Annotated in this window: 111 protein-coding genes and 1 pseudogene (1 of these 112 only partly in view); 72 read left to right on the forward strand and 40 right to left on the reverse strand. The window is 74.0% G+C overall.

Going from position 1 to position 112,773, the window contains the following annotated elements:
• From BAW75_RS04545 to BAW75_RS04555, 3 genes are all read right to left on the reverse strand, one after another.
• Positions 1–1,465 (reverse strand): ArnT family glycosyltransferase (locus BAW75_RS04545; protein ID WP_146074799.1); only part of this gene is annotated, 1,465 nt, incomplete at its 3' end.
• 45 nt (positions 1,466–1,510) lie between these two features.
• On the reverse strand, positions 1,511–3,043 hold the full coding sequence (locus BAW75_RS04550) for a sensor histidine kinase (protein ID WP_104112751.1): 1,533 nt from the start codon (positions 3,041–3,043) through the stop codon (positions 1,511–1,513).
• Positions 3,021–3,761: a response regulator transcription factor gene (locus BAW75_RS04555; RefSeq protein WP_104112809.1), complete on the reverse strand. Its 741-nt coding sequence runs from the start codon at positions 3,759–3,761 to the stop codon at positions 3,021–3,023. The genes BAW75_RS04550 and BAW75_RS04555 overlap by 23 nt, the downstream gene beginning before the upstream one ends.
• Before the next feature lie 142 nt (positions 3,762–3,903).
• Here BAW75_RS04555 and BAW75_RS04560 point away from each other — a divergent pair, with 142 nt between their 5' ends.
• Positions 3,904–4,797: an SDR family oxidoreductase gene (locus BAW75_RS04560; protein ID WP_104112752.1), complete on the forward strand. Its 894-nt coding sequence runs from the start codon at positions 3,904–3,906 to the stop codon at positions 4,795–4,797.
• Positions 4,794–5,591 (forward strand): alpha/beta fold hydrolase, encoded by a 798-nt coding sequence (locus BAW75_RS04565; RefSeq protein WP_064446161.1) that lies wholly within the window; start codon positions 4,794–4,796, stop codon positions 5,589–5,591. The genes BAW75_RS04560 and BAW75_RS04565 overlap by 4 nt, the downstream gene beginning before the upstream one ends.
• A gap of 3 nt (positions 5,592–5,594) precedes the next feature.
• Here the strand turns inward: BAW75_RS04565 and BAW75_RS04570 are convergent, their stop codons facing one another.
• Positions 5,595–5,819, reverse strand: a complete 225-nt coding sequence (locus tag BAW75_RS04570) for a hypothetical protein (protein WP_043324550.1) — start codon at positions 5,817–5,819, stop codon at positions 5,595–5,597.
• A gap of 130 nt (positions 5,820–5,949) precedes the next feature.
• Here BAW75_RS04570 and BAW75_RS04575 point away from each other — a divergent pair, with 130 nt between their 5' ends.
• Positions 5,950–6,900 carry a serine/threonine-protein kinase gene (locus BAW75_RS04575; RefSeq protein ID WP_104112753.1) on the forward strand — a complete coding sequence of 317 codons (951 nt, stop codon included), beginning with the start codon at positions 5,950–5,952 and terminating at the stop codon, positions 6,898–6,900.
• A gap of 80 nt (positions 6,901–6,980) precedes the next feature.
• Positions 6,981–7,409 (forward strand): OsmC family protein, encoded by a 429-nt coding sequence (locus BAW75_RS04580; RefSeq protein ID WP_013285994.1) that lies wholly within the window; start codon positions 6,981–6,983, stop codon positions 7,407–7,409.
• A 4-nt stretch (positions 7,410–7,413) separates the two neighbouring features.
• Here the strand turns inward: BAW75_RS04580 and BAW75_RS04585 are convergent, their stop codons facing one another.
• Positions 7,414–8,364, reverse strand: a complete 951-nt coding sequence (locus BAW75_RS04585) for an endonuclease/exonuclease/phosphatase family protein (RefSeq protein WP_104112810.1) — start codon at positions 8,362–8,364, stop codon at positions 7,414–7,416.
• Between the two features lie 352 nt (positions 8,365–8,716).
• On the opposite strand from BAW75_RS04585, the gene BAW75_RS04590 reads away from it, so the two are divergent.
• Positions 8,717–9,556: a hypothetical protein gene (locus tag BAW75_RS04590; RefSeq protein WP_208635183.1), complete on the forward strand. Its 840-nt coding sequence runs from the start codon at positions 8,717–8,719 to the stop codon at positions 9,554–9,556.
• A 10-nt stretch (positions 9,557–9,566) separates the two neighbouring features.
• Here the strand turns inward: BAW75_RS04590 and BAW75_RS04595 are convergent, their stop codons facing one another.
• The 5 genes from BAW75_RS04595 to BAW75_RS04615 form a co-directional block, all read right to left on the reverse strand.
• Entirely contained in the window at positions 9,567–10,052 is a 486-nt protein-coding gene (locus BAW75_RS04595; protein ID WP_104112755.1) for an ATPase, read from the reverse strand.
• A 117-nt stretch (positions 10,053–10,169) separates the two neighbouring features.
• The gene (locus tag BAW75_RS04600) at positions 10,170–10,616 is read right to left on the reverse strand and encodes a response regulator (protein WP_030504307.1); all 447 of its coding nucleotides are present in this window, start codon (positions 10,614–10,616) and stop codon (positions 10,170–10,172) included.
• Between the two features lie 70 nt (positions 10,617–10,686).
• Positions 10,687–11,034 (reverse strand): STAS domain-containing protein, encoded by a 348-nt coding sequence (locus BAW75_RS04605; protein ID WP_104112756.1) that lies wholly within the window; start codon positions 11,032–11,034, stop codon positions 10,687–10,689.
• Positions 11,035–11,111: 77 nt separating this feature from the next.
• On the reverse strand, positions 11,112–12,158 hold the full coding sequence (locus BAW75_RS04610) for a cobalamin B12-binding domain-containing protein (protein ID WP_104112811.1): 1,047 nt from the start codon (positions 12,156–12,158) through the stop codon (positions 11,112–11,114).
• Complete coding sequence (locus tag BAW75_RS04615; RefSeq protein ID WP_104112757.1) at positions 12,155–13,915, reverse strand: PP2C family protein-serine/threonine phosphatase; 1,761 nt, start codon at positions 13,913–13,915, stop codon at positions 12,155–12,157. Before BAW75_RS04615 ends, BAW75_RS04610 begins: the two co-directional genes overlap by 4 nt.
• A 257-nt stretch (positions 13,916–14,172) precedes the next feature.
• Between BAW75_RS04615 and BAW75_RS04620 the strand changes: the two genes are divergently transcribed.
• Both BAW75_RS04620 and BAW75_RS04625 read left to right on the forward strand, forming a co-directional pair.
• On the forward strand, positions 14,173–14,517 hold the full coding sequence (locus BAW75_RS04620; RefSeq protein ID WP_043324565.1) for an STAS domain-containing protein: 345 nt from the start codon (positions 14,173–14,175) through the stop codon (positions 14,515–14,517).
• Between the two features lie 43 nt (positions 14,518–14,560).
• Complete coding sequence (locus BAW75_RS04625; protein WP_244206012.1) at positions 14,561–14,908, forward strand: STAS domain-containing protein; 348 nt, start codon at positions 14,561–14,563, stop codon at positions 14,906–14,908.
• A 73-nt stretch (positions 14,909–14,981) separates the two neighbouring features.
• Here the strand turns inward: BAW75_RS04625 and BAW75_RS04630 are convergent, their stop codons facing one another.
• The gene (locus tag BAW75_RS04630) at positions 14,982–15,296 is read right to left on the reverse strand and encodes a hypothetical protein (RefSeq protein ID WP_030504313.1); all 315 of its coding nucleotides are present in this window, start codon (positions 15,294–15,296) and stop codon (positions 14,982–14,984) included.
• A gap of 183 nt (positions 15,297–15,479) precedes the next feature.
• Here BAW75_RS04630 and BAW75_RS04635 point away from each other — a divergent pair, with 183 nt between their 5' ends.
• The 3 genes from BAW75_RS04635 to BAW75_RS04645 all read left to right on the forward strand — a co-directional run bounded on the left by BAW75_RS04635 (position 15,480) and on the right by BAW75_RS04645 (position 18,432).
• Positions 15,480–16,451 carry a DUF2267 domain-containing protein gene (locus tag BAW75_RS04635; protein WP_104112759.1) on the forward strand — a complete coding sequence of 324 codons (972 nt, stop codon included), beginning with the start codon at positions 15,480–15,482 and terminating at the stop codon, positions 16,449–16,451.
• Positions 16,452–16,522: 71 nt separating this feature from the next.
• Complete coding sequence (locus BAW75_RS04640) at positions 16,523–17,311, forward strand: spermidine synthase (RefSeq protein WP_208635184.1); 789 nt, start codon at positions 16,523–16,525, stop codon at positions 17,309–17,311.
• 38 nt (positions 17,312–17,349) lie between these two features.
• Positions 17,350–18,432, forward strand: a complete 1,083-nt coding sequence (locus BAW75_RS04645) for an AI-2E family transporter (RefSeq protein ID WP_104112761.1) — start codon at positions 17,350–17,352, stop codon at positions 18,430–18,432.
• 25 nt (positions 18,433–18,457) lie between these two features.
• On the opposite strand, the gene BAW75_RS04650 is transcribed toward BAW75_RS04645, so the two are convergent.
• Entirely contained in the window at positions 18,458–19,756 is a 1,299-nt protein-coding gene (locus BAW75_RS04650) for an NAD(P)/FAD-dependent oxidoreductase (RefSeq protein ID WP_043324575.1), read from the reverse strand.
• Positions 19,757–19,848: 92 nt separating this feature from the next.
• Between BAW75_RS04650 and BAW75_RS04655 the strand changes: the two genes are divergently transcribed.
• Entirely contained in the window at positions 19,849–20,043 is a 195-nt protein-coding gene (locus tag BAW75_RS04655) for a hypothetical protein (protein WP_244206013.1), read from the forward strand.
• On the opposite strand, the gene BAW75_RS04660 is transcribed toward BAW75_RS04655, so the two are convergent.
• The 5 genes from BAW75_RS04660 to BAW75_RS04680 form a co-directional block, all read right to left on the reverse strand.
• Positions 20,033–20,548, reverse strand: coding sequence for a GNAT family N-acetyltransferase (locus BAW75_RS04660; RefSeq protein ID WP_244206014.1), 516 nt, complete (start codon positions 20,546–20,548; stop codon positions 20,033–20,035). The two genes, BAW75_RS04655 and BAW75_RS04660, sit on opposite strands and share 11 nt — an antisense overlap.
• A gap of 181 nt (positions 20,549–20,729) precedes the next feature.
• Positions 20,730–21,926 (reverse strand): DDE-type integrase/transposase/recombinase, encoded by a 1,197-nt coding sequence (locus BAW75_RS04665; protein WP_208635185.1) that lies wholly within the window; start codon positions 21,924–21,926, stop codon positions 20,730–20,732.
• A 245-nt stretch (positions 21,927–22,171) separates the two neighbouring features.
• Entirely contained in the window at positions 22,172–24,640 is a 2,469-nt protein-coding gene (locus BAW75_RS04670; protein ID WP_104112763.1) for a transglutaminase TgpA family protein, read from the reverse strand.
• A 16-nt stretch (positions 24,641–24,656) separates the two neighbouring features.
• The gene (locus BAW75_RS04675) at positions 24,657–25,955 is read right to left on the reverse strand and encodes a DUF58 domain-containing protein (protein ID WP_104112764.1); all 1,299 of its coding nucleotides are present in this window, start codon (positions 25,953–25,955) and stop codon (positions 24,657–24,659) included.
• A gap of 1 nt (position 25,956) precedes the next feature.
• Positions 25,957–27,012 carry an AAA family ATPase gene (locus tag BAW75_RS04680; RefSeq protein ID WP_043329458.1) on the reverse strand — a complete coding sequence of 352 codons (1,056 nt, stop codon included), beginning with the start codon at positions 27,010–27,012 and terminating at the stop codon, positions 25,957–25,959.
• Positions 27,013–27,413: 401 nt separating this feature from the next.
• Between BAW75_RS04680 and leuS the strand changes: the two genes are divergently transcribed.
• The gene (leuS, locus tag BAW75_RS04685; RefSeq protein WP_104112765.1) at positions 27,414–30,254 is read left to right on the forward strand and encodes a leucine--tRNA ligase; all 2,841 of its coding nucleotides are present in this window, start codon (positions 27,414–27,416) and stop codon (positions 30,252–30,254) included.
• Positions 30,255–30,300: 46 nt separating this feature from the next.
• On the opposite strand, the gene BAW75_RS04690 is transcribed toward leuS, so the two are convergent.
• Genes BAW75_RS04690 through BAW75_RS04700 form a run of 3 tightly spaced genes read right to left on the reverse strand, consistent with a single transcriptional unit; the run spans position 30,301 to position 32,967 of the window.
• On the reverse strand, positions 30,301–30,978 hold the full coding sequence (locus BAW75_RS04690) for a TVP38/TMEM64 family protein (RefSeq protein WP_420914983.1): 678 nt from the start codon (positions 30,976–30,978) through the stop codon (positions 30,301–30,303).
• 29 nt (positions 30,979–31,007) lie between these two features.
• Positions 31,008–31,730, reverse strand: a complete 723-nt coding sequence (locus BAW75_RS04695; RefSeq protein WP_043329464.1) for a type 1 glutamine amidotransferase — start codon at positions 31,728–31,730, stop codon at positions 31,008–31,010.
• Positions 31,720–32,967 carry a MurT ligase domain-containing protein gene (locus tag BAW75_RS04700; protein WP_064446416.1) on the reverse strand — a complete coding sequence of 416 codons (1,248 nt, stop codon included), beginning with the start codon at positions 32,965–32,967 and terminating at the stop codon, positions 31,720–31,722. The genes BAW75_RS04695 and BAW75_RS04700 overlap by 11 nt, the downstream gene beginning before the upstream one ends.
• 355 nt (positions 32,968–33,322) lie before the next feature.
• Between BAW75_RS04700 and mraZ the strand changes: the two genes are divergently transcribed.
• The 25 genes from mraZ to BAW75_RS04825 all read left to right on the forward strand — a co-directional run bounded on the left by mraZ (position 33,323) and on the right by BAW75_RS04825 (position 59,620).
• A complete protein-coding gene (mraZ, locus tag BAW75_RS04705; protein ID WP_013287610.1) occupies positions 33,323–33,754 on the forward strand; it encodes a division/cell wall cluster transcriptional repressor MraZ in 432 nt (143 codons plus the stop codon).
• 204 nt (positions 33,755–33,958) lie between these two features.
• A complete protein-coding gene (gene rsmH / locus BAW75_RS04710; protein WP_043331095.1) occupies positions 33,959–35,068 on the forward strand; it encodes a 16S rRNA (cytosine(1402)-N(4))-methyltransferase RsmH in 1,110 nt (369 codons plus the stop codon).
• Positions 35,065–35,646 (forward strand): cell division protein FtsL, encoded by a 582-nt coding sequence (gene ftsL / locus BAW75_RS04715; protein WP_104112767.1) that lies wholly within the window; start codon positions 35,065–35,067, stop codon positions 35,644–35,646. Before rsmH ends, ftsL begins: the two co-directional genes overlap by 4 nt.
• Positions 35,647–35,649: 3 nt before the next feature.
• Positions 35,650–37,863, forward strand: coding sequence for a peptidoglycan D,D-transpeptidase FtsI family protein (locus tag BAW75_RS04720; RefSeq protein ID WP_064445225.1), 2,214 nt, complete (start codon positions 35,650–35,652; stop codon positions 37,861–37,863).
• A 52-nt stretch (positions 37,864–37,915) separates the two neighbouring features.
• A complete protein-coding gene (locus BAW75_RS04725; RefSeq protein ID WP_208635187.1) occupies positions 37,916–39,478 on the forward strand; it encodes a UDP-N-acetylmuramoyl-L-alanyl-D-glutamate--2,6-diaminopimelate ligase in 1,563 nt (520 codons plus the stop codon).
• Positions 39,475–40,884 (forward strand): UDP-N-acetylmuramoyl-tripeptide--D-alanyl-D-alanine ligase, encoded by a 1,410-nt coding sequence (locus BAW75_RS04730; RefSeq protein ID WP_043329471.1) that lies wholly within the window; start codon positions 39,475–39,477, stop codon positions 40,882–40,884. Before BAW75_RS04725 ends, BAW75_RS04730 begins: the two co-directional genes overlap by 4 nt.
• On the forward strand, positions 40,881–42,008 hold the full coding sequence (gene mraY / locus BAW75_RS04735) for a phospho-N-acetylmuramoyl-pentapeptide-transferase (RefSeq protein ID WP_043329473.1): 1,128 nt from the start codon (positions 40,881–40,883) through the stop codon (positions 42,006–42,008). The genes BAW75_RS04730 and mraY overlap by 4 nt, the downstream gene beginning before the upstream one ends.
• A gap of 240 nt (positions 42,009–42,248) precedes the next feature.
• Positions 42,249–43,664, forward strand: a complete 1,416-nt coding sequence (locus tag BAW75_RS04740; protein WP_176722845.1) for an FtsW/RodA/SpoVE family cell cycle protein — start codon at positions 42,249–42,251, stop codon at positions 43,662–43,664.
• The gene (murG, locus tag BAW75_RS04745; RefSeq protein WP_104112768.1) at positions 43,664–44,770 is read left to right on the forward strand and encodes an undecaprenyldiphospho-muramoylpentapeptide beta-N-acetylglucosaminyltransferase; all 1,107 of its coding nucleotides are present in this window, start codon (positions 43,664–43,666) and stop codon (positions 44,768–44,770) included. The genes BAW75_RS04740 and murG overlap by 1 nt, the downstream gene beginning before the upstream one ends.
• A 31-nt stretch (positions 44,771–44,801) precedes the next feature.
• Positions 44,802–46,280, forward strand: a complete 1,479-nt coding sequence (murC, locus tag BAW75_RS04750; protein ID WP_064445228.1) for a UDP-N-acetylmuramate--L-alanine ligase — start codon at positions 44,802–44,804, stop codon at positions 46,278–46,280.
• Positions 46,277–47,095: a cell division protein FtsQ/DivIB gene (locus tag BAW75_RS04755; RefSeq protein WP_069089027.1), complete on the forward strand. Its 819-nt coding sequence runs from the start codon at positions 46,277–46,279 to the stop codon at positions 47,093–47,095. Before murC ends, BAW75_RS04755 begins: the two co-directional genes overlap by 4 nt.
• A 227-nt stretch (positions 47,096–47,322) precedes the next feature.
• Positions 47,323–48,438, forward strand: coding sequence for a cell division protein FtsZ (gene ftsZ / locus BAW75_RS04760; protein ID WP_030500246.1), 1,116 nt, complete (start codon positions 47,323–47,325; stop codon positions 48,436–48,438).
• A gap of 9 nt (positions 48,439–48,447) precedes the next feature.
• Positions 48,448–49,194 carry a YggS family pyridoxal phosphate-dependent enzyme gene (locus BAW75_RS04765; protein ID WP_030500247.1) on the forward strand — a complete coding sequence of 249 codons (747 nt, stop codon included), beginning with the start codon at positions 48,448–48,450 and terminating at the stop codon, positions 49,192–49,194.
• 193 nt (positions 49,195–49,387) lie between these two features.
• Positions 49,388–50,089 carry a cell division protein SepF gene (locus BAW75_RS04770; RefSeq protein WP_043329483.1) on the forward strand — a complete coding sequence of 234 codons (702 nt, stop codon included), beginning with the start codon at positions 49,388–49,390 and terminating at the stop codon, positions 50,087–50,089.
• 28 nt (positions 50,090–50,117) lie between these two features.
• Positions 50,118–50,423, forward strand: a complete 306-nt coding sequence (locus tag BAW75_RS04775) for a YggT family protein (RefSeq protein ID WP_030500249.1) — start codon at positions 50,118–50,120, stop codon at positions 50,421–50,423.
• Positions 50,424–50,464: 41 nt separating this feature from the next.
• Positions 50,465–51,271, forward strand: coding sequence for a DivIVA domain-containing protein (locus BAW75_RS04780; protein WP_104112769.1), 807 nt, complete (start codon positions 50,465–50,467; stop codon positions 51,269–51,271).
• Between the two features lie 72 nt (positions 51,272–51,343).
• Positions 51,344–52,108 (forward strand): hypothetical protein, encoded by a 765-nt coding sequence (locus BAW75_RS04785; protein ID WP_104112770.1) that lies wholly within the window; start codon positions 51,344–51,346, stop codon positions 52,106–52,108.
• 2 nt (positions 52,109–52,110) lie between these two features.
• Positions 52,111–52,419: a DUF167 domain-containing protein gene (locus BAW75_RS04790; protein ID WP_104112771.1), complete on the forward strand. Its 309-nt coding sequence runs from the start codon at positions 52,111–52,113 to the stop codon at positions 52,417–52,419.
• Positions 52,420–52,441: 22 nt separating this feature from the next.
• A complete protein-coding gene (locus BAW75_RS04795; RefSeq protein WP_104112772.1) occupies positions 52,442–53,947 on the forward strand; it encodes a potassium/proton antiporter in 1,506 nt (501 codons plus the stop codon).
• 224 nt (positions 53,948–54,171) lie between these two features.
• Positions 54,172–54,591: a TraR/DksA family transcriptional regulator gene (locus BAW75_RS04800; RefSeq protein ID WP_030500254.1), complete on the forward strand. Its 420-nt coding sequence runs from the start codon at positions 54,172–54,174 to the stop codon at positions 54,589–54,591.
• Positions 54,592–54,657: 66 nt separating this feature from the next.
• The gene (gene lspA / locus BAW75_RS04805) at positions 54,658–55,260 is read left to right on the forward strand and encodes a signal peptidase II (RefSeq protein ID WP_104112773.1); all 603 of its coding nucleotides are present in this window, start codon (positions 54,658–54,660) and stop codon (positions 55,258–55,260) included.
• The gene (locus BAW75_RS04810) at positions 55,257–56,201 is read left to right on the forward strand and encodes an RluA family pseudouridine synthase (protein WP_104112774.1); all 945 of its coding nucleotides are present in this window, start codon (positions 55,257–55,259) and stop codon (positions 56,199–56,201) included. Before lspA ends, BAW75_RS04810 begins: the two co-directional genes overlap by 4 nt.
• A 2-nt stretch (positions 56,202–56,203) precedes the next feature.
• Complete coding sequence (locus tag BAW75_RS04815; RefSeq protein ID WP_104112775.1) at positions 56,204–57,058, forward strand: hypothetical protein; 855 nt, start codon at positions 56,204–56,206, stop codon at positions 57,056–57,058.
• 140 nt (positions 57,059–57,198) lie between these two features.
• Complete coding sequence (locus BAW75_RS04820) at positions 57,199–58,737, forward strand: ATPase (RefSeq protein ID WP_104112776.1); 1,539 nt, start codon at positions 57,199–57,201, stop codon at positions 58,735–58,737.
• A 49-nt stretch (positions 58,738–58,786) separates the two neighbouring features.
• Positions 58,787–59,620, forward strand: coding sequence for a DUF2567 domain-containing protein (locus BAW75_RS04825; RefSeq protein ID WP_104112777.1), 834 nt, complete (start codon positions 58,787–58,789; stop codon positions 59,618–59,620).
• Here the strand turns inward: BAW75_RS04825 and BAW75_RS04830 are convergent.
• Entirely contained in the window at positions 59,586–60,290 is a 705-nt protein-coding gene (locus BAW75_RS04830) for an LON peptidase substrate-binding domain-containing protein (protein WP_043329490.1), read from the reverse strand. The genes BAW75_RS04825 and BAW75_RS04830 overlap by 35 nt on opposite strands.
• 108 nt (positions 60,291–60,398) lie before the next feature.
• On the opposite strand from BAW75_RS04830, the gene hisD reads away from it, so the two are divergent.
• The 12 genes from hisD (at position 60,399) to hisF (ending at position 68,505) form a co-directional block, all read left to right on the forward strand.
• On the forward strand, positions 60,399–61,724 hold the full coding sequence (hisD, locus tag BAW75_RS04835; protein ID WP_043329491.1) for a histidinol dehydrogenase: 1,326 nt from the start codon (positions 60,399–60,401) through the stop codon (positions 61,722–61,724).
• Positions 61,721–62,794: a histidinol-phosphate transaminase gene (locus tag BAW75_RS04840; protein ID WP_069089034.1), complete on the forward strand. Its 1,074-nt coding sequence runs from the start codon at positions 61,721–61,723 to the stop codon at positions 62,792–62,794. Before hisD ends, BAW75_RS04840 begins: the two co-directional genes overlap by 4 nt.
• Positions 62,791–63,402 (forward strand): imidazoleglycerol-phosphate dehydratase HisB, encoded by a 612-nt coding sequence (gene hisB, locus BAW75_RS04845; protein ID WP_043329493.1) that lies wholly within the window; start codon positions 62,791–62,793, stop codon positions 63,400–63,402. The genes BAW75_RS04840 and hisB overlap by 4 nt, the downstream gene beginning before the upstream one ends.
• Positions 63,403–63,407: 5 nt before the next feature.
• Positions 63,408–63,569 carry a hypothetical protein gene (locus tag BAW75_RS32230; protein ID WP_166456842.1) on the forward strand — a complete coding sequence of 54 codons (162 nt, stop codon included), beginning with the start codon at positions 63,408–63,410 and terminating at the stop codon, positions 63,567–63,569.
• Positions 63,569–64,192 (forward strand): imidazole glycerol phosphate synthase subunit HisH, encoded by a 624-nt coding sequence (gene hisH, locus BAW75_RS04850; RefSeq protein WP_104112778.1) that lies wholly within the window; start codon positions 63,569–63,571, stop codon positions 64,190–64,192. The genes BAW75_RS32230 and hisH overlap by 1 nt, the downstream gene beginning before the upstream one ends.
• Before the next feature lie 19 nt (positions 64,193–64,211).
• Positions 64,212–64,532 (forward strand): hypothetical protein, encoded by a 321-nt coding sequence (locus tag BAW75_RS04855; protein WP_104112779.1) that lies wholly within the window; start codon positions 64,212–64,214, stop codon positions 64,530–64,532.
• A gap of 19 nt (positions 64,533–64,551) precedes the next feature.
• Positions 64,552–65,280 carry a bifunctional 1-(5-phosphoribosyl)-5-((5-phosphoribosylamino)methylideneamino)imidazole-4-carboxamide isomerase/phosphoribosylanthranilate isomerase PriA gene (gene priA / locus BAW75_RS04860; RefSeq protein WP_069089036.1) on the forward strand — a complete coding sequence of 243 codons (729 nt, stop codon included), beginning with the start codon at positions 64,552–64,554 and terminating at the stop codon, positions 65,278–65,280.
• Positions 65,277–65,699: a RidA family protein gene (locus BAW75_RS04865; RefSeq protein WP_043329499.1), complete on the forward strand. Its 423-nt coding sequence runs from the start codon at positions 65,277–65,279 to the stop codon at positions 65,697–65,699. Before priA ends, BAW75_RS04865 begins: the two co-directional genes overlap by 4 nt.
• Positions 65,700–65,779: 80 nt before the next feature.
• The gene (locus BAW75_RS04870; RefSeq protein ID WP_043331106.1) at positions 65,780–66,226 is read left to right on the forward strand and encodes a MarR family winged helix-turn-helix transcriptional regulator; all 447 of its coding nucleotides are present in this window, start codon (positions 65,780–65,782) and stop codon (positions 66,224–66,226) included.
• Position 66,227: 1 nt separating this feature from the next.
• Complete coding sequence (locus tag BAW75_RS04875; RefSeq protein ID WP_064445243.1) at positions 66,228–66,653, forward strand: organic hydroperoxide resistance protein; 426 nt, start codon at positions 66,228–66,230, stop codon at positions 66,651–66,653.
• Complete coding sequence (locus BAW75_RS04880) at positions 66,650–67,651, forward strand: NADP-dependent oxidoreductase (RefSeq protein WP_064445244.1); 1,002 nt, start codon at positions 66,650–66,652, stop codon at positions 67,649–67,651. The genes BAW75_RS04875 and BAW75_RS04880 overlap by 4 nt, the downstream gene beginning before the upstream one ends.
• 86 nt (positions 67,652–67,737) lie before the next feature.
• Positions 67,738–68,505: an imidazole glycerol phosphate synthase subunit HisF gene (hisF, locus tag BAW75_RS04885; RefSeq protein WP_104112780.1), complete on the forward strand. Its 768-nt coding sequence runs from the start codon at positions 67,738–67,740 to the stop codon at positions 68,503–68,505.
• A gap of 7 nt (positions 68,506–68,512) precedes the next feature.
• On the opposite strand, the gene BAW75_RS04890 is transcribed toward hisF, so the two are convergent.
• A complete protein-coding gene (locus BAW75_RS04890) occupies positions 68,513–68,974 on the reverse strand; it encodes a hypothetical protein (protein WP_104112781.1) in 462 nt (153 codons plus the stop codon).
• A gap of 116 nt (positions 68,975–69,090) precedes the next feature.
• A complete protein-coding gene (gene yczE / locus BAW75_RS04895) occupies positions 69,091–69,726 on the reverse strand; it encodes a membrane protein YczE (protein ID WP_043329506.1) in 636 nt (211 codons plus the stop codon).
• Between the two features lie 59 nt (positions 69,727–69,785).
• Here yczE and yczR point away from each other — a divergent pair, with 59 nt between their 5' ends.
• The gene (gene yczR / locus BAW75_RS04900) at positions 69,786–71,237 is read left to right on the forward strand and encodes a MocR-like transcription factor YczR (RefSeq protein WP_104112782.1); all 1,452 of its coding nucleotides are present in this window, start codon (positions 69,786–69,788) and stop codon (positions 71,235–71,237) included.
• A gap of 72 nt (positions 71,238–71,309) precedes the next feature.
• Entirely contained in the window at positions 71,310–72,617 is a 1,308-nt protein-coding gene (locus tag BAW75_RS04905) for a low temperature requirement protein A (protein WP_208635188.1), read from the forward strand.
• Between the two features lie 71 nt (positions 72,618–72,688).
• On the opposite strand, the gene BAW75_RS04910 is transcribed toward BAW75_RS04905, so the two are convergent.
• The 3 genes from BAW75_RS04910 to BAW75_RS04920 all read right to left on the reverse strand — a co-directional run bounded on the left by BAW75_RS04910 (position 72,689) and on the right by BAW75_RS04920 (position 76,363).
• On the reverse strand, positions 72,689–74,515 hold the full coding sequence (locus BAW75_RS04910) for an AMP-dependent synthetase/ligase (RefSeq protein WP_043329509.1): 1,827 nt from the start codon (positions 74,513–74,515) through the stop codon (positions 72,689–72,691).
• A 139-nt stretch (positions 74,516–74,654) separates the two neighbouring features.
• Entirely contained in the window at positions 74,655–75,605 is a 951-nt protein-coding gene (locus tag BAW75_RS04915) for a terpene synthase family protein (protein WP_104112784.1), read from the reverse strand.
• Between the two features lie 128 nt (positions 75,606–75,733).
• Positions 75,734–76,363, reverse strand: coding sequence for a TIGR03085 family metal-binding protein (locus tag BAW75_RS04920; RefSeq protein ID WP_030500278.1), 630 nt, complete (start codon positions 76,361–76,363; stop codon positions 75,734–75,736).
• Between the two features lie 193 nt (positions 76,364–76,556).
• On the opposite strand from BAW75_RS04920, the gene BAW75_RS04925 reads away from it, so the two are divergent.
• Positions 76,557–78,425, forward strand: coding sequence for an ABC transporter ATP-binding protein (locus tag BAW75_RS04925; RefSeq protein ID WP_208635189.1), 1,869 nt, complete (start codon positions 76,557–76,559; stop codon positions 78,423–78,425).
• The gene (locus BAW75_RS04930) at positions 78,422–80,212 is read left to right on the forward strand and encodes an ABC transporter ATP-binding protein (protein ID WP_104112786.1); all 1,791 of its coding nucleotides are present in this window, start codon (positions 78,422–78,424) and stop codon (positions 80,210–80,212) included. Before BAW75_RS04925 ends, BAW75_RS04930 begins: the two co-directional genes overlap by 4 nt.
• A 4-nt stretch (positions 80,213–80,216) precedes the next feature.
• Here BAW75_RS04930 and rpsD read toward each other — a convergent pair whose 3' ends face one another.
• Complete coding sequence (gene rpsD / locus BAW75_RS04935) at positions 80,217–80,825, reverse strand: 30S ribosomal protein S4 (RefSeq protein WP_104112787.1); 609 nt, start codon at positions 80,823–80,825, stop codon at positions 80,217–80,219.
• Between the two features lie 67 nt (positions 80,826–80,892).
• Between rpsD and BAW75_RS04940 the strand changes: the two genes are divergently transcribed.
• On the forward strand, positions 80,893–81,627 hold the full coding sequence (locus BAW75_RS04940) for a DUF2470 domain-containing protein (RefSeq protein WP_104112788.1): 735 nt from the start codon (positions 80,893–80,895) through the stop codon (positions 81,625–81,627).
• A gap of 11 nt (positions 81,628–81,638) precedes the next feature.
• Here BAW75_RS04940 and BAW75_RS04945 read toward each other — a convergent pair whose 3' ends face one another.
• Genes BAW75_RS04945 through BAW75_RS04955 form a run of 3 tightly spaced genes read right to left on the reverse strand, consistent with a single transcriptional unit; the run spans position 81,639 to position 83,706 of the window.
• On the reverse strand, positions 81,639–82,235 hold the full coding sequence (locus BAW75_RS04945; RefSeq protein ID WP_030500283.1) for a TetR/AcrR family transcriptional regulator: 597 nt from the start codon (positions 82,233–82,235) through the stop codon (positions 81,639–81,641).
• Positions 82,232–82,987, reverse strand: a complete 756-nt coding sequence (locus BAW75_RS04950) for an ABC transporter permease (RefSeq protein ID WP_104112789.1) — start codon at positions 82,985–82,987, stop codon at positions 82,232–82,234. The genes BAW75_RS04945 and BAW75_RS04950 overlap by 4 nt, the downstream gene beginning before the upstream one ends.
• Positions 82,984–83,706, reverse strand: coding sequence for an ABC transporter ATP-binding protein (locus BAW75_RS04955; RefSeq protein WP_104112790.1), 723 nt, complete (start codon positions 83,704–83,706; stop codon positions 82,984–82,986). Before BAW75_RS04955 ends, BAW75_RS04950 begins: the two co-directional genes overlap by 4 nt.
• A gap of 110 nt (positions 83,707–83,816) precedes the next feature.
• Here BAW75_RS04955 and BAW75_RS04960 point away from each other — a divergent pair, with 110 nt between their 5' ends.
• The 5 genes and pseudogenes from BAW75_RS04960 (at position 83,817) to BAW75_RS04975 (ending at position 87,703) form a co-directional block, all read left to right on the forward strand.
• Entirely contained in the window at positions 83,817–84,206 is a 390-nt protein-coding gene (locus tag BAW75_RS04960; RefSeq protein WP_051611426.1) for a MerR family transcriptional regulator, read from the forward strand.
• A gap of 151 nt (positions 84,207–84,357) precedes the next feature.
• Positions 84,358–84,948, forward strand: a pseudogene (locus BAW75_RS32760) (phosphoribosyl-AMP cyclohydrolase); the annotation flags it as partial.
• A 237-nt stretch (positions 84,949–85,185) separates the two neighbouring features.
• On the forward strand, positions 85,186–85,599 hold the full coding sequence (gene hisI / locus BAW75_RS32765; RefSeq protein WP_043331113.1) for a phosphoribosyl-AMP cyclohydrolase: 414 nt from the start codon (positions 85,186–85,188) through the stop codon (positions 85,597–85,599).
• On the forward strand, positions 85,596–87,149 hold the full coding sequence (locus BAW75_RS04970) for an anthranilate synthase component I (protein WP_043329521.1): 1,554 nt from the start codon (positions 85,596–85,598) through the stop codon (positions 87,147–87,149). The genes hisI and BAW75_RS04970 overlap by 4 nt, the downstream gene beginning before the upstream one ends.
• Positions 87,146–87,703, forward strand: coding sequence for a Trp biosynthesis-associated membrane protein (locus BAW75_RS04975; RefSeq protein WP_104112791.1), 558 nt, complete (start codon positions 87,146–87,148; stop codon positions 87,701–87,703). The genes BAW75_RS04970 and BAW75_RS04975 overlap by 4 nt, the downstream gene beginning before the upstream one ends.
• Here BAW75_RS04975 and BAW75_RS04980 read toward each other — a convergent pair.
• Complete coding sequence (locus BAW75_RS04980; RefSeq protein ID WP_069089043.1) at positions 87,696–87,971, reverse strand: hypothetical protein; 276 nt, start codon at positions 87,969–87,971, stop codon at positions 87,696–87,698. The genes BAW75_RS04975 and BAW75_RS04980 overlap by 8 nt on opposite strands.
• 443 nt (positions 87,972–88,414) lie before the next feature.
• Here BAW75_RS04980 and trpC point away from each other — a divergent pair, with 443 nt between their 5' ends.
• From trpC to trpA, 3 genes are read left to right on the forward strand one after another with little or no spacing between them, the layout of a single operon-like run.
• A complete protein-coding gene (gene trpC / locus BAW75_RS04985; protein WP_208635190.1) occupies positions 88,415–89,218 on the forward strand; it encodes an indole-3-glycerol phosphate synthase TrpC in 804 nt (267 codons plus the stop codon).
• Between the two features lie 35 nt (positions 89,219–89,253).
• Entirely contained in the window at positions 89,254–90,480 is a 1,227-nt protein-coding gene (trpB, locus tag BAW75_RS04990) for a tryptophan synthase subunit beta (protein ID WP_104112793.1), read from the forward strand.
• 4 nt (positions 90,481–90,484) lie between these two features.
• Positions 90,485–91,288 carry a tryptophan synthase subunit alpha gene (gene trpA, locus BAW75_RS04995; RefSeq protein WP_104112794.1) on the forward strand — a complete coding sequence of 268 codons (804 nt, stop codon included), beginning with the start codon at positions 90,485–90,487 and terminating at the stop codon, positions 91,286–91,288.
• A gap of 118 nt (positions 91,289–91,406) precedes the next feature.
• Here trpA and BAW75_RS05000 read toward each other — a convergent pair whose 3' ends face one another.
• Positions 91,407–91,958, reverse strand: a complete 552-nt coding sequence (locus BAW75_RS05000) for an NUDIX hydrolase (RefSeq protein ID WP_104112795.1) — start codon at positions 91,956–91,958, stop codon at positions 91,407–91,409.
• Between the two features lie 102 nt (positions 91,959–92,060).
• Between BAW75_RS05000 and lgt the strand changes: the two genes are divergently transcribed.
• Together lgt and BAW75_RS05010 are read left to right on the forward strand one after the other, a co-directional pair.
• Complete coding sequence (lgt, locus tag BAW75_RS05005) at positions 92,061–93,290, forward strand: prolipoprotein diacylglyceryl transferase (RefSeq protein ID WP_104112796.1); 1,230 nt, start codon at positions 92,061–92,063, stop codon at positions 93,288–93,290.
• An 11-nt stretch (positions 93,291–93,301) separates the two neighbouring features.
• Positions 93,302–94,489, forward strand: a complete 1,188-nt coding sequence (locus BAW75_RS05010) for an FAD-dependent oxidoreductase (RefSeq protein WP_104112797.1) — start codon at positions 93,302–93,304, stop codon at positions 94,487–94,489.
• A gap of 17 nt (positions 94,490–94,506) precedes the next feature.
• Here the strand turns inward: BAW75_RS05010 and BAW75_RS05015 are convergent, their stop codons facing one another.
• Positions 94,507–95,349 carry a GNAT family N-acetyltransferase gene (locus BAW75_RS05015; RefSeq protein ID WP_104112798.1) on the reverse strand — a complete coding sequence of 281 codons (843 nt, stop codon included), beginning with the start codon at positions 95,347–95,349 and terminating at the stop codon, positions 94,507–94,509.
• A 145-nt stretch (positions 95,350–95,494) separates the two neighbouring features.
• On the opposite strand from BAW75_RS05015, the gene gltB reads away from it, so the two are divergent.
• The 3 genes from gltB (at position 95,495) to BAW75_RS05030 (ending at position 102,324) form a co-directional block, all read left to right on the forward strand.
• A complete protein-coding gene (gltB, locus tag BAW75_RS05020) occupies positions 95,495–100,153 on the forward strand; it encodes a glutamate synthase large subunit (protein WP_104112799.1) in 4,659 nt (1,552 codons plus the stop codon).
• Positions 100,146–101,651 (forward strand): glutamate synthase subunit beta, encoded by a 1,506-nt coding sequence (locus BAW75_RS05025; RefSeq protein WP_104112800.1) that lies wholly within the window; start codon positions 100,146–100,148, stop codon positions 101,649–101,651. Before gltB ends, BAW75_RS05025 begins: the two co-directional genes overlap by 8 nt.
• Positions 101,652–101,796: 145 nt before the next feature.
• Positions 101,797–102,324 carry a hypothetical protein gene (locus BAW75_RS05030; protein WP_104112801.1) on the forward strand — a complete coding sequence of 176 codons (528 nt, stop codon included), beginning with the start codon at positions 101,797–101,799 and terminating at the stop codon, positions 102,322–102,324.
• 52 nt (positions 102,325–102,376) lie between these two features.
• Here BAW75_RS05030 and BAW75_RS05035 read toward each other — a convergent pair whose 3' ends face one another.
• Positions 102,377–103,912 (reverse strand): M1 family metallopeptidase, encoded by a 1,536-nt coding sequence (locus BAW75_RS05035; protein WP_104112802.1) that lies wholly within the window; start codon positions 103,910–103,912, stop codon positions 102,377–102,379.
• Positions 103,913–104,107: 195 nt separating this feature from the next.
• Here BAW75_RS05035 and BAW75_RS05040 point away from each other — a divergent pair, with 195 nt between their 5' ends.
• A complete protein-coding gene (locus BAW75_RS05040; RefSeq protein ID WP_043329537.1) occupies positions 104,108–104,893 on the forward strand; it encodes an SGNH/GDSL hydrolase family protein in 786 nt (261 codons plus the stop codon).
• Between the two features lie 66 nt (positions 104,894–104,959).
• Here BAW75_RS05040 and BAW75_RS05045 read toward each other — a convergent pair whose 3' ends face one another.
• Complete coding sequence (locus BAW75_RS05045) at positions 104,960–106,414, reverse strand: MFS transporter (RefSeq protein WP_104112803.1); 1,455 nt, start codon at positions 106,412–106,414, stop codon at positions 104,960–104,962.
• A 182-nt stretch (positions 106,415–106,596) separates the two neighbouring features.
• Between BAW75_RS05045 and BAW75_RS05050 the strand changes: the two genes are divergently transcribed.
• The gene (locus BAW75_RS05050; RefSeq protein ID WP_043331116.1) at positions 106,597–107,178 is read left to right on the forward strand and encodes a TetR/AcrR family transcriptional regulator; all 582 of its coding nucleotides are present in this window, start codon (positions 106,597–106,599) and stop codon (positions 107,176–107,178) included.
• 37 nt (positions 107,179–107,215) lie between these two features.
• On the opposite strand, the gene BAW75_RS32770 is transcribed toward BAW75_RS05050, so the two are convergent.
• On the reverse strand, positions 107,216–107,470 hold the full coding sequence (locus BAW75_RS32770) for a hypothetical protein (RefSeq protein ID WP_104112814.1): 255 nt from the start codon (positions 107,468–107,470) through the stop codon (positions 107,216–107,218).
• Positions 107,471–107,496: 26 nt separating this feature from the next.
• Positions 107,497–107,838 (reverse strand): hypothetical protein, encoded by a 342-nt coding sequence (locus tag BAW75_RS05060; protein ID WP_244206015.1) that lies wholly within the window; start codon positions 107,836–107,838, stop codon positions 107,497–107,499.
• 183 nt (positions 107,839–108,021) lie between these two features.
• Between BAW75_RS05060 and BAW75_RS05065 the strand changes: the two genes are divergently transcribed.
• Both BAW75_RS05065 and BAW75_RS05070 read left to right on the forward strand, forming a co-directional pair.
• On the forward strand, positions 108,022–108,789 hold the full coding sequence (locus tag BAW75_RS05065) for a Scr1 family TA system antitoxin-like transcriptional regulator (RefSeq protein WP_104112804.1): 768 nt from the start codon (positions 108,022–108,024) through the stop codon (positions 108,787–108,789).
• On the forward strand, positions 108,780–108,986 hold the full coding sequence (locus tag BAW75_RS05070) for a DUF397 domain-containing protein (protein WP_082930880.1): 207 nt from the start codon (positions 108,780–108,782) through the stop codon (positions 108,984–108,986). Before BAW75_RS05065 ends, BAW75_RS05070 begins: the two co-directional genes overlap by 10 nt.
• 207 nt (positions 108,987–109,193) lie before the next feature.
• Here BAW75_RS05070 and BAW75_RS05075 read toward each other — a convergent pair whose 3' ends face one another.
• The 3 genes from BAW75_RS05075 to BAW75_RS05090 form a co-directional block, all read right to left on the reverse strand.
• Complete coding sequence (locus tag BAW75_RS05075) at positions 109,194–109,775, reverse strand: Fic/DOC family protein (protein ID WP_104112805.1); 582 nt, start codon at positions 109,773–109,775, stop codon at positions 109,194–109,196.
• Complete coding sequence (locus BAW75_RS05080; protein ID WP_167435522.1) at positions 109,772–110,359, reverse strand: Panacea domain-containing protein; 588 nt, start codon at positions 110,357–110,359, stop codon at positions 109,772–109,774. The genes BAW75_RS05075 and BAW75_RS05080 overlap by 4 nt, the downstream gene beginning before the upstream one ends.
• Positions 110,360–111,690: 1,331 nt before the next feature.
• A complete protein-coding gene (locus tag BAW75_RS05090) occupies positions 111,691–112,437 on the reverse strand; it encodes a phosphotransferase family protein (RefSeq protein ID WP_104112807.1) in 747 nt (248 codons plus the stop codon).
• A 206-nt stretch (positions 112,438–112,643) separates the two neighbouring features.
• Here BAW75_RS05090 and BAW75_RS05095 point away from each other — a divergent pair, with 206 nt between their 5' ends.
• Positions 112,644–112,773 carry the 5' portion of an FtsK/SpoIIIE domain-containing protein gene (locus BAW75_RS05095; RefSeq protein ID WP_104112808.1) on the forward strand. It continues 2,387 nt past the right edge of the window, so 130 of the gene's 2,517 nt are visible here — the first part of the coding sequence; it begins with the start codon at positions 112,644–112,646; its stop codon lies off the right edge, out of view.

A 112,773-nucleotide genomic window follows, 5' to 3' on the forward strand; every position in this document is an offset into this window, starting at 1 on the left:
GGTTTGCCGGGCCGGTCGAGCGGTGGCTGGTGCCGGTGGTGTCCGTCGCCGGTGCGGCCAGGAGGACGGCTGCGGTCAGGCCCACTGCGAGCACCGTGGGGCGCAGCCAGGGGTACCAGTCGGGGGTGCGGCCGAGCAGGTGCCAGGACCACCAGGCGGTGACCGCCAGCGTGGCGGCCAGGACCAGCGTGGCGGCGAACCCACGCCACCGGGCCGGTGCGGCCGAGCCAGGTGCAGCCGAAGCAACGCCGGCACGGGCCCGCCACAGCGCTGTGACGCCGATGCCGACCAGCGCGCCGACCGCCGGGGCCAGGGCGACCGTGTAGTAGGCGTGGAAGATCCCGGACATGAAGCTGAAGATCAGTCCGGTGACCAGCAGCCAGCCGCCCCAGAGCAGCAGACCGGCCCGCGTCCGGTCGGTACGCGGTGCCCGCCCGGCCAGCCACAGCCCGGCGACCAGCAGGATCAGCGCGGCCGGCAGCAGCCAGGAGATCTGCCCGCCGACCTCGGTGTCGAACATCCGCAGCAGCCCGGTCTGACCGGAGAACGGTCCACCGCCGCCGGGCCGTCCGCCGCCACCGCCGACGCTGCCCACCTCGTCGCCGGTGATCCGGCCCAGGCCGTTGTAGCCGAGCGTCAGCTCCAGGATGCTGTTGTTCTGCGAGCCGCCGACGTACGGGCGGGCGCTCGCCGGCACCAGTTCGACGATCGCCACCCACCAGCCGGCGGAGACCACCACGGCGAGCCCGGCGAGCAGGAGCTGGCGGATCCGCCGTCCGAGGCCGGTCGGCGCGGCCAGCAGGTAGACCCCGGCGAAGACCGGGATCACCAGGAACGCCTGGAGCATCTTGGTGAGGAAGCCGAACCCGACGAGCACGCCGGTCAGCACGATCCACCGGGTGCTCGCCGTCTCGACCGCGCGCACCGTCGCGTACGCGGCGGCGACCAGCAGGAACACCAGCAGCGCGTCCGGGTTGTTGAACCGGAACATCAGCGTCGCCACCGGGGTGAGCGCGAGCACCGTCCCGGCGAGCAGTCCGGCGGCCGGGCCGTACCAGCGGCGGACCGTCGCGTACAGCACGCCGACCGAGGCGACGCCGAGCAGCGCCTGCGGCACCAGGATCGACCAGCTGCTCAAGCCGAAGATCCGCACCGAGAGCGCCATCAGCCAGAGCGAGGCCGGGGTCTTGTCCACCGTGATCGAGTTGGCCGCGTCGGACGAGCCGAAGAAGAACGCGGTCCAGTTCTGCGACCCGGCCTGCACGGCGGCCGAGTAGAAGGCGTTGGCCCAGCCGGAGGCGCCCAGACCCCACAGGTAGAGCAGCGCGGTGGCGACCAGCAGGCCGAGCAGCGCCGGGCGGGCCCAGCGGTCGGCGCGGGTCTCCTCCGGTACGGGCGCGGGGGCCGGCTCGGCGCCGGGTGGACCGGCCGTGGGCGGGGTCGGCAGGCTCTCGGTTCTGTCCATGCCGGCAAGCCTCGGAGCGTCCGCTGGCCCGCTGCCGTGAGTGACCTATGCGTCTGCTGTGGATCCGGGCAGCCAGACCGTGAACGCGGTGTGGCCGGGCCGGCTGACCACGTCGACCCGGCCGTGGTGGGCCTCCACCACGGCGGCGACGATGGCCAGGCCGAGGCCGGTGCTGCCCTGCGCGCGGGAGCGGGAGCTGTCGCCGCGGGCGAACCGCTCGAAGACCTCCGGCTGCAACTGTTCCGGGATGCCCGGTCCGTCGTCGGTGACGCGCAGCTCGACGCCGCCGGCGTCGGGCGCCAGCCGGACCGTGACGGTGGTGCCGGCCGGCGTGTGCACCCGCGCGTTGGCGAGCAGGTTCGCCAGCACCTGGTGCAGCCGGTGGGCGTCGCCGGTGACGGTGAGCGGCTCGTCGGGCAGGTCGAGCTGCCAGCGGTGGTCGGGGCCGGCGACGTGGGCGTCGCTCACCGCGTTCACCGCCGTGGCGGTCAGGTCGACCGGTTCGGCGGCGAGCGGGCGGCCGGAGTCCAGCCGGGCCAGCAGCAGCAGGTCGTCGACGAGGCTCGTCATCCGGGTGCTCTCCGACTCGACGCGGCGTAGCGCGTGCGCCACGTCGGGCGGGACCTCCTGGCGGCCACGGCGGGCCACCTCGGCGTACCCGCGGATGGCCGCGAGGGGGGTGCGCAGCTCGTGGCTGGCGTCGGCGACGAACTGGCGTACCCGGGTCTCGCTGGCCTGCCGGGCGGAGAGCGCGGCGGCGACGTGGCCGAGCATCCGGTTGAGCGCGCCGCCGACCTGCCCGACCTCGGTGCGGGGGTCGGTGTCGGCGGCCGGGACCCGCACCGACAGGGCGACCTCACCGCGATCGAGCGGCAGTTCGGTGACCCGGGCGGCGGTGGCGGCGACCCGGTTGAGCGGGCGCAGCGTGACCCGCACGATGAGCAGACCGAGGGCGCCGGCGATGACCAGGCCGGCGCCGATCACCCCGGCCTGCGCGACGACCATCCACATGACCGTGTCGTCCACCTGGGCCAGCGGGATCGCGAGGACCAGCACGTCGCCGTCGCCGCGCGGCGAGGGCAGCGCGACCGCGCGGTAGTCCCCCCGGTCCCCGACGACGACGGTGCGCGGGCGGTCGCCGACGGGTACGCGGGCCAGCGCGGTCAGGTCGGCGGCGGGCACCTCCTCGCTGCCGCCGCTCTCGGACCGGACCCGGCCGACGGGTTCGGCGGCGCCGGGCACCCGGACCGCGATGGAGCCTGGCGGGAAGCCGCCCGGGGGGTCCGGCGCGACCTCGTCGGAGTCCGGCGGGGTGGGCCGCTGGTCCGGGCGCGGCGGGTCGATGCCGCGGCGGGCCCAGCGTTCGAAGTCGGCGGGCCGCCGGTCGCCGAAGGTGAGCTGGTTGTCGATCTGGTTGATCAGGAAGTGCCGCAGCGCGACTGTGGTCAGGCCGCCGATGCCGAGGCTGACCAGCGCGAGCAGCGCCACCACGGCGAGCACGAGCCGGCGGCGCAGCGACCAGCCGGCCAGGCGGCGGCGCAGCCGGCCGCGGGCGTCACTCGGCGGGCTTGAGGACATAACCCGCCCCGCGCAGCGTGTGGATCATGGGCGCGCGGCCCGCGTCGATCTTCTTGCGCAGGTACGAGATGTACAGCTCGACCACGTTGGCCTGGCCGCCGAAGTCGTAGTTCCAGACCCGGTCGAGGATCTGCGCCTTGCTGAGCACGCGGCGCGGGTTGCGCATCAGGTAGCGCAGCAGCTCGAACTCGGTGGCGGTGAGCGTGATCAGGTCGTCGCCTCGGCGTACCTCGTGGCTGTCCTCGTCGAGGGTGAGGTCGCCGACGGTGAGCACCGCCTCCTGGCGGGCGGCGACCGCGAAGCCGGAGCGGCGCAGCAGCGCACGCAGCCGGGCGATGACCTCCTCCAGGCTGAACGGTTTGGTGACGTAGTCGTCGCCGCCGACGGTGAGCCCGGCGACGCGCTCCTCCACGGCGTCGCGGGCGGTCAGGAACAGCACCGGCACGCTCGGCGACTCCTCGCGCAGGCGGCGCAGCACCTGGAAGCCGTCCAGGTCGGGCAGCATCACGTCGAGCACCACGGCGTCCGGGCGGAACTGGCGGGCGGTGCTGATCGCCGCCATCCCGTTGCCGGCGGTCGCGACCTGCCAGCCCTCGTACCGCAGGGCCATGGCGAGCAGGTCGGTGAGCGTCGGCTCGTCGTCGACCACGAGCACCCGCACCGGCTCGCCGTCCGGTCGGTGCAGCTCGATGCGGCCCTGCGCGGCCTGCCCGTTCATGACCATGCCCCTATCGTGGGCGGACCCGCTGTCGCCGGGCTGTCCCGATCCTGTGTACCAGCTGTGCGCGCCGGCCGACGGGAATCCGGGCAGGTCCGGCCGGGTCTTCCACACCCGGGCTACCCGGTGGTAACTTCACGGCATGTCCATCGACGGTCGTTTTTCCGGCCGGCTGGCCGGCAAGGTGGTGCTGGTGACCGGCGCGGCCCGGGGCATCGGCGAGCACACCGCCCGCCTCGCCGCCGCACGCGGCGCGCGGTTGTCACTGGTCGGGCTGGAACCCGACCGGCTCGCCGCGCTCGCCGCCGAGCTGGGTCCCGGGCACGCCTGGTTCGCCGCCGACGTCACCGACCAGCAGGCGCTGGCCGAGGCGGTCGACGGTACCGTGGCGGCGCTGGGCGTGATCGACGCGGTGGTCGCGAACGCCGGGGTGGCCAACCGCGGCACGATCGCCGTCGGCGACGTCGAGGCGCTGGTGCGTACGGTCGAGGTCAACCTGATCGGGGTGATGCGCACCGCCGCCGCGACCGTGCCGGCGCTCGTCGACCGGGGCGGCTATCTGCTGATCGTGTCCTCGGCCGCGGCGTTCGCCGCGCTGCCCGGCATGGCCGCCTACTGCGCCTCCAAGGCCGGCGTCGAGCAGTTCGGCAACGCGATCCGCCTGGAGCTGGCGCACCGGGGCGTGGCGGTCGGCACCGCCCATCCGTCCTGGGTGGACACCGACCTGGTCCGCGAGGCGCGCGCCGACCTGCCGGCCTTCGAAACGGCGCTGGCGAAGCTGCCGTGGCCGCTGCGGCGTACCACGACGGTGGCCGAGTGCGCCGAGGCGTTCGTCCGGGCGATCGAGCGGCGCAGCCGCCGGGTGTACGTGCCACGCGCCGTGGCCGGCGTGCAGGCCGTACGGTCGGTGCTGGTCAGTCCGCTGGCCGACCGGCTGGTGGGCCGCACCGCCCGGGCCACCGTGCCGCTGATCGAGGAACAGGCCCGCGCGTTGGGGCGGGGCTTCGGCCCCAGCACGCCGCAGGGGCGGCCGTGACCGCGCCGGTGGAGGTCGTCTACGAGCGGCGCGGCGCCGGGCCCACGCTGGTGCTGCTGCACGGCATCGGTCACCACGGCGGCGCCTGGCGGCCGGTGCTGGACCGGCTCGCGCAGGCGCACGACGTGATAGCCGTCGACCTGCCGGGCTTCGGCCGCTCCCCGGTGCCCGCCACCGGGCTGCCCGCCGACATGCCCGGCCTGACCGCGGCCATGGTCGAGCTGTTCGCCGCGTTCGGGCTGGAGCGCCCGCACGTCGCGGGCAACAGCCTCGGCGGGGCGATCGCGCTGGAACTCGCCGCGCTCGGCGCGGTCTCCTCGGCCACCGCGCTGTCCCCGGCCGGGTTCTGCACCGCCCGCGAGCTGCGCTGGGCGCTGACCGTGCTCGCCCTGCACCGCAACGCGGCCCGGCTGCCCGAGCCGGTGCTGCGCCGCCTGTTCGCCGCGCCCGCGCTGCGGATGCTGGCGATGGGCATGATCCTGGCCCGGCCCAACCGGATGACCCTCGACGACGCGGTCGCCGACGCCCGCGCGCTGCGCCAGGCGCGGGCGTTCCGCGCCGTCGCGCGCGCCGGCCGGGGGTACGCCTACGCGGGCGCGCCGACGGTGCCGGTCACCGTGGCGTGGGGCACCCGGGACCGGATCCTGCCCTACCGGCAGGCGGCGCTGGCGCGTACCCGGCTGCCCGCCGCGCGGCACCTGGACCTGCCCGGCTGCGGCCACGTGCCGATGCACGACGATCCGGAGCTGGTCGCCTCGGTCATCCTCGGCACCACCGGCGTCCGCGCGGGCTGAGCCTCACTCGGTCGCGCCGAACGGGAACGTGTGCACGTACCGCATGGTCCAGCCGCCCGCCGCGGCGTGCTCGTCGCGTTCGTAGAGGTGGTCGGCCACCCCCTCGGCCGGCTCCTCGGGATGCCGCAGCACCCACCGGGGCGGTGGCCCGCCGTCCGGCCCCGCGGGCAGATCCCGGGTCAGCTCGTCGGCCGGACCGCCGACGAACCGTACGCGCACCGAAGCCACCGCTGTCCTCCCTGTGTCGACCCCCCGCCGCGAAGCTACCCCGCCGGAATGGAAACCCCCGCCGGTTTGCACAGCTCCGGGGCCGGGTAGCGGGACCGGAGGGCACACCGGACGAGGCGAGGAGTGGGCGATGCGGACGCTGGGCGGGCGGTACGAGCTCGAACAGCGAGCCGGCCTGGGTGGCATGTCGGAGGTCTGGCGGGCGCACGACCGTGTGCTGGACCGGACCGTCGCGGTGAAGCTGATCTCGCCCCGGCTCGACGGCGAGGCCGGCTCGGTGGAGCGGATCCGGGCCGAGGCGCGCTCGGCGGCTCGCCTGGTGCACCCGAACGTCGCGAGCGTGCACGACTTCGGCACCGCCACGCTGCCCGACGGCCGGCCGGCGCCGTACATCGTGATGGAGCTGGCCGAGGGCGAGACGCTCGCCGCGCACCGGTGCGCGGGGCCGCTGGACTGGCGGATCGCGGCGCGGGTCTGCGCCGAGGTGTGCGCCGCGCTCGCGGCCGCGCACGCGCACGGCATCGTGCACCGGGACGTGAAGCCCGCGAACGTGATCCTCACCCCGTGCGGGGTGAAGGTGCTCGACTTCGGTATCGCCACACCGGCCGGCGCGCCGGACCACACTCCGGACGGCGTGGTGGTGGGCACCCCTGCCTATCTGGCGCCGGAGCAGCTCGACCGGCAGCCCGCCACCCCGGCCGCCGACATGTACGCCCTCGGCGTGCTGCTCTACTACTGCCTCACCGGTCACCTGCCGTACGAGGCGGACAGCACCACCCGGCTGCTCGGGCCGGGGGGACGCCGGCCCGAGCCCCGGCCGCTGCCCGACGTTCCCGGGCTGCCGCCCGAGGTGGCCGACCTGTGCCGCAGCTGCCTCGACGCCGACCCGGCGGCCCGGCCGACCAGCCCGATGGCCGCGCTGCTGCTGGCCGAGGCGGTGGACGCCCGGGTGTACGTGCCGATGAGCGCGGTGCTGCCCCGCCAGCGCGCGGAGCAGGTCTCGCCGTGGACCAGCCGGGCGGCCGCCGAGGCCACCGAGGCGATGGCCGTCGACGCCGCGCCGAGCGGCCGGGTCGGCTGAGCGCTCCTACTGCCGACCCGGGCGCGGTTTCGCTGCTCGGGGTCCGGGAACGCGGTCCGGTGAGTGACGGGAGGAACGCGATGCCGGATCCGAGTTCCTGGCTGGCCGAGACGGCCACGGCGACCGCGGCTGGCGGTCACGTACGCACCGACGACGGCGGTCTCTCCTCCGCCCTGGCGTCCCCGCTGGCGCCGCACTGCACCGGCCTGACGCCGGAGCAGCTCCTGGCCGCGGCGTTCGCCTCCTGCCTGCACCACGCGGCGGTGGAGGCGGCCGGGGAGATCACCGACGAGGCGCACACCGTGCAGGTGACCGCGGAGGCGAAACTGGGCCGCGACGACGACGGCCGTTACCGGGCCGACGTGCACGCCGAGATCTCCTCGGCGGGACTGACCCGGGATCAGCTGGCCGACCTGGTCGCGTACGCCGACCGGCTCTGGCCGTTCTCCAGCGGCGACCCGAGCCGGCACCGGCTCACGGTGACCCCGGCGGAGAACGGCCGGCACTGAGCGCTCACCAGCGGAAGCCGGCGGTCACCGCGCGGTGGTCGCTGTCCGGGGTGTGCAGCACCCCGGCAGTGGTGGGGGTGAGTCCCCGGTAGAGGACGTGGTCCGGTCGGGTCACCGGTAGCTCCGCCGGCCAGGTGAAGCCGAATCCCTGCCCGGCCTCGGCCTGAGCGTCGCGCAGCAGCCGGGTCAGCGGGTCGAAGACCCGGTCGGTGGTGGCGGTGTTCAGGTCGCCGAGCACCACCAGCCGCTCCGCCGGGTCGGCGCGTACGGCGTCGGCCAGCGCGGCGACGGTCTGGTCCCGGGTGGCGGTGTGCCCGGCGCGCGCGGAGCCGAGGTGGACGACGTACACGGTCAGGTCGCCCCGGGGGGCGGCCACCACGGCGCGCAGCGCGCGGTCCCAGCCCAGCCCGGTGTCGATGCCGTGCGCCTCCCGGATCGGCCACCGGCTCCACAGCGCGACCGTCGACACCACCGCGCGGTGCGGGTACCGGCCGGCGAGGACCGGCGCCACCCGGTCGCCGTCGGCGACCTCCTGTAGCCCGATCAGGTCCGGCGCGTCATCGGCGAGCGCGCCCACCGTGGCGGCCGGGTCGGGGTTGCCGACACGCAGGTTCTGGCTGGCCACCCGCACCGAGGCGCCGGCCGCGCCGGCCGCCGGGGGCAGCCACGCGCGCCCGTACAGGCCGGCCCAGACCAGCGCCGGCAGCAGCACTGCCAGCAGCGCCGGGCGGGAGCGGCGCAGCAGCGCCGCGAGCGCGAGCACCGGTACGCCGAGGCCGAGCAGCGGAACGGCGCTGTCCAGCAGGCTGCCCAGCCCGTGCACGTTCGGCACCGCCCGATGGCCGGCGAGCAGCGCCGCGAGCAGCCCGGCGCAGGCGATGACGACGAGCCCGCGCCGCCTCCGGCGGCCGGACGGCTCTCCGGGGCCACGCTCGTCGGCCTTCTGCTCGGTCACCGTCGGAATCGTAACGAGCGCCCGGGTCACCGTGCCGGGGCCTCGCCATGATCCACAGCGGTCGCCGCCATCCGGGGCGGTCGATGCTTCCGGTCGGCGGGCCGCCGCGCCGGGCGGGCCGCTCGACCAGCCTGCCCTCCCCCGAACGGTGGAGGGCGGCGCGTGGCCCGGGTTGCTCGTGCTCGCGTCCGCTTTCCCGGCCTTAAACCGACATGAGGCATGTTCCGGGTACGCGAGGTTCGCTTGTTTGGTGATCGGCCGAGTGAATTGTCGGCCGCGAATCCGGCAGATTGTGGCGCATGCCACCAATCACCCCGATGGCAACGGGCCGGAAGCTCTCTAGCCTCGGCGGGTGCCTCCCGACCACCCCTCCCACCAGCCGTTGCCCGCCAACCGCCCGGTTCGCCGAACGATTGACCCGGCATCAGCCGAACGGAGAGTGGGGCGTCACCGCGCCCCGGAGCAGCCCCGGCGCGGCCCGGCCCGCTCCGTACCGGGCCGGATCGCGGTGGCCACCGGCGTCACCTGCTGCCTCGGCCTGATCGGCGTCGCCGCCGTCGGCGAAACCGGCCCCGCGCGGCTGGACGTACGCGAGGCGGTCGCCGACCGGACCGCCGCCGAGCAGCGGGCCTCCCGCGACTTCACCCGCCTCGCGCCACCTGTCGCCGCGGCGCCGGCCCTGCCCGCCCCGGCCGCCACGCCGAGCCCGGCCGCGTCGACGAAGAAGCCGCCGCGCAAGCCCGCCCGCCCGAAGAACCCGCGGCCGGTCGCCGGGCTGGACCAGCGGCAGATGAACAACGCGAAGATCATCGTGGACGTGGGGCGGGGCATGGGCATGCCCCGCCGGGCCCTCGTCGTGGCGGTCGCCACCGCGATGCAGGAGAGCAACCTCTACAACCTGGCCAGCGACGTGCTCCCGGAGTCCTTCGACCACCCGCACCAGGGCAGCGGCTCCGACCACGACTCGGTCGGGCTGTTCCAGCAGCGCCCCAGCAGCGGCTGGGGCACCGTCGCCCAGCTCATGCGACCCTCGTACGCGGCCCGCGCCTTCTACACCGCCCTGCGCGAGGTGCCCGGCTGGGCGGACATGAGCGTCACCGCCGCCGCCCAGGCGGTGCAGGTGTCCGCGTACCCGGTCGCGTACGCCCGGCACGAGGACCGGGCCGCGACGATCGTGGCGGCGCTGACCTGACCCGGGCCGGTCAGGCGGCGCCGCGCCCGGCGCCGGGCCGCACGCCCGCGGCGGCGGTCGGGGTGTCCACCGGCACCCGCTCGCCGCGCGCGCCGGCCAGGATCTCGTCCACCCGGGACTCGCGGCGACGCCGTGCCAGCAGGGCCGCCTCGAACTCGCGGCGGGCCCGCAGAGCGTCGGCGTACGCCTCCTCCCGCAACCGGCGGGCCTCCTCGCGGGCGGCCTCCAGCTCGGCGCGGGCGGTGGCCAGCAGCTCGGCGGCCTCCCGCTCGGCCGGCGACGGGCGGGCCGCCTCCGGGCCCTCGACCGGCGCGCGCCGCCGGTGCAGGAAGTCGCACAGGTGCAGGGCGTCGGACCGGATCTGATCCCACTCCCGGCCGGCCCCGGCGGCGCCCTCCGCCCGCGCCGCCAGCCGCCCCAGCCGCAGGCTCAGCTCGTCGAGGCAGGAATCCACCTGACGCCTGTCGTATCCGGTCTCCACCACCGAGAACCTCATGCGTCGCCCCCCAGGCAGCCGGTGTTCGTCCCCACTGCCGATCCTGCGGGCCGGTCGCTCACGGGCGGGGCCGTTCCCACAAAATGTTCAGGATGCGGAGGCCCGGACTTCCCGCACCTACTGGTGCTTCGGGAGCACGACCACCCGGCCGAAGAACTCGTCGATGCGGCGTACCACGTCGTTGAAGTCGTCCAGGTCGATCGGCTTGGTCACGTACGCGTTGGCCTGCAACGTGTAGCTGCTGACCACGTCGGTGTCGGCGTTGGAGGTGGTCAGCACCACGATCGGGATGGTCCGCAGGCTCTCGTCGCCCTTGACCTCGCCGAGCACCTGCCGCCCGTCCATCCGGGGCATGTTCAGGTCGAGCAGGATCACGTCCGGACGCTGCGCCTCGGCGTGCCGGCCCTCGCGCCGGAGGAACTCCATCGCCTCCTGACCGTCGGCGACCACGTCGATGACCTTGTCGACGTCGGAGTCGGCGAGCGCCTCCTCGATCATCAGGACGTCACCCGGATCGTCGTCCACCACCAGGATGCGAACCGGGCTCGGGCTGCTCTGACCCATCGTCTTACCTGCTTGTCTCGAGGAGGGCGGCCGGCCGCACGGCCGGTTGCTGGCGGGGAAATGTACCGGATCAGGAGGCGGCCGGCGCGGCCGGGTCGACGGTGTCACGGGCGTACCGGAGCACATCGTCCAGCCCGGTCACCTGCAGCACCCGGGCCACCCGGCCGGTCGCCCCGGTCAGGCGCAGCCAGCCGCCGTCGGCGGCGACGAGATTGTCCCCGCGCACGAAGGCGGCGATGCCGGTGGAGTCGCAGAAGGTCAGCTCGGCGAGGTCGAGCAGCAGCTCGCGCTGCCCCTCGGCGATCAGCCGGTCGATCGCCGAGTTCAGCTCGGGGGCCGTGCCCAGGTCGAGCTCACCGGCGAGCCGGAGGCAGACGCCGCCCCCGTCCCGCTGGGCGTACGTGACGGTGAACGTCACTCTGGCCCCCCTCGCTCCCCACCGCAGGCGAACGCTTGCAGTAGTGCAAGTATATGGGACGGCCCATCCGGGTGCCGTCAGCGGCCCGCCGCAGACAGGCCGCCGACCAGAGCCCGGGACCGGTCGAGGAAACCGGCCGCGCGCGGGAAGTCGCGCAACTGCTGTCCATAGTGCTCCAGCGTCAGGCCGACCGCCCCCGCCGGCACCCCGCGGCTGACCAGGATCTCCACCAGCCACTCGACGAACGCGGTGAACAGCGTCCCGTCGTCCACATAGAGCGCGGCGGCCAGGAAGTCCACGATGTAACCGAGGTCGCTGATCGTGGAGTCGAGCTGCGCCGGGGTGTAGCCGGACACCGACGGCACCCGCTCCCGCAGGTCGGCCAGGGCGCTGTCGATCAACTCGCCGCGCCGCTTGACCAGGCTGGCGTACTCGTCGTCGGCCAGGTGGTCCAGCCGGGCCGGCGGCGCCGCACGCAGCGCCCGCTCGTCGGCCACCAGGTCGGCCGCGGCCGGCGCGTCCGGCGCCCACGGCACACCCAGCACACGCGCCCAGCGGCCGTCCTCGCCGAAGCCCCGGCCACCCACCACCACCGGCACGTCAGAGCGGCGGCACGCCTCCACCATCCGGTGGGCGTGCGGCAGCCGCATCGGCAGCGCGCAGGCCAGCGCCACCGCCTCCGCGTCGTAACGGTGCAGGTAGGAGACCAGGTGGGCGGCGGGCACGCTGGCGCCGAGGAAGACGACCTGCCAGCCGCGCAACCGCAGCACCTCGGCCACCAGCCGGGCCGGCAGCGCGTGCCACTCGCCGTCCATGCAGGCCATCACGATCCGTCCCCGCGTCGGCCGGGGATCGGCGTACGCGGCCACCGCCGCCACCACCCGCTCGCTGATGTGCGTGGCGGCGTGCTCCTCGGCGACGCTCCACTCGTTGCGCGCCCACCGTTCGCCCACCTCGGCCTGCGCCGGCGCGACCAGGTCGAGCAGCACCCGCTCGGCGGGCACGCCCGCCTCCAGGAGCCCCAGGGCCACCGCCACGGCGGCGGACTCGTCCGCGTCGGCCAGGCACTCCAGGTAGCGGGCGAAGGCGTGACCCGCATCGACCCCGACAGTCGGCACTGTCACGCGGACCACTCCCTCGTCAGCTCCGCCGCGGCCGGTTCCGGCACCGCGTGCAGGTGCCGGGGCGCCCGCCCGGCCGGGCCGGTCGCCCGCAGCGCCAGCACCGCTATGTCGTCGTGGTCGCCGTGCGCGAGCCAGTCACAGGTCACCTGCTCGACCCGTTCGGCCAGCGCGGGCGCCGGCATCCGGTTGCAGCCGGCCACGGCGTTGAGCAGCCGCTCGGCGCCGAACTGCTCGTCGCCGCGCCGGCCGCCCCGCGCCTCGGTCACGCCGTCGCTGTAGAAGAGGCAGGTCTCCCCCGGCGCCAGGCGCACGGTGACCTCGCCGATGCGGGGATCGGGCACAACGCCGATCAGCATGCCGCGCAACGGCACCACCTCGACGTCACCGGACTCCCGCAGCACCAGCGGGGGCAGGTGCCCGCCACCGGCCAGGGTCAGGGTCTGGCCGCCGTCGCGGTGCGGACGCGCCACGCCGAGGACCATGGTGGCGAACCGGCCCTGCCCGTGTGCCTGGGTGGTCTCCAGCAGCGCGTCGTTGAGCAGCTTCAGCAGCCGCCCGGGCTGGCTCTCGACCCGGTGCAGCGCCTGCAGGCACTGGCGCAGCTGGCCGGTGAAGACGGCCGCCTCCACGCCCTTGCCCGACACGTCACCGAGAAAGAAGACCGACCCGCCGTCGGTGAGCTGGTGCGAACCGTAGAAGTCGCCGCCGATGCGCAGGCCGGCCTGCGCGGGCCGGTACGCGGTGCCCCACTGCACGCCGGTCGCGGGAGCCGGCTCGACCGGCAGCAGGCTGGCCTGCAGCGTGTCGGCGACCTCGGCCTGGTCCAGGTAGAGCAGAGCGGTGGTCAGCGCCGCGCCGGCCCGTGCCGCGAACGCGCGGATCAGGTCCACATCGGCCTCGTCGTACCAGCGGTCGGCGCGGCGGGCCACCAGCAGCGCGCCGGCCGGCGCATCCCGGCCGGGCAGCGGCACCACCCGGGCGACGGCGCCGGAGGTGTCCAGACCGGGCAGCCAACCCGCCTCCGCGGCCTGCTCGACCAGCCAGTCCAGCTCGTGCGGCTCGGCGCCGGACAGGCCGGCCTCGATGGCCACGGGCAGCGCCGGGGCGGGCAGCACGCCGCTGTCCACCACGGGCGCCTGGTCGTCCGCGCGTACCGCCCGCCACCACCGGGACCGGCCGGAGCGGGGGGCGAGCACCAGGACCGCCACGTCGGCCGTCGTCGGCACGGCGAGGCGGACCACGGCCGCGGCCGCCCGGTCGGGGTGCAGCGGATTGCCGAGCTTCTCGCCGACCACGGCGAGGAACGCCGAGCGGGCCCGCTCGGCCAGCAGCGCGTCGGCCCGGCTGACGCTCTCGGTGACGTCCTCGACGTACCAGCAGCGCCGGTGACCGGACAGCGCGACCGGCCGTACGCGCAGCCGTCGCCCATGGTGGGTGAACTCCGCCGGGCCGTCGCCGCGCAGCGCGTCCACGCCCGCCGCGGCGAGCAGCTCGCCGGCGGTCACCTCGGGGACCAGGCGCTCCGCGACGGGGCTCACGTGCCGCACGACACCGTCGGCGTCGCAGACGACAAGGCCCTCCCGGAAGTGCTCGACGACCTCGGACCAGTCCGGGACGGCGGGGCCGCGGTCGGCTGCCAGCGGCGGCAGGGCAGGCGTCGCCGCAGCGGCGGCGGACCACGCCGGGACCCGTGCGGCACTCGGCGTGGAGATCCGTCCGTCGCCCGGGTCGGCACCCCTGACGTCGGCAGCAGTCACCAGCTGAGCCCCACTCTCCTCGTCGGCACCCCCGGGGCGCCGCACGGCGCCTGTGGCCACATCTCTTCGCCCCACACTACGCCGGTATGCCGGTACCGCCACCCAGCCGACGCTGCTGGGCCGGCCCGCGCGCGCCCAGCGGGGCGGTGCCGCTGTTGTTACGATCCAGGCATCCCTGCCCGACCGGCAGCGTGCGGAAAGGCGTGATGGTGGTTCCTCAACGCAGAAGGTCCGAGGCGACCCCGCTGAGCATCTCCGTGGATCGTTCCGACCCTGCCGTCCCGGTGATCGGCGTCGGCGGCGACCTGGCCTACGCCACCGCGGCGCCGCTGCGCGCGGAGGTCGACCGGCTGCTCGCCGGGCGTCCCGCGACGCTCGTGCTCGACTTCGCCGACCTGCTGTTCCTGGACAGCACCGGCCTGTCCGTGATCGTGCACGCCTGGCGGGAGGGGCAGCAGGTCGGCACCCGGATCGAGCTGCGCGCGGTCCCGCGGTTCCTGGAGACCATTCTCGACCTGACCGGCGTCACCGGCCTGCTCGACCGTGCGCCGGTCGACGACCGGACCGGGCCGCCCGCCACGGGTTCGGCCGCCTCCGCGTGACCCCGGGGGTTTCCCGCCGGGGTCCGGCTGGGAACATGGGAGCGTGCCCTCCCAGATGCTGACCATCGAGGTGGACCGGCTCGACGCCGGCGCCGTCCGGGTGCGGCTGGCCGGTGAGCTGGACTACGACACCGCCCCGGAACTGGTCGAGGCCGTTGCGCGGCTTCGCCGCGACGGCTGCCAGGAGGTGGAGCTCGACTTCGGCGGCGTGGTCCTCTGCGACTCGTCCGGGCTGAGCGCGCTCGTGGTGATCCACCGCTCCGGCACCGGCGCGGTCCGGCTGCGCAACACCAATCCGCAGGTACGGCATCTGCTGGACCGCACCGGCCTGGCCGAGCTGCTGGCCGCCCCGCGCCGCGACGTGACCGGCGGCGCCCGCGAGGTGGGATGACGCGCGGCACGCCGTTGGCGGGAAGGGGTGGCCCCCGGCCCTGGGACCAGGGGCCGGGGGCCGGGAGGATGGCTCAGGCGGCGGGCGCGGCCTGCCGGCGCGGGCCGGTGGTGTGCGGCTCTCCCACGATCGGGGCCTCGGCGTCCTCCGGCGCGCCGGAATCGGGCGTCTGGAACAGGTAACGGACGAAGTCTCCGGTAGCACCGTCGTCGTCCGCGCCCGGCCACTGCCCGACGCAGTCGACGCCGATCACCTCACGCCCGGTGCCGTCGTGGTGCTCCAGCAGCGCCCAGAGGGTCACCGGGTAGCAGCGGGTGACGTCCGGGCCGATCCGCCAGCGGGCGTACCACCCGGGACGGGCGGGGACGATCTCCACGATCCGTTTCATGTCGACCTGCCCTTCCGCGTGCGTCGGAAGTTGTCCGGTCCATCCGATCCTGCCGCCCGCCGGGGTGACCGCTCCTCACCCGCAGCGAGTGAAGCCTCCGCCGGGCGGGCCTCCCGTTAGCTTCCCGGCAGCGCCGGGAACGCGGTCGGCGCAAGCGCAACCGACCAGGAACGAGGTGCGACGATGCGCAAGCAGATGGAGGGCGACAACCAGCGCCGCCGGGCTCTCGCCCGCGAGGCCCGCGAGCGAGGGCTGCGGCCGAGCCAGACCGGCGCCAGCCTGAGCGCGTCCAAGCAGGTCACCTCGCTGGACCGGCACGACCGGTCCGGCCCGCCGCCGGCCGGACGGCACAAGCCGGACACCACGCGCGGCGGTCCCGCGCGGCCGCCGGTCGCCGTCGCGGAGCAGCAGCGCCCGCTGCCGGACCCGACGCCGTCACCCGGGGTCTCGATGAGCTACCGGGATCTCGTCGACGACGTGAGCCGGCGCGCCGGGGTGGACTTCACCACGGCCAAGGTCGCCGCGGAGGGCACCGTGCTGGCCCTGGCCCAGGCGCTGGACGAGGTGGAACGGGAGCGACTGCTGGAGGCGGTGCCGCTGACCCTGCACGACGTGGTGCCGGTCTACGGTATGGAACCCCGCCGCGACCTGCCCGGATTCCTGGCCGAGGTCGGCCGCTACAGCCGCCTCACCCCGGAGCAGGCGCGCTACCAGGCCGAGGCGACGCTCGCCGCGCTCAATGAGGCCGACGCGGAGCTGGTCGAGTCGCTGCGCGTACCCGACGAGTTGCGTGACCTGCTCGGGCCGACCGACTTCGGCGGCGGCCTGGTGGGCGCGTCCTCGGCCACCGCGCCGCTGACCGAGCCGGAGCTGCGTGACGCGCTCGCGGCGCTGCCCTACTGGTCCAGCGACCGGCGGTCGCTGGTGCGCACGATCGAGTTGCCCGGCGGCAACCTGGACCGGGTGCTCGACCGGCTGGACCAGCTCAAGGCCGAGGCCGGGCGCGCGCCGCAGATCGGGCGGCCGGACCCGGACAACGCCGTGCTGACGGTCCGCACACAGCAGGTCGACGGCGTGACCGCGGCGGACGTCGACCTCGCGCACCGGGTGGACGCGGCAGTCGACGAGGCCGGCGCCGGGATGGCGGCCGGCTGACCCGGCGGCGGAACGGTCCCGGTCCCCCGCGGGCCGGGGCCACCCGTGGCCGGGCGGTACCGTGTGCCGCCGTGGATCACGACGACACCGAGACCCTGGAGATCGTGGTGGACCCGGCCCGCCCGTCCGGGCGCACGCTGCTGGCCGACGGGGTCGAGCAGTCGTACGTGGACGTGGCCGACGCCCGGTACCTGCACTTCGAGTACGTGCGGCGGATCGCCGCCGCGATCGACCTGGCCGCCCCGCGGGGGGCGGCGCTGACGGCGCTGCACCTGGGCGGGGGCGCGCTCACACTGCCGCGCTGGCTCGCGCGCACCCGGCCCGGTTCCGCGCAGCGGGTGATCGAGCGGGACCCGGGCGTGGTCGACCTGGTCCGGCGGAAGCTGCCGCCGCTGCCGCCGGAGGTGGTGGTCGCGATCGGTGACGCCCGGGAGGCGGTCACCGAGGCGCCGTCCATGGCGTACGACGTGGTGGTGGCCGACGTGTACCGGGCGGCCCGGATGCCCCCGCAGGTGGCGGCGGTCGAGTTCGCGGCGCAGGTGGCCCGCGTGCTGCGCCCGGACGGCATCTATCTGATCAACCTCACCGACCTGCCGCCGCTGGCGCACACCCGGGGGCAGGTGGCCACGCTGCGGGCGGTGTTCGCCGACGTCTGCCTGGTGGCCGACCGGCGGATGCTGCGCGGACGGCGGTACGGCAACGTGGTGCTGGCCGCATCGCCCACGCCGGGACGGCTGCCGGCGCGCCGGCTCGCCGCCCGGGCCGCCGCCGATCCGGTGCCCGGAACCGTGCTGCACGACGCGACGCTCGACGCGTTCGCCGCCGGCGCCCTCCCGGTCACCGACGCCGACCTGGGCTGAGCCGGTTTTCCGGCCCGCGCGGCGGGTAGCCGCGCCGGATGAGCACCGCCGACGACCGGTCCACCGCGCGCCGGACGCTTGTCGTGATCGGGCTGGTCCTCGCCACGGTGGTCGGGCTGGCGCTGGTCTGGGCGACCCGGCGGGTGCTGGTGTGGGGTCTGGTGGCGGTGTTCTTCGCGGTCGCGCTGAAACCGCTCGTGGACCGCCTGCAGCGGCGCGTACGCCGCCGCGCGCTGGCCACGCTGCTGGTGTTCCTGGCCGCGTTCGCGCTGTTCGCCGCGGTCGGCGCGCTGATCCTGGTGCCGCTGGTGGACGAGGTGGCCCGCTTCGCCGACCGGCTGCCGGAGCTGGTGCGCGAGGCCCAGGCCGGGCGGGGACCGGTCGGGCGGCTGCTGGACCGCTTCCACCTGCTCCGGTACGCCGAGCCGGGCCAGCTGCGCCGGTTCGGCTCGCGGCTCGGCGATCCGACGGTCGGGGTGGTCCGCAGCGTGGCCCAGGCGGTGACCGCGCTGGTCACGGTGGTGGTGCTGGCGTACCTGATGGTGCTGGAAGCGCCGAAGATCGTCGCCGCGACGCTGCGGCTGGTCGGCGACGGCCCGGCGCGGCGGCTGCGGCGCATCGGCCGTGACTCGTCCCGGATCGTCACAGGCTACCTCAGCGGCAACGTGCTGATCAGCGTGATCTGCGGCGGCCTGACGTTCGTCGTGCTGTTCCTGCTCGGCGTGCCGTTCGCCGCGGTGATCGCGCTGACGGTCGCCGTGGTGGACCTGATCCCGCTGGTCGGCGCCACGCTCGGGGCGATCGCCGCGGCCGGGGCGGGATTCGTGCACTCCCCCACCGCCGGCATCGTGGTGCTCGTCTTCTTCGTGGTCTACCAGCAGGTGGAGAACCATCTGCTGCAGCCGGTCATCATGGCCCGCGCGGTGCGGCTCAACCCGTTGACGGTGCTGGTCAGCCTGCTGCTGGCGGTGGTGCTGGGCGGCCTGGTCGGCGCGCTGCTGGCGATCCCGGCGGCCGGCATCGCGCAGGTGCTGCTGCGCGAGTTCGTGCCGGCCGGGCGGCAGGCCCTGCCGGAGCCGGCCGACGGCGAGCCGGCGCAGCGGCCGCCGGCCGGCGGGTGAGGGCCGGCCGGCGGGTGCGCGGCGTTCAGCGGCGGCGGGCCAGCTCCGGTGACTCGCTCTCCAGCGGCACCGCGTTGGCCGGGACCAGGCCCAGTTGCACGGCGGGGCGGGGCAGAGTCGCGTCGAGCGCCCAGTCGGCGGCGACCCGGGGCCGGTTACCGGGCATGGCGAGCAGGTGGTAGCCGCGGGTGACGGCCTTGGCCGGCAGCCCGGCCAGCGGGACCTTCAGCGGGTTCGCCGCCGCGTCCTTGCCGCCCAGGTCCACCACCCAGCCCAGGTCGTGGTGCTTGTACGACTTGCGCACGCCCTGCCCGTAGGAGGCGGCGATGTTGTGCGCGGCCAGCTTGCCCTGCCGCTGGGCGTGCTGCGCGGTCATCGCGCACACCTGCCCGGGGCGGGTCGGATCGGGCACGGCGGCGGCGTCGCCGCAGGCGAACACCTCCGGGAAGCCGGGGACGTTGAGGAACTCGTCGACCACCAGCCGGCCCTTCTCGGTGCGCAGCCCCAGCTCGGCCACGAACGGGTCGGGGCGTACGCCGACGCACCAGACGAGGCTGCACGTCGGGACGTACTCGCCGTCGGTGAGCATCACCCCGTCCGGGGTGGCCTCGGCGACCGAGGTGTTCATCCGCACGTCCACGCCGCGCTTGCGCAGCACCCGGTCGGCGGTGACCGACATCCGGCGGTCCAGTTCGGGCAGCACCCGTGGCGCGAGGTCGAGCAGCATCCAGCGCGGCCGGACCTTCAGGTGCGGGCGCTGGGCCATCAGCCGGTCGGTGAACAGCTGCCCGTGCGCGGCCACCTCGGTGCCGGTGTAGCCGGCGCCGACCACCACGAACGTGGCGCGGGCCCGCTGCTCGGCCGGGTCCTCGGTCAGCTCGGCCAGCTCGATCTGCCGGACCACGTGATCGTGCAGGTACAGCGCCTCGGGCAGGCCGCGGAAGCCGTGGGCGTACTCGGTCACGCCGGGGATCGGCAGCAGCTTGTTGACGCTGCCGACGCTGAGCACGAGCCGGTCGTACGCGAGCTGACCGTGGTCGCCCTCGATCGAGCGGTAGCCGACCCACCGGTTCTGCAGGTCGACCCGGTCCGCCTCGCCGACCACCACGCGGACGCCGTCGAGCGTGCCGGCGAGCGGCACCGCGATCCGGGTCGGCTCCACCACGCCGGCCGCCACCTCGGGCAGCAGCGGCAGGTAGAGGAAGTAGTCGGTCGTGTTCAGCAGGACGATCTCGGCCCGGTCGCGGGCCAGTCGGCGCAACGTCTTGGCCGCGTGGTACCCGGCGAACCCGGCCCCCACGATCACCACACGTGGTTTCGTCATGCCTGCTGCCGTTCCCGGGCAGACCTGCGACAAACGTACCCAAGATCCATCCATCAGCGGCTATATGGACATTCCTCGCGATCGACGCGAGGATGTACCGCCTCCGCCGCGGGGTGCTGCCGGTCGGCGACGTCACCGAGGTGACCGTCGACCTGTCCAAGGACAACGTGTTCCTCGGTGTGCGGGCGGTGGACCGGGCCAGGCACCACAGCCCGGTCGCCTTCCCGAAGCCGGGCAGCTGGGGCTGCTCAGTTCGGCGGCGGCGCGGCTCGGGCGTCAGGCGGTGATCGCCCAGCGTTCGTGGTCGCGCCACGCGCCGTCGATGAACAGGTAGTCCGGGGAGAAGCCCTCCAGCCGGAAGCCGAGCCGACGCGCCAGCCGCTTCGACGGCTCGTTGCCGGGCTGGATGTTCGCCTCCAGCCGGTGCAGCCCCAGCGGCCCGAACGCGTACCCGATCACCAGGCGCACCCCGGCCGAGGCGTGCCCGGTCCCGGCGTACGGGCGGAACGCCGCGTATCCGAGGTAGCCGCCGCGCAGCGCGCCCCGCACGATGCCGCTGATGTTCGCGTACCCGGCGATCTCACCGCTCTCCCGGTCGCAGAACAGGAACCCGGAACTGTCCCGCCGCCGGATCTTGCGTAGGTACGCCGCGTACAGCTGCGTGTCGTCCGGCGCGGACAGCCACGGATGGTGCAGATCACGGCTGCGCCGGGCGGCGGCGACGAACTCCGCCTCGTCGGCGGGGCGGGGGCGGCGGATGGCGACACGGCCGTCGCTGCGCAGATAACGCACCGACCCACTCTCGGCCACCGCCCCCATTCCGCCCCACCCGGGTCAGCTCCGCCACCCATGTCCTACTCACCGGGAGCACTGTTCCACCTCTCAGGACCACAAGAGATCTTGGAAGGAACGCGCCCCTATAGGAGTTGTCATGTCCCGGGACATGTGTCAACGGGAAGTCCCGATAGATGTGTCAGGGGTTGTGGATCGTGGGGGTGGGGGTGAGGGGGATGTAGTTCTTGTCGGGGTTGAGGTGGAGGTAGCCGATGGGTTGGCCGTCGGGGTGGTAGATGGTGACGTGGTTGTTGTCGCGGATGGCGGTGACGGTGGTGCCGGCGTGGGTGGTGCCGACGCTGGTGCGGTGTCCGGCGACGGCGATGGCGCCGTTGCTGGCGACGGGGCAGTGGTGCAGGGTGGCGTCGGTTTGCAGGGGTGGGCTGGTGGGTCCGCCGAGGGTGGGTGCGTGGGTCCAGGCGTGGGTGGGTGTGGTGCGGTGGGGTAGGGCGCTGTGGCGGCGTTGGGTGTTGTAGTAGCGGCGGTAGGTGTCCAGGAGTGTTTGCAGGGCGGTGAGGGTCTGTGGTGGGGGTTGGGTGCTCAGCCATTTTTTGAGGGTTTGGTGGTGGCGTTCGACCTTGCCGCAGGTTTGTGGGTGGTAGGGGCTGGAGTTGATCGGGCGGGTGCCGTGGTCGATCAGGGTCTGCACGAAGGTGGAGATTGATCCGGGTCGGGTGCGGCGGCTGGTGAACGCGATGCCGTTGTCGCTGAGCACGATGGCCGGCACGCCGTAGGCGGTGAACGCCTGTCTGATCGCGGTGATCGCGGCTCGGGCGGTCTCCGCGGCGGCGGCGTGGCAGGCGACCAGGGTGCGGGTGCAGTCGTCCAGGACGTCGAAGACGACGACAGTGCGGCCGTCGGCGAGTTTCACTTCGGTGGCGTCGATCTGATAGCAGTCGCGGGGCCGGGCATAGCTGAAACGCCGCCACGAGCTACGCGGTCGTTTAGCCGGAGTAGCCACGAGCAGGTCATGTCGGGCCAGCACCCGGTTGACCGTCGAGCGTGACGGCACCGACCAGGACGCGTCGGTGCGCCGGCGCACATCGTCCAACGCGTCTCGGATGAAGTCAGCCCCGTTGTCCGGGCCCAGTTCAGCGCGCAGTTTGCAGATCCACGCGTCCACCTCCGGCGGCGTGACCCGCGGACTGGTACGCGGCCGCCGGGATCGTTCCTGCCACTGACCCTCGGCCCGGATACGTGCGCGGTGCCGGTACACCGTGCGCACCGACACCCCGTGCTCACGCGCGAACTCGGCCGCGTTCACCCGAACCCCCGCCGCCAGCAGCGCGTCCAGCAGGTTCATCACATGCCGCCGAGAAGCCATGCCCGGCAGCACATACCACCCGACCCAAGATCCCTACCACGTGACACATGTATCGGGACTTCAACGCTGACAGATGTCATGGGACTGAACAGCCGCTATAGGGGCCGTTTCCTACCAAGATCTCAAGCGCCCCCGCTCCCCACCCCGTCACCTCGCTGAGCAGTCGGTGATCAAGGAGTTTGTGTCCGGTCGGAGGCCTCGCGGAGACACAAACTCCTTGATCAACGGGCCGGGGGCGGGGGGACGGGGCGGGACGGTCAGCGGGCCGTGCGGCCCGCCAACAGGCGGCGTGGGCTCCAGCGCAGCATCTGCGTCCGGGCCTGCCCGCTCGTGGTGACGATCCGGGCCGACTGCTCGGCCAGGGCGGTCCGCCAACGCTGGATCACCGACGGGGGCAGCAGCGCGGCCAGCAGCCGGGTGCGGCGGTCGGCCCCGGCCGCGAGCGCGCCCCGGACCGTCCGCAGCGCCGGTTGCAACTCCGCGCCGGCGAGCGGGTCCCGCGCGTACCGGGCCCGCTCCTCGGCCCGGCCCAGCAGCCGTACCCCGGTTGCGGCGTCGCCGTTCTCGGTGAGCGCCTCCCGGGCCAGCCGCTCGGCGGTCGCGCGGGGGGTCTCCGTGCGGTCCACCCGGACGTGGAAGTCGACGAGCGTGTCGAGCAGCTCGTCCCAGGCGGCGTGCGCGTCGGCGCGGGCGGACTCGGCGTCCACGCCGACGACGACCTCCCGTGTCTCGCCCCGCTGGCCCGGCACCGCGAGCGCGGTGGCCGAGGGCGCCCGGACCCGGACGCGCCGGCGGCGGCGCAGGGTGGAGCGGCGCAGCCCCGGTACGGCGAACAGCGCCAGCAGCGCCAGCGCCGCGGCCAGCCACCACGGCCACACCCGGTTCTGCTCGGCCGGGTCACCTCCGCCCAGGGACAGGCCCTGGTCGGTGTCCTTGTCGAGCCGGTCCGCCTCGTTCGGGCCGGCCGACGGGTCGGCGGCGCCGGGAGCGACGGTGCTGCCGGGCGACGGGGTGACCTCCTCGGGGGCGTCGGTGTCCGGCGCCCAGGCGGAGCGGACCGAGCCCTGCACGCTCGCCGCCGGGGTGGCGTCGAACGGCACCCAGCCGATCCCGTTGCCGAAGTTGACCTCGGTCCACGCGTGCAGGTTGCGGTTGGTCAGCACGTACGTGCCGCCGTCGGACTTGCTGCCGTTGGTGAAGCCGACAGCCACCCGGGCCGGAATGCCGGCGGCCCGGACCAGCCAGGCCATCGCCGCCGCGTACTGCTGGCAGTAGCCGACCTTGGTGGCGAGGAAGTCGGTGATGTCCTGCCCGCTGCTGCCGTCGCGGGTGGACAGCGAGTAGGTGAAGCCGTTCTCCACGGAGAAGTACTCGTAGATCGCGCGGACCTTGTCGTAGTCGTTCGACTTGCCCCTCACCAGCTCGTCGACGAGCTCCTCGACCTCCGGGACCGACGGCCGCTCGGTCTGCTGGCGCTTCACCGGGCTGTCCGCGGGCAGGGACGGGGCGGCGCGCAGCGCCGCCGGGCTGAACGTCGAGCGCACGTACTCGAACGAGTAGCTCTTGCCGCGGGCGTTCTCCCGGTTGGAGAAGACTATCTGCTGGCTCGAGTCGTACAGCCAGTTGCCGTTGAGGTCGTCCGCCTTCACCGGATCGGCGTAGACCGGCAGCAGCGGCATGTTCAGGTTCTTCGACACCTCGACGGTGGCCTTGTAGCGCTGCCGCTCGACGCCACGCGGGGTGCGCTCGCTCGGGTCGGGCAGGCCGCGGGAGACCGGCCGCCCGGTGGGCACGCGCGCCTGGAAGCCGCTCGGCCGCAGGTCGTCGACCACGCCGAGGCGCAGGTAGAACGGGCTCGGCTCGTTGGTGCTGACCTTCACCAGCTCGGTTTCCTGGCTCTGGTTGAGCTGGCCGCTGAGCGCTGCGAACAGGTCTATCCGGCCCGGGCTGCCACCCTGGCCGGGCCGGCCGTTGCCCTCACCGGGCCCGGCGCCGACGTTGTTCATCAGCCCGCCGGTCATCCCGGGCACGGCCAGCGGCAGCGCCACCGCCACCGCCACGCCGACCACTGCCAGCCGGCGGCCCGCCGCGGCCAGCGGCGACGCCTCCCAGACGTCGACGTCGCGTCCCTCACCGGTGAACCGGCGGCCGAACCGGCGTACCCGGTCGACGTTGTCGGTGACCAGCAGCCACAGGTAGCCGGCGGCGCCCACCACGAACGGGGTGGCGGGGACGCTGTCCAGGTAGACCGCCACCGGCACCGAGTAGATGGCGAGCATCGGCAGGCCGGCCAGCGCCGGCCGGCGCAGCCCGACCGAGAGGACGTCCACCACCACGGCGACCGCGCCGATGCCGAGCACCGCGAGGAACAGCAGCGAGTCGACGTCGGGCACCTTCACGCCGTACGAGCGCATGTCCTCCAGCGACGCCTGCGTCAGCTCGCCGAAGTGGGCGAACGTGCCCGGGGCCGGGATGAACGCGAGCAGCTCGGCGCCGCTCGGGAAGATCCACGTCAGGCCCAGGGTCAGGCCGGCGAGCATCGCCAGCACCTGGCCCCACAGCGGCGCCCGGGCCAGCCGGCTCAACGCGGCCGAGCCGGCCACCACGGCGACCACGATGGTGGCCTGGATCAGCCACGTCCAGCGTTCGAAGATCGCCGACAGCGGGGCCGCCGCCAGCAGGGTCGCCGCCGCGGCGACGAACCCGATGTTGCGATGGGGGGTCACGGGAGCTTCCTTCCGGTCATCGCATGCCTCCGGCGACCGGCTCGGCCAGGGCCGCCCGCAGCGCGAATCCCTGCGATCCGCGCCCGGCCTGCGGCCACAGCACCGGCAGACGGCTGCCGTGCTCCACCCCGATGACCCGCCAGCCGCTCTGCAGCAGCGCGAGCGCGGCGGCGCCGTGCGCCCGTTCCGCCTCGGTGCGGGCCTTCGGCGGCAGGTTCAGCCAGGTGTTGCTGTCGAGCAGGAACGCCACACAGGTCGCGCCGTTGCCGCGCAAACCGGCCAGCAGCTCCGCCTCGGCGGCGCCGAGCGTGCCGAGCAACGCGATGATCAGGCCGCCGTCGGCCCGCTGCCGGACCTGCTGCACCAGCGTGGTGATCTCGCCGCGCCGGTCCAGGTGCACGTCGGCGAGCTGGTCCAGGAGCAGGCCCTCACCGCCGGCCTCGGTCGCCGCGACGTCGGCGCCGTTGCCGGTGACCAGGCGCAGCTTGTAGCCGGCCTGGCGCAGGTGCACGGCGATGCTGGCGGCCGCCGAGACCGCCCACTCGAAGCTCGCCGTCGGCCCCTCGCCCCGGTGCCCGGCGGCGCGCGTGTCCAGCACGACGGTGGCGCGGCTCTCCCACGGCTGCTCCTCGCGGCGCACCATCAGCTCGCCGGTGCGGGCGGTGGACTTCCAGTGCACGCGGCGCAGGTCGTCGCCCATCCGGTACTCCCGGGTGGCGGCGTCGTCCTCGCCGTGTACCGCTACCGAGCGGGCCCGGCTGTCGCCGCTGCCGGCGTACTCGCCTGGTAGCCGCACCGACGGCAACGGAGTGACCTGCGGGATCACCGTGAGGTGGTCGGTGCTGGGGAACGAGCGGGTCAGCTCGCACAGCCCGAACGGGTCGGTCAGCCGGATCACCAGCGGGCCCACCTCGTAGCGGCCGCGCACGTCCGCCCGGACGGTGTACGCCACGGAGCTGGCCTGGTGCGCGCCGAGCCGCTCCAGCACCACCCGGGGGCGGCTGCCCAGCGCGTACGGCAGGCGGTCCTCCAGCAGCAGCGTGCCGGTGGGCAGCCGGGACAGGTTCTGCAACCGCAGCACCACGCGGGAGCTGGCCCCGACCGGCACCCGGTGCGGCTCCAGCGACCTGTTGCAGGCCAGCTTGTACCGGCTGCGCCCGACGTACGCGGCGGCCAGCAGCGGCAGGACGGCGAGCAGGACCGCCACCCGGAGCAGGTCCTTCTCGCCCAGGATGCCGGCGGAGATCGCCGCGGCCACCGCGGCCGCCAGGAAGGAGCGGCCGCGGGTGGTCAGCCCACGCAGGCCGTCGCGCACGTCACGGCCTCCGCGGCTCGTACGGCCCGCGGCCGTTGTTGCCGCCGCCGGGGCGGGTGTCGTACGGCGAACGCTGCCGGTCGTGCGGGAGCGGCAGGCGGTGCACCAGCTCGGAGACGATCGCGTCGGTGGTGCGCCGGGCCAGCTGGGCGTCGGCGGTCGGGATGATCCGGTGCGCCAGCACCGGCACCGCGAGGACCTGAAGGTCGTCCGGCAGCACGTAGTCGCGGCCCTCCAGGGCGGCCACCGCGCGGGCGGTGCGCAGCAGCTGGAGCGTGGCCCGCGGGGACGCGCCCAGGCGCAGGTCCGGCGCCTCCCGGGTGGCGGTGACCAGGTCGATCGCGTACTGCTTGACCGCGTCGGCGACGTGCACCTGCCGGACGTGACCGATCAGCCGGCGGACGGTGGCCGCGTCGGAGACCGGCCGCAGCCCCGACAGCGGGTCGGTGGCGCCGTGCCCGTCGAGCATGGCCAGCTCGGCGCGCGGGTCCGGGTAGCCCATGGCGATGCGGGCGGTGAACCGGTCGCGCTGCGCCTCGGGCAGCGGGTACGTGCCCTCCATCTCGATCGGGTTCTGCGTCGCGATCACCATGAACGGCGTCTGCAGCTGGTAGGTGACGCCGTCGACGGTGACCTGGCGCTCCTCCATGCACTCCAGCAGCGCCGACTGGGTCTTCGGCGAGGCCCGGTTGATCTCGTCGCCGACCACCAGGTTGGCGAAGACCGCGCCGGGGCGGAACTCGAAGTCGTGCGTCTCCTGGTTGTAGACGCTCACGCCGGTGACGTCGCTGGGAAGCAGGTCGGGGGTGAACTGGATCCGCCGGACCGAGCAGTCGATGGACCGGGCCATCGCCTTGGCGAGCTTGGTCTTGCCGACGCCGGGCACGTCCTCGATGAGCAGGTGGCCCTCGGCCAGCAGCACCGCCAGGGCGAGCCGGACGGTGGCGGTCTTGCCCTCGATGACCTGCTCGATGTTGGCCACGATGGCCTCGCTGGCGGCGCGGAACTCGTCGTGCGGCAGCAGACCGCCCACCTCGTCCCAGGTCTGTTGTGTCACGGGCCTCCTCCTCGTCGCCTGGACGGCAGCTCTTTATAGAGCACCTGGACCCGCCGTTGGGTTCGCGACGCCGAGCCACGTCTGCCGCAGTAATCTCACTGGCCTCTCAGGCTAACCATGTTTGTCGTTACTGCCGACTCCCGCAGGTGGTCGGTCGGTTACGCCCGGAATATTCGCCGGACCGGGGGACCGGCCGCCCCGGGCGGAACGGGCGCGCCGCCGCCGAGGGCTGCGAGGTACACTGCCTGCATGGCCGGGTTCTTCCTGCTTCTTACCGAGCCGTGTTGATGCGCTGAATGCGCGACAGCACGGCCGCCCCTCCTGCGCGAGGGGCTTTTTTGTGCCCGCAGCAGACCGCCCACAATTTTTTCGAATCGCCCGATCCGCGCCGAGGAGACGCCATGAGTGAGGCAGCCGCACCGGCGACCGACATTCCCCCGTTCCGGTACACCGCCGCACTGGCCGACGAGATCGAACACCGCTGGCAGGACACCTGGGAGCGGGACGGCACCTTCCACGCGCCGAACCCGACCGGCCCGCTGGCCGACCCGGGTCATCCGCGCGCGGGCGCCGAGAAGCTGTACGTGCTGGACATGTTCCCGTACCCCTCCGGCGCCGGCCTGCACGTCGGCCACCCGCTGGGCTACATCGGCACCGACTGCTACGCCCGCTACCAGCGGATGGCCGGGCGCAACGTGCTGCACGCGATGGGCTTCGACGCGTTCGGCCTGCCCGCCGAGCAGTACGCGGTGCAGACCGGCACCCACCCCCGCACCACCACCGAGGCGAACATCGAGCGGTACCGGGCGCAGCTGCGCCGGCTGGGGCTGGGCCACGACGAGCGGCGGTCGGTGGCGACCATCGACACCGACTTCTACCGCTGGACGCAGTGGATCTTCCTGCAGGTCTTCAACTCCTGGTACGACACGGACGCGCGCAGGGCCCGGCCGATCGCCGAGCTGATCGCCGAGTTCGAGGGCGGCACCCGCGCCACCCCGGACGGGCGGCCGTGGGCCGAGCTGTCCGTGGGGGAGCGGCGGCGCGTCGTCGACGACCACCGCCTGGCGTACGTCTCGGAGGCGCCGGTCAACTGGTGCCCGGGCCTGGGCACCGTGCTGGCCAACGAGGAGGTCACCGCCGACGGCCGCTCCGAGCGCGGCAACTTCCCGGTCTTCAAGCGCAACCTGAAGCAGTGGATGATGCGGATCACCGCGTACGGGGACCGGCTGCTGGAGGACCTGGACACACTGGACTGGCCGGAGCCGATCAAGCTGCAGCAGCGCAACTGGATCGGCCGGTCGACCGGCGCGCACATCGACTTCCCGACCGCCGCCGCGCCGGTGCGGGTGTTCACGACCCGGCCGGACACCGTCTTCGGCGCCACCTACATGGTGCTGGCCCCCGAGCACGAGCTGGTCGACGTGCTGACGCCGGCCGCCTGGCCGGAGGGGACGAAGGACGCCTGGACCGGCGGGCACGCGAGCCCGCGTGAGGCCGTCGAGGCGTACCGGAAGGCCGCCGCGGCCAAGACGGACATGGAGCGGCAGGCGGACAGCAAGGAGAAGACCGGCGTCTTCGTCGGCGCCTACGCGACCAACCCGGTGACCGGCGGGCAGATCCCGATCTTCATCGCCGACTACGTGCTGGCCGGGTACGGCACCGGCGCGATCATGGCGGTGCCCGCGCAGGACGAGCGGGACTGGGACTTCGCCGAGGTCTTCGAGCTGCCGATCGTGCGGACCGTGCAGCCGCCGGAGGGCTTCGCCGGCAAGGCGTACACCGGGGACGGCCCGGCGATCAACAGCGCCGCGCCGGAGCGCGGCATCGACCTGGACGGCCTGGGCGTCACCGAGGCCAAGGCGCGGATCATCGAGTGGCTGGAGGCGAACGGACACGGCGCCGGCGCGGTCACCTGGCGGCTGCGCGACTGGCTGTTCTCCCGGCAGCGTTACTGGGGCGAGCCGTTCCCGATCGTGTACGACGAGACCGGCGCGCCGATCGCGCTGCCCGAGTCGATGCTGCCGGTCGAGCTGCCCGAGGTGGAGGACTTCTCGCCGAAGACGTTCGACGCCGACGACGCCGACAGCAACCCGGAGACCCCGCTGTCGCGGCGGCGCGACTGGGTCGAGGTGGTGCTGGACCTGGGTGACGGGCCCAAGCGCTACACCCGCGAGACCAACGTGATGCCGCAGTGGGCCGGCTCCTGCTGGTACGAGCTGCGCTACCTGGACCCGACCGACTCGCAGCGCTTCGCCGACCCGGAGAACGAGGCGTACTGGATGGGCCCGCAGCGTCCGGGTGACTGCGGCGGCACCGACCTGTACGTCGGCGGCGCCGAGCACGCCGTGCTGCACCTGCTGTACGCGCGCTTCTGGCACAAGGTGCTGTACGACCTGGGCCACGTCTCGTCGTTCGAGCCGTTCCGCCGCCTGTTCAACCAGGGCATGATCCAGGCGTACGCGTTCGTCGACCCGCGCGGCGCGTACGTGCCCGCCGAGGAGGTCGTCGAGGTCGACGGCCGCTGGTTCCACGGCGAGACCGAGGTCCGGCGCGAGTACGGCAAGATGGGCAAGTCGCTGAAGAACGTCGTCACCCCGGACGACATGTGCGCGGCGTACGGCGCGGACACGTTCCGGGTGTACGAGATGTCGATGGGCCCGCTGGAGGTGTCCCGCCCGTGGGAGACCCGGGCGGTCGTCGGCTCGTACCGGTTCCTGCAGCGGGTCTGGCGCACCGTCGTCGACGAGCAGACCGGTGAGCTGCGGGTCACCGACGCGCCGGCCGACGAGGCGACCCGGCGGCTGCTGCACAAGGCGATCGACGGGGTCCGCGCCGACATGGACGGGATCCGGTTCAACACCGCCATCGCCAAGCTGATCGAGCTGACGAACGGCCTGACCCGGCTGGCGGAGACGCCGCGTGAGGTGGCCGAGCCGCTGGTGCTGATGGTCGCCCCGTTCGCCCCGCACATGGCGGAGGAGCTGTGGCGCAAGCTGGGTCACGAGCACTCGCTGGCGTACGCGGACTTCCCGGTCGCCGACCCGGCCCTGCTGGTGGCCGAGTCGGTCACCTACCCGGTGCAGGTCAACGGCAAGGTCCGGGGCCGGATCGAGGTGCCCGCCGACGCGTCCGAGGAGACGGTCCGCGCGGCGGCGCTGGAGGCGGTGGCCGGCACCCTGGCCGGCAAGGAGCCGCGCAAGGTGATCGTGGTGAAGGGCCGGATGGTCTCGGTCGTCGTCTGACCCGGCGGGTGGGCGTGTCCACACGCGGGACACGCCCACCCGCCGGTCAGGTCGCGCGGCGTCGCCGTCCGGCCCGCCACCAGCGGTGGACGATTAGCACGCTGGCGATCAGGCCGAGGCTCGCCGGCGCGGCCGCGTACCAGTTGATCGAACCGGGACTGGTCACCGCCGCGCCGATCGCCGCGTAACCGATCGCGGTGGGGGCGGAGGCGATCACGCTGCCGGCCAGGAACGGCCCCACCCGGGCGGCGGTGGTGCCGTAGCCGTAGCTGACCAGGCCGAACCCGGCGATCGGCAGCAGCCGGACGGTGATCACGCCGAAGACGCTCTGCCGGGCGAACCAGCCGTCGAGGCGGGCCAGCCGGCCGCGTACCCGCTCGGCGACGAAGTCGCGCCCGAGCACCCGCCCCACCGTGAAGCCGAGGGCCGCCGCCAGCAGCGCCGCGCCGAGCGCGTACGCGGCGCCCTGCACCGGGCCGAAGATCGCGCCCGCGGCCAGCGTGACGAACGTGCGCGGCACCAGAGCCACCAGCAGCAGCGCGCCGCCGAGAACCGCCGCGGGCGGGCCGTAGCCGCCGAGCGAGTCGGCGAGCCGGGGCAGGTCGGCCGGATCCGGCCGCGGCACCAGCAGCAGCGTCACGCCGAACCCGGCGAGCAGCAGCAGGAGCAGCCCGAACCGGCGCGCCGAGGGCTGCCGCAGCAACCCGGCGAGCCGGCGGGCCACCGGTCGCCGCCCCGGCCGGGCGGCGTCGGTCACGGCCTCGGGGCGGCGGCCACCGCGGTGCGGCGTTCGGAGCGGAGCCGGTCGGCCCAGGTGTCGTCGAGCGGCGGAAGCTGGTGGATGCCGGTCGCCCAGCGCAGCAGCAGGTCGGCCAGGTCGGGGTTGCGCGCCAGCGCCGGGCCGTGCGAGTAGGTGCCGAGCAGCTTGCCCCGCCACGCGCCCTCGGTGGCGCCGTCGTTGCCGACGCCCGTGGTGACCCGGGCCAGCGGGGACACGCCGGGGCCGAGGTGGGTACGGCCGCCGTGGTTCTCGAACCCGGACAGGTGCGGGATGCCCAGCCGCGGGTCGACCTCGCCGGCCAGCTCGCCGACGGCCCGGGTGGGGCCGCGGTCGGAGGAGAGGTCGAGCAGCTCCAGGCCGGCGCACTGGGTGCCCTTGGCGAAGAAGGAGGTGCCGAGCAACTGGTAGCCGGCGCAGACGCCGAACACCACCGAGCCCTGGGCCACCGCCCGGTGCAGGCCGCCGTCGGCGATCAGGCGCTGGGCGCCGAGCGCCTGCGGGCCGTCCTCGCCGCCGCCGAGCAGGTAGATGTCGGCGGTGGCGGGCAGCCGCTGGTCGGAGCGGACCTCCAGCACCTCGACCGGCATGCCGCGCAGCTGGGCCCGGCGGGCCAGGATCAGCGCGTTGCCCCGGTCGCCGTAGGTGGACAGCAGGTCGGGATAGATCCAGACGATGCGCAGGCTCTCAGTTGACACGGTCCAGCTCCGCTCGGATGTCCTGGAAGGCGGTGTAGTTGGCGATGACCTCCAGCCGGCCCGGCGGCACCGCGCGGACCGCCTCGTCGAAGCTGCGGACGTGCTGGAACGGCACGCCGTTGACCTCGAGCCGCACCGCCAGGTCGTACGCCCGGTCGCCGGTGATCAGCACCTGCCGGCCGGTCAGCGGGGAGAAGTCCACGTCGAACAGCCAGGACGTGTCCAGCCCGTCGGGGTCGCGGGCGTTGATGGACAGCAGTGTCGGCGCGACGTCGGCCATGTCGAACGCCTCCAGCCAGCTCGCCGGGTTCTTCGCCAGCAGCAGCCGGATGTTGCGCCCGTCGCGGTTCACCTGGGCGTAGCGCCCGGCCACCGAGGTGACGGTGCCGAGCCGGGAGACCGCGTCCACCGGGCGTACGCCGAACTCGGCGGCGACGGCCAGGGCGGTGGCCGCGTTGCCGAGGTTGACCTTGCCGGGGAGCTGAAGCTGGATCTTGTGCCAGGCGCCGGTGGGGTCGAGCACGCCGTCGTCCTCGACCGTCCAGTTCGGCTCGGGGCGGCGCAGCGGGCAGCCGGTGCACCACCACTGCTCGCCGGAGCGCTGGATGGTGGAGCCGCACTCGGGGCAGACCCAGGAGTCGTCGTGCCAGCGCTGCCCGGCGCTGAACCAGGTGACGTGCGGCGGCACGTGGCCCTGGGCCGGGTCGGCCGGCGGGGTGGCGGCCCACACCACCATCGGGTCGTCGGCGTTGGCGACCACCCGTACCCGCGGGTGCCGGACCAGGGCGGCGCGCCAGAGCTGCGCCATCATGGCGACCTCCTTGGCGCGGTCGAGCTGGTCGCGGGAGAGGTTGAGCAGCGCCACCACGTGCGGCTCGGTCGCCTCCAGCACCTGGGCGAGGTAGTGCTCGTCCACCTCCAGCACCGCGTACGGCGTGCTGCCGGCCTTGGCGAGCGCCGAGGTGTGCCCGGTGGGCATGTTCGCGCCGAAGGAGTTGGTGGCGACCCGGCCCAGCACGCCGACCGCGGCGGTGGTGAGCCGGGTGGTGGTGGTCTTGCCGTTGGTGCCGGACACCAGGGCGATGGCGCGCCCGGCCGAGAGGTGGGCGAGCAGGTCCGGGTCGATCTTGAGGCCGATCCAGCCGCCGATCACCGAGCCGTCGCCACGGCCCGCGGCCCGCGACAGCGCCGCGGCGGTGCGCGACACGGAGCTGGCCACCTTTGCCCGCAAGGGCATCTTCGCGTCCGTCACGCGAGCGAGGTTACCGGACCGCCACCTCCACCAGATCGCCGCCGACGGCGAACCGTTCGGCCGGGGACGTTCCGGCGGACGGGTGGAGCGCGCGGGGCCGGACGGCGTCGGTCGATGTCGGGTAGCGGACGGTGCCGGGCGCGCCCCACCCCCTCCACTCCGCCCCACCCGCGTTGACGTGCGGTTTTGCGCGCGGAAACGCCACGCCGCGCGGGCGATTCTGGTTGCAGGTGGAGGGAAGTGGAGTAGAGTGGGGCGCGATGGTGAGGCCGGGAGGGCCACACCGGCCCGGGGGGTCAGCGGCGCCGCGAACGCCGCTCAGGGCGAGGGGGTTGGGCCGATGTTTCTCGGCACCCACACTCCGCGCCTGGACGACAAAGGCCGGTTGATCCTGCCGGCGAAGTTCCGGGACGAACTGGCGGGGGGTGTCGTGATCACCAAAGGGCAGGAGCGCTGCCTCTACGTCTTCCCGATGCCCGAGTTCCAGCGGATCGCCGACCAGTTGCGCGCGCAGCCGATGACGAGCAAGGCGGCCCGGGCCTACAGCCGGGTCTTCTTCGCCAGCGCGCACGACGAGGTGCCGGACAAGCAGGGGCGGGTCACCATACCCGGCCACCTGCGGTCGTACGCGGCACTGGACCGGGATCTGGTCGTGATCGGAGCGAGCACCCGGGTGGAGATCTGGGACAAGGCGGCCTGGGAGGCCTACCTCGCGGAGAGCGAAGACGACTTCGCCGACATCGAGGAGGGGGTGCTGCCCGGCGGTCTGTAGGGCGTGACGGCGCCCGACGTACTGCGAGATCTCCAGCCGCTTTCGAGTTCCTGGCACCCCTTCCCCGGTGCCAGGCGCACGATCCGACACGGAGGGCCGCGGCCTCCGGCGGGCGGGAGCGGATGGGGATCTGGCGGTATGGCGAGGCGTCGTGGCGACGACGGACACGTGACGGAACGGTTGGCGAACGGGGTGGGGGTCGAGATGGGGGAGCTACGCGGCACGCACGTGCCGGTGCTGCTCGAGCGGTGTCTCGAGCTGCTGGCCCCCGCACTGGGCCGGCCCGGTCGCACCGTCCACGTCGACGCCACGCTCGGCCTGGCCGGGCACGCCGAGGCGGTGCTCACGGCGCATCCGGACACGGTGCTGATCGGCCTGGACCGGGACACCGAGGCGCTCGCCCACGCGCGGGTCCGCCTGGCCCGGTTCGCCGACCGGATCCACCTGGAGCACGCCGTCTACGACGAGCTGCCCGAGGTGCTCGACCGGCTCGGTTACCCGGCGATCGACGGGGTGCTGTTCGACCTGGGCGTCTCGTCGCTGCAACTGGACGCGCCCGACCGCGGGTTCGCGTACGCGCAGGACGCGCCGCTGGACATGCGGATGGACCAGACCCGGGGGGTGACCGCCGAGGAGGTGGTCAACACCTACTCCCACCCGGACCTGGCCCGCCTGCTGCGGGTGTACGGCGAGGAGAAGTTCGCCGGGAAGATCGCCTCGGCGATCATCCGGGAACGGGAGCGGGCCCGGATCACGTCGTCGGCCCGGCTGGCCGAGCTGGTCCGGGAGAGCATTCCGGCGCCAGCCCGACGAACTGGCGGACACCCGGCAAAGAGAACGTTTCAGGCTTTACGGATCGAGGTAAACAGAGAACTGGCAGCGCTGGAGACAGCGCTGCCGGCCGCTCTGGACAAGCTCACAGTGGGCGGCCGCATGGTGGTCCTGTCCTACCACTCGCTGGAGGACCGGCTCACCAAGCACGCGCTCGCCGACCGGGTCCGCAGCAAGGGCCCGGTCGACCTCCCGGTCGAACTGCCCGGGTCGGGCCCGACGTTCCGGCTGTTGAGCCGGGGCGCCGAGCTGCCCGGGGAGGCGGAGGTGGCCGCGAACCCGCGCGCCGCCTCGGTGCGGCTGCGGGCAGCGGAACGGCTCGACCCGGAGGCGGCCCGGCAGGGGCGTACCGACCGCGAACGGTACCGCCGCCGGGTGAAGGCGATGCACCAACCGGGGACGGGGTCACCGGGGTCCGGGACGGACCCCGCGTCGGCTCCGGGGGACGGGATCGGGACGGACGAAGAGGGGGAGGGGACATGAACGTCGAGAAGCGCGACGGCCGGGGAGCCGTCGGGCAGCGCGCACCGCGGTCGGGGGGCCGGACCGCGGCGCAGCGCACCACGCGGGCCACGACGGCGACCGACCGCCGGGAGGGCACTCGCGCCCGGGGGGCGCGCGAGTTCCCGACGCAGGGCAGCGCCGCTCTGCGGCCGGCCGAGCGGACCCGGGTCACCGGCACGCCGGCGCCGCGCCTGCGGGTCGCCCCGCCGGCGCCGATCCGGGTGCCCCGGGCGCCTTTCGTCGCACTGATCCTGGTTCTCGTGGTCGGTGGGGTGCTGGGCATCCTGGCCGTCAACACCAAGATCAATGAGAACGCCTTCAAGCTGGAGAGGCTCCAGCAGCAGCAGGCCAAGCTCGACGTGGACGAGCAGGAGCTCAAGAAGGAGATCGCCAACCAGAAGGCACCCGGCAACCTGACCGCCAACGCCCGCAAGCTGGGCCTGGTCGAGTCCGAGGACCCGGCCTACATCCGGCTGCCGGACGGGCAGACCATCGGGGTGCCGCACCCCGCCCAGGGCGCCCCGTCGGTCACCAGCCAGCAGGGCAACGGAGGCTGAGCGGTGCCGCCGAGATCGGAGGATCCGCGCCGGGACGCCACGGGCTCCCGGCGCGGATCGTCGCGGGGGTCGGAGCCGCGCGAGCCGGGTCTCGGCGGGATCTCCGACGCCCGGGCGTACACCCCACGCGGACGGACCGTGCGCGAGGGCGGCGGCGCCGAGCAACGGCGTACCCCCCGCAGCACCCGGTCCGGCGACCCGTTCCGGCCCGCGTTGCAGGTGCTCGACGGCGGCCGGGCCGGGCGTGCCGGCACGCGCGAGCCCACGGGCGACGGCGCCCGGACCGGCCGCCGGGCCACCGCCGCGGGCGGCCGGGCCGGCGTGGTGCGGACCGTCTCGTCCCGGCCGGTGCGGGAGCCGTTCGACGACGAGGAGGACGCGCCGCCGCCGCGCCGCCGGTCCCAGCCGCGCCGTCCCGCCGCCCAGCCGCGCCGACCGGTCCGCAAGCCGCGCCGGCCCCCGCGGCTGGGCGATCCGCGCCGGCGGCTGCGCCTCGGCACGCTGCTGGCGCTGACGTTGTTCGCCAGCATCGGCGTGCGGCTGGTCTACCTCCAGACCGTCGACACCCCGGCGTACGCCGACGGCGGCCTGCCCAACCGGCTCGCCGTGGTCGAGCTGCCGGCCCCGCGCGGGGCGATCCTCGACCGCAACGGTGAGCCGCTGGCGCACAGTGTGGAGGCCCGGTACGTGTTCGCCGACCCGACCCGGGTCAAGGACCGCGCCGCCACCGCACGGGCGCTGTCCCCGTTGCTCGGCGTGCCCGCCTCGGACCTGGCCGAGAAGATGCGCGAGCGCAACCTGCCCGGCACCGACACCCCGTTGCAGTTCGTCTACCTGGCCCGGGGCGTCGAGATCGGCACCGCGAAGCGGATCATGGCGCTCGACCTGGCCGGCATCAACGTGCACCGGGACGAGCGGCGCGAGGTGCCCGGCGGAGACCTGGCCGCGAACCTGCTCGGCTTCGTCGGCCAGGACATGAACGGCCTGGAGGGGCTGGAGGCCAGGTACGACGACGTGCTGCGGGGACAGGCCGGCAAGCGGACCTACGAGGTGGGCCAGGGTGACCTGGCCGCGCCCATCCCGGGCGGCTACAGCCGGACCACCCAGCCGAAGCCGGGCAGCTCGCTGCAACTCACTGTCGACCGGGACCTGCAGTTCATGACGCAGCGGATCCTGGCGAAGCAGACGGAGAAGGTGAAGGGCAGCGTCGGCGCCGCGGTGATCATCGAGATCCCCAGCGGCGAGGTGCTGGCCCAGGCGAGCCAGCCGACGTACGACGCGGCCAACCCCACCAAGGTCACCTCGCCGTCGGACCGGGACGACGCGGCCACCACGTTCGTGGTCGACCCGGGCTCGATCCACAAGGCGATCACGTTCGGCGCGGCGCTCCAGGAGGGCGTGATCACCCCGGACACCGCGTTCCCGGTCGCCAACACCATCGAGCGGGGCGGGGTCACCTTCCGCGACACCCACCCGGTCGACGGCCGCACCATGAGCATCCCCGGCATGCTCGCCTTCTCGTCGAACGTCGGCACGATCGAGATCGGCGAGAAGCTGGGCAAGGAACGGCTCTTCGACTACCAGAAGCGGTTCGGGCTGGGCCAGGTGACAGGCGAGGGCATGCCGGGTGAGGCGGCCGGCCGGCTGCTCCCGCCGGACCAGTGGAGCGGCTCGGCGTACGGGTCGGTGCCGATCGGGCACAGCGTGGACGCCACGCCGCTGCAGATGGCCGCCGCGTACGCGGCCATCGCCAACAACGGCACGTACGTGCAGCCGCACCTGGTCAAGGAGACGATCGGCGCGGACGGCACACGCAGCCCCGCCGCGACGCCGACCACCCGGTCCGTGCTCAGCCCCGCGAACGCGGCCGCGCTGCGCCGGATGATGGAGGCGGTCACCACCGTCGACGGCCCGGAGGGGCAGGCCACCGGGCTGGCCGCCGCTGTGCCCGGCTACCGGGTGGCCGGCAAGACCGGCACCGGGCTGCGCTACGACAACGGCAAGCAGCAGCCCGGTGAGGTCGGCTCGTTCATCGGCATGGCCCCGGCGGAGAACCCCCGGTACGTGGTGGCGGTCTTCGTGTGGAGCCCCGGCGGCGGTGGCGGCGCGGTGGCCGCGCCCGCGTTCCGGGAGATGATGGGCTTCACTCTCCGCCACTACCGGGTGCCGCCGTCGCTGACCAACAAGTCCCCGAAGTTCGAGGTCTTTCCGCGCTGAGCCGGGACGGCGGGACATCATCGGTGAGTGGCGACGAACCACCGGGGCGGCTGTGCGGTCGGAACCGGACGACCGGGTAGGGTCTGACGCCGTGCCCGGCAATCCACGTCCCGCCACCGTGCGTCCCGTACGGCTCGGCGACCTCGCCGCCCGCGTGGCGGTGACTCCGCCGGAGGGGGCCGCCGAGGTGGCTGTCACCGGCGTGACCCACGCCAGCCAGGAGGTCCGCCCCGGCGACCTGTACGCGGCCCTGCCCGGCGCGCGGCGCCACGGCGCGGAGTTCGCCGCCGCCGCCGCCGAGGCGGGCGCGGTGGCCCTGCTCACCGACCCGGCCGGCGTGGCGCTGGCCGCCGGCGCCGGCCTGCCCGTGCTCGTCGTCGACGACCCGCGCGAGGCGCTCGGCGAGGTGGCCGCGACGGTCTACGGCGACCCGACCGCCGGCCTGACCGTGATCGGCGTGACCGGCACCGCCGGCAAGACGTCCACCAGCTACCTGGTCGAGTCCGGGCTGCGCGCCGCCGGGCGCGTCACCGGCCTGATCGGCACCGTGGAGACCCGCCTCGGCGACCTGGTGATCGACAGCGTCCGGACCACCCCGGAGGCCACCGACCTGCACGCCATGCTCGCGGTGGCCCGCGAGCACGGGGTGGACACCGTGGTCATGGAGGTGTCCAGCCACGCCCTGGCGATGGGCCGCGTCGGCGGCGACCGCTTCGACGTCGGCGGCTACACCAACTTCGGCTCCGACCACCTGGACTTCCACGCCGACGAGGCGGACTACTTCGCGGCCAAGGCCCGGCTGTTCGACGGCCGCTGCCGGGTCGAGGTGCTCAACCACGACGACCCGGCGCTGCGCCCGCTGTACAAGCCGGGCACGGTCACCTACTCGGCGGCCGGCGACCCGGACGCCACCTGGTGGGCCGAGGGCATCGACGGCGAGGGGTACGCGCAGCGCTTCACCCTGCACGGGCCGGACGGGCTCGCGCTGCCCACCGGCGTGGCGCTGCCCGGCCGGCACAACGTGGCGAACGCGCTGCTGGCCGTCGCGCTCCTGGTCGCCGTCGGGGTGGACGCGGAGACCGCGGCGCGCGGCGTGGCCGCCTGCGGCGGCGTGCCCGGGCGGCTGGAACTGGTCAGCGGCGACGCCCCGGTACGCGGGGTGGTCGACTACGCGCACAAGGCCAACGCGATCGAGGCGGTGCTGACCGCGCTGCGCGACCTGACCGGCGGCCGGCTGATCTGCGTGCTGGGCGCCGGCGGCGACCGGGACCGGGGCAAGCGGCCGGTGATGGGCGGCGTGGCCGCGCGCGGCGCCGACGTGGTGCTGGTGACCGACGACAACCCGCGGACCGAGGACCCGGCCGCGATCCGGGCCGAGGTGCTGGCCGGCGCGTACGCCGCCGCGACCCCGGCCCGCGTCATCGAGGTGCCCGGGCGGCGGGCGGCGATCGAGGAGGCGGTCCGGGTGGCCGAACCGGGTGACGTGGTGGCGGTGCTGGGCAAGGGCCAGGAACGCGGCCAGGAGATCGGCGGCGAGGTGCTGCCGTTCGACGACCGGGTGGAGCTGGCGGCGGCGCTGCGCGCCCGCTTCGGTGACCTGGTGGGTCAGCGGTGATCCCGCTGACGCTGGCCGAGGTGGCCACCGCCGTCGACGGCCGGCTCGTCGGCGCCGACCCGGACGCCCGGGTCACCGGCACCGTCGAGTTCGACTCCCGCAAGGTGAGCCGGGGCGGCCTGTTCGTGGCCTTCCCCGGCGAGCGGGTGGACGGCCACGACTACGCGGCCGGCGCGATCTCCTCGGGCGCGGTGGCGGTGCTCGGCACCCGGGAGGTGCCGGGCGTGCCGATGGTGCTCGTCGGCGACGCGCTCGACGCGATGGGCCGGCTGGCCCGCGCCGTCGTCGACCGGCTGCCCGGCCTGACCGTGATCGGGCTGACCGGCTCGTCCGGCAAGACCACCACCAAGGACCTGATCGCCCAGGTCGCGGTCCGGCTCGGCCCGACGGTGGCCCCGCCCGGCTCGTTCAACAACGAGCTGGGGCACCCGTACACGGCGCTGCAGGCCACCCCGGAGACCCGCTTCCTGGTGATGGAGAAGGGCGCCCGCGGGGTGGGGCACGTCCGGTACCTGTGCGACGTGGTGCCGCCCCGGATCTCGGTGGTGCTCAACGTCGGCGTGGCGCACCTGGGCGAGTTCGGCTCGGTGGAGGCCATCGCGCTGGCCAAGGGGGAACTGGTCGAGGCGCTGCCCTCCGACGGGCTGGCGGTGCTCAACGCCGACGACCCGCGGGTGGACGCGATGTCGACGCGTACGCAGGCCCGGGTGGTGCGGTACGGCGAGTCGGAGCGCGCCGACGTGCGCGCCGTGGACGTGACGCTCGACGGCCGGGGCCGGCCCTCGTACACGCTTGTCACCCCGGAGGGGAGCGCGCCGGTGCGGCTCGGGCTGACCGGCCGGCACCAGGTCTCCAACTCGCTCGCCGCGGCGGCGGTCGGGCGGGAGCTGGGCCTGCCGCTGCCCGACCTGGCGGCGGCGCTGAACGAGCTGGGCCTGGTCTCCACCCGGCGGATGGACGTCTTCGAGCGCCCCGACGGGGTGACCGTGATCGACGACTCGTACAACGCGAACCCGGCCTCCACCGGCGTGGCGCTGCGGGCGTTGGCCAGCATGCGCGGCGAGGGGCGTACGGTCGCGGTGCTCGGCTACATGGCCGAGCTGGGTGACTTCGAACTTCAGGGGCATCAGCAGGTCGGCCGGCTCGCGGCCGAGCTGGGAGTGGACCGGCTGCTCGTGGTGGGCGAGCCGGCGGCGCCGATCCACGAGGGCGCGACAGCGGTAGGCAATTGGGGAGGAGAGTCGGTGCTGCTCAGCGATCAGGCGGCGGCCGTCGAGGTGCTGCGGAGCGAGCTGCGTCCGGGAGACGTGGTGCTGGTGAAGGGCTCCCGGTACCGGACCTGGGAGGTGGCCGACGCGCTGCGCGCGGACGCCCGCGAGGGTGCGACGGAGGGCGGCGCCGCATGAGGGCGGTCATCGTCGCCATCGGGGTCGCGTTCCTGATCTCGCTGTTCTGCACCCCGATCGCGATCAAGGTGTTCGCCCGGCTGAAGGCCGGCCAGCCGATCCGGTCGAACCTCGGGCTCGCCAGCAACGAGGGCAAGAAGGGCACGCCGACAATGGGCGGCGTGGTCTTCATCCTGGCCACTGTCATCGCGTACGTCGCCGGGCACCTGGCCCTGACCACGCTGCCGGACGCGCAGATCGCCCAGGTCGAGCCGACCATCACGGCGCTGGTGCTGCTGGGGCTGATGGTGTTCTCCGGCGCGGTCGGCTTCATCGACGACTTCCTGAAGGTGCGCAAGCGGCACAGCGGCGGCCTCAACAAGCGGGGCAAGCTGGCCGGGCAGATCCTGGTCGGCGCGGTCTTCGGCGCGGTGGCGGTCTACTTCCCGTCGAGCATGACCGACGCCGGCGGCAACGCGACGAACACCGAGACGGTGGCCAGCACCACGCTGAGCTTCATCCGGGACATCCCGGCGCTGGAGATCGGCAAGATCGGCTCGGTGATCGTCATCATCATGGTGGTCATGGCGGCCACCAACGGCGTCAACCTCACCGACGGCCTGGACGGCCTGGCCACCGGCGCCTCGGTGATGGTGCTCGCGGCGTACGCGCTCATCGCGTTCTGGCAGTACCGGCACTGGTGCGCCGACCCGAACTACACCGAGGCGTACTGCTACACCGTGCGCGATCCGCTGGAGATCGCGCTGATCGCCGGCGCGGCGGCGGGCGCCTGCGTGGGCTTCCTGTGGTGGAACACGTCCCCGGCGCGGATCTTCATGGGTGACACCGGCGCGCTCGGGCTGGGCGGCCTGATCGCCGGCATGGCGATGTCCACCCGCACGATCCTGCTGCTGCCGATCCTGGGCGGCCTGTTCGTGATCATCACGATGTCGGTGGTCATCCAGATCATCTCGTTCCGTACCACCGGCAAGCGGGTGTTCCGGATGTCGCCGTTGCAGCACCACTTCGAGCTGGCCGGCTGGAGCGAGGTCAACATCGTGGTCCGGTTCTGGATCATCGCCGGCATCGGCGTGGCCATCGCGCTGGGCCTGTTCTACAGCGAGTTCCTCGCCGCGGTGAGCTGACGCCCCCGGGTGTAAGGAAGGGCCCCTTATTAACAGACGTCTGTTAATAAGGGGCCCTTCCTTCAGATCCGACACGCCGACCGGGCGGTTGCGCCACGGGCGGGCGGGGCGAGCGGCAATGATGGGCCTGTGGGGGAGGGACGAGACATCCAGGTGACCAGCGACCCGCCGGCCCGCCGTGCGCCGGCGGCCACGCCTCCGGCCGAACCGCCGGCGGCGCGCTGGGATCCGGCCGGTGGGCTGGCCGCGCTGCGTGGCCTGCTGGCCCGGCCGCTGGCCTCGTACTACCTGCTGCTGTCCAGCGTCGGACTGCTGCTGCTGATCGGCCTCACCATGGTCTTCTCCGCGACCAGCGTGAAGGACTTCGCCGAGGGCGGCGACGCGTCCGCGTCGCTGACCAAGCAGGCCGTGTTCGCGGTGATCGGCATCGGCGCGTTCTGGGCCTGCCAGCGGCTGCCCGCGCGCACGTTCCGGGCGGTCAGCCGCCCGGCGCTGGGGGTGGCGGTCGCGCTGCTGCTCCTGCTCAACCTGCTCGTCGCGATGGGCTCGCTGTTCGGGGTGACGTCGATCGGGCCGTTGCGGGCCGAACTCCTCTCACTCTCGCTCGGCCCGATCTCGCTGCAACCGGTCGAGGTGGCGAAGTTCGCGCTGGTGCTGTGGGCGGCGCACGTGCTGGCCCGCAAGGGCGCGGTGCTGGGCTGGTGGAAGGAACTGGCCACGCCGCTGTTCCCGGTGGTGGGCCTGCTGTTCGTGCTGGTCGGCTACAACGACCTGGGCAGCATGCTGTGCCTGCTCGCGCTCGTGGTCGGCATGCTCTGGGCGGCGGGCGTACGGACCCGGGTCTTCGCCGCGCTCACCGCGATCGGCCTGGCCGGCATCGGCCTGCTGGTGGCCGCGGCCTCGCTCGGCGCCGGCTCCGGCTCCCGGGGCGCCGACAACTACCGGCTCGGCCGCCTCACCATGTGGCTCGACCCGCCCTCCCCGCGCACGTGTTTCGAGCAGGAGCTGCCGAACTGCTACCAGCTCGTGCAGGCCCGCTACGCGATCGGCAACGGCGGCTGGTTCGGCGTCGGCCTGGGCCAGAGCTCGCTGAAGTGGAACTGGCTCCCCGAGGCGCACAACGACTTCATCTTCGCCATCGTCGCGGAGGAACTGGGCGTGGTCGGCTGCACCGTGATCCTGGTGCTGTTCGCCGTGCTCGCGTACACCGGGCTGCGCATCGCCCGCCGGGTCGAGGACCCGTTCCGCCGGCTCGCCGCCGCCGGCGTGACCGCCTGGCTGGTCGGCCAGGCGGTCATCAACATCGGTGGCGTGACCGGGCTGCTGCCGCTGACCGGCGTACCGCTGCCGTTCATCTCCGACGGCGGCAGCGCCCTGGTGGTGACGCTCGCCGCGGTCGGCATGCTCGCCTCGTTCGCCCGCGCCGAGCCGGACGCCGCGCGAGCGCTGCATGCCCGTCCGCCCGCCCGATGGGTCCGACTAGTGTGGGCCCCGTTGCCGCCGCTTCCCGGCCGGCGCCGCAAGCCGGCGTCGCCGCCGGCCGACCGAGGGTCCGTGCCCCGGTCCCGGCAGCGGCGGCAGGACGATCAGGCCGCGCCCCGCGGCGCCCGGTCCGACCGGGCGCGCACCGGCGCGGCGAGCGAGAGGAGACGCTGATGGGTCCGCTGCGTTCGGTGGTGCTCTGCGGAGGGGGTACGGGCGGGCACATCTACCCGCTGCTCGCCTTCGCCGACTGCCTGCGCCGACACGACCCGAGCGTCCGGATCACCTGTCTGGGCACACCGAAGGGGCTGGAGAACGAGCTGATCCCGCCGGCCGGCTACGACCTGCGGCAGATCCCGGCGTACCAGCTTCCCCGGTCGGTGAACATGAGCCTGGTGCGTACCCCGGACCGGATGTGGAAGGCGGCCCGCGCCGCGGGCAAGGTGATCGACGAGGTCCAGGCCGACGCCGTGGTCGGCTTCGGCGGGTACGTCTCGGTGCCCGGTTACCTGGCCGCGTGGCGGCGGGAGCTGCCGATCGTCATCCACGAGGTGAACGTGCCGCCGGGCGTGGCGAACCGGCTCGGGATGAAGTTCACCAAGAACGTCGCGGTGGGTTTCCCGCACCAGCCGGCCCAGGCCGAGGCGCTGATCGCCGCCCGGGTGGTGGGCGTGCCGCTGCGCCGGGGCATCGCCGGGCTGGACCGGGCCGCCCTGCGTGACGCCGCCCGCGCCCACTTCGGACTCCGTCCCGACCTGCCGGTGCTCTTCGTCGCCGGTGGCTCGCAGGGCGCCCGCTCGATCAACCTGGCCGTGTCCGGCGCGGCGAAGGAGCTGGCCCGCAACGGCGTGCAGGTGCTGCACGTCATCGGCGCCCGCAACGAGCCGGTCTCGGTGCCCACCGACCTGCCGGTGCCGTACGTCACGCTGCCGTACCTGTCCGAGATGGAGCTGGGCTACGCCGCCGCCGATCTGATGCTGGCCCGGGGCGGCGCGATGACCTGCGCCGAGGTGGCCGCGATCGGACTGCCCACCGTCTACGTGCCCTACCCGCACAGCAACCAGGAGCAGAAGCGCAACGCGCTGCCGGTGGTGGAGGCGGGCGGCGGTCTGCTGGTCGACGACGCCGAGATGACCCCGGCCTGGGTGGAGCGGACGGTGATCCCGCTGATCCGGGACCCGCAGCGGCTCTGGGCGATGAGCCAGGCGGCAGCCGGCTACGGCCGCCGCGACGGCGACGTGGCGCTGCTGAACTTCGTCTACGAGGCGGTGGCCCGCTGATGAGGGAAACCGCGACGGGAAGGTACGTCTGATGAACACCGCGCAGTTCACGCCCGCCGGCACCATGACGGCGGAGGACCTGGGCCGGATCCATCTGATCGGCGTGGGCGGGGTCGGGATGGCCGGGCTGGCCCGGCTGTTCCTCACCCGGGGTCTGCCGGTCTCCGGCAGCGAGCTGCGGGAGTGGCCGTCGCTGGCCGGCCTGCGGGCGCTCGGCGGCACCATCCACTCCACCCACGAGGCGTCCAACCTCGACGGCGTGGACACGGTCGTCTACTCCTCGGCGATCCCGCAGGACCACCTGGAGATGGTGGAGGCGCGCCGGCGGGGCCTGCGGGTGCTGCACCGGTCCGAGGCGCTCGCCGCGGCGATGACCGGCCGCCGTACGGTGGCGGTGGCGGGCACCCACGGCAAGACGTCCACCACCTCGATGGTCACCATGGTGCTCCAGCAGGCCGGCACCGATCCGTCCTTCGTGATCGGCGGCGAGATCTCCGAGGTCGGCTCCGGCGCGCACCACGGGACCGGCGAGCACTTCGTGGTCGAGGCGGACGAGAGCGACCGCTCCTTCCTCATCTACCGCCCGTTCGTGTCGATCATCACGAACATCGAGGCGGATCACCTCAACACCTACGGCGACCTGGCCACGCTGGAGGCGGCGTTCGCCGAGTTCGCCCGGCTCACCGACCCGGCGGGGTTCGTGGTCACCTGCGCCGACGACCCGGGCGGGCGGCGGCTGGCCGAGACACTGCGCGCCGAGGGCCGCCGGGTCTGGACGTACGGCGAGTCCGCCGACGCGGACCTGCGGATGAGCGACGTCGTCTCGTCCGCGCACGGGGTGCGCTACCAGGCCGAGATCGAGGGCCGGGCGTTCGGCGAGTTCCGGCTGCCCGTACCGGGGCGGCACATGGCGCTCAACAGCGCCGCCGCGGTGCTCGCCGCGTACCTGCTGGAGCTGCCGGTCCCGGCGGCGGAGGCCGCGCTCGGCGCGTTCCCCGGCGTGCGGCGCCGCTTCGAGCGCAAGGGCGTCGCCGACGGCGTGCTGGTCTACGACGAGTACGCCTACCACCCGACCTCGATGACATTGGCCCTGCAGACGCTGCGCGAGGTGGCCGGCGACGGCCGGCTGATCGTGGTGTTCCAGCCGTACCGGCTCTACCGGACCCGGGACAACCAGGCGGAGATCGCCGCCGCCCTCGGCATCGCCGACGAGGTGGTGCTGCTGGAGGTGTTCGGCCCCGGCGAGACGCGCCGCCCCGGCGAGGGCTCGGCCGCGCTGATCCAGGACGTGCCGCTGCCGGACGAGCGCAAGGTGTTCGTCGAGGCGTGGGACGACGTGCCGGCCGAGGTGGCCCGCCGGGCCCGGGCCGGCGACGTGGTGGTGACCATGGGCGCGCCGCCGATCTCGCTGATGGGTGACCAGTTGCTCGACGCCCTGCTGGCCCGCTCCGGCGGCACGGGGCTGGACGCCGGCGTCGGCCCGGACGGCGCGGCGGCCACCGCCGGATGAGTCCCGGTCCGGCCCGCGGCCGTACCCCCGGCCCGGACGGCGGAGGTGGCCGGCGCAGCCCGGTGCGGCGCTGGCAGCTCGTGCGGGCCAACGCGGACGCCGTGCCGCCGTCGGCCCGCCGGTTCATGGCCCGGGCCCGGCAGCGGCGGATGCGGGCCGCGCTGCCGTGGGCGGTCGCCGCCGCGGTGCTCGCCGTCGTGGGCCTGGTGGCGTGGACGGTGCTCGGCACCGGCCTGTTCGGCGTACGCGAGGTGCGGGTGGTCGGCGCGCGGCTGGTCACGCCGGTGCAGATCCGCGACGCCGCGGCGGTGCCGGACAACGAGCCGCTGGCCCGGGTGGACCTGGCCGCGACCGCCCGCCGGGTCGGCACGCTGCCGCCGGTGGCCAGCGCCACGGTCGAGCGGGAGTGGCCGGGCACGCTGGTGATCCGGGTGCGGGAGCGCACCGCGGTGGCGGCGGTGCCGCAGGGCGACGGGTTCGTGGTGGTGGACGGCTCGGGCGTGGTCTTCCAGCGCCTGGACCGGGCGCCGGACGGGTTGCCGCTGGTCAAGGTGGCCCGGCCGGGCCCGGACGATCCGGGTACGCGGGCCGGGCTGGCGGTGCTCGCCGCGCTGGGGGAGAAGCTGCGCGCGGAGCTGGTCGCGGTGGACGTGGCCGGCCTGGCCCGGATCACGTTGCAGCTGCGCGGCGAGCGTCAGGTGTTCTGGGGCGACGCCTCCCGGGGCGCGGACAAGTCCACCGTGGCGACCGCGTTGCTGAGCCGCAAGGCGGACCGGATCGACGTCAGCGCGCCGGACGTGGTCACGTTCGAGTGACCCGCGGCTCAGCGAGCGGACGCTGTGTCCCCTGTCGCTCGGTCGCGACACGCCGGAACAGGTCCTTGGCTCCTGGCGCGGCGGCGCATACGTTGCCCCGAAGAGATCAGTGGTTGACATAACTCTAAGCCTCTAGTAGAGGGTGAGGGTTCAGCCGTCGGAGGCCGCTGATCCGGCCAAGCCGTGTGGGGTCGGCCCATGCCAATCTCGAAGGGAAAGGACCGGAGATGACACCTCCGCACAACTACCTGGCGGTCATCAAGGTCGTCGGCATCGGGGGCGGCGGAGTCAACGCCGTCAACCGGATGATCGAGGTTGGGCTCAAGGGCGTCGAGTTCATCGCGATCAACACCGACGCGCAGGCGTTGCTGATGAGCGACGCCGACGTCAAGCTCGACGTGGGCCGGGAGCTGACCCGGGGACTGGGCGCGGGCGCCAACCCGGACGTCGGCAAGAACGCCGCCGAGGACCACCGCGACGAGATCGAAGAGGTCCTCAAGGGCGCCGACATGGTGTTCGTGACCTGCGGCGAGGGCGGCGGCACCGGCACCGGCGGCGCGCCGGTCGTGGCGAACATCGCCCGCAAGCTCGGCGCGCTCACCATCGGCGTGGTGACCCGGCCGTTCTCGTTCGAGGGCAAGCGCCGGCAGGTCCAGGCCGAGGCGGGCATCGAGGAGCTGCGCAACCAGTGCGACACGCTCATCGTGATCCCGAACGACCGGCTGCTCGCGCTCGGTGACCGCAACATCTCCATGATGGACGCGTTCCGCACGGCGGACCAGGTGCTTCTCTCCGGTGTCCAGGGCATCACCGACCTGATCACCACGCCGGGTCTGATCAACCTGGACTTCGCCGACGTGAAGAGCGTGATGAGCGGCGCGGGCAGCGCGCTCATGGGCATCGGCAGCGCCCGGGGCGAGAACCGCGCCGTCGAGGCGGCCGAGGCGGCCATCTCCAGCCCGCTGCTGGAGCAGAGCATGGACGGCGCGCGCGGTGTGCTGCTGTCCATCGCCGGCGGGTCGGACCTCGGCCTGTTCGAGATCAACGACGCGGCGCAGCTGGTCACCGACGCGGCCCACCCGGACGCGAACATCATCTTCGGCGCGGTCATCGACGACGCGCTCGGTGACGAGGTGCGGGTCACCGTGATCGCGGCGGGCTTCGACGGGGGCGCGCCCGCGTACAAGGCGGTCGAGCCGCCGCGCAAGAGCAACCAGAACCCGCCGGCCCAGCCGAACGCGCCGGTGAGCCCGCCGGCCACCATGCCGGCGCCGCAGCAGCCGTCGCGGCGGGTGCTCTTCGACGACGTCGACGTGCCCGACTTCCTCAAGAACGGGTCCTGAGCCGCGCCGATGACGGAGTCACAGACGGCGGTGCGGCCCGAGCGGCGCGCCGAGCTGGCGGCCGGGCTGGCCCGGGTCCGGGCCCGCATCGCCGACGCCTGCGCGGCGGCCGGGCGGCAGCGGGACGCGGTCACCCTGGTCGCGGTGACCAAGACGTACCCGGCGTCGGACGTGGTGGCGCTGGCCGGGCTGGGCGTGACCGACGTCGGGGAGAACCGCGACCAGGAGGCGGCGCCGAAGGCGGAGGCGGTCGCCGACGCCGGCGCCGCGCCGCGCTGGCACTTCATCGGCCAGTTGCAGCGCAACAAGGCCCGGTCGGTGGTCCGGTACGCCGACGTGGTCCAGTCGGTGGACAGCGTCCGGCTGGCCGCCGCGCTGGACGCCGCCGCGGGCGCGGTCCGGGACCGGCCGCTGGACGTGCTGGTGCAGGTGAGCATCGACGGCGACCCGGCCCGGGGCGGGGCACTGCCGGGCGCCGCCGATCCGCAGCGCGGGCTCGACCCGGTCGCTGCGGCGGTGGCCGGCGCGGACGGGCTGCGGCTGGCCGGCCTGATGGCGGTGGCGCCGCTGGGCTGGGAGCCGGACCGGGCGTTCGCCCGGCTGGCCGAGGTGGCGGCGGCGCTACGGGCCGACCATCCGGGCGCCACGGTGCTGTCGGCGGGGATGAGCGGCGACCTGGAAAGCGCGATCGGGCACGGCGCGACACATGTCCGTGTCGGCAGCGCGTTGCTCGGAATGCGCCCTGCGCTGCGGTAGCCTCACCACGACGGAAGCAAATTACATCAGTGTTGTTCAGGACGGCGTCCCCGTAGCCGGGGGCCGTGACGGGCGGACCGCGAACCGCACGTCAGGGGATTGCCGATCCGGTCCGGTGGGCATGATCGTCCACTCGTGATCAAGCGACACGGCACGGGGGCGCGTGCCGCACGGCGGACGGAAGGGCGCGGGGATGGGTGCACTGCGCAAGGCGGGGGTCTGGCTCGGTCTGGTCGAGGAGGACGACGAGCGGGCGTACGAGGACGGTGGCTACGACAAGGGTGGCTACCGTGACTCGTCGCGCTACCGGTCGAGCCGGTACGCCGAGGAGTTCGCCGACGAGGACGACGACGAGGCCGACGAGCCGCCGGCGACGCGGTCCCGCCTCAGCGACCGGGGCCGGCTGTCCGAGCGCGCCTCCAGCCGGTCGGTCGACACCGACCGGGGCGACGTGGAGCGCCCGGAGCGGGTCGAGCGCTCCAGCGTCCGGTCGATCACCCGGTCCTCCGCCGGCGAGACCTCGGGCGCCCTGACCTATCACACGCGGGACAATCTCGCGCTCGCGCCGCAGGCCCAGCCGCGCGAGCGGGAGCGGGTGGCGCCGGAGGACGAGCAGCGCTACCAGATCACCACGCTGCACCCGACCACCTACCGCGAGGCGCGGACCATCGGCGAGCACTTCCGGGACGGCGTACCGGTGATCATCAATCTCACCGAGATGGACGAGGCGGACGCCCGCCGCCTTGTCGACTTCGCCGCCGGGCTCGCGTTCGGCCTGCGCGGTACGATCGAGCGCGTGACCAACCGGGTGTTCCTGCTCTCACCGGCCAACGTCCAGGTCACCGCGGAGGACAAGGCCAAGATCGCTGAGGGCGGCTTCTTCAGCCTGAGCTGACCCACATGACCGAGGGACGTCGCCTGCCGTGTTGTCGATCCTGTTCCAGGTGCTCTACCTGCTGCTGTACATCTTCCTAATTGTCCTTTTGGCGCGATTTGTTATGGGGGCGGTGCTGGCCTATGGTCGCCGCTGGCAACCGGGCCGGGGAGCGTCGGCGGGACTGGAAGTCGTGTGGAGCGTCACTGATCCGCCCCTGCGAGCGTTGAGGCGTGTGATCCCGCCACTGCGAATTGGTACCGTGAGCATCGACCTGGCCTCCCTTGTGCTCCTGGTTATCCTGTTCGTGCTGATGGAGTTCGTGTTTAGGCGCCTGATCTTCGCGTTTGCCTGACCAGAGCGCTTTCGCGGCCGCAACTGACCCGAGGAGTTTCGATGCCGCTGACCCCGGCCGACGTTCACAACGTCGCCTTCAAAAAGCCGCCGATCGGCAAGCGGGGGTATGACGAGGAGGAGGTCGACGCCTTCCTGGACGAGGTCGAGCGCGAGCTGGCCCGTCTGATCGAGGAGAACAACGAGCTGCGCGCCCAGGTGGAGCGCGGCGGTCGGGGTGGCGCTCCCGCCGGCCCCGGCGGTGACGCCCGCCTCGCGGCGGAGCTCAACGACGTCAAGGCCCAGCTCGACCGGGTGCAGCGCGACAAGGCGGCCGCCGAGCAGGCGGCCCGCGCGATGCAGGCCGAGCTGGAGCAGGTCCGCACGCAGGGCGGCCCGGCCGGGGTGACCGGGGACCTCGAGCAGCAGGCGCTGCGGGTGCTCATGATGGCCCAGCGCACCGCCGACGACCACGTCTCCGACGCCCGTCGCGAGGCCGACCAGCTGCTCTCCGAGGCCCGTTCGAAGGCCGAGGAGGTCACCCGGGAGGCGCGCGCCAAGGCCGACGCCCTGGAGCGGGACGCCCGCCAGCGGCACCAGGAGGCCATGGGCGGCCTGGACGCCAAGCGCACCGCGCTGCAGAAGCACATCGAGGAGCTCAAGCAGTTCGAGCGCGAGTACCGCACCCGGCTCAAGGCGTACCTGGAGAGCCAGCTGCGTGACCTCGACGGTCGCGGCCAGGGCCTCGAGGTGGAGATGAACCGCGCCGAGGGCACCCGTGCCGCCGGCAGCAACGGTCTCGCCGCGGCCGGCCTCGCCGGCTCCTACGGCGGTGGCCGCGGCGCCGGCTCGCTCGAGTCCGGCCGCTGATCCCGCGTCGGTGGCCGTCCCCGTGACGGCCACCGACCGCCCAGACCGACACGACGCGGCCGGGGGTGAGCCGTGGTAGCCGCCAGCATCCTGCTCATCGTCGTCGCGGTCGTGCTGCTGGTCGCCGGGCTCGCCGGCGGATCCAGCCTCCTGCTCATCGTCTCGATCGCGGCCAGCGTCCTGTCCGCCGTCGTCTTCGTCGCGTTCGCCCGCCAGGCGGCCGCGGCGCGGGCCACGGCCGGCCGGGCGACCGGGCCGCGTACCCGGACCGCGCACACCGTCCCGTCTCCGGACGACCCGGTGAGCCCGGTCCCGCACCACACGTCCACGGTCGACGCCGGCGGATCCGGGTGGCGGCAACCGCCCGGGTCGCCGGTGACCGAACCGGACGACACCCCGCCGCCGGCCGCGTACTCACCACCGGCCGATCCGTTCGACGCCGATCCGTACACCGCGCCTTACGAGCCGGCGACCGCCGAGTCGTACGAACGCGTCGCCGCCGAGCCGGTGACCGACGCGGAACCGACGCCCTACTCGCCGCCCGGCCAGCGCGCCTCGGACGCCACGCGGCCCACCTCGCCCGCGCCGGGCGATGCGTTCGACGGCGACCCGCCGGCCGAGTTCCTCTCCGCCGGGCAGGTGGCCCGGCTGGTGCGGCTGCCCGGCGAGGTCCTGGTGGTCGACGGCCACCCCCGCTTCCACCTGCCCGGCTGCCCGCATCTGGTGGGCCGGGAGGACGAGCCCGTTCCGGTCGCCGAGGCGGTCGGCCTGGGCTTCACCCCGTGCGCGCAGTGCGCCGCCGCCACCACCCTGCTGGCCGAGGCCCGGCCCCGCTGACCATGACGATCGCGGACGACACGCTCACCGTCGCGGTGCGGGTGAAGCCCGGCGCGTCCCGGACCCGGGTCGGCGGCCGGTACGACGGGCCGCTGGGTCCCGCGCTCGTCGTCGCGGTGCACGCGCCGGCGGTGGACGGCCGCGCGACCGAGGCGGCCCGGAGGGCGCTCGCCGATGCGCTCGGCGTCCGGCCGGCCGCCGTGTCGCTGCGCTCCGGCGCGGCCAGCCGGGACAAGCTCTTCCTGGTGGAACGCCCGCACGCCGAACTGCCCGAGGTGCTGCGGCGACTGCGCGACGGCAGCACGCCGTGAGATCCGCCCGGGCCGGTCGGCGATGACCCCCGGGCTGGACGTCGCGTTGCTGGTGGGCGCCGCCGTGCTGCTGGTGGCGGTGGGCGCGGTGCGCTTCTCCACCCGGCTCGGCGTGCCCAGTCTGCTGGTCTACCTGGCGCTCGGGGTGCTGCTCGGCGAGGCCGGGCTGGGCATCCGCTTCGACGACGTCGAGCTGACCCGGGTGCTCGGCTTCTGCGCGCTCATCGTGATCATCGCGGAGGGCGGCCTGACCGCCCGGTGGAGCACGCTGCGGCCGGTGCTCGGGCTGGCGGCCACGCTGTCCACCGTCGGCGTGGTGGTCAGCATCGTGGTCGTCGGCGTGGTGGTGCACCTGCTGCTCGACCTGGACTGGCGGCTGGCGCTGCTCTACGGCGCGGTGCTCTCCTCGACCGACGCGGCGGCGGTGTTCGCCACGCTGCGCCGGTTGCGTCTGCCACCCCGGCTGGTGGCCGCGCTGGAGGCCGAGTCCGGGGTGAACGACGCGCCCGTCGTGCTCGTGGTGCTGCTGCTCTCCCGCGCCGGAGCGGAGGCGGCCCACCCGTGGTGGTACGAGGCGCTGCTGCTCGGCTACGAGCTGGGCGTCGGCGCGGCGGTCGGGGTGGGCGCCGGGCTGGCCGGGCGGTACGCGCTGCGCCGGGCCGCGCTCCCGTCGGCCGGCCTGTACCCGATCGCGGTGGTCGGGTTCACCGTGCTGGCGTACGCGGCCGGCTCGGTGGTGCACGCCTCCGGCTTCCTCGCCGTGTACGTGGCGGGCGTGCTGCTCGGCAACTCCCGCCTGCCGCACCGGCAGGCCATCCTCGGCTTCGCCGACGGGCTGGCCTGGCTGGCCCAGATCGGCCTGTTCGTGCTGCTCGGCCTGCTGGTCTCGCCGAGCCGGCTGGAGACCGCGGTGCTGCCCGCCGTGATCACCGGGCTGGCCCTGCTGCTGCTCGCCCGGCCGTTGTCGGTGGCGGTGTCCGCGCTGGCGTTCCGGGTCAACCTGCGCGAGCAGCTCTTCCTGTCCTGGGCCGGTCTGCGCGGCGCGGTGCCGGTCGTGCTCGCCACCATCCCGCTGTCGCTGCACGTGCCGGGGGCGGACCGCCTCTTCGACGCGGTCTTCGTGCTGGTGGTGATCTTCACGTTGCTCCAGGCCGGCACGCTGGCGACGGCGGCCCGCCGGCTGGGCGTGATCGCGCCGGCCGAGCCGAACGAGATCATGCTGGAGACCGCCCCGCTGGAGCGGATGCGCGCCGACCTGCTCCAGCTGGAGGTGCCGGACGGGTCCCGGCTGGCCGGGGTGCACGTGGACGAGCTGCGGCTGCCGGTGGGCGCCGCGGTCACGCTGGTGCTGCGCGACGGCGTCGGGTTCGTGCCCGGCGCGGACACCCGGCTCAAGGTCGGGGACAGCCTGCTCATCGTCGCCACCGCCGGCGTACGGGACGAGACCGAGCGGCGGCTGCGGGCGGTGAGCCGCCGGGGCCGGCTGGCGCGATGGTTCGGGGAGTACGGCGAGGAGACGGCCCGCTGATCTGCTACCGTTCCTTTTGCCCCGATTGATGGCAGTCCGGGGCGGATACGTGGGACGACGGTGCGGCACGTTGTCGGACGCCTGTACGTTCCGTATTCTTGCCAACCTCCGGAGTGCACGGCGGGCCCGCTCGCCGTGCACCCTTCCGTACGCGGAGACGCCGACGACGGCGTCCCCGCCCACGTACCGCTGACCGCCGCGCCACGCGGCTGAGGGAGCTGACGATGGCGAAGCCAGCCGACACCAGGACCGCCGGCCGCAAGCCCGCGCCGAAGGCCACCCGCAGCGCGGCGGAGACCGAGAAGATCCGGGCCGCCCTGGCGGCGCGGCGGGACGAGCTGAACGCCGAGTACGATCAGACGCTGAGCGAGATCACCGAGCTGCAGCGCGACCGGCTGACCGACTCGGCCGGGGACGACCAGGCCGACACCGGCACCAAGACGTTCGAGCGGGAGCAGGAGATCTCTCTCGCCAACAGCATCAAGGAGCGGATCACGCAGGTCGAGCGCGCGCTGGAGCGCCTCGACGAGGGCGGCTACGGCTGGTGCGAGCGGTGCGGCAACCCGATCCCGGTGGAGCGGCTCGCCGCGTTCCCGTCGGCCACCCTCTGCGTGACCTGCAAGCAGCTGGAGGAGCGGCGCTGATCACCGCTCCCCGGCGGCCGTACGGCAGACGGTGACCACGCCGTCGCAAGCGTCGATGGGGAGCAGATGACCGCAGCACCGCCCGCCGGTTCCGGCACCACCGAGTCGGGTGCCGGCGCGCCCCGCCGCAGGGCCGTCGGCCTGCTGCTCGGCGTGTCCCTGTTCTCGCTGCTGGCGGATCTGGGCACCAAGCAGCTCGCGCTGGCCGAGCTGACCGGCCGGGAGCCGGTGTCGGTGCTCGGCGGCACGGTCTACTTCAGCCTCACCCGCAACAGCGGCGCCGCCTGGAGCATCGGCTCCGACCACACCTGGGTCTTCCCGATCATCACGTTCGTGGTGATCGGGTGGATCGCGTGGATGGCGCTGCGGCTGCGCTCGCTGCCGTGGGCGGTGTCGCTGGGCCTGGTGCTGGGCGGCGCGCTGGGCAACCTGATCGACCGGATCTTCCGCGCGCCCGGGCACTTCGTCGGCCACGTGGTCGACATGATCAGCCTCTTCGACCCGTACGGCCAGGTCTGGCCGGTGTTCAACCTGGCCGACAGCTCGCTGGTCTGCGGCGTGGTGCTGGCGGTCTTCCTGGAGCTGACCGGCCGCCAGCGCGACGGCTCCCGGTTGCGTGACGAGAAGCGCGACGACGCCGCCCCGGCCGAGCAGCGGGAGAGCGCGTGACCTCCGCGTTCGCCGCCGGCGGCGACACCCGCTCCCTGCCCGTGCCGGACGGCCTCGACGGCATGCGCCTGGACCAGGCCGTGTCCCGGCTGTTCGGGCTCTCCCGCACCGCCGCCGCCGGCCTGATCGACGCCGGGGACGCGCTCGTCGACGGCGTGGCCCGGCCGAACTCGCACAAGGTCAAGGCGGGCTCGTGGCTGGAGGTCACGCTGCCCGCGCCGCCCGCCCCGCCGACCGTGGTGCCGCAGGCCGTGCCCGGCCTGACCGTGGTGTACGCCGACGACGACATCGTGGTGGTGGACAAGCCGGTCGGGGTGGCGGCGCACCCGAGCCCCGGCTGGACCGGCCCGACGGTGATCGTCGGGCTGGCCGGCATCGGCCACCGCATCTCCACCAGCGGCGCGGCCGAGCGGCAGGGCGTGGTGCACCGGCTCGACGTGGGCACCACCGGGATCATGGCGGTGGCCAAGAGCGAGCGCGCGTACACCGCGCTCAAGCGGGCGTTCAAGGAGCGCGAGGTGGAGAAGCGCTACCACGCCGTGGTGCAGGGCCACCCGGACCCGCTGCGCGGCACCATCGACGCGCCGATCGACAGGCACCCCCACCACGACTACCGGTGGGCGGTGGTCTCCGGCGGCAAGCCGAGCATCACCCACTACGACACGCTGGAGGCGTTCCCCTCCGCCAGCCTGCTCGACGTACGGCTGGAGACCGGGCGCACGCACCAGATCCGGGTGCACTTCTCCAGCATGCGGCACCCCTGCGTGGGCGACCTGACCTACGGGGCGGACCCGACGCTGTCGGCCCGGCTGGGGCTGTCCCGGCAGTGGCTGCACGCCCGTTCGCTGAGCTTCGCGCACCCGGGCACCGGCGACGAGGTGACGTTCGTCAGCGACTACCCGGAGGATCTGGCCCGGGCGCTGGAGATCCTGCGCGACTGACCATGAGCGACGACACCGCGCCGCCGCGCCGGTCCCGGTTCACCACGCTGACCTGGCTGGCGCTGGCCTGCGCGCTGGTGGTGCTGGTGGTAGCGGTGGCGCAGCGGCGGGACCGTCCGGTCAGCGACCGCACTGTCGGCGAGGTGACCCGGGTCGGGGTGGCCGCCGGCGCGAGCGTCCCGGCGTACCTGCGTACCGCCGGGGAGGAGCTGGCCGCCCTCGACGCGCCCGACGCCTACGCGCTCGTCTCGTTCGCCGGCTACCTGACCCCGGCGCGGGCGGCCGCCGCGCTGGACGGCGCGCCGGTCTCGGCGGTGGTGGCGCGGGTGCCGCTGTCCGGCCGGCAGACCGAGATCGTCCGGATCGCGGCGTTGCGGCTGCCGGACGACGTGGTCGCCGGGATGGCCGACGTCGCCGGGCGCAAGGACCGGGAGGCCGCCGACTACCGGTCGCGCGCCGCCGCCCCGGCGGCCACCGCCGATCCGGAGCTGCGCCGGATGCACGAGAGCGGGGCCGAGGTCGCGGCCCGGGAGGCGGACGCCTACCGGACCGGGTGCGCCTGCGTGTACGCCGCGGTGGTCCGTGCCGCGCCGGACGCGCTGCGCGCGCTCGCCGGGCGCCCGGGTGTGCGGGTGGTGGACCCGGCGCCGGAGATCACCCGGCTCGACCGGACGGTGTTCACCCCGCCGCTGCCGGAGCAGCGTGACGTGGCCCGGCCGCCGGCGGACAGCGCGGCGGCCCAGGGCGGCGGAATGGGCGATTCGTCGGAAGCTGCACGGACGGTGAGCGGACCTTCACCGACCGCCCGTGCGCCGGTCCCCGGATCCGGGCCACCCAATCCCGCTCCCACCTCCTGAGACATCAGCGGGCGCGGCCACCCGGTCGATCCCACCGTGCGGCGGGTCACCGGGCGATGTGCGGCGCGGGGAGTGGTCCGAATAGGGTTTCGTTCGTAGCCTGTCAGGCGGAGATCGATGGGCTGGGGGAGGGCGAATCCTTGGACGGCAGCGAGACCGGCTGGGGTCGGCAGGGCGAGCCGGCACCGCGGTGGCGGGCGCTGCTCGACCGGGCCCGGCTCGGCGGTCGCGGCGCGGAGCACGCCGACGCCGACCGGCACGTCGAGGACCACCACGCGCCGCCGCCCGACCCGCTGCCACGCCGCGCCGCCGGCACCGGCTGGACCGGGCGCGCCGCCGCCGTCGGCCGCGCCCCCGACGGGTCGTACGGCGCCGAGCCCGGTTACCGGGCCGAGGCCACGTTCCGCGTCGACCCCGCCTTCCGCGCCGACCCCCGCCAGGAGGGTGAACCGGCCTACCGGGCCGAGCCGGCGTACCGCACCGACCCGGAGCCGTCCTGGCGCGCCGGGCAGCCCTATCCGGCCGAGCCGTCCTGGCGCGCCGAGCCGCCTGTCGCGCCGGACCCGTCCTTCGCCGCCGAGCCCCGGCCGGAGCCGTCCTGGCGCGCCGAACCGGCGCTGCCGGAGCCGCGCGGCCGGGCCGAGGCGCCGGCCGAGTCGCGCTACTCCCTTCTCGACGGTGGCTACCGGCCCGCGCCACCGCCGGCCGAGTCCCGGTACGCCCTGCTCGACCGGGGCCGCTACCGGCCGGACGTCCCGCCCGCGCCGGAACCGGTGGTGCCCGCGCCGCGCAGCCCGCTGGAGGGCCGCTCCGGCCGCGCCGGGCGGGTCGCGCCGGCCCAGGCGCAGTGGCGTGCCCCCGAGCCGGACGCCGAGCTGGAACGCGCCACCAGCGTGCTGCGCCGCGAGCTGGGCACGCCCCGGGTGCTCGCGTTCGCCAACCCCAAGGGCGGGGTGCACAAGACCACCGCCACCGTGCTCGCCGCGGCGACGGTGGGCAGCGTCCGCGGGCGCGGCGTGCTCGCCTGGGACGACAACGAGCTGCGCGGCACGCTCGGGCTGCGGGCCGGCAGCGCCCGGCACGCCCGCACCATCCGGCACCTGATCCACGACCTGGCGCAGATCGAGATCCTCGAGGGCAACCGGCTGCTGTCCCACCTCGACGACTACCTGCGGCACGCCTCCGACGGCTCGTACGACGTGCTGGCCGGCGAGGAGAGCCCGCGCTTCGCCCAGCGGCTCGACCAGTTCACCGTCAAGCGGGTGCTGGAGCTGCTGCGCCGCACCCACGAGGTGGTCTGCGTGGACACCGGCAACAACGTGGAGAGCCCGAACTGGCGTACCGTGATGCAGGCGGCCGACCAGCTCGTGGTGACCACCGTGCCGCGTGAGGACGCGGCGTTCAGCGCGGACTGGATGCTCGACCTGCTGCACGAGGAGGGCATGGGCGACCTGGCCGACAACGCGGTCACGTTGATCTCCTGCCCGACGCCCGGCCGGACCTCCCTGCAGGACGACCTGGAACGGCACTTCGCCACCCGGACCCGGGCGGTGGCGGTGGTGCCCTACGACCCGGCGCTGGAGACCGGCTCCTCGATCGAGTACCACCAGCTCCAGGCCGAGACCCGCAACGCCTGGCTCAAGGCCGCCGCGGTGATGGTGGAACCGTTCGCGCGCTGAGGCGGCGACCACCGCCCCGCGCCGTGCCCCGGCCTGAGAGGATCAACGGGTGACTCCGGACACCCCTGATCCCGAGCGGACGCGCGAGCGTGCCGACGGCGCCGAGGCGCGGCCCGAGCGCGAGCAGCCGCCTGCCTGGCCCGGCGGACCACCCGGCTGGCCCGGCGGACTGCCGGTGCCCGCCGGCACCCCGGTCACCGCGCCCGGCGCCGACCCGCTGGCCGGGCATCCGGGCGTCGTGACGCAGCTCCCCGGTGCGTCGCCCGCGTCCCGGCGCGCGGTGGGCCGGGTGGTGGCGACCACCCTGGGCGTGGCCGCGCTGCTCACTGCGCTCGGCGCGCCGCTCGGGTTGCTCTGGGTGTGGGCGGCGCCGGCCACCCCGGTACGGCAGACGCCGGCCGGCGCGGTCTACGCCACCACGCAGCCGGAGCAGCCGATCGCCGCGGACGGCTGGTTCAGCCTCCTGACCCTCGGCTTCGGCGTGCTCGCCGCGATCACCCTGTGGGTGGTGCTGCGCCGCCGGCGTGGTCCGGCGGGCCTGCTCGCGGTCACCCTCGGCGGTCTCGGCGCGGCGGTGGTGGCCTGGCAGGTCGGCCGCCGGATCGGCCTGTCCACGTTCCAGCGGCTGGTGGAGACCGCGCCGCCGGGTACCGCCTTCACCAAACCCGTCGACCTGCGCGCCGGCGGCGTCGACTGGTTCGGCCCGCTCCCGCTGCCGCACGGCAACCTGCTGCTCGCCGCGTTCGGCGCCGCAGTCACGTACACGCTGCTCGCGGGCTGGTCGCGGTGGCCGTCGCTGCGGCCGGAGCCGGAGTTCGACGGCGGGTGGCCGCCGCCGGCGCCGGGGTTCAGTTCGGCGCCGGGAGACCCGCCAGCTCGCTGAGCGGCACCGGCACCGCCCGGACCTGCCGCAGCAACGCCGTCTCCCGGTTGAGCAGGCGCAGCTCGGCCCGCAGGCGGGCGGCGGTGTCGTCGATGGCGAGCAGCCGCTGCCGGTCGTCCACGGTCAGCGCGGCGGTCGCGGCCACCAGGTGCGAGAGCACCGTCGGGTCCTCCGGCAACTGCTCGGAGATCTCCTGCTGGTCCGGCCGGATCAGGCCGAGATATTGCCGGAACACCGAGATCACCCGGGCCGCCAGCAGGTCGGCCGTCTCGTCCGGGCCGCCCGGCTCGGGCAACCACTCCACCTCCGCCGTCAGGTAGGGCTCGGCGGAATGGTCGACCTCGGCGAGGCGGAACCGGCGCCGCCCCACGGTGACGATGTCGAACCCGCCGTCGGCCAGCTCGGTGACCTGCCGCAGCTCGGCGGTGCAGCCCACCTCGTGCAGCGTGACCTCGCCGGCGGTCAGCCCGAAGCGCCCCGGCGGCCCGGCCGGCGCCACCTCCCAGCCGGCCCGGATCGCGACCACGCCGAACTCGCGCGGCGCGCCCTCGGGCAGCGCCACCAGGTGGCGAACCAGCGCCCGGTAGCGCTCCTCGAAGATGTGCAGCGGAAGGACCAGCCCGGGGAAGAGGACGGTCCCGAGCGGGAACACCGGCAGCCGTGCGCTCACGCGATCGAGCGTATCCCCAACGCGCCCGCCCGCGCGTGTCCCGGCTCACCGTCCCGGCGTGCGGGCGGCCCGGGCCGGTCGCCGCGGCGGCGGCCTAGACTCGCAGGCGTGCTGAATCGGATCGACCTGCGCGGCGGGGCACGTGACCCGCGCCGCCTGCTGCCCCGTGCCCAGCTCGACGTCTCCGTGGCGGTCGAGCGGATCCGCCCGCTGGTCGAGGCGGTCCGGGAGCATGGGTACCCGGCGATCCGGGAGGCCAGCGAACGGTTCGACGGTGTGTCACCGGAGCGGCTGCGGGTGCCGGTCGAGACGATCCGCGCCGCCGAGGACGAGCTGGACCCGCAGGTCCGCGCCGCGCTGCTGGAGTCGATCACCAGGGCCCGCAAGGTGCACGCCGACCAGCGCCGCACCGACCACACCACGACCGTGGTGCCCGGCGGCACGGTCACCGAGCGGTGGGTGCCGGTCGACCGGGTCGGTCTCTACGTCCCCGGCGGCCTGGCCATGTACCCGTCGACGGTGGTGATGAACGTCGTCCCGGCCCAGGCGGCCGGGGTGCGCTCGCTGGTGGTGGTGAGCCCGCCGCAGAAGGACAACGACGGCCTGCCGGACCGCCGGGTCCTGGCGGCCTGCGCGCTGCTCGGCGTGGACGAGGTGTACGCCGTCGGCGGCGCCCAGGCCGTCGCCATGCTCGCGTACGGGGCGGGCGCCGACCCGGCCGGGGACGAGCGCTGCGAGCCCGTCGACATGATCACCGGCCCGGGTAACATCTGGGTCACCGCCGCGAAGCGGCTGCTGCGCGGCGTGGTCGGCATCGACGCCGAGGCCGGCCCGACCGAGATCGCGATCCTGGCCGACGACACCGCCGACCCGGCGCACGTCGCCGCCGACCTGATCAGCCAGGCCGAGCACGACCCCCTCGCGGCCAGCGTGCTGGTCACCCCGTCCACGGCGCTGGCCGACGCGGTCGACGCCGAGCTTGCCCGGCAGGCGCCCGCGGCCAAGCACGCCGAGCGGATCGGCACCGCGCTGCGCGGCGAGCAGAGCGGCGTGGTACTGGTCGACGACCTGGAGGCCGGGCTGCGGGTGGTCGACGCGTACGCGGCCGAGCACCTGGAGATCCAGACCGAGAACGCCCGTGAGTGGGCGCTGCGGGTCCGCAACGCCGGTGCGGTGTTCGTGGGCGCGTGGTCGCCGGTGTCGCTCGGCGACTACTGCGCGGGCTCCAACCACGTGCTGCCCACCGGCGGCTGCGCGCGGCACTCCTCCGGGCTGTCCGTGCAGTCGTTCCTGCGCGGCGTCCACCTGGTCGAATACACGCAGGAGGCGCTGCGCGACGTGGCCCCGCACGTGGTCACGCTGGCGACCGTGGAGGACCTGCCCGCGCACGGCCAGGCGGTCAGCGTCCGCTTCCCCGAGGGCGGGGCGTCGTGACCACGCTCGACGACCTGCCGATCCGCGAGGACCTGCGCGGGCGCACGCCGTACGGCGCGCCGCAGCTCGACGTGCCGGTGCGGCTGAACACCAACGAGAACTCCTACCCGGTGCCCGAGCCGGTGGTCGAGGCGATCGGCAAGGCGCTCGCCGCCGAGCTGCGTGACCTCAACCGCTACCCGGACCGGGACGCGGTGGCGCTGCGCGCCGACCTGGCCGCCTACCTGGGACACGGGCTCACCGCCGACCACGTGTGGGCGGCGAACGGCTCCAACGAGATCCAGCAGCAGCTGCTGCAGGCGTTCGGCGGTCCCGGGCGCACCGCGCTCGGCTTCACCCCGGCGTACTCGATGCACCCGCTGCTGGCGCTCGGCACCGGCACCCGGTGGGTGCCCGCCCGGCGCGGCGCGGACTTCGGGCTCACCGCCGACGAGGCGGTGGCCCAGGTCCGCGAGCACCGGCCGGACGTGGTGTTCCTCTGCTCGCCGAACAACCCGACCGGCACCGCGCTCGACCCGGCCGTGGTCGCCGCCGTGCTGGACGAGGCGCCCGGCATGGTGGTCGTGGACGAGGCGTACGCCGAGTTCGCCCGGCCCGGCACGGTGAGCGCGCTGGCGGTGCTGCCCGGCCACCCGCGGCTGGTGGTGACCCGCACCATGAGCAAGGCGTTCGGCTTCGCCGGCGGCCGGCTCGGCTACCTGGCCGCCGACCCGGCGGTGGTGGACGCGGTGCAACTGGTCCGGCTGCCGTACCACCTGTCCGCGCTCACCCAGGCCGCCGCCCGCGCGGCGCTGGCGCACCGGGACGCCCTGCTCGGCACCGTGGCCGCGATCATGGAGCAGCGGGACCGGATCGTCGCCGAGCTGCGCGCCCGGGGCCACCGGGTGGCCGACAGCGACGCCAACTTCGTGCTGTTCGCCGTCGACGGGGACCAGGCGGTGGCCTGGCGTACCCTGCTCGATGCCGGCGTGCTGGTGCGCGACGTCGGCCTGCCCGGCTGGCTGCGCGTCACCGCCGGCACCCCGACCGAGACCGACGCCTTCCTCACCGCGATGGAGAACGTTTCATGAGCCGGATCGCCCGGATCGAGCGGGTCACAAACGAGACCAAGGTGCTCGTCGAGATCGACCTCGACGGCACCGGCCAGGCCGACATCTCCACCGGCGTCGGCTTCTACGACCACATGCTCAACCAGATCGCCCGGCACGGCGGCTTCGACCTGACCGTGCACACCGTCGGCGACCTGGAGATCGACGCGCACCACACGATGGAGGACACCGCGCTGGCGCTGGGCGCCGCGTTCGACCGGGCGCTGGGCGACAAGGCGGGCATCCGGCGGTACGGCTCGGCCACCGTCCCGATGGACGAGGTGCTGGTCCGGGCCGCCGTCGACCTGTCCGGCCGCCCGTACGTGGTGCACGACGAGCCGGCGCTGGCCCCGTACATCGGGCCGGTCTACCCGACGAGCATGACCCGGCACATCTGGGAGTCGTTCGGCCAGTCGGCCCGGATCACGCTGCACGTGGACGTGCTGCGCGCGGCCCGGCCGGGCGGGCACCCGGATGCGCACCACGTGGTCGAGGCGCAGTTCAAGGCCGTCTCCCGCGCGCTGCGCGAGGCCACCGCGCTCGATCCCCGTAACGCCGGTGTGGTGCCGTCCACGAAGGGCGCTCTCTAATGAAGGTGCTGCCCACTCTCGTGTTGATCCTGGCCGGGCTGCTGGTCGGCGGGACGTGGTCGCTGCTCAAGCAGGGCGCGCCGCGCGCCGCCGTGGTGGTCACCGGGCTGCTGGCCGTACTGGCCACCGTCGCCGGGGTGCTCTGGCTGCTGCCGGGGGAGAGCTGATGACGCGGCGCGTGGTGGTGCTCGACTACGGCTCGGGCAACCTGCGGTCGGCCGAGCGCGCGGTGGCGCGGGCCGGCGCCGACGTGACCGTCACCGACGACCTGGACGCCGCCGCGTCGGCCGACGGCCTGGTGGTGCCGGGCGTGGGCGCGTTCGCCGCCTGCATGGCCGGGATCGAGGCGCTGGGCGCCGGGCCGGTGATCGCCGAGCGGGTCGCCGCCGGGCGGCCGGTGCTGGGCATCTGCGTCGGCATGCAGATCCTCTTCGGGCACGGCGAGGAGCACGGCGTGGTCACCAAGGGGCTCGGGCTGCTGCCCGGCGGCGTGACCCGGCTGCCCGCGCGGCGGCTGCCGCACATGGGCTGGAACACGGTGCGGCCGTCGGCCGGCTCGACGCTGTTCGCCGGGCTGCCGGAGGGCACCCGGTTCTACTTCGTGCACTCCTACGGCGTGACGGACCCGGCGGCGCTGGCCGAGGCGGGCGCCACGGTGACGACCGCGCACCACGGCACGGACTTCGTGGCCGCGGTGGAGCGGGGCGCGCTGTCGGCCGCGCAGTTCCACCCGGAGAAGTCGGCCGACGCCGGTGCGGCGCTGCTGCGCAACTGGCTCGGCACGCTGTGACCGGCCCGCTGGCGTCGGCGTGAGCAAGGAGCGGGCCCGCCGCCGCGCGGCGCGCGAGGCCGAGCAGGAGCGTGCGCGCGCCGTCCGCGCCCGCCGGGTGGCCCGCCGGGAGCGGCGTCGTTCCCTGGTACGCCGGCTGACGCCGTCGCTGCGGCGCGGCCGTACCGGCCGGCTGCGCCGGCACACCCGCCGGGAGCGGGCGACGATCCTGGTGCTCACCGCGGTGGCGGTGGTCGGCATCTGGAGCCTGGTGGACGACCTGGCGCTGCGGCTGGTGCTGGTCGCGTTGTTGTTGCTGGTCCTGCCCGCGATCGTGGTGATCGCGCTGGACCGTCGTTGAGGATCCGAGGAGAGAAGCGTTGAGCCTCACCCTGTTGCCCGCCGTGGACGTCGCCGACGGCCAGGCCGTCCGGCTCGTGCAGGGCGCCGCCGGTAGCGAGACCGCGTACGGCGACCCGCTGGACGCGGCGCTGGCCTGGCAGTCCGACGGCGCGGAGTGGATCCATCTGGTGGATCTGGACGCCGCGTTCGGGCGGGGCTCCAACGCCGCGCTGCTGGCCGAGGTGGTCGGCAAGCTGGACGTGAAGGTGGAGCTGTCCGGTGGCATCCGCGACGACGAGTCGCTGCGGGCGGCGCTGGCCACCGGGGCGGCGCGGGTGAACATCGGCACCGCCGCGCTGGAGGATCCGCAGTGGTGCGACCGGATCTGCGGCGAGTACGGCGACCGGGTGGCGATCGGGCTGGACGTGCGCGGCCGTACCCTGTCGGCGCGCGGCTGGACCCGCGACGGCGGTGACCTGTACGAGGTGCTGGCCCGGCTGGACGCGGCGGGCGCGGCGCGGTACGTGGTCACCGACATCACCAAGGACGGCACCATGCGCGGGCCGAACCTGGACCTGCTGCGCGAGGTGTGCGCCCGCACCGACGCCCCGGTGATCGCCTCCGGCGGCGTGTCCACGCTCGACGACCTGCGGGCGCTGGCCACGCTGGAGCCGGTGGGCGTGGAGGGCGTGATCGCCGGGAAGGCGCTCTACGCGGGCGCGTTCACCGTCGCCGAGGCGCTGGCGACGCTGCGGGCCGACGCATGACCGCCGCGCCGCCCGAGCCGCCGGCGGACGCCGGTGTGGTGACCCGGCTCGGCTCGGGCGGCCCGTGGGAGGCGCTGTACGGCTACTCGCGGGTGGTCCGGGCCGGTTCGCTGGCGATCACGGCCGGCTGCACCTCCACTGTGGACGGCCGGGTGGCGCACGCCGGCGACGCGGCGGCGCAGACCGCGCAGGCGATCCGGATCGGCCTGGACGCGCTGGCCGAGGTGGGCGCCGGTCCGGGCGACGTGGTGCGGACCCGGATGTACGTGACGGACCGGATCTTCGCCGACGAGGTGGGCCGGGCGCACAACGCCGTGTTCGGCCCGGTACGCCCGGTGGCGACGATGGTGGTGGTGGCCGGGCTGATCGACCCGGACCTGCTGGTCGAGGTCGAGCTGGAGGCGTACCTCCCCGCCTGAGGCGTTCCGGGGTGCCTCGCGCGCCCCGGACCACACGCCGATCGGTTGTGCACAACCTAATTGTGCGTTACGGTTTCGCGGTGACCGATGATCTGGTGCTGCGCCGGCAGGTGTGCTTCGCCCTCTATGCGGCGTCGCGCGCCATGACCGACGTCTACCGGCCCATCCTCGACGAGCACGGCCTGACCTACCCGCAGTACCTGGTGCTGCTGGTGCTCTGGGAGCGTGACGACGACGCCCCCACGGTCTCCGAGCTCGGCGCCGCGCTCCGGCTCGACTCCGGCACGCTCTCCCCGCTGCTCAAGCGGCTGGAGGCGGCCGGCCTGGTGGTGCGTACCCGTTCGGCCGCCGACGAGCGCCGGGTCGAGGTGGGCCTCACCGGCCAGGGCCGGGCCCTGCGGGAGCGGATGTGTGACGTGCCGCGGCAGGTGGCCACCGCCACCGGGCTCACCGAGGCCGAACTGGTCTTCCTCCACGGCATCCTCACCCGGGTCACCGAGACGATCCACCGACAGAAGGAGCAGTGACATGCAGGTGCTCTACACCGCCTCCGCCCGCGCCACCGGCGACGGCCGCGACGGTCACGTCCGCACCTCCGACGGCACGGTCGAGCTGGACCTCGCCGTACCGAAGGAGATGGGTGGCGCCGGCGGCGCGGCCAACCCGGAGCAGCTCTTCGCGGCCGGCTACGCGGCCTGCTTCCACTCCGCGCTGCGCGTGGTCGCCCGCAAGGCCAAGGCGGACGTCTCCGGCTCGGTGGTCGAGGCCGAGGTGGGCATCGGCCCGAACGGCAGCGGCGGCTTCGGCCTCGCCGTGACGCTCGTGGTGGACCTGCCCGCGGTCGAGCGCGCGGCCGCTGAGCAGTTGGTCGACGCGGCCCACCAGGTCTGCCCCTACTCCAACGCGACCCGGGGCAACGTCGAGGTCACCCGCACGGTCCGCGAGGCCCGATGAGCGGGATGAACCGGGAGATCCATCTGGCGTCCAGGCCGCAGGGCTGGCCGACCGCGGAGAACTTCCGGCTGGTCACCACCGAGGTGCCGACGCCGGGCCCGGGGCAGGTGGTGGTCCGCAACCGGTTCATGTCCGTCGACCCGTACATGCGCGGGCGGATGAACGACGTCAAGTCGTACGTGCCGCCGTTCGCGCTCGACGCCCCGCTCGACGGGGGCGCGATCGGTGAGGTGGTGGCCGGCGAGGCCGGCGGCGTCAAGCCCGGCGACACGGTGCTGCACGGGCTGGGCTGGCGCGAGTACGCGCTGGTGGACGCCAAGGGCGCGCGCAAGATCGACCCGGACCTGGCACCGGTGACCGCCCATCTGGGCGTGCTCGGCATGACCGGGCTGACCGCGTACGCCGGGCTGCTCGACGTGGCCGCCATGAAGCCGGGGGAGACCGTCTTCGTCTCCGGCGCGGCCGGCGCGGTGGGCAGCATGGTCGGCCAGATCGCGAAGCTGCGCGGCGCCGGCCGGGTGATCGGCAGCGCCGGCTCCGCGGCGAAGGTGGAACGGCTCACCGCGCTCGGCTTCGACGCCGCGTTCGACTACCACGACGGCCCGGTGTCCAAGCAGCTCAGGGCGGCCGCGCCGGACGGCGTCGACGTGTACTTCGACAACGTCGGCGGCGACCACCTGGAGGCCGCGATCGGGGCGATGAACGTGCACGGCCGGGCCGCCATCTGCGGCATGATCGCGCAGTACAACGCCACCGAGCCGCCGGCCGCGCCGCGCAACCTGGCGCTGGTGATCGGCAAACGCCTGACGCTGCGCGGCTTCCTCGTCAGTGACCACGGTCACCTGCGGGAGCAGTTCGTGCAGGAGGTGGCGGGCTGGCTGCGCGAGGGCCGGCTGTCGTACGACGAGACGATCGTCGACGGCATCGAGCAGGCCCCGGAGGCGTTCCTCGGCCTGCTGCGCGGCGAGAACCTCGGCAAGATGCTGGTCCGTCTCTGACCGGCGTGAACCCGTACCACCACGGGCGGTGGTGACCGGCCTCACCGGCGGGTCACCACCGCCCGGGCGTTGGCTAGGCTCGGGGCATGACGGTGGCGGTACGGGTCATCCCGTGTCTGGACGTGGACGCCGGGCGCGTGGTCAAGGGGGTCAACTTCCTCGACCTGCGCGACGCGGGCGACCCGGTGGAGCTGGCGGCGGCGTACGACCGGGCCGGCGCGGACGAGCTGACCTTCCTCGACGTCACCGCCTCGTCCAGTGACCGCGGCACCATGCTCGACGTGGTGCGGCGCACCGCCGAGTCGGTCTTCATCCCGCTCACCGTGGGCGGCGGCGTCCGCCAGGTCGCCGACGTCGACACGCTGCTGCGGACCGGGGCGGACAAGGTGGGCGTGAACACCGCCGCCATCGCCCGCCCGGAGCTGATCGCCGAGATCGCCGACCGGTTCGGCAGTCAGGTGCTCGTGCTCTCGCTGGACGTGCGCCGCGCGCCCGACGGCACGACGCCGAGCGGTTTCGAGGTGACCACGCACGGCGGGCGGCGGGGCACCGGGCTGGACGCGGTCGAGTGGGCGGCGCGCGGCGCCGGGCTGGGCGCGGGGGAGATCCTGCTCAACTCGATGGACGCCGACGGCACCAAGGCCGGGTTCGACCTGCCGCTGATCCAGGCGGTCCGGGAGGTGGTCGACGTGCCGGTGATCGCCAGCGGCGGCGCGGGCGAGGTGGCGCACTTCCCGCCGGCCGTCGGCGCGGGGGCGGACGCGGTGCTCGCGGCGAGCGTCTTCCACTTCGGTGAGCTGACCGTCGGCGAGGTGAAGGACGCGCTGCGCGGCGCCGGGCACCCGGTGCGCTGAGGCGCGCTCACTGCCGGCCGGAGTGCCCCTCGGGGGAGCGGCGCGGCATCGGGATCGAGCGGACCACGTACTCCTGCACGGCGGCGGCGTGGTCGTCCTCGTCGAGCTGCCACTCGGACTCACCGGACGGGTGCCGGCGGGTCAGCACGCCCTGCACCGTGTCCACAGTGGTGCCGAGCCCGGCGCTGGGGCGGGTGCGCCAGAGCCGCTCACCGTCCGGTGTGACCCGGAACCAGCCGTCGGCGACGCTGACCAGGCCCGCGCCGACGAGCCGCCGGACCGCGCCCTCCACCTCGTGCCGCTCGGGGATGGCCTGGTTGAGGTGGTCGGCGGTGGAGAGGACGTCGGCCAGTCGTACGCCTTCGGGGCGGCGTGTCGACGCAGACCGCCGGTGCCGGCCGGCGCCACTGGCGATGACAAGCGCGACGAAGATCCAGGCGTCGCTCCAACGCCATCCGTTCTCCCCCATGCAGGAATGATGCCCGGCCGCGACGGCGGAGGAAACACCTGGTTTTGCTGTTCTTCGTCACCGCAGCTCAGCGCGTTGCGGATCGCTTCGGGCCGTGGCGGTCGGCCCGGCGCCGGTCACGTAGCGTAAGCGCCGCTCGCCGGCCGTGCGGGCAGCGCGAAGACCGGGATGAAGAACTGGGCGAGCGGGCCGATGGTCAGCGCGTACGCCACGGTGCCGAGGCCGACGGTTCCGCCGAGCAGCCAGCCGAGGGCCAGCACGGTGACCTCGATGCTCGTGCGGACCAGCCGCACCGAGAAGCGGGGATGACGGGCGACGAATCCGGTCATCAGACCGTCGCGGGGCCCGGGGCCGAGCCCGGCGCCGAGGTAGAGCCCGGTGGCGGCGCCGTTGGCGACGATCCCGGCCACGAGCATCGCGGCACGCGCCGGCATGCCCTCACCGGGCGGCAGCACGGCCAGGGTGGCGTCGACGACCAGGCCGATGACCACGACGTTGCTGACCGTGCCGAGGCCGGGCCGCTGCCGCAGCGGGATCCAGAGCAGCAGCACGAGAGCGCCGACGGCGATGGTGACGGTGCCGAAGGAGAGACCGGTCTGCCGGGCGAGCCCCTGGTGGAACACGTCCCACGGGTCCAGCCCCAGCTCCGACCGGATCATCAGCGCCATGCTGAGGCCGTACAGGACGAGCCCGGCGTAGAGCTGGGTGAGTCGTCGCGCCGAACGGTGCCCGAGATTGCCAAGCGGTGCCATGCATGCCACCCTAGGGGCCAATTGCAGGACGTAAGGGGTCCAATTCCGGAGGTGTGGCCATGACCAGCCAGGTGCGCGGCGTCCAATTGGCGCGACTCCTCGGCCAGTGGCATGCGCTGCCGGGCCGCCGCCGCAGCCCCGACTACGCCGCGCTCGCCGGCGCCGTCCGGGGCCTGCTCGCCGACGGCCGGCTGCCCCTGGGGGTACGCCTGCCGGCCGAGCGGGAACTGGCCGAGGCGCTGCGGATCAGCCGGACCACTGTCACCGCCGCGTACCGGGAACTGCGGGAGAGCGGCCACCTGGCCAGCCGCCGGGGCGCCGGGAGCTGGACCATGCTGCCCGGCGGCCACCGGGTCGCCAGCACCGGGCTGTGGACGCCGCTGGACGACCGCGACATGATCGACCTCGGCGTGGCCGCGCTGTCCGCGCCGCCGCAGCTCGTCCCGGCCGCCCGGGCGGCCGCCGAGGACCTGCCCCGCTACCTCGGCGGGGCCGGCTACCACCCGACCGGCATCATCGAGCTGCGGGAGGCGGTGGCCCGCGGGTACACCGAGCGCGGGCTGCCCACCAGCCCGGAGCAGATCATGGTCACCAGCGGCACCCAGCACGCGCTGGACCTGGTGCTGCGGCTGGCCCTGTCGCCCGGTGGCGCGGTGCTCGTCGAGTCACCCACCTACCCCAACGCGCTGGCCGCGCTGGCCGCCCGGCGCGCCCGGATCGCCACGCACGGCCTGTCCGACGAGGGCTGGGACGCCGAGCTGCTGCTCGGCAGCATCCGGCAGACCCGGCCGAAGCTCGCGTACGTGATCCCGGAGTTCCACAACCCGACCGGCCACCTGATGGCGGCCGACCTGCGCGAACGGCTGGTCGGCGCGGCCCACGCGGCCGGCACCGACCTCGTCGTCGACGAGTCCTTCGTCGACCTGCCGCTGGACGGCACCCCGCTGCCGCCGCCGGTCGCGGTCTTCGACAGGCACTCCCGGGTGATCAGCATCGGCGGGATGAGCAAGCCCTACTGGGGCGGCCTGCGGATCGGCTGGGTCCGCGCCTCCGCGCCCCAGGTGCAGCGGCTCGCCGCGGCCCGGGTCGGGGTGGACATGGCCAGCCCGGTGCTCGACCAGCTCGTCGCCGTGCACCTGCTCGCCGAGGCGCCGGCCATCGTGGCCGCCCGCCGGGCCCAGCTCGCCGCGCAGCGCGACGCCCTGGTCGCGGCGCTCGCGGAGCAGCTGCCCGACTGGCGGGTCACGCCGCCGCGCGGCGGCGTGACGCTCTGGGCCGAGCTGGACGGCCCGATCTCCAGCGCGCTGGCCCGGGCCGCCGAGGAGGTCGGCGTACGGCTGGCGCCCGGACCCCGGTTCGGCCTGGACGGGACGCTCGAGCGCTTCCTGCGGTTGCCCTTCACGCTGCCCGCCGACGAGTTGGTGGAGGCGGTCGGGCGGCTCGCCGCGGTGCGCTACGACCTGGACCGCACCAGCCGCCCGCAGTGGCGCGAGCCGAGCGTCATCGCCTGACCGCCCGCCCGATCCGGTGGTGAACCGCCCGAACCACAGCTGCGGGCGGGTCCGCGCCCGCACACTGCCCGGGTGGGAGACGGGGACGCGGTCCGGTGGTCGTGGGCGGTGCGGCGCAGCGCGCCGGGCTCCCGCACCACCCGGCTGGAGCTCTTCTACGACCTGGTCTTCGTCTTCGCGTTCCTGAGCGTCACCACGCTCACCGCCTCGGTGCTCACGCCCGCCAACCTCTACCGGTTCCTGCTGGTGCTGGCGCTGCTCTGGTGGTCGTGGACCGGCTTCGCCCGGATGGGCAACGCGTTCCGCGCCGACCAGGGGATGCTGCCGCTGATCGGCGTCGTCACCGTGGCGGCCACGTTCCTGCTCGTGCTCAGCACGCCCAGCGCGTTCGCCAACAGCGGTGGCTGGCTGCCCGGGCCGCTGGTCTTCGCCGCGTGCTACTTCGTGATCCGGACCGCCCAGCTCACCGTCTTCGCCTGGGCCGACCGCGCCGACCCGGCCCGGCGCCGGGGACTGCGGATGCGCTTCCTGGCCCCGACGGTGGCCACGGCGCTGCTTGTCGTCGCCGGCACCCTGCCCGGACGGCTGGCGCAGGAGCGGTTCGCGGTCGGGCTGCAACTGGTGCTCTGGACCCTGGCGCTGCTCGTCGAGTACGTCGCCGGTGCGATCCTGGGCCGGCAGTGGTGGGTGGTGCTCTCGGCCGGGCACTGGGCGGAACGGCACGCGCTCATCGTGCTCGTCGCACTCGGCGAGTCGCTCATCGCGCTCGGGCTCGGCCCGAAGACCGGGCTGCCGCTCACCGGCCCGGTGGCGGTCGCCGCGCTGCTCGGCGTGGTGATCGTGGCGACGCTGTGGTGGGCGTACTTCGACACGCTGTCGTTCGCGCTGGAACAGGCGCTGCACCAGGCGCGGGACCAGGCCGCGCGGCTACGGTTGGCCCGCACCGTCTACACGTTCCTGCATCTGCCGATGGTCGCCGGGATCATCCTGTTCGCCCTCGGCCTCAAGGACCTGCTGGCCGAGGCGACCTCACCCGCGACGCCCGCGTGGGGCCCGCCGCTGGGCGCCTTCTGGGCCGGGATCCTGTTCGGCGGCGTCGGGCTCTACCTGCTCAGCATCGCCGCGTGCTGGTGGCTGGCGGAGCGCCGGGTGCGGCCGCCGCTGCTGGTGACGGTGCTGGCGCTCGTCGCCGCCGTGCCGGCCGTCGCCCTTCTCCACGAGCTGAACGCGCTCGTCGTGCTGGCTGTGCTCGCCGGCGCGGGCGTGGCCTGGGAGACCCGGCGCGAGGACGGCTACCGGCGCCGGGTACGCCAGCTCGCGCTGGAGGAGCAGATCGCCGCCGAGGCCGAGCAGAGCCGCTGGCGGCAGCAGCACCTCTGACCGGCGCCGACGCGAACGGCCGTGCCCCGGGACGGTGGGGCACGGCCGGCGCTACCGACTGGCGGTGCGGGTCACAGCTCGGCGAGCGTGCCCTCGTACATCTTGTCGATCTCGGAGGAGAAGTTCGTCTCCACGCTCCGGCGCTTGATCTTCAGCGACGGCGTGACCTCGCCGTCCTCGATGGTGAGGTCACGGGGGAGGATCGTCACCTTCTTGATCGTCTCCCAGCGGTTGAGCTTGGCGTTCAGCTCGGCGACGTACCCCTCGACCATCTCCCGCGCCTGCGGCGAGGTGACGATCGTGGTGTAGTCGCTGCCCTCCAGCGGGGTGCCGGCGGCCCAGCCCTTGATCGCGTCCGGGTCCAGCGTGACGAGCATGGTGCAGTAGTTGCGCGCCTGCCCGATCACCACCGCCTGCGAGGTGTACGGGCAGACCGCCTTGAACATGCCCTCGATGTGCGACGGCGCGACGTACTTGCCGCCGGACGTCTTGACCAGGTCCTTCTTACGGTCGGTGATGCGCAGGTAGCCGTCGTCGTCGAGCGTGCCGATGTCGCCGCTGCGGAAGAAGCCGTCCTCGGTGAACGCGGCGGCGGTCTCCTCGGGGAGGTTGTGGTAACCCCGCATGACCGGCTTGCCCCGCATCAGGATCTCGCCGTCGGTGTCGATCCGGCACTCCAGATCACCCATGGCCCGGCCCACGCTGCCGATCTTCAGCCCGTCGGGCGGGTTCACGAACGCGCCGGCGCTGGTCTCGGTCAGGCCGTAGCCCTCGGAGATGGGCAGGTTGGCGGCGGCGAAGAAGGTGGCGATCTCCTTGCTCAGCGGCGCCGCGCCGGAGACCAGCACCCGCATCCGGCCGCCGAGCCGGGCCTGCAGCTTGCTGAACACCAGCTTCTCGGCCAGCGCGTACTTCATCCGCAGTCCGGCCGGCACCGGCTTGCCGGCCTGCTCCAGCGCGACCTTCTCCTTGCCGACCTCGACGCCCCAGGCGAAGATCTTGGCCTTCGCGCCGCCCGCGCCCTGCGCGGTGGTGACCGCCTTGTTGTAGACCTTCTCGAAGACCCGGGGCGCGCCGCACATCAGCGTCGGCCGGATCACGCCGAGCAGGTCGACCAGCTTGTCCACCCGGCCGTCGACGTACGTGGGCAGGCCGACGTGGGTGGCGCCGCAGAGCAGCGTCTTGCCGAACGAGTGCGACAGCGGTAGCCACAGGTACTGCAGGTCGTCGGTGCGCAGCAGGCCCAGCTCGGCCTGCGCCACGCCCTCCCAGCACCAGCCGCCGTGCAGCAGCTCCACGCCCTTCGGGCGGCCGGTGGTGCCCGAGGTGTAGATGAGCGTCGCCAGGTGGTCCGGGCCGATGCCGGCCACGAGCATGTCGATCAGGTCGGGCTCGGCGCTCAGCGCGGCGGCGCCGCGCTCCTCCAGCTCGGCCAGGGTGAGCTGCGGGACGGCGGCGGCCGGGTCGGGCGCGCCGTCGAAGAGCACCACGTGGGTCAGCGCGGGCAGGTCCGCTCCGGCGATCTTCGCCGCCTGGGCCGGGTTCTCCGCGAACAGCACCTTCGAGCCGGAGTCGGCGATGATGTAGACCGCGTCGTCGGGCTCGGTGGTCGGGTAGACGGTGGTGGTGGCCCCACCGGCGCACATGATGCCGAAGTCGGCCAGCACCCACTCCAGCCGGGTGTTGGCCAGGATCGCCACCGGGTTCTCCAGGCCGACACCGAGCCCGTGCAACCCGGCGGCGATCGCCTTCGCGCGCTGCCCGACCTGCTCCCACGTCAGCCAGACCGGGCCCGAGTCGTCGGGTGCGGGGTGAGCGAACGCCTGGCGGTCGGGGGAGTCCGCCACGCGCTTGAGGAACATGTCGGGTACGGAACGGTACGGTACATCGAGAGCCATCGCTGTAGCCGCCTTCAGGGGTGGAGGGACGTGACGGGGGTCACGCCGGTCTGCGGTTACCGAAGGGTATTGCCTGTACCCGGCCAGCGGCTAGCCCTGATCGGCCGAGTCGCCACCGGTCCCGACTTCTGGCATCGGATCAGGCGTATCGGCTGGCGGCGCGGGACCAGTCGTAGGTGGCCCGGATCCAGTCCCGGCGGGTGTCCAGGAACGCCCGCATCCCCTCGTCGGCCCCGGCGCTCAACGCCGCGTCCCGCTCCGCGTACGAGGCGAGGGCCGCGTTGAAGCGTTTCGCCGCCGCGTTCAGCGCCGCCGACTCGTCCTGCCCGGTCTCGCCCGCGATCGTGGTCACCAGGTTGTGCGCGTCCGGGGTGACGCCCCGCTCCTTGCCGTAGGAGAACACGTCGTTGCACCAGCAGACCAGGTCGGTGGCGAGGGCGTCCAACGCGGTCAGCGCCGGGGTCGCCCGCTGGTCGGCCCGGGGCAGGGACGGGCGGGCCAGGTCGGTCACCGTGAAGCTGGGGCGTACGCCGCCGGTGTGGCGGCGCATCTGCACGTACTCGGCGACCCCGGGCACGCGCCGGCGCTCCCGGTTCGCCGCCTCCCACAGCAGCGCCAGCAGGTACTCCCGCAACTGGCTCACCAGCCGCATCAGGTGCGCCGGCCGGCCCCGGCCGCGCGCCCGCCGGCACAGATCGTGCAGCGCCAGGCCCATCGGGCCGGCATCGGTGGGCGCGGGCGCGTCCGGGTCACCGTGCCGGTCTAGCACTCCCAGCAGCGCCGCCAGGGTGGGCGCGAGCACCGTCGGCGCGGCGCCCAGCCCGTCGTCGTCGCAGGCGTCGTCCACCACGAACAGCCAGTTGATCAGGTCGGTGAGCAGCCGCAGACCGGCCGGGGACGCCTCGGGGCAGGCCCGTCCGGCCAGCTCCGAGGCATGGGCGCCGGCCAGCCGCAGCAGGCCGGCCTGGGTCTTGACCAGGCCGAAACCGCGCACCCAGGCGACGCTCTGCGCGGCCACCTCGTCCGCGGCCGGGTGACACCGGGAGGGAAAGGGCGGCTCGTGCAGCGCCGAGAGCGCGAAGTCCCGCATCGTCGTCCCCTGTCCGCCGCCCCGCAGGGTCGGGCCGGTGCGCAGGAGCGTACGGCAGCCGGCGAACGTTATCGAACGCCGGGTGTCCACATTCTACGATCGCCTGGGTGGACGGGCGGAAACGTCTGTCACAGGCCCAGTTCGGCGGTACGCAGACGCTCGGCGCGCTCGGCCGGACCGTCCACCTGGACCCGGGCCACCCGCTGCCGCCCGGTGAGGAACAGCACGAGTTCCCCCGGCGCGCCGACCAGCCGCAGCCGCTCGCCGCCGCCACCGGCCCGCAGCTCGCCGTGCCCCGGCGCCTGCACCAGCACCTCGGCCGGGAAGCGCCGCAGCGCCATCCGGGCCAGCAGGGCGACCCGCTTCCAGAGCACCGCCTGCTGCCCGGCCGGCAGGTCACGCGGCTGCCAGCCCGGCCGGGCCCGGCGGACGTCCTCGTGGTGGATGAAGAACTCCATCCCGTTCGCGATCTCGTCGGTGAGCGGGTTGCTCACCGGGCTCCACACCGGGGGACGGCGGACCCGGGCGATCAGGTCGGCGTACGGCCCGGCGGCGATCCGCCTGCGGACCGACTCGCCGTAGCCGCGCAGCGGCGGCAGCAGGATCCCGCCCGCCGCGTCCGGCCGGCGCTCCCGCACCAGCAGGTGCGCCGCCAGGTCGCGGGTGGTCCACCCCTCGTTCACAGTCGGCGCGTCCGGTCCCAGCTCCAGCATCAGGTCGGCGAGCGCCTCGCGCTCCGTTCGGGCGTACCGCGGCATGGCCCGATCGTAGGCCCGTCGCGGCCGATCGGCGCGCCACGCCCGGCGCTACGGCGGGCCGCGAGCATCGAGGGCCGGTGTCCGCCCAGGTCCGGTGCGAACGTGACGGCGGACATATCCCGGCCGGGTCGGCGGAGCTGGCGGCGAGCGGTAAGGATGGGGGAGAAAATTGCGGCTTACGGCGGGGGCGAACGTGGCGAGCGGGACAAGTCGGGACGTGCTCGGCAGAGGGCTACGGGTGCTCGGCCGGGCCATCCGGGAACAGCCGCGGATCTTCGCGGTGGCGGTCAGCGGCAGCGTGCTGTTCGGCCTCCTGGTGATCGCCAGCGCGTACGTGGCCGGCGGGGTGGTCGGCAAGGTCGTCGTGCCCGCGGTCGAGCGCGGCGAGGTGGCCCGCGGGACCCTGGCTCTGGCCGCGGCGGCGCTGCTCGGCATCAGCGTGCTGCGGGTCGTCGGCATCTTCGGCCGGCGGCTCGGCGCCGGTTACATGCAGTACCGGCTCCAGGCCGCCTACCGCCGCCGGGTCACCCGCCGCTACCTGGAGTTACCGCTGGCCTGGCACCACCGCAACTCCACCGGCACGCTGCTGTCCAACGCCAACTCCGACGTGGAGGCGGCCTGGTACCCGATCGCGCCGCTGCCGTTCGCGGTCGGCACGCTGGTGATGCTGGTCGGCGCGGTGGCGTCACTGTTCGTCACCGACTGGGCGCTGGCCCTGGTCGGCCTCGCCGTGTTCCCCGCGCTGTTCGCGCTCAACGTGGTCTACTCCCGCCGGATGGCGCCCCGGCAGGCCCGGGCGCAGCGGCTGCGCGCCGAGGTCAGCGGCATCGCGCACGAGAGCTTCGACGGCGCGCTGGTGGTCAAGACGATGGGCCGCGAGGCCCAGGAGACCGCCCGTTTCGCCGCCCGCGCCGGCGAGCTGCGCGACGCGCTGATCTCGGTCGGCCGGCTGCGCGGCGTCTTCGACCCGATGCTGGAGACGCTGCCCAGCCTCGGCACGCTCGCCGTGCTGGTGGTCGGCGCGATCCGGCTGCGGCAGGGCGCGATCACCGTGACCGAGCTGGTCAGCGTCGCGTTCCTGTTCACCGTGCTGGCCTTCCCGGTACGCGCCATCGGCTGGGTGCTGGCCGAGCTGCCGCGCAGCGTCGCCGGGTGGGACCGGGTGCGCCGGGTGCTCGACGCGACAGGCGAGATGCCGTACGGCACGAGGACGCTCGACCCGGCCACCCGTACGCCGGCCACGCTCGCGTTCCACGACGTGCACTTCGCGTACGAGCCGGCCGAGGCGCACCTGCCCGGCGCCCAGGTGCTCGGCGAGGTGACGTTCACCGTGCCGGCCGGGAAGACCGTCGCCCTGGTCGGGCCCACCGGTTCGGGCAAGTCCACGATCGCGTCGTTGGCCGTGCGCCTGGTCGACCCGGGCGCCGGGCGGGTCACGCTGGACGGCGTGGACGTGCGGGAGCTGACCGCCGCCTCGCTCGCCGGCACCGTGGCGCTGGTGGCGCAGGTGCCGTTCGTCTTCGACGACACGGTCCGGGCCAACATCGCGCTGGACCGGGCCGGCATCGGCGACGACGAGGTGTGGGCGGCGCTGCGGCTGGCCGAGGCGGACGGCTTCGTGGCCGCGCTGCCGGACGGGCTGGACACCATGGTCGGCGAGCGGGGCACCTCGCTGTCCGGCGGGCAGCGGCAGCGGCTGACGCTGGCCCGGGCGCTGGCCGGGCGCCCCCGGCTGCTGGTGCTCGACGACGCCACGAGCGCTGTCGACCCGCGCGTCGAGGCGGCCATCCTGGCCGGGCTGCGCGCGCCCGCCGACGGCGGCGGCCCGGCGTCGATCCTGGTGGTGGCGTACCGCCGGGCCACCATCGCGCTCGCCGACGAGGTGATCTACGTGGAGCAGGGCCGGGTGGTCGCCCGCGGCGCCCACACCGAGCTGCTGGCCACCGTGCCCGGCTACGCCGACCTGGTCACCGCGTACGAGCAGGCCGAGCAGGAACGCGAGCAGAAGCAGACGTACGACGAGGTCACGCCGCTGGCCTCCGGCCTGGAGGTGGAGCGGTGAGCGCGACGACGGCGGAGGCGGACCGGAGCACCGAGACCACCGAGTCGACCTGGCAGACGTTGCGGCGCGGGCTGGCGCTCTCCCCGGAGCTGCGCACCGGTCTCGCCGGCACGCTGGCGCTGGCGCTGGTCTACATGGTCGGCCGGGTCGCCGTGCCGGTGGCGGTGCAGCGCGGCATCGACCACGGCATCGTCGGCGGGCTCGACCTGAACGTCATCTCGCTCACCGTGGCGATCACCGCCGGGGTGCTGGTGGTCACCACCGCCTGCGGCTACCTGATGATGCGCCGGCTGTTCACGGTGAGCGAGACGGCCCTGGCCGGGGTGCGCACCCGGGCGTTCCGGCACGTGCACGACCTGTCCATGCTGCACCAGCAGTCCGAGCGGCGCGGCTCGCTGGTCTCCCGGGTGACCAGCGACGTCGACCAGATCACCCAGTTCCTCCAGTGGGGCGGCGTGATCCTGATCGTCAACCTGGGCCAGCTGCTGGTGACCACAGCGGTGATGCTCGCGTACTCCTGGCAGTTGACGCTCGTGGTGCTCGTCGCGTTCGCGCCCGCGGTGGTGGTGGCCCGGCAGTTGCAGCGCCGCCTCGCCGGGGCCTACGGCCTGGTGCGGCAGCGCACCGGCACGCTGCTCGGCGCGATCGGCGAGAGCGTGGTGGGCGCGCCGGTGATCCGGGCGTACGGCATCGCCGGGCGGACCGCGCGGCGGCTCGACACGGCCATCGACGGGCAGCGGGTGGCCCAGCAGCGGGCGATCCGGATCAGCATCATGGGCAGCTCGGTGGGGGAGCTGGCGGCCGGGCTGGCGCTGGCCGGGGTGGTCGTGGTCGGGGTGAGCCTGGGCGTCGACCGCACGCTGTCGGTCGGCCAGCTCACCGCGTTCCTGTTCCTGGTCACGCTGTTCATCCAGCCGGTGCAGATCGCCACCGAGGTGCTCAACGAGGCGCAGAACGCGATCGCCGGCTGGCGCCGGGTGCTGGACGTGCTGGACGTCTCCCCGGACGTGGCCGACCCGGGCGAGCAGGGGCGGGAGCTGCCGCCCGGGCCGCTGGACGCCCGGTTCGCCGGCGTGACGTTCGCCTATCCGGGCGGCCCGCCGGTGCTGCACGACGTGACGCTGGACATCCCGGCCAAGAGCCGGGTGGCGGTGGTGGGCGAGACCGGCAGCGGCAAGACCACGTTCGCCAAGCTGCTCACCCGGCTGATGGACCCGACCGAGGGCGCGGTGCTGCTCTCCGGCGTCGACCTGCGGCAGGTGCGTTTCGACTCGCTGCGTTCCCGGGTGGTGATGGTGCCGCAGGACGGCTTCCTGTTCGACGCCACGGTCGGGGAGAACGTCCGCTTCGCCCGCCCCGACCTGACCGACGAGCGGCTCACCGCCGCCTTCGGCGAGCTGGGCCTGGCCGACTGGCTGGACGGGCTGCCGTCCGGGCTGGACACGCCGGTCGGTGAGCGCGGGGAGGCGCTCAGCGTCGGCGAGCGGCAGCTCGTGGCGCTGGCCCGGGCGTACGTCGCGGACCCGGACCTGCTGGTGCTGGACGAGGCGACGAGCGCCGTCGACCCGGCCACCGAGGTACGCCTGCAACGCACGCTCGACGCGGTGACCCGGGGGCGGACCACGCTCGCCATCGCGCACCGGCTGTCCACGGCGCAGGCGGCGGACGAGGTGATCGTGGTGGACCGGGGCCGGATCGTGCAGCGCGGCCCGCACGACGAGCTGGTCCGCGACACCGACTCGGTGTACGCGCTGCTGTACGCGTCCTGGTTGGAGCAGACCCGGTAACCGGTCAGCGGGAGTAGAACTCCACCACCAGTTGCTCGTCGCAGACCACCGGCACCTCGTGCCGGGCCGGTTCGCGTACCAGCGTGGCGCGCAGCTGCGCCGGCTGCGCCGACAGGTACGGCCGGGGTTGCGCGTCCGCCTGCGCCCCGGCGGCGGCGAGCTGGAACGGCGGCAGCGTGCGGCTGCGCTCGCGTACGCCGACCACCTGGCCGGGCCGCAGCCGGTACGACGGCCGGTCGACCTTGCGCCCGTCCACTGTGATGTGGCCGTGCCCGACGAGCTGGCGGGCCTGGTAGATGCTGCGGGCCAGCCCGGCCCGCAGGACCACCGCGTCGAGGCGTCGTTCCAGCAGCGCGACGAGCGTGTCGCCGGTCTTGCCGGCGGCCCGGGCGGCCTCGTCGAACAGCCGGCGCAACTGGGCCTCGCTGACGTTGTACTGGTGGCGCAGCCGCTGCTTCTCCAGCAGCCGCACCTGGTAGTCGGAGGTGGTGCGGCGGGACCGGCCGTGCACGCCCGGGGGGTAGGGGCGCCGCTCGAAGTACCGCACGCACTTGCGGGTCAGCGGGATGCCGAGGGCCCGGGAGAGCCGGGCTTTGGGCCGGGGGTGGTTCACGGGGGCGTCTCCGATCGTCTAGCCTGCTTGTTAGGTAAGCCTAACCTATCTTGAGGAGGTCGGGATCATGCGGCCCAGCCCGGCGGAGATCGTGCGAACCCTTGTCGCGGGCCGGTTGCCCGCCCTCGTCCACCTGGCCCGGCACCCCGGCCCGCCCCAGGTCCGGCACGCCGTCGACCCGGACGGGCGGGTGCTGCTGCTCGTACCCGTGGTCAGTGACCTCGCCGCGGCGCTCGTGCCGCCGGCGGGCGACGCCGACGTGGCCGCCGTGCTCGACGTGCTCGACCTGCCGCCGGCGGCCGGGGCGCCCTCGCTCGGCCGGGCCTGGGTGTCCGGCTGGGCGACGCGGCTGGACGGGGACGAGGCGCGCGACGCGGCGGTCGACTTCGCCGCCACCGACCCGGTCGCCGATCTGCTCGACGTGGGCAGCCGGTTCCACCTGCACCGCTTCGAGGTGGCCGAGGCCCGCTGGGAACGCGCCGGGCGGGTGCGCCGGATCGACCCGGAGGCGTTCGCGGAGGCCGAGCCGGACCCGCTGCACCCGGTCGAGGCCGCCCTGCTCGCGGACCTGGCCGACCACCACGCCGAGCAGGTCGGCGACTACCTGCGGCGGCGGCTGGACCTGCCCGGCGACCAGATCCCGCGGGTGGTCCGGATCGACAGGTACGGCCTGCTGGTCGCGCACGGGCGGCCCGGCGCGACCCGGCGGGCCCGGCTCGCCTTCCCCCGGCCGGTCGCCGACGTGGCGGAGCTGTCCCGCCTGCTGCACCCGATGCTCTGCCCCCGGGCGGCCGCGGCCTGAGCCGCGACGGCTCAGGTGATGTCGCCGGTGAGGTACCGCTGGACCGTCGGGCCGACGGCGGCCACCAGCGTCGCCGGCTCGGCGGTGGCGACCGCGTCGAGGCGGAGCACGTACCGCATCATCGCCAGCCCGGCGAGCTGGGTGGCGACCAGGCCGCCGCGCAGCGCGCGCTGCGCCGGGTCGACGTCGAGCTGGTCGAGCACCCGCCGCAGCACCTGCGTGACCAGGAACTCGCGCAGCAGGCGCGCGGTCCAGTCGTTGCTGACCGCCGAGCGCAGCAGCGCCACCGCGGCGGTGCCGGTGGGGGAGTCCCAGACCTCCAGGAACACCCGGACCATCCGCTCGCCGAGCGCGTCCGGGCCGCCGGCGAGCACCGCCGGAAGCAGCCGTCCCGGGTCGGCCGGGAACGCCGTCGCGGCCCGGAACAGCTCCTCCTTGCCGCCGAAGTAGTGGTGCACGAGCGCCGGGTCCACGCCCGCCGCGGCGGCGATGGCCCGGATGGACGCGGCGTCGAACCCCCGCTCGGCGAACGCCTCCCGCGCCGCGGCGAGGATCGCCTCGCGGGTGTCCGGAGTGCCGGGCCGCCGCCCGGTGCGCCGCGCGTTCACCCGCTGCGCCGGCGCAGCGTCGCGGCGGCCAGCACCAGCGCCGCCACCGCCGCCCCGGTCACGATCGCCACGTCCCGCCACATCGTCCCGGTCGGCTCGGCGTGCGCGCCGACCTCCTGCAGCGCCTCGACCGCGTACGACAGCGGCAGCGCGTCGCTGACCGCCTGGAGCCAGCCGGCCATCTGGTCGGGCGGCACGAACAGGCCGCACAGCAGCAGTTGCGGCGCCACCACCACCGGCATGAACTGGACCGCCTGGAACTCGGTGCGGGCGAACGCCGAGCAGAACAGCCCGAGCGCCACCGCCAGCACCGCGTTCACCCCGGCGATCAGCACGACCAGCCACGCGCTGCCCGCGGTCTCCAGGCCGAACACCTGGTACGCGACGACCGAGGCGACAGTGGACTGGAGCACCCCGGCCAGGCCGAACGCGATGCCGTACCCGAAGAGCAGGTCGAGCTTGCCCAGCGGCGTGGTGAGCAGGCGCTCCAGCGTGCCCGTGGTGCGCTCGCGGAGCATGGCGATGCTGGTCACGAGGAACATGATGATGAACGGGAAGAAGCCCAGCATGATCAGGGCCACCCGGTCGAACGTGCTGGGCGCGCCGGGCGGGGCGGGCTGGTCGACGTACATGAAGTAGACGAGCGTGAGCAGCACCGACGGCACCACCACGAGCAGCGCCACGGTCCGCCGGTCGTGCCGGAGCTGGCGCAGGATGCGCCCGGTGGTGGCGGCCAGGATCCGTCCGTTCATCGCGCCTCTCCCTCGGCGTCGCGGATCAGGCGCAGGAACGCCTCTTCCAGGTCGTCGGTCCCGGTGGCGGCGCGGACCGCGGCCGGGGTGTCGTCGGCGACCAGCCGGCCCTCGCGGATCAGCAGCAGCCGGTCGCAGCGGGCGGCCTCGTCCATCACGTGGCTGGACACCAGCAGCGTGGTGCCGGCGGCGGCCATGGCGTGGAACCGGGCCCACAGGTCGGCCCGCAGCACCGGGTCCTGGCCGACCGTCGGCTCGTCGAGGACGACCAGCTCCGGCTCGCCGACCAGCGCGCACGCGAGCGAGGCGCGGCTGCGCTGGCCGCCGGAGAGCGTGCCGACGAGCTGGTCGGCCGCCTTTCCCAGGCCGACGTCGGTGACCGCGCGGTCGGCCTCGGCGCGGCCCCGGCCCTGGAGCACCGCGAAGTAGCGGGCGTTCTCCCGCACCGTCAGGTCGGCGTAGACGCTCGGCGCCTGGGTCAGGTAGCCCACCCGGCGGCGCAGGTCGGCCGAGCCGGCCGGGCGGCCGAGCACGTCGACCGCGCCGGAGCCGACCGTCTGCACGCCGACCACCGCGCGCATCAGCGTGGTCTTGCCGCTGCCGCTGGGCCCGAGCAGCCCGGTCACCGTGCCCCGGGGCACCCCGCAGGTGATGCCGTGCAGCACCCGCCCCTCGCCCCGGTCGACCACCAGCTCGCGGACCGACACCGCGTCGTCCATGCTTGCCTCCGTCAATTCATCACCCGATGAACTCAACGCTAGATGAATTCCGTCGGCGAGGCAACGAGGGACTTGACTTCGAGTGGGCTCGAACTGGAAGCCTGGAGGGCGTGGACATCAGCACGCGGGAGATGAGCCTCACCGTGGGTGAGGCGGCGGAACGGGTCGGCCTGACCACCTACACGCTGCGCTGGTACGAGCAGGAGGGGCTGGTGGGCCGCGTCGGACGGGACTCCTCCGGCCGCCGGCGCTACACCGAGTCCGACGTCAACTGGCTGTTCCTGCTCACCCGGCTGCGGCGCACCGGGATGCCGGTGCGCGACATGCGCCGCTACGCCGAGCTGGCCCGGCACGGCGACAGCACGCTCGGCGCGCGGCGGGCGCTGTTCGAGGCGCACCGCGCCCGGGTGCTGGCCCGGATGGCCGAGCTGGAGGAGGACCTGAAGGTTCTCGAATACAAGATCGACGCGTACCGGCGGGCGGAGGAGGAGTCGGGCTGAACACCCGGCGGCGGACAGGGAGTCCGGCATCGGAAGATCAGGTTTCGGGCACCATGAGGCAGTGGGTCCAGCTCCGTTGTCCGACACCGGGTTCCTCGACCTCTGGGCCGCCCGCCTGCGGCACGCCGCCGACCGGCCGGTCGTCGGGATCATGCTGCGGGGCAGCCACGCCCGGCGGGCCGCCACCGAGCACAGCGACGTGGACGTGGACGTGCTGGTGGCCGCCGACGAGCCACGCGCCACCGGCGGGCCCCGGCAGGTCACGTCCCGCCGCGGCACGCCGTACGCGGCCCGGCGGGCGTACCTGACCGAGTTCGGCGGCCGCCTGGTGCACGTCTCCGTGGCCGCCCGCGACGTCCGCTCCTGGGTACGCCGGCTCGGCCAGCCCGCCGACTGGGCGTTCGGCCTCCCGGTCACCGCGCCGGCCCGGCTGCTCTGGGCGGTGCCGGAATGGCGGCGCCGGATCGACCTGCCGGTGCTCTGCCAGCCCGCCGACGAGCCGCGCCTGGAGGAGCTGATCGCCACGCTGGGCAAGGTCGCCGCCGCGCGCCTGGCCGGTGACCCGGTCGGGGTCCGGCTCGCCGCGGCCGACCTGGCCCGGCTCTGCCCCTCGGTGCTGCGGCCGGCCAACCCGTCGGTGCGCGTGGTGTCCCGCCGGGCCGCCCTGACCGCCGCGCTGGACCTGCCGGTCGCCCCGCCCGGCTACCGCGACGACATGCTCCTCTGCCTCGGGCTGCGCCCCGGCGACCCGGCCGAGGTCGGCGCCGCCGCCGGACGGCTGGTCAACGGCATCCTCCCGCTGGTGCGCCCGTACGCGGCGGAGATCGCCCGGGCCACCGGGACCGACCTGGCCGAGGCGCTCACCGACGGCCGGGCGGACCGCTACCTGCGGCAGCTGGGCCGGGCGCTGGCGACGGTGACGCCCGCCTCCCGGGACACGTCGGCGGTCCCCGGGCCGCGTGCGGGAGAATGGTCAACCGTGCCCGCCCCTGACGCGCCGCTGACCGGCGCCCCCAGTCCCGGCCCGGCCCGGCCGTCCCGGCTCGACCCGGCCATCGCGGCCAAACTCCGCCGCACCCCGGACGGCCTGGTCGCCGCCGTGGTCCGCGCCCACGACACGGGCGAGGTGCTGATGGTCGCCTGGATGGACGACGAGGCGCTGCACCGCACGCTCACCACCGGCCGGGCCACCTACTGGTCGCGCAGCCGCGGCGAGTACTGGGTCAAGGGCGCCACCTCCGGCAACCACCAGTACGTGCGCTCGGTGGCCCTGGACTGCGACGGCGACGCGCTGCTGGTCAGCGTGGAGCAGGTCGGCGCGGCCTGCCACACCGGGCAGCGCACCTGCTTCTTCACCGACCTGCCGGTCAGCTCACCGGAGGAGACCCCGTGACCGACGGCACCGTCAGCCCGGACCGGTCCACCTTCGCCGACCTGGCCGCCCGCTGGCGGGTCGTGCCGGTGACCCGGCGGCTGCTCGCCGACGCCGAGACCCCGGTCGGGGTCTACCGCAAGCTGGCCGGCGGTCCCGGCACGTTCCTGCTGGAATCCGCCGAGCAGGGCGTCGGTTCGGCCGGCACGGCCTGGTCGCGGTACTCGTTCATCGGCGTCCGCAGCAGCGCCACGCTCACCGAGCGGGACGGCGAGGCGCGCTGGACCGGCACACCGCCCGCGGGCGTACCGACCACCGGGGACCCGGTCACCGTGCTCCGCGAGTCGGTCGACGCGCTCGCCGGCCCGGCCTGGGACCCGGCCGGCGGAATGCCGCCGCTGACCGGCGGGCTGGTCGGCTACCTCGCCTACGACCTGGTCCGCCGCTTCGAGCGGCTGCCCGAGCTGACCGAGGACGAGCTGGACGTGCCCGAGCTGGGCATGATGCTCGCCACCGACCTGGTGGTGCTCGACCACTACGAGGGCTCGGCGATCCTGGTCGCCAACGCGGTCCTGCCCCCGCTCGATACCCCCGGGCGGGCGGAGCTGGTCGACGCCGCGTACCACCACGCGGTGGGTCGCCTGGACGCCATGACCACCGCGTTGTCCCGACCGATCCCGCCCATGGTGTCCACCGTCGGCCGGCCGGGCGTCGGCGAGGTGGTCAGCCGGACCCCGGAGGGCGGCTACCCGAAGGCCGTGGCGGCGGCCAAGGAGGCGATCCGCGCCGGCGAGTGCTTCCAGATCGTGCTCAGCCAGCGTTTCGAGCGCCCCACCGAGGCCGACCCGCTGGACGTCTACCGGGTGCTGCGCACCACCAACCCCAGCCCGTACATGTACCTGCTGCGCTTCGACGGCTTCGACATCGTCGGGTCGTCCCCGGAGGCGCACCTCAAGGTCAGCGCCGGCCCGGACGGGCGGCGGCGGGCCCTGCTGCACCCGATCGCCGGCACCCGGCCGCGCGGCGGCTCCCCGGAGGCCGACGCCCGGCTCGCCGCCGAGCTGCTCGCCGACCCCAAGGAACGCGCCGAGCACGTCATGCTTGTCGACCTGGGCCGCAACGACCTGGGGCGGGTCTGCCGGCCGGGCACCGTGGAGGTGCCCGAGTTCGCCACCATCGAGCGCTACAGCCACGTCATGCACATCGTCTCGACGGTCGTCGGCGAGCTGCGCGCCGACCGCACCGCGTTCGACGCGCTCGCCGCCACGTTCCCGGCCGGCACGCTCAGCGGCGCGCCCAAGGTACGCGCCATGGAGATCATCGAGGAGCTGGAGCCGGTGCGGCGCGGCGTCTACGGCGGCACCGTCGGCTACTTCGCCTTCGGCGGCGACCTGGACATGGCCATCGCGATCCGTACCGCGCTGATCCGCGACGGCCGGGCCTACGTGCAGGCCGGCGCCGGGATCGTGGCCGATTCCGATCCGGCCGCCGAGGACCGGGAGACGCGCAGCAAGGCCGCCGCCGTCCTCGCCGCGATCGCGGCCGCCGAGACGCTGCGGGCAGCCCGGTGAGCGCGCCCGGCACCACCGCGCCGTCGGCCCGCGGTCGGCGCGAACTCGCGTACGCGGTGCTGCTCTGCCTGGCCGGGGCGGGCCTGGCCTGCTGGGCGGTGACCCGGACCTGGTCGGTGGAGATGACCGCCCGGGGGTCGCTGCCGCCCGGCCGGGCCGACCGGACCGGCGCGGAGCTGCTGCCCTGGGTGCTGGCGCTGACCTACGTGGGGCTGGCCGGCGGCGGCGCGGTGCTCGCCACCCGGGGCCGCCTGCGCCGGCTGCTGGGCCTGCTGCTGGGCGCGGTCGGCGTGGCCGTGGCGGTCGGCGGCGGGATCGGCCTCACCGAGGCCGGGGTGAGCCGTCAGTGGCCGGCGCTGGTGCTGGCCGGCGGCCTGGCCCTCGCGTCCGGCGGCGCGTTCACCGCGCTGCGCGCAGCGGGCTGGCCCGCGATGGGCGCGCGGTACGAGCGACGGGCCGTCCCGGCGGTCGAGCCCGGCCGGCCGGCGGTCGAGCGGGGCACCCGGGACGCGTGGGACGCGCTGGACCGGGGTGAGGACCCGACGGTCAGCTGACCGGCTGCGCCTCGCGCGCGTCGCGCCGGCGGCGGGCCGCGGCCCGTGCGGCGGTCAGCTCGGCCACCAGCCGCTCCAGCTCGCGGCGCTGGGCGGCGCGGGCCCGGTCGGCGCAGACGGCCTCCCAGGCGTTGCCCTGGGCGGTACGCGTCCGGCCGTCACCGGCCACCGCGCGCTCCAGCGTGTGCACCACGCCGAAGGCGAGGGAGGCGACGGTCCGGGAGATGGTGGTCAAGCCGATGGTCTGGTTCGGCCCGTTGGCGCTCATGGTCACCCCGCACGAGATGGTTGTCGGCGGTGGTCAGCCGCCGGTGTCGAGTCTGCCCGAGGACGATGCTGCCGGGCTCACGTTTCGCCCTCGTGAAGCACAGGTCAACGGTCCGCCAGGCGGCCCGACCTGGGCAGGGCCGGAGGTCCTTGAGCTTGGTCACAGCCCGGCGCGGGAGCGGTGCTGCGGCGACGGATCAACCGTGGTGAGATGGGGGATGGGTGACGGTCGATGCCAGCGTGGCGCTGCGTGACGTGGCGTTCACCGGAAGTCGGCCATCATGCCACAGCCCATGTCGTGAGGTGCGCCATACCCCCCGGCACTTGTCGCCAGGTGGCGCCCCCTAGCATCGGCCCATGACGCCCGGAGAGGGGAGTCCGTTGGTGACTGCTGAGCATGCGCACGCGGAGGGGGACGACGCCGGAGCGGCGCCGTCCGCAGGCGTGCTCGACGAGATCCTGGCCGGTGTGCGCGAGGACGTGGCCCGGCGGCAGGAGCAGGTTCCGCTGGAGCGGATCCGTGAGCTGGCCGCCGCCGGGCCGCCGCCGCTGGACGCGTACGCGGCCCTGCGCCGGCCCGGCGTGGCCGTGATCGCCGAGGTGAAGCGCTCGTCGCCGTCCAAGGGGCGGCTGGCCGAGATCGCCGACCCGGCGGACCTGGCCGGTGACTACGCGGCCGGGGGAGCGCGGGCGATCAGCGTGCTCACCGAGGGCCGGTGGTTCGGCGGGTCGCTCGACGACCTGGCGGCGGTGCGGGCCGCGGTGAACGTGCCGGTGCTGCGCAAGGACTTCGTCGTCTCCAGCTACCAGGTGCACGAGGCCCGCGCGCACGGCGCCGACCTGGTGCTGCTGATCGTCGCCGCGCTGGAGCAGAACGTGCTGGTCGGCCTGCTGGAGCGGATCGAGTCGCTGGGCATGACCGCGTTGGTCGAGGTGCACACCGAGGAGGAGGCGGACCGCGCCCTGGAGGCCGGCGCGCAGGTGATCGGCGTGAACGCCCGTGACCTGCGTACGCTGGAGGTCGACCGCTCGGTGTTCGAGCGGATCGCGCCCGGCCTGCCGAGCAGCGTCGTCAAGATCGCCGAGTCCGGGGTGCGCGGTCCGCACGACCTGATCCGGTACGCCTCCGCCGGCGCCGACGCCGTGCTGGTGGGCGAGGGCCTGGTCACCCAGAAGAGCCCGCGTGAAGCGGTCGCCGAGCTGGTCAACGCCGGTAACCACCCGGCCACGCCCCGCCCGGTGCGCTGAGCCGCCGGGCCACCCGATCCGAGAGGACGCCCGCGATGAGCGCCGCACCCGCAGCCGGCCAGGTTCCCGACGCCGCCGGTCACTTCGGCCGGTTCGGCGGCCGGTTCGTCCCGGAGGCGCTCGTCGCCGCGCTGGACGAGCTGGACGCGGCGTACCGCAAGGCGATGGGCGATGAGGACTTCCTCGCCGAGTTCGACGCGCTGCTGCGTGAGTACGCCGGCACGCCCTCGATGCTCTACGAGGCCCGGCGCTTCTCCGCGCAGGTCGGGGCGCGGGTCCTGCTCAAGCGGGAGGACCTCAACCACACCGGCGCGCACAAGGTCCGCAACGTGCTGGGCCAGGCGCTGCTCACCAAGCGGATGGGCAAGCGGCGGGTCATCGCGGAGACCGGCGCCGGCCAGCACGGCGTGGCCACCGCCACCGCCGCCGCGCTGTTCGACCTGGAATGCGTCGTCTACATGGGCCAGGTGGACACCGAGCGGCAGGCGCTCAACGTGGCCCGGATGCGGATGCTCGGCGCCACCGTCGTCCCGGTGACCACCGGCTCGCGCACGCTCAAGGACGCGATGAACGAGGCGATGCGGGACTGGGTCGCCAACGTCGACGACACCCACTACCTGATCGGCACCGCCGCCGGCCCGCACCCGTTCCCGGAGATGGTCCGCGACTTCGTCCGCGGGATCGGCGTGGAGGCCCGCCAGCAGTGCCTGGACCTGACCGGCACGCTGCCGGACGCGGTCGCGGCGTGCGTCGGCGGCGGCTCCAACGCGCTGGGCATCTTCCACGCGTTCGTGCCGGACGCCGGGGTCCGCCTCTACGGCTTCGAGGCCGGTGGCGAGGGCGTCGGGACCGGCCGGCACGCCGCCAGCATCACCGGCGGTTCGTCGGGCGTGCTGCACGGCACCCGCACGTACGTGCTGCAGGACGCCGACGGGCAGACCATCGAGTCGCACTCGATCTCGGCCGGCCTGGACTACCCGGGCGTCGGGCCGGAGCACGCCTGGCTGCACGACACCGGCCGGGCCACGTACCTGCCGGTCGACGACGCCGACGCGATGGCCGCGTTCGAGCTGCTCTGCCGAACCGAGGGCGTGATCCCGGCGATCGAGAGCGCGCACGCGCTGGCCGGCGCCCGCGCGATCGCCCCCCGGCTCGCCGAGGAGCTGGGCCGGGAGCCGTTGATCGTGGTCAACCTGTCCGGCCGGGGCGACAAGGACGTGCACACCGCCGGCGCGTACTTCGGCATCCTCGACAAGGAGTGACAGCGTGAGCCGCATCGGGGTCGCCTTCGACAAGGCGCGGGCGGACGGCCGGGCCGTGCTGGTCGGCTGCATGCCGGCCGGTTTCCCGACCGTCGAGGGCAGCATCGCCGCCATGAAGGCCATGGTCGAGGCGGGCGTGGACGTCATCGAGGTGGAGATCCCGTACTCCGATCCGGTGATGGACGGCCCGGTCATCCAGAAGGCGAGCGACATCGCGCTCGCCGGTGGCGTCCGCGTCGCGGACGCGCTGCGCGTCGTCGAGGCGGTCGCCGCGACCGGGGCGAGCGTGGTCACCATGACCTACTGGAACCCGATCGAGCAGTACGGCGTCGACGCGTTCGCCCGCGACATGGCCGCCGCCGGTGGGACCGGCCTGGTCACGCCGGACCTGATCCCCGACGAGGCCGCCGAGTGGCTGGCCGCCTCCGACGCGCACGGCCTGGACCGGACGTTCCTGGTCTCACCGTCCTCGACCGACGCGCGGCTGCGGATGACCGCCGAGCACTGCCGCGGCTTCGTCTACGCCACCGCGATCATGGGCGTCACCGGCGCCCGCGCGCAGACCTCCGAGGCGGCCCCGGTCCTGGTCTCCCGGCTGCGCGAGGTCACCGACATCCCGGTCGGTGTCGGGCTGGGCGTGGGCACCGGCGCGCAGGCCGCCACCGTCGCCGGGTACGCCGACGCGGTGATCGTGGGCAGCGCGCTGGTCCGCTGCGTGCTGGACGCCCCGGACCAGGCCGCCGGCCTGACCGCGCTGCGCAAGCTGAGCGCCGACCTGGCCGAGGGCGTCCGCAACCCGGCCCGCTGACGCCCGGCTCGCCACCTGCTTGATCGACTCCACTTCGCCGAGCTGGCGTGGTCCAGGACGCCGGGATACCGCCACTTCGCCGAACTGGTGTCGATCAAGCGAGCGAGCGGGCGGGCGGTCAGCGGCTACTGCTGTCGACCTGCTCGGAGGCGCGCTGGCCGGGCGGGGCGGGCTGCCCGTCGCCGGGCTGTCCGTCGCCGGGTGGCGTGAGCGCGTCGGCGGCGGTCGTGTGCCGCAGCACGCCGGCGCGGCCGGCGAGCGCGTCCGCGATCGCCGCGCGTGTCGTGGGGGTCAGCACGTCGGGCAGCTCTTGCGGCGGCCACCACCGAGGCAGGCACCCGGTCGCCGGTTCGCCCGCCGGTCCGGCGTCGGCCGGTCCGGCGCGGAACACGTGCACCAGCACGTCGGGGCGCGCGCCGCACCGCCCGGCCGGTGGGGCGGGCACCGGTGGACCGGTGACCCGGTAGAGGCCGACCAGGTCGGCCGGCGCCACCACCCAGCCGGTCTCCGCGCGAACCGCCCGGACGACGGCATCCACCGGGCTCTCGTCGTGGCGCAGCCGCCCGCCCGGCAGGCCCCAGCGCCGGGCCCCCTCGGACCGGCTGCAGAGCAGCAGCCGCCCGGATGCGTCGGTGACGACAGCGGCGACCGCCCAGGTGAGCGGGCTCATGGACAAACAGCCTACGACCGTGCAAACCAGAAGTCATCCGACCCGCGCGGCAGGCGGCCCGGGGTGCCGCGCACACAGTCCGCACCGGTACCGTGTGCACCCGTGACCCTCGCCCCGATGACCCCACTGGCGGCCATGCCCAGCCCCAGCACCGCCGTCTGGCAGCTCGGTCCGGTTCCGATCCGGGCGTACGCGCTCTGCATCATCCTCGGCATCGTGGTGGCCTGCGTGGTCACCGAGTACCGGCTGCGCCGCCGCGGCGTCGCTCCGGGCGCGGTGCTCGACATCGCCGTCTGGGCGGTGCCGGCGGGCATCATCGGCGCGCGGATCTACCACGTGATCACGTCGCCGGAGAAATACTTCGGCGCCGGCGGCGAGCCGATCAAGGCGCTCTACATCTGGGAGGGCGGGCTCGGCATCTGGGGCGCGGTGGCCGGTGGGGCGGTCGGCGCGTGGCTCGCCGCCCGGCAGCTCGGCATCCCGTTCACGGTGATCGCCGACGCGCTGGCGCCCGGGCTGCCGCTGGCGCAGGCCGTGGGCCGGCTGGGCAACTGGTTCAACAACGAGCTGTACGGCGGGCGCACCACGCTGCCCTGGGGTCTCGAGGTGCACGTGATGGACCCGGACAACCCGGGTCACGCGCTGCGCGACGACGCCGGAAACCCGGTGCTCCAGCCGGGCCTCTACCATCCGACGTTCCTCTACGAGGCGCTCTGGAACGTCGGTGTCGCCGCGCTGGTGCTCTACCTCGACCGCAAGCTGCGGCTCGGGCGCGGCCGGGCGTTCGCGCTCTACGTGATGGGCTACACGGCGGGCCGGTTCTGGATCGAGCTGATGCGCACCGACGAGGCCAACCTCATCCTCGGCGTACGGCTCAACGTCTGGACCGCCATGCTGGTCTTCCTCGGCGCGCTTGCCTACTTCGTCCGGGTCCGGGGACCCCGTGAATACCTCGTGCCGGTGGGCGAGCCGGCCGCCGCGCCCACCCCGTCCGGGGACGTCTCCCAGGTCGACCTCTCCGCCCGGGAGGCCGCCGCGCGGCCGGCCCCGCCCGAGGGCTACCGGGTGGTGAGCGAGGAACAGTTCGACGCGTACCGGAAGACCGGCGTGCTGCCCCCGGTGGAGCCGGCGGCCGACGACGACCGGCCGGAGACCACCGACGGTGCCACCGACGGCGACGCGGACCAGGCCGACCGCACGGACACCGACCCCGCGGCCACCGACGGCGCCGACGCGGACGGCACCGACGCCGACCCGGAACGGACGGACGCCGAGCGCACGAACGCGGGCCGGGCCGACGCCGCCGCGCGCCCCACCGACCGGGACAGCTGAGCGGGGGAGTCATGCGCAGCGCGGTGGTGGTCGGCGCCGGCCTCGGCGGGATGGCGGTGGCCGGCGTGCTGGCCCGCTCGGGATGGCAGGTCACGCTGCTGGAACGCGCCGACCGGGTCCGGCCGGAGGCGACCGCCGTGGTGCTCTGGCCCAACGGGGTACGCGCGCTGCGCGCCCTCGGGCTGGGCGACGGGCTGGACGCGATCGCCACCCCGCTGCCCGACGGCGGCGTGCGCCGCCCGGACGGGCACTGGCTGGTGCAGCCCCGGTCCACCCCGGCCGAGCGGATGCCGGTGGTGGTGCACCGGGAGGACCTGCACGACGCGCTCATCGCCGGCCTGGGTGACCGGGTCGAGCTGCGTACCGGCGTGAGCGTGCGGACGGTGCGCGCCGCGTCCGGTGAGCGCCCGGCGGTGGGCGACGGCCGGCACACCTACGAGGCGGACCTGGTGGTGGCCGCCGACGGCACCGACAGCGAGATCCGCCGGCAGTTGGCGCCGGAGACGTCGGTGGTCAGCTCCGGGTGCGCGGCGTGGCGGGCGGTCATCCCCTGGTACCGGGCCCCGCAACTGCCCGACGACCAGCCGCTGCAGGGGGAGACGCTGGGCGCCGGCTACCGGTTCCTGGCCGCCTCGCTCGGCGAGCGGGGCAACGCCGGGGCGTCCCGCCGGGGCGGCGTCTACTGGGTGGCCACGGCGGCGGGCGCGCCCCGCCCGGAGCCGCCCGAGGTCCAGCTCGCCCTGCTCAAGCGCTGGTTCGCGGGCTGGCCCGCGCCGATCGGCACGCTGCTGGACGCGACCGACCCGGACGACGTGGTGCAGCAGGAGATCCGCGAGCTGCGTCCGCTGCCGAAGGCGTACGGCTTCCCGGCCGGGCCGGGCGGCGTGGTGCTGCTCGGCGACGCGGCGCACGCCATGCCGCCGCACCTCGGCCAGGGCGCCTGCCTGGCGTTCGAGGACGCGGCGACGCTGGCCGGACTGCTACGGGAGTCGCGGCTGCCGGACGCGGTGACCGCGTACGACAGGCTGCGCCGGCCCCGCGCGGCCACGATGGTCCGGCAGACCCGGCGGATGTCGGCGGTCCTGCAGGCCCGGGGCCGGCTGGCGCTACGCGCCCGCGACGCCGCCCTCGGCACGATCAGCCCGCGCCTGCGTAACACGGCCGCCGCGGCGGCCGCCGCCTGGCAGCCGCCGTCCTGACCTCCGCCGCGGCGGCCTCAGATGACCGCGGCGGGCTCGGCGATGCAGGCGGTGCCGATCCGGCGGAACCCGACCCGCAGGTAGACCCGGGCGATGTCCTCGCTGCCGGCGCTGAGGAAGATCAGGTCGGTGCCGGCAGCGCGCAGTTCCCGAGCGAGGGTGGCGGTCACCGCCGCGCCGAGGCCGCGCCGCCGCGCGGACGGCAGCGTGGCCACCCCGGCGATCTCCGCCACGTCGCCGACCCGCATGGCCATGCCGCCGGCGAGCGCGCCTTCCTCGGGCGTGGCGGCGAGCACGGAGATGCGCCGGCCGTCGGCGACCCGGGTCGCCTCCTCCTCCAGCGCGGCCACGTCCAGCCCGGAGACGGCGGCGTCCCGCTCGGCCGGTCCGGCCTCGCCGCGCGCGGTGCCGCCGTTGGCGAAGCCGACCGCGGCGACGGCCCGCCGCAGCGCGATGTCCGCGGCGAAGCCCGCGTCGCCGGGGTCCAGCACCCGCACCGGTACGTCGCTGAACGTCCCCGGTTCGGGCAGGCGCTCCGGTTCCAGCAGCATCAGCGGCGCCTCCAGCACGCTCAGCCCGGCCGAGCGGGCCACCGCCAGCAGCTCCGGTTGGTGCTCGTGCACCCATTCGAACGCCTCCGGCAGGCCCAGTTCCTGCTGCCGGGTGCGTACCGCGTTGACATCGGCGAGGGTGGGGTGCTCGGTGGCGTCGAGCCGGGGCCGGGCGTAGAACGGCCATCCGGCGCCTTCCCGGACGAAGAGCACCAGGGCGCCGTACTCCTCGGTCCGGGCCCCGTCGCGGGGCACCGCGTCGTAGAACCGCTCCAACCGGTCGAGTACGTCAGCGCGTGCGAGATCCACCGCGCGAGACTACATGTCCCAGCATCTGGAAGTGTGATCAATCTGAACTGGCCTTGCGCCGGAAGCCCTAACGTAGACTCAATAAACCGCAGAGGGCCGACGTCGTCCCCATCATGATCCATCCTGAGTGACGACAGGAGGCCCGGTGGCCTTTCCGTACCCTCACAGCCCGCAGTCGGCCCCACCGGCGGCCGGGCTCTACGACCCCGCGTACGAGCATGACGCCTGCGGTGTGGCCTTCGTGGCCGACCTGCACGGGCGGCGCTCGCACCAGGTCGTCGCGAACGGCCTCGGGGCGCTGTGCCGGCTGGACCACCGGGGCGCCCGGGGCGCTGAGCACAACACCGGGGACGGCGCCGGCATCATGATCCAGGTGCCGGACGCGTTCCTGCGCGCCACCGTCGACTTCCCGCTGCCCCCGGCCGGCCAGTACGCCACCGGCCTGGTGTTCCTGCCCGACGACGACGCGGCCGAGACCCGTGCCCGCCAGGTGGTCGACAAGTACGCGCTGGTCGAGGGCGCCGACGTGCTCGGCTGGCGCGAGGTGCCGACCGACCCGTCCGGCCTGGGCGAGACGGCGCTCGCGGCGATGCCCCGGGTCCGGCAGCTCTTCGTGGCCGCGCGCCGGCTGACCGACTCACCGGCCGGCCCGGCCGGTTCCCCGCTGACCGGGCTGGACCTGGACCGGGTGGCGTTCTGCCTGCGCAAGCAGGTCGAGCGGGAGACCGCCGAGCGGGGCGTGCCGGCGTACTTCCCGTCGCTGTCCGGCCGCACCATGGTGTGGAAGGGCATGCTCACCCCGGACCAGCTTCCGGAGTTCTACCCGGAGCTGACCGACGAGCGGGTGGTCAGCGCCATCGCGCTGGTGCACTCGCGCTTCTCCACGAACACGTTCCCGTCCTGGCCGCTGGCGCACCCGTACCGGTTCATCGCGCACAACGGCGAGATCAACACGATTCGCGGCAACCGCAACTGGATGCAGGCCCGCGAGGCGCTGCTGCGCAGCCCGAACCTGCCCGGCAACATCCGCCGGGTCTTCCCGGTGTGCACCCCGGCCGCGTCCGACTCGGCGAACTTCGACGAGGTCCTGGAGTTGCTGCACCTGGCCGGGCGGAGCCTGCCGCACGCGGTGCTCATGATGATCCCCGAGGCGTGGGAGAACGACCCGGACATGCGCGCCGACAAGCGCGCGTTCTACCGCTTCCACGCCAGCCTGATGGAGCCGTGGGACGGCCCGGCCTCGGTCGCCTTCACCGACGGCGAGATCGTCGGCGCGGTGCTCGACCGCAACGGGCTGCGCCCGGGCCGCTGGTGGCACACCGCCGACGGGCTGGTGGTGCTTGGTAGCGAGGCGGGCGTGCTCGACCTGGACCCGTCCACCGTGATCGCCAAGGGCCGGCTCCAGCCGGGCCGGATGTTCCTGGTCGACACCGTCAACGGCCGGATCGTCTCCGACGACGAGATCAAGACCGAGCTGGCCGCCGAGCAGCCGTACCAGGAGTGGCTGCATGCGGGCCTGATCGAGCTGGACGACCTGCCGGCCCGCGAGCACATCGTCTACACCCACGACTCGGTACGCCGCCGCCAGCAGGTGTTCGGCTACACCGAGGAGGAGCTGAAGATCCTGCTCGGCCCGATGGCCCGCAGCGGCGCGGAGCCGATCGGCTCGATGGGCACCGACACGCCCATCGCCCCGCTGTCCACCCGGCCGCGGCTGCTCTACGACTACTTCCATCAGCTCTTCGCGCAGGTCACCAACCCGCCGCTGGACGCCATCCGGGAGGAGCTGGTGACCAGCCTGGCGTCCACCATCGGGCCGGAGGGCAACCTGCTCGACCCGGGTCCGGCGAGCTGCCGGCAGATCGTGCTGCCGTACCCGGTGATCGACAACGACGAGCTGGCCAAGATCCTCTCCATCGACGAGGACGGCGACCTGCCCGGCTTCAAGGCGGTCCGGGTCTCCGGTCTCTACCGCCTGCGCGACGGCGGCGCCGGCATCAAGGCCCGGCTGACCGAGATCTGCCGGCACGTCTCCGAGGCGATCGAGGACGGCGTACGCATCCTGGTGCTCTCCGACCGGGACTCCAACGCCGACCTGGCCCCGATCCCGTCGCTGCTGCTCACCGCCGCGGTGCACCAGCACCTGGTACGCGAGCAGACCCGTACCCAGGTGGCGCTGGTCGTCGAGTCCGGCGACTGCCGCGAGGTGCACCACGCGGCGGTGCTGATCGGGTACGGCGCGGCGGCGGTCAACCCGTACCTGGCCTTCGAGTCGGTCGAGGACATGATCTCCACCGGCGTGCTGGCCGGCGTCGACCGGGTCAAGGCCGTCCGCAACTACGTCAAGGCGCTCGGCAAGGGCGTCCTGAAGATCATGTCCAAGATGGGCATCTCGACCGTGTCCTCGTACTGCGGCGCGCAGGTCTTCGAGGCGGTCGGCCTGGACACCCGCCTGGTCGACAGGTACTTCCGGGGCACGCCGAGCACCATCGGCGGCATCGGGCTGGCCGAGATCCACGCCGAGGTGGCGGCCCGGCACGCACGGGCCTGGCCGGCGCCGGGCGCGCAGGCCACGGACCGGCTGGAGGTCGGCGGCGAGTACCAGTGGCGCCGCGAGGGCGAGCTGCACCTGTTCAACCCGGAGACCGTCTTCCTGCTCCAGCACGCCACCCGCAGCCGCCAGTACGACGTGTTCCGGCAGTACACCGCGAAGGTCGACGAGCTGGCCGCGCAGGCCGGCTCGCTGCGCGGGCTGTTCACGCTGCGCACCGGCGTACGACCGGCGGTGCCGCTGGACGAGGTCGAGCCGGCCAGCGAGATCGTCAAGCGCTTCGCCACCGGCGCCATGTCATACGGGTCGATCTCGGCGGAGGCGCACGAGACGCTCGCCATCGCGATGAACCGGCTCGGCGGCAAGTCCAACACCGGCGAGGGCGGCGAGGACGTCGAGCGGCTGCACGACCCGGCGCGGCGCTCCGCGGTCAAGCAGATCGCCAGCGGCCGCTTCGGCGTGACCAGTGAATACCTCGTCAACGCCGACGACCTCCAGATCAAGATGGCGCAGGGCGCGAAGCCCGGCGAGGGCGGGCAGCTACCGGGCAACAAGGTCTGGCCGTGGATCGCCCGGACCCGGCACGCCACCCCCGGTGTCGGCCTGATCTCCCCGCCGCCGCACCACGACATCTACTCCATCGAGGACCTGGCCCAGCTCGTCCACGACCTGAAGTGCGTCAACCCGGCCGCCCGGGTGCACGTCAAGCTGGTCAGCGAGGTCGGCGTGGGCACCGTCGCAGCGGGCGTGGCCAAGCTCAAGGCCGACGTCATCCTGATCTCCGGCCACGACGGCGGCACCGGCGCGTCCCCGCTCAACTCGCTCAAGCACGCCGGCACGCCGTGGGAGCTGGGCCTGGCCGAGGCGCAGCAGACGCTGCTGCTGAACAAGCTGCGCGACCGGGTGACGGTGCAGGTCGACGGCCAGCTCAAGACCGGCCGGGACGTGCTGATCGCGGCGCTGCTCGGCGCCGAGGAGTTCGGCTTCGCCACCGCCCCGCTGATCGTCGAGGGCTGCGTGATGATGCGGGTGTGCCACCTGGACACCTGTCCGGTCGGCATCGCCACCCAGAACCCGGTGCTGCGCGAGCGCTTCACCGGCCGCCCCGAGTTCGTGGAGAACTTCTTCCTCTTCCTCGCCGAGGAGGTCCGCGGCTACCTGGCCGAGCTGGGCTTCCGCAGCATCGACGAGGCGATCGGGCACACCGAGCTGCTCGACGTGGCTGGCGCGATCGACCACTGGAAGGGCCACGGGCTCGACCTGAGCCGCGTGCTGCACCTGCCCGAGCTGCCCGAGGGCGCGGCCCGCCGGGGCGTACGCGCCCAGGACCACGGCCTCGACGCGGCGCTGGACAACCGGCTCATCGAGCTGGCCGGGCCGGCGCTGCGGGAGCGCACCCCGGTCCGGGTCGAGGTCGAGGTGCGCAACGAGCACCGCAGCGTCGGCGCGATGCTCGGCGGCGAGGTGACCCGCCGCTTCGGCGGCGCCGGCCTGCCCGACGACACGATCGAGTTCCTGCTGCGCGGCACCGCCGGCCAGTCGTTCGGCGCGTTCCTGCCGCGCGGCGTCACGCTGCGCCTGCACGGCGACGCCAACGACTACGTCGGCAAGGGACTGTCCGGCGGGCGCCTCGTGGTGCGGCCGGACGCCGACGCGCCGTTCGTCGGCGTGGACGCCGCGCCCGGCCGCCGCGCCGAGGACCAGATCATCGCCGGCAACACCATCCTGTACGGCGCGACCGGCGGCGAGGTGTTCCTGCGCGGCCGGGTGGGGGAGCGGTTCGCGGTCCGCAACTCCGGCGCGGTGGCGGTGGTCGAGGGCCTCGGCGACCACGGCTGCGAGTACATGACCGGCGGCACCGTCGTGGTGCTCGGGCCGACCGGGCGCAACTTCGCCGCCGGCATGTCCGGCGGCACCGCGTTCGTGCACCGGCTCGACCGGCGACTGGTCAACACCGAGCTGGTCGACCTGTCGCCGCTGCGCGACGAGGAACGCGACCGGCTGCACGAGCTGGTCCAGCGGCACTTCGCCGAGACGGACTCGGCGGTCGCCGAAGACCTGCTCAAGCGCTGGCCGCAGGCGGTGGAGGAGTTCACCGCGGTGGTGCCCCGGGACTACCGCCGGGTCATGGAGATCATGCGGGCCGCCGAAGCCGCCGGCCGAGACGTCGACGACGCGGTGATGAGCGCCCTCTCGCCCGCGCCGGTACCGCCCGCGCCCCGGGCGGTCGCCCAGGAGGTGGCTCGTGCCTGACCCGAACGGTTTCCTGCGCTACGACCGGCGGCTGCCGGCCCGCCGTCCGGTGCCGGTGCGGATCTCCGACTGGCGGGAGGTGTACCCGCCGGCCGGTGAGGAGCTGATCCGCGAGCAGGCCACCCGGTGCATGGACTGCGGCATCCCGTTCTGCCACGACGGCTGCCCGCTGGGCAACCGCATCCCGGACTGGAACGACCTGGTCCGCACCGGCAACTGGGACGCGGCGGTGGACTCGCTGCACGCCACCAACAACTTCCCCGAGTTCACCGGCCGGCTCTGCCCGGCGCCGTGCGAGGCGGCCTGCGTGCTCGGCCTGGGCGGCCAGCAGCCGGTCACCATCAAGCAGGTCGAGGTGGAGATCGCCGACGCGGCGGTGGCCCGCGACGGCCTGCGGCCCCGGCCCGCGTCCGTGTCCACCGGCCGGTCGGTGGCCGTGGTCGGCTCCGGCCCGGCCGGACTGGCCGCCGCGCAGCAGCTCGCCCGCGCCGGTCACACGGTCACCGTGTACGAGCGCGACGACGCGATCGGCGGCCTGCTCCGCTACGGCATCCCCGACTTCAAGCTGGAGAAGCAGCACATCGACAAGCGGCTGGCCCAGCTCACCGCCGAGGGCGTGCGGTTCCGCACCGGCGTCGACGTCGGCGTCGACGTGACCGCCGAGCAGTTGCGCGCCGAGCACGACGCGGTGCTGCTCGCCTGCGGCGCGTTGCAGGGCCGGGACACCCCGGAGACGCCCGGCCGGGCGCTGCGCGGCGTGCACCAGGCGATGGCGCACCTGGTCGCCGCGAACCGGGTGGTGGCCGCCGCCGGGGACGGGAAGCCCGCCCCCGCGACGCTGCCCGACGGTACGCCGATCGACGCCGCCGGCAAGCACGTGGTGATCATCGGTGGTGGCGACACCGCCGCCGACTGCCTCGGCGTGGCGCACCGGCAGGGCGCGGCCGGCGTACACCAGCTCGACCTCTACCCGGAGCCGCCGACGGAGCGGGACGCGGCGCGGGACCCGTGGCCGACCTGGCCGTGGGTGCTGCGCAACTACCCGGCGCACGAGGAGGGCGGCGAGCGGGTCTTCGCCGTCGCCGTGCAGGAGTTCGTGGACGACGGCACCGGCCAGGTCCGCGCGGTCCGGATCGCCGAGGTGACAGTGGAGAAGGTGGACGGTCGCCGCATCGTCACCGCGCTGCCCGGCTCCGAGCGCGAGATCCCGGCCGACCTGGTGCTGCTCGCCATCGGCTTCGAGGGCACCGAGGAGCAGCCGCTGCTGGCGCAGTTCGGGGTGACCCGCAACGGCCGGGGCGCGATCGACTCCGGCCCGGACTGGCAGGCCACCGACGGCGTCTTCGTCGCCGGTGACATGCACCGGGGCGCGTCGCTGATCGTCTGGGCCATCGCCGAGGGACGCGCCGCCGCGGCGGCGATCCACACGTACCTGGGTGGGGTGGGCGACCTGCCCGCCCCGGTCGACCCGGCCCGCCAGCCGCTCGCCCCCAGGTGAAAGGAAGGGCCCCCTCTTAACGCCTCAGGTAGAGGAGGGGGCCCTTCTTAACACCCGCCGCCGCCGCGCGGCCGTCCGGGAAGGGTGGCCCAGGTCATGCCGGACGGGGCCCCGGCGGCACGACGACCGTCGTTAGGCTGCGGCCATGGACGTCGAGGTACGCCTGCGGCGCATCCGCCGCTGGCTCTGGCTGGTGGTGGCGGGGCTCTTCCTCAGCGGGGTGACCGCGTTCCCGCTGGAGGTCGAGGTGCGCTGGCTGCTGGCGGCGTCCGACCCGCTCGCCGGGCAGTTTCCGGCGCTGGTCGACTGGATCGAGCGGGTCCACGTCGGACTGGTGGCGGCCGGTGAGGACTACCCGTTCCTGCGGTACGGCACCGACTGGCTGGCCTTCGCGCACCTGGTGCTCGCGGTGGCGTTCTGGGGGCCGCTGCGTGACCCGGTCCGCAACGTGTGGGTGGTCCAGGTCGGAATGATCGCCTGCGCCGGCATCGTGCCGCTGGCGGTGATCTGCGGTCCGATCCGGGACATCCCCTGGTTCTGGACGCTCGTCGACCTCTCGTTCGCGGTCGGCGCGTTCCCGCCGCTCTGGTTCGCCTACCGCCACATCCGCGCGATCGAGGCGGCGCAGCCTTGGACGGCGTCGACTGCGGCACCCGTGCCGACCGCCGGTTGACCGGCCGGCCGGGCCGCCCCCGTGGTGGGGGAGCGGCCCGGCCGGCGCCCGGTCAGCGGCCGAGCAGGTCGTGCGCCGCGCGGATCTTCGTCCACGAGGCCGGCTGCGCCGGTGCGGCGCTCGTCCGCGCGGCGGCGGTCACGTCGGGGCGGCCGGGCGTGAACAGCCAGGTGGTGAACACCGCGTCGAGGTCCCGCCCGGAGATCCGCTCGGCGAGCGCCTGGAACTGCGCGACGGTGCCGTTGGCGTACTGCCGCTTGGCCGTCCAGGTGCGCAGGATGCGGAAGAACGCGGCGTCGCCGACGGCGAGCCGGATCTGGTGCAGCGCCATCGCGCCCCGGTCGTAGACGGCGTCGTCGAAGATCCCGCTCGGGCCCGGGTCGCCGGGGCGCACCTGCCAGAACTCGGAGTCGGCCGGGTAGCTGTCGTAGGTGAAGTCGAACAGTTCCTGCGCGGTGCCCTCGCCCTGCTCCTCGGACCAGAGCCACTCGGCGTACGAGGCGAAGCCCTCGTTGAGCCAGATGTGCCGCCAGTCCGCCACCGACACCGAGTCGCCGAACCACTGGTGGGCGTTCTCGTGCACCACCACGTACGGGTTGGCGCCGCGCCGCCAGAAGCCGGGGCCGTACACCGGGCGGGTCTGTGTCTCCAGCGCGAAGCCGATGCCGTCGACCGGCCCGGCCACGCCGCCCTGCGCCTCGAACGGGTACGGGCCGAACAGCCCGCTCTCCCAGTCGACGATCTCGGCGGTGCGTTCGATGCTGGCCCGCGCGGCGGGCAGGCGCTCGCCGAGCGTGGTGCTGTACGCGTTCACCACCGGCTGGCCGTTCGGCGCGACGTCGGTGACGATGTCGTACTGCCCGATGGCCAGGAACGCCTGGTACGTGGCGCCGGGCTTGACGCTGCGCCAGCTCCACCGGGTGCGGTTGCCGGCCTCGGGCAGCGGGTCGCGCGGCTGCACGCCGTTGCTGATCACCTCGACGCCGGTCGGCACCGAGACGGAGATGTCCCAGGTGGCCTTGTCCTTCGGGTGGTCGTTGCTCGGGTACCACCACCAGGCCGACTCGGGCTCGTTGACGGCGAGCGCCCCGTCGGCGGTACGGGTCCACGCCGTGTAGCCCTGGACCGTGGTCTGCGACGGCACGCCCGCGTACTTCACCACGACGGTGAGCTGCTGCCCCTTGGTCAGCGGCTGGGCCGGGGTGATCACCAGCTCGTGGTCGCCGGCCCGGGTGTACGTGGCGACCCAGCCGTTAACGCGCACCGACTCGACGGCAAGGACGAAGTCCAGGTTGAACCGGGACAGGTCCTTGGTGGCGGTGGCCAGGATCGTGGTGGTGCCGGTGAGCCGGTCGGTGGCCGGCTCGTAGCGCAGCCGGATGTCGTAGTGCCCGACGTCGTAGCCGCCGTTGCCGTAGTCGGGGAAGTAGCTGTCACCCAGCCCGGGGCTGCCGGGCGTCGGGGTGGCCGCCGCGGGTTGCGGCCGGCCCCATCCGGCCGGGGCGGCCTGGCCGGGTGATCCGGTCACTGTGGTGCCGGCCGCGGTGAGGGTCAGGGCGGCGATGGCCGCCGTGAGTGCGCGTCGCACGGGGGACTCCCTCCGTCGGGTGTCGTCACCGCCAAGCTAATCGACGCATGTGAACGCATCTGTCCCGTCCGGCCGATCTCGGCTATTCAATTTCGGCAAATGTTTCGATAGCATTACCGACCAGTAACAGCACCGATCCCTCGGCCACGCGCGCGGTCAACGGGCTCCACCACCCTGCCCCGTGGAGGCTCTGCCATGCCCCGTCGCGTCCGTACCGTGTTCGCCGCCGTCCTGGCGGCCGTCCTCGGCGCCGTGCTCCTGCCCGGCGCCGCCCGGGCGGCCACCGTCAACTACGTCGCCCTCGGCGACTCCTACTCCTCCGGGGTCGGCGCCGGCCCGTACGACCTGTCCACCTGCCTGCGCAGCCAGAAGTCGTACGCCCCGCTCTGGGCCGCCGCCCACTCGGTCACCAGCTTCAAGTTCCCGGCCTGCGGCGGCGCGGTCACCGCCGACGTGCTGAACAACCAGGTCGGCCAGCTCAGCAGCAGCACCACGCTGGTGACCATCACCATCGGCGGCAACGACGCCGGCTTCGCCGACGTGATGACCAGTTGCCGGTTCGGCAGCACGTCGAGCTGCGAGAGCGCGGTCAACGAGTCGAAGGCGTTCGCCACCGCGACGCTGCCCGCCCGGCTCGACGCCACGTACACCGCGATCCGCAACCGGGCCCCGAACGCCCGGCTGGTGGTGCTCGGCTACCCGCGGCTGTTCGAGACCGGCTCCTGCGGCCTGCTCGCCATGAGCAGCTACAAGCGCACCATCCTCAACCAGGCCGCCGACACGCTCAACGGCGTCATCTCCGGCCGGGCCGCCGCGGCCGGGGGCACGTTCGTCGACGCGCGGCCGTTCTTCGCCGGGCACGGCGTGTGCGCCGCCGACCCGTGGATCCGTGACGTCAGCGGCGTGATCGAGGCGTACCACCCGAACGCCAGCGGCTACCGCTACGGCTACCTGGCCGCGCTGACCGCCGCCATCGGCTGACCGGCACGGCGAAGCCCCGCCCGGCACCGGCGCCGGGCGGGGCTTCCGTCCGCGTACCCCATGGGGTCAGCGGGCCGGGACCAGCTCCGGCGCCGGCGCCAGGTCCGGCACCGCCGGCCCGATCCGTCGCCGCGGCCACCGGCGGCGGCCGGAGGGTACGGCGAGCGCGGCCAGCGCCGCGGCCACCGAGATGCCGGTGAGCAGCAGGAAGCCCGCCGTGAAACCGGCCTCCCGGGGCAGCCCGCTCGGCTGCGGATTCGCGGTGATCACGGCACTGGCGAGCGCCGCGCCGATCGCGCCGCCGATGGTACGGATGTTGGCGTTCATGCCGGTCGCCGCGCCGGTCTGCCCGGCCGGCACGTTCGCCACGATCAGGTTGGCCATCGAGGCGAACGCCAGCCCGATGCCGAGGCCGACCAGGCCACCGGCGACACCGACCTGCCAGCGGGTGTCGTGCGCGACGGTCAGCATGGCGGCGGCCGCGACGTTGAACACCGCGCCGGTGCTCAGCTGCGCCTTGGCGCTGAACCGGGACTGCAGCCGTCCGGCCAGCAGGCCGGCCACGAACATGCCGACGAGCATCGGCAGCATCAGCAGCCCGGCCTGGGTGACGCTGGCGCCGAAGCCGTAGCCGGCGCTGGTCGGGATCTGCGCGAACTGCGGCAGGAAGGCGTAGACGGCGAACATCGAGGCGCCGTAGAGCAACCCCACGAGGTTCGTGGTCCAGACCGCCGGCAGGCGCATCATCCGCAGGTCGATCAGCGGGTTCGCGGCCCGCGCCTCGGTCGCCAGCCAGGCGACCGCGAGCACCGCGGCCAGCGCCAGCAGGCCGACCACCCGGCCGGAGCCCCAACCCCACGCGGCGCCCTTGCTGACCGGCAGCAGCAGCGCCACCAGCCAGCCGGACAGGAGTACGGCGCTGAGCCAGTTGATCCGGCCCGGGGTGCGTACCGGCGAGCGCGGCACGAACCGGTGCGCGGCGAGCGCGGTCAGGCCGACCACCACCAGCGGGATCCAGAACAGCCACCGGTAGCCCAGCGTGGCCACGATCGGCCCGGCCAGCACCACGCCCAGCCCGCCGCCGACTGCGACGACCGCGGAGATCGAAGCCACCGCCGAGCTGACCCGGGCGGCCGGGAACTCGTCGCGGATGATGCCGAACGACAGCGGGAAGACGGCGCCGCCGATGCCCTGCACCACGCGGGCGGCGATCAACACGCCGATGCTGGGGGCGACGGCCGCCAGCAGGCAGCCCAGCGCCAGTGCGGCGAGCGAGAAGACGAGCGTCTTCTCCTTGCCGACCATGTCGCCGATGCGGCCGACGATCGGCGTGAAGACGGACGCGGAGAGCAGGTAGGCGGTGAGGACCCAGGTCACCGTGTTGGGCGAGGTGTGGAGGTCGTGCTGGATGGTGGGCAGCACCGGCGTGATCAGCGACTGGAGCATCGCGAAGAATCCGGTGCCGGCGGCCAGCACGAGGAAGGTGAGCCGGCGCGAGCCGCGCCGGGTTGAGTGGATCATGTGGGACGACTCCCCGTTCGGTACGAGACTGGTGGCCGCTCGCGCGGTCCTGCGGCGGTGGCGGCCGGACGTCCGGAGTAAGCTATCCGGAGGGGTGGCTCCGGTCAGCAACCGGAGGCTTGCCTCCATTAACTTAGCGGAGGGTTGCCTCCGGTTGCAAGACGGAAGGGGTGACGCGGGTCATGACCGACGCCGACGTGCCCGGTGAGGTCTTCTCCCGCCGCCCGAAACGGGCCGACGCCCGCCGCAACTACGACGCGCTCATCGCCGCCGCCCGTGAGGTCTTCGGCGAGCACGGCGCGGGCGCGTCGCTGGAGGAGATCGCCCGCCGGGCCGGCGTGGGCATCGGCACGCTCTACCGCAACTTCCCCCACCGGCGTGACCTGTTCGAGGCGGTCTACGTCGAGGAGGTGCGCGCGCTCAGTGCCTCCGCCGCCGACCTGGCCGACGAGCCGCCCTGGGACGCCCTCGTCGGCTGGCTGCACCGGTTCGTCGCCTACGTGGCCACCAAGCGGGCGCTGGCCGAGGAACTGGTGCACGACTCCGAGGTGTTCCGCAGCTGCCGCACCGAGATCTACGCGACCGGCGAGCCGCTGCTGCGCCGCGCCCAGGAGGCCGGAGCCGCCCGGCCGGACGCCGGCTTCGACGACGTGATCCGGCTGATCAGCGGGCTGGCCGCGTACCAGTTCCCGGACCCGGCCCAGCGCGACCGCGTCCTGGCCATCGCGCTGGACGGCCTGCGCCCGCCGGCCCGTGTGACCTGATACGTCTCGTCGCCCGGCCGTCTGTCGACGTGACGCATCAAGGGCTGCTCTGCGCGGGATGAAGTGGCGGGCGCGGCCGTGCCCAGCCGACGAATCGAGCGAACAACACTTGTGGGCTGGGAGCCTCGTACGGGTTGAGACGATGTAGCTCGTGGGCTGCGTCATAGAGCTGCCCACACAGGTAGATCGACAGGGCGACACGATCGTTCGCGTACTCGGCGAGCAGTGCGAGTCGAGCCTCCGCGCACGGCCACGGATAAGCGCAGCGTTTGCAGATCCAGAGTGGGCGCATAGGCAGATGCGCGCGAGCGCCCGTGCTCACCCCAGCCCTCGCAGCCGCGTGGCCGCGTAAGTGCGGCTGCTGCTACTGCTGGACATGCGCTCCCGAGTTGTTGATTCCAGTCGGCGCAGACCAGCCAAATACACGAAAAGTTCCCGCTTGGCGACTGCGGTGCCTCGGGCGTTCAACTCGTACGCCTCGATCCATGCCCAGCCGTCGTACGGCTGGCGATCCTCGATCTCCCGGATCACGCGAACGGTGATCGGGCGAAAGAACTGAACGCTTGCCCTGCGGTCGAGGCAGAGGAGATCTCCCGCCTTGAGCGGGCTGTCATTCGCCGTTGCGTCGCGTCGACCCGCCCTCGGCCTGCTGTCGGGCATGAGTTTCCTCTCCTGCCAGGGGCTGTGTCGGGCGGCTCGCCCGACATCCCTGGTCCTGTGGCCGCCGGACGTCCGAGCACCGGCTGTGCCGCCTGGAGGTCAGCTTTGCCGAGAGCTATGGGACCAATACACAGCGTTGATGTATGGTGCCGAGACGTTCGGGACGTCCATGAGGGAGGAAGGATGAACCACGCGCTCCAGGTGGCGATGGCCGAAGCCGGTGAGACGGCGGAGAGCCTTGCAGCTCAGACCGGCGTGGATCCGAAGACGGCGGCCCGTTGGGTCTCTCCGGGACGTATTCCGCAGCCTCGGCGACGTGCCCAGGTGGCGGCGCTCCTCGGCCGGGACGTCGGGGATCTTTGGCCGGACGTCCTCAAGCGCCGTGAACCGCCGTGGCTGCGTGAGTGGGTCGACTGGGAGCGGGACGCCGTGTCGATCCGCTGGTTCGAGCACACATGGGTGCCCGGGCTGTTGCAGACCGAGGCATATGCACGCGCGACGCTGACCGGCGAGGCGCTGACCGCAGCGGAAATCGATGAGCTGGTCGCCTCGCGGCTCGAACGACAGTCGATCCTCCGTCGGGACCGGCCGCCTCTGGTCGTCGCGGTCATCTTCGAGGGCGTGCTGCATCAGTCGGCCTACGGCGACCGGGAGCTGATGCGGGAGCAGCTTGAGCACCTGGTCCACTGCGCAGCCCTGCCCGGTGTGCAGATACACGTCGTGCCGAGGGACATCGGCATGTACCCGGGGCTCGGTGGCGGCTTCATCCTCGCCGAACTGCCCACCGGTGAACATGTCGCGCACGTCGACAGCCAGGCGTCCGCGCAGCTACTTAATGAGGCTGCGGCCGTTGCTACGCTCAGCCGTAGGTGGGAGCGCATCAGGGGCGAGGCCCTCTCCCGAACCCAGTCACTAGACCTGATCATGGAAGCGGCAGGATCATGGACATGACCGCTGCGCGATGGCGCAAGAGCACGAAGAGCGGCAACAACGGCGGCTCTTGTGTGGAGGTCGCCGACAACCTCGCGGGCGTCGTGCTGGTCCGGGACACCAAGGACCGGGCCGGCGCGACGCTGGCCTTCGCGCCGGCGGCCTGGCAGGGATTCGTCGACCTGGCCAAGGAGATCGGCGTCAGTGAGCGTCGATGACACCAGCACCGACGCTCGGTGAAGATCTCGATGCCGAACTGGCCCGGCGGGGGATGGCGGTCTCCGCCGAGGGCTGCGCTCGCGCGGGGAGGCAACGTGCTCAGGTGGAGCAGCAGTGGCCTCGCGGTCGTCGGGTCAAGCTGCGCGAACGAATGCGTCAAGCGGCACAGGAGATATCCTCCAGGATCTATGACTGAGCAGCGTGGCTCAGCTGATACGCCGGACGACCGGATCGAGCGCTGCCGTCAGGAGGTCCGTCTCGCCGGTGTTCAGGTGCTGGATGCAAGCGGCGATGTTGTCCGCCGCATCGAGTTCCGACCAGTCGAGCAGGTAGCCGGCCGCGGCGCCGAGCTGGCGCAGGAAGGCGCGCAGGGTCCGTCCGTTGCCCTCCCGGAACGGATGGCAGACGTTCAGCTCCCCGTAGTAGTGGGCGAGCGACTCGACGAACGCCTCGCGCCTCAACCCGAGCAGGAAACCGTCCTCGGACAGTCCGGTGAGGACGGTACTCACCTGGTCGTCGATGAACCGCCAGTGGCAGAAACGGGCCCCGGGCTTGCTGATGTCGACCGTACGGGTCTGACCCGCCCACTTGTACAGGTCACCGAAGAGATGGCGGTGGAACGCCTGGAGGTGACCCAAACCGTAGTTGCCAGGGATGATGGTCCGAGCGGCCTGCACGTCCCGGATCGAGACGAGGCGGAACTCGGCGTCGCGTAGGGCGGCGGCATCCCTCAGGCCCAACTTGTTGACCAGGCAATCCGTACCCGGCCAGCAGTACGGATCGGTCATCCGCGCAGGCGGGCGATCTCTTCGGCGATGAGGTCCTCAGCGCTCACCAGACCCGAGGCCACATCGCGAAGGCGCTCCTGCCACTCCTCGTCGAACTCCTCGCCCTCGATCGCGGCGTTCGCAGTGGCCAGGGCGACAGCCGTTTCTGTGCTCGCCGTCTGCCTCGCGTAGTAGGTCCGCATCAGGTCGGTGTCGATAGGTTCGGAGGAACTTGCGGACTCGGGCAGTGCCCCCCGAGCAGCTCGCCAGGGCAGCTCGTTGTGCGTCATGGTCGACAACTCGGCCGCCGAGAATTTTCCGTACTCGCGGGTGACCCAGCGGACACAGTCGAGCTGGGCGTCCGTGAGCCGGGAGGCATCCCCGAGCGGCCAATCCGACACGTAGAGCTGCTGGCGGTGCTGCCGGTAGAGCAGGGGAACGACAGGGCCTTCCCGCCAGGCCTCGATCGGCTCGGCGAACAGCGGTGCTCCGGTGCGGGCCAGGTGCCACCCCTGGCAGTAGTAGACGAGCTTCTCCAGCTTCATCGCCGTGACGCGGCCGACCTCGGCGAGCACTGCCGCGGCAACGTCGTGTGCGTTGGCCATCGGGGGACACCTCCTTCTTCGGCCCTGCTCAGAGCGTACCGATGATCCGCCTGGCCAGGCGACCCGCGGAGCTGTGTCGAATGGGACGTCCGCCGCATACCGGCACTGCCCGGCCGGCGGCGGCTCCCGCCCGGGAACCGCCGGCCGCTGCCGTCTCAGCGGTGCGCCTACTCGGCCGCCCTCACGGGCCGGTGATCGCGAACACGTACCCCGGCAACTGGATGTTGGCGAACAACGTCCCGACGACATGTCCGCGTTTCATGCATCGGAGGTAGGGCTCAAGATCGCGACCGCAGGATCGTCAGCCCTGCCCTTCCGGCAGCTGTTCTAGCCCGTCGGCGAGCAGGGCTCACGTCCTGAGCGCCCCTCGAACCAGGGTGTCGGAGCTACCGTCGTCGCCACCAGCGGAACAGCTCCGCCAAGGCTTTGATGATGCTTGGCCGGTCCTTCGGGTCAGCTCCCCGTAGGGCGAGGGCCGTGATGATGACCTTCCCCGCGACCGGGACGGCCACGGTGGCCGCGACGAGGACGGCGGCAAGCCACGGGTTTGCAGGAACGAGGGCAACGAGTCCCAAGGATCTGTCCTTACGCAAGTACCTGACGGGGTAGCCCTCTTCAAGCCAGGGGCGTGGCTATGGACCGTTTACGCTTTGTCCGCTTTGCAGGCGTCAGATTTATTTGCGTTTTAGGACGTCGTAGGCTTCGTAGGCTTTATCGTTTCTGCCGGGCAGCATACCCGACCGGTGCCACCGGCGCGACGAGCGGGGAAGGCCCCTCAGATTGTTGCAGAGGCGCTGGTGGGTGCGGGTGTTGGCGCAGGTTGAGCCGCTGAGTTAACGCCTTGCGATCCTCGCCCCGCGCGGCGTGAGGTTGCTGGCCACACCTGCCCGGATGACGCGAGACCTCGATGCGCTCGATGACCGAGGCGAGGCTGGTCCGCTTCCAGGTGTGTCCTTGTCGGGCCACACCTTTCGCAGTCGGCACCGGACGGCAGGCGGGTGCGGCCCGGCAGCGCCGGCACCGGGTACGGCTCGTCGCCGCCGATCTCGTGGTTGTTCACAGCACCGAGCCGTGCGGGCCGCGGAAGCAACGGTGCCGTCGGCGTCGCTCGGGGTGGGCTGCCCGGACTCCAGCTTCGTCGCGCCCGCCTGCGCGACAACGGTGTACGAGAAGCCGGGCGGCAGCGCCAGCAGACCGGCCGGGTCCGGCACCGGTTCGCCGTTCGCCGGGGGAAAGGCAAGCCGGGCCGGGGGAACGGTGGGGGCCGGGCCGTGCGCAGCCGGGTGAACAGGGGACGAATCCCGCGTGCCTCGGCGTGACAGCCCTGGCGGTCAGGGCTCCCGCATCCGGGCTCTGAGCACGTCGAACTCGCACCCCGGCGCGTCCGGATCGAAGCCGTGCGCGATCAGCCAGCGCGACGCCACCAGGCTGCGCAGCGACCACCAGGCGCGGATCACGTCCCGGTCCACGTCGGAGCCGTAGCCGGCGAGCAGGTCGTCCAGGCGATCCTCGTGTCCGAGCGTGAGAACGGCGAGGTCGAACATGGCGTCGCCAGAGGCGGCCTCGGACCAGTCGATGACGCCGCTCACCTCGTCGCCGTTGACGAAGACGTGGGTGATCTGGAGGTCGCCGTGGACGAACACGGGCTTCCACGGCCGGAGCGCGGCCTCGGCGATCTTGCGGTTGCGCCGGACCACCTCGGCGGGCAGCGCCGCCTCGGCGAGCAGCCCCGCGCATTCCCGGTCGAGTTCCGCCGCCACGTCGTCGAGGCGGCGTCCCGGCCACGGCGGCAACGGCGCGTCGTGCAGTCGCCGGATGGCCGCACCCGCCGCCGCCCACGCCGCCGGTGACGCCTCCGACGGTCGGCCGAGGACGCCGAGCGCCGTGCCGGGTACGGCGGCGATCGCGAGCACGGGCGGCTCGTGCCAGAGGATCGTCGGGGTCGGTACCGGTGCCAGGCCCATCGCCCGCACCTCGACTGCGGCGTGCGCCGGGTCGCCGTCGACCTTCAGGAACACATCCCCGACGCGCAGCGTCGCGCGCTGACGGTGGGCGACGACGACTTCGACCTCGTCCATACCGGCCATCCTGACGAAGGTGACCGTCGACGTCGCCGCATATTGCGCGGGCCAGGTCGGCGGGCAAGCAAGCCGAGCGGGAGCGTGATCTAGGGCCCTGTGCAGCCGGATGAACAGTGGACGAATCTCGCGTGCCGAGTGCCTCGTGCCGGTGCGGCGCGGGTCCGTTAGGGTTCTGCTCGATCGCAAACGTCGGAGGGCGGACGGTGGGCAGACTCGCGGCGGCGTACCGGCAGGCGGTCGATCGGCACCGGCAGGCACTGCGCCACTGGGAGGCGGCCCGGCGGCTGCTCGGCGCCGCCGGCCCGGCGCCGGTGGGCAGCCCCGAGCTGGTCG

Source organism: Micromonospora chalcea (genome assembly GCF_002926165.1).
Classification (GTDB): Bacteria; Actinomycetota; Actinomycetes; order Mycobacteriales; family Micromonosporaceae; genus Micromonospora; species Micromonospora chalcea.

What these genes read in the sequence shown, in the direction of transcription:
- BAW75_RS04890 (WP_104112781.1), bottom strand. Translation starts at nt 68,974, where the DNA reads ATGGGGGAGAACGGATGGCGTTGGAGCGACGCCTGGATCTTCGTCGCG.
- BAW75_RS04815 (WP_104112775.1), top strand. Translation starts at nt 56,204, where the DNA reads ATGAGCGACGACACCGCGCCGCCGCGCCGGTCCCGGTTCACCACGCTG.
- BAW75_RS04575 (WP_104112753.1), top strand. Translation starts at nt 5,950, where the DNA reads ATGCGGACGCTGGGCGGGCGGTACGAGCTCGAACAGCGAGCCGGCCTG.
- BAW75_RS05000 (WP_104112795.1), bottom strand. Translation starts at nt 91,958, where the DNA reads ATGAGCCCGCTCACCTGGGCGGTCGCCGCTGTCGTCACCGACGCATCC.
- BAW75_RS04880 (WP_064445244.1), top strand. Translation starts at nt 66,650, where the DNA reads ATGAGCGGGATGAACCGGGAGATCCATCTGGCGTCCAGGCCGCAGGGC.
- murC (WP_064445228.1), top strand. Translation starts at nt 44,802, where the DNA reads ATGAACACCGCGCAGTTCACGCCCGCCGGCACCATGACGGCGGAGGAC.
- BAW75_RS04865 (WP_043329499.1), top strand. Translation starts at nt 65,277, where the DNA reads ATGACCGCCGCGCCGCCCGAGCCGCCGGCGGACGCCGGTGTGGTGACC.
- BAW75_RS05060 (WP_244206015.1), bottom strand. Translation starts at nt 107,838, where the DNA reads ATGCCCGACAGCAGGCCGAGGGCGGGTCGACGCGACGCAACGGCGAAT.
- BAW75_RS04645 (WP_104112761.1), top strand. Translation starts at nt 17,350, where the DNA reads ATGAGCACCGCCGACGACCGGTCCACCGCGCGCCGGACGCTTGTCGTG.
- BAW75_RS05045 (WP_104112803.1), bottom strand. Translation starts at nt 106,414, where the DNA reads ATGATCCACTCAACCCGGCGCGGCTCGCGCCGGCTCACCTTCCTCGTG.
- BAW75_RS04560 (WP_104112752.1), top strand. Translation starts at nt 3,904, where the DNA reads ATGTCCATCGACGGTCGTTTTTCCGGCCGGCTGGCCGGCAAGGTGGTG.
- BAW75_RS05070 (WP_082930880.1), top strand. Translation starts at nt 108,780, where the DNA reads ATGGACATGACCGCTGCGCGATGGCGCAAGAGCACGAAGAGCGGCAAC.
- BAW75_RS05050 (WP_043331116.1), top strand. Translation starts at nt 106,597, where the DNA reads ATGACCGACGCCGACGTGCCCGGTGAGGTCTTCTCCCGCCGCCCGAAA.
- BAW75_RS04595 (WP_104112755.1), bottom strand. Translation starts at nt 10,052, where the DNA reads ATGAGGTTCTCGGTGGTGGAGACCGGATACGACAGGCGTCAGGTGGAT.
- mraZ (WP_013287610.1), top strand. Translation starts at nt 33,323, where the DNA reads ATGTTTCTCGGCACCCACACTCCGCGCCTGGACGACAAAGGCCGGTTG.
- BAW75_RS05010 (WP_104112797.1), top strand. Translation starts at nt 93,302, where the DNA reads ATGCGCAGCGCGGTGGTGGTCGGCGCCGGCCTCGGCGGGATGGCGGTG.
- BAW75_RS04700 (WP_064446416.1), bottom strand. Translation starts at nt 32,967, where the DNA reads ATGCCCTTGCGGGCAAAGGTGGCCAGCTCCGTGTCGCGCACCGCCGCG.
- BAW75_RS04655 (WP_244206013.1), top strand. Translation starts at nt 19,849, where the DNA reads ATGTACCGCCTCCGCCGCGGGGTGCTGCCGGTCGGCGACGTCACCGAG.
- rsmH (WP_043331095.1), top strand. Translation starts at nt 33,959, where the DNA reads ATGGGGGAGCTACGCGGCACGCACGTGCCGGTGCTGCTCGAGCGGTGT.
- BAW75_RS04980 (WP_069089043.1), bottom strand. Translation starts at nt 87,971, where the DNA reads ATGAGCGCCAACGGGCCGAACCAGACCATCGGCTTGACCACCATCTCC.
- BAW75_RS04555 (WP_104112809.1), bottom strand. Translation starts at nt 3,761, where the DNA reads ATGAACGGGCAGGCCGCGCAGGGCCGCATCGAGCTGCACCGACCGGAC.
- yczE (WP_043329506.1), bottom strand. Translation starts at nt 69,726, where the DNA reads ATGGCACCGCTTGGCAATCTCGGGCACCGTTCGGCGCGACGACTCACC.
- murG (WP_104112768.1), top strand. Translation starts at nt 43,664, where the DNA reads ATGGGTCCGCTGCGTTCGGTGGTGCTCTGCGGAGGGGGTACGGGCGGG.
- BAW75_RS04780 (WP_104112769.1), top strand. Translation starts at nt 50,465, where the DNA reads ATGCCGCTGACCCCGGCCGACGTTCACAACGTCGCCTTCAAAAAGCCG.
- BAW75_RS04650 (WP_043324575.1), bottom strand. Translation starts at nt 19,756, where the DNA reads ATGACGAAACCACGTGTGGTGATCGTGGGGGCCGGGTTCGCCGGGTAC.
- BAW75_RS04755 (WP_069089027.1), top strand. Translation starts at nt 46,277, where the DNA reads ATGAGTCCCGGTCCGGCCCGCGGCCGTACCCCCGGCCCGGACGGCGGA.
- BAW75_RS04600 (WP_030504307.1), bottom strand. Translation starts at nt 10,616, where the DNA reads ATGGGTCAGAGCAGCCCGAGCCCGGTTCGCATCCTGGTGGTGGACGAC.
- BAW75_RS04635 (WP_104112759.1), top strand. Translation starts at nt 15,480, where the DNA reads ATGCGCAAGCAGATGGAGGGCGACAACCAGCGCCGCCGGGCTCTCGCC.
- BAW75_RS04630 (WP_030504313.1), bottom strand. Translation starts at nt 15,296, where the DNA reads ATGAAACGGATCGTGGAGATCGTCCCCGCCCGTCCCGGGTGGTACGCC.
- BAW75_RS04550 (WP_104112751.1), bottom strand. Translation starts at nt 3,043, where the DNA reads ATGTCCTCAAGCCCGCCGAGTGACGCCCGCGGCCGGCTGCGCCGCCGC.
- yczR (WP_104112782.1), top strand. Translation starts at nt 69,786, where the DNA reads ATGACCAGCCAGGTGCGCGGCGTCCAATTGGCGCGACTCCTCGGCCAG.
- hisH (WP_104112778.1), top strand. Translation starts at nt 63,569, where the DNA reads ATGACGCGGCGCGTGGTGGTGCTCGACTACGGCTCGGGCAACCTGCGG.
- BAW75_RS04765 (WP_030500247.1), top strand. Translation starts at nt 48,448, where the DNA reads ATGACGGAGTCACAGACGGCGGTGCGGCCCGAGCGGCGCGCCGAGCTG.
- ftsZ (WP_030500246.1), top strand. Translation starts at nt 47,323, where the DNA reads ATGACACCTCCGCACAACTACCTGGCGGTCATCAAGGTCGTCGGCATC.
- BAW75_RS05080 (WP_167435522.1), bottom strand. Translation starts at nt 110,359, where the DNA reads ATGGCCAACGCACACGACGTTGCCGCGGCAGTGCTCGCCGAGGTCGGC.
- BAW75_RS04795 (WP_104112772.1), top strand. Translation starts at nt 52,442, where the DNA reads ATGACCCCCGGGCTGGACGTCGCGTTGCTGGTGGGCGCCGCCGTGCTG.
- leuS (WP_104112765.1), top strand. Translation starts at nt 27,414, where the DNA reads ATGAGTGAGGCAGCCGCACCGGCGACCGACATTCCCCCGTTCCGGTAC.
- BAW75_RS05075 (WP_104112805.1), bottom strand. Translation starts at nt 109,775, where the DNA reads ATGACCGATCCGTACTGCTGGCCGGGTACGGATTGCCTGGTCAACAAG.
- BAW75_RS04800 (WP_030500254.1), top strand. Translation starts at nt 54,172, where the DNA reads ATGGCGAAGCCAGCCGACACCAGGACCGCCGGCCGCAAGCCCGCGCCG.
- BAW75_RS04915 (WP_104112784.1), bottom strand. Translation starts at nt 75,605, where the DNA reads ATGCGGGACTTCGCGCTCTCGGCGCTGCACGAGCCGCCCTTTCCCTCC.
- BAW75_RS04920 (WP_030500278.1), bottom strand. Translation starts at nt 76,363, where the DNA reads ATGCCGCGGTACGCCCGAACGGAGCGCGAGGCGCTCGCCGACCTGATG.
- BAW75_RS04770 (WP_043329483.1), top strand. Translation starts at nt 49,388, where the DNA reads ATGGGTGCACTGCGCAAGGCGGGGGTCTGGCTCGGTCTGGTCGAGGAG.
- BAW75_RS04790 (WP_104112771.1), top strand. Translation starts at nt 52,111, where the DNA reads ATGACGATCGCGGACGACACGCTCACCGTCGCGGTGCGGGTGAAGCCC.
- hisB (WP_043329493.1), top strand. Translation starts at nt 62,791, where the DNA reads ATGAGCCGGATCGCCCGGATCGAGCGGGTCACAAACGAGACCAAGGTG.
- BAW75_RS04955 (WP_104112790.1), bottom strand. Translation starts at nt 83,706, where the DNA reads ATGGACGACGCGGTGTCGGTCCGCGAGCTGGTGGTCGACCGGGGCGAG.
- BAW75_RS04950 (WP_104112789.1), bottom strand. Translation starts at nt 82,987, where the DNA reads ATGAACGGACGGATCCTGGCCGCCACCACCGGGCGCATCCTGCGCCAG.
- mraY (WP_043329473.1), top strand. Translation starts at nt 40,881, where the DNA reads ATGAGGGCGGTCATCGTCGCCATCGGGGTCGCGTTCCTGATCTCGCTG.
- BAW75_RS05090 (WP_104112807.1), bottom strand. Translation starts at nt 112,437, where the DNA reads ATGGACGAGGTCGAAGTCGTCGTCGCCCACCGTCAGCGCGCGACGCTG.
- BAW75_RS05040 (WP_043329537.1), top strand. Translation starts at nt 104,108, where the DNA reads ATGCCCCGTCGCGTCCGTACCGTGTTCGCCGCCGTCCTGGCGGCCGTC.
- BAW75_RS05065 (WP_104112804.1), top strand. Translation starts at nt 108,022, where the DNA reads ATGAACCACGCGCTCCAGGTGGCGATGGCCGAAGCCGGTGAGACGGCG.
- hisF (WP_104112780.1), top strand. Translation starts at nt 67,738, where the DNA reads ATGACGGTGGCGGTACGGGTCATCCCGTGTCTGGACGTGGACGCCGGG.
- BAW75_RS04910 (WP_043329509.1), bottom strand. Translation starts at nt 74,515, where the DNA reads ATGGCTCTCGATGTACCGTACCGTTCCGTACCCGACATGTTCCTCAAG.
- BAW75_RS04940 (WP_104112788.1), top strand. Translation starts at nt 80,893, where the DNA reads ATGCGGCCCAGCCCGGCGGAGATCGTGCGAACCCTTGTCGCGGGCCGG.
- BAW75_RS05030 (WP_104112801.1), top strand. Translation starts at nt 101,797, where the DNA reads ATGGACGTCGAGGTACGCCTGCGGCGCATCCGCCGCTGGCTCTGGCTG.
- BAW75_RS04580 (WP_013285994.1), top strand. Translation starts at nt 6,981, where the DNA reads ATGCCGGATCCGAGTTCCTGGCTGGCCGAGACGGCCACGGCGACCGCG.
- ftsL (WP_104112767.1), top strand. Translation starts at nt 35,065, where the DNA reads ATGAACGTCGAGAAGCGCGACGGCCGGGGAGCCGTCGGGCAGCGCGCA.
- lspA (WP_104112773.1), top strand. Translation starts at nt 54,658, where the DNA reads ATGACCGCAGCACCGCCCGCCGGTTCCGGCACCACCGAGTCGGGTGCC.
- BAW75_RS32770 (WP_104112814.1), bottom strand. Translation starts at nt 107,470, where the DNA reads ATGCGCCCACTCTGGATCTGCAAACGCTGCGCTTATCCGTGGCCGTGC.
- trpB (WP_104112793.1), top strand. Translation starts at nt 89,254, where the DNA reads ATGAGCGCCGCACCCGCAGCCGGCCAGGTTCCCGACGCCGCCGGTCAC.
- BAW75_RS04875 (WP_064445243.1), top strand. Translation starts at nt 66,228, where the DNA reads ATGCAGGTGCTCTACACCGCCTCCGCCCGCGCCACCGGCGACGGCCGC.